This window comes from Variovorax sp. P4_B11 (assembly GCF_056402355.1).
Genome location: NZ_JBFUHO010000012.1, coordinates 1 through 114,165, shown reverse-complemented (window position 1 = coordinate 114,165; position 114,165 = coordinate 1). Strand labels below are relative to the sequence as shown.

The window sequence follows — 114,165 nt, the reverse complement described above, 5'->3', positions numbered from 1 at the left end:
AAGACAGTCCTGGTCACCGGCGGCACCAGCGGCATCGGCCTCGCGACCGCCAAGGCCTTCGCCGCCGAAGGCGCGCGCGTCGTCGTCACCGGCCGCGACGCCGCGGCGCTCGACCGGGCGCGCACCGAACTCGGCGCCGATGCCATCGCCATCCGCAACGACGCCGGCGTGCCCGCGGCGGCGAAGGAGCTCGCGGCGGCGATCGCCGGCCGGGGCTTGACGCTGGACGCCGTCTTCCTCAATGCCGGCATCGCGAAGTTCGCGGGCCTCGCCGATGTCACCGAGGCCTTCTGGGACGAAGCCTTCGACATCAACGTCAAGGGCGTGTTCTTCCAGGTCCAGGCGCTCGCGCCGCTGCTCGAAAAGGGTGCCTCGATCGTGATCAACGGCTCGATCAATGCCCACATCGGCATGCCCAACACCGCGGTCTATGCCGCCAGCAAGGCGGCGGTGATCTCGCTCGCGAAGACGCTGTCGGCCGAGCTGCTGCCGGGCGGCGCGCGCGTCAACGTGGTCAGCCCGGGCCCGATCCGCACGCCGCTCTACGGCAAGCTCGGACTGGATGCGGCGGCGCTGGACGCCACGGCGGCGCAGATCCAGGCGCAGATTCCGCTCGGGCGCTTCGGCACGCCGGAGGAACTCGCCGCCACCGTGCTGCACCTGGCGGCGCCCGAATCGGCCTTCGTCGTGGGCACCGAGATCATCGTCGACGGCGGCATGAGCGGGCTCTGATCCGCCTTGCCCAGGGTGCGGGCCGGGCGGTCGAGACGCCGAGGCGCTCGGCGCGGCCTCAGGCTTCCGGCTCCTCGAAGGCGAAGCCGACGCCGTAGACCGAGCGGATCGCGTCGGATGCTGGCGCCGCGGCGGCCAGCTTGCGGCGCAGGTTCTTGATGTGGCTGTCGATCGCGCGCTCGGCCACGTCGACCGTGTCCTCGTAGGCCAGGTCCAGCAGCTGCGCACGCGAGAAGATGCGCCCCGGCTGCCGCGACAGCGCCTGGAGCAGGCGGAACTCGAGCCGGGTCAGGTTCAGCGCGACGCCGTCGAAGCTGGCGCGCCAGTGCGTGTCGTCGAGCTGCAGGCGCCGGGCTGCCGAGGTCGTCGCACCGGCGCCCGCGCTGCGGCGCAGGACGGCGCGCACCCGCGCCACGACTTCGCGCGGCGAGAAGGGCTTGCAGATGTAGTCGTCGGCACCGAGCTCCAGGCCGAGCAGGCGGTCGACCTCCTCGATGCGCGCGGTGAGCATGATCACCGGGTGCGTGCTGTTCAGGCGGGCGCGCCGCAGCACCTCGATGCCATCCAGCCGCGGCAACATGATGTCGAGCAGCGTGAGATCGGGCGGCTCGTGCAGCATCCGCTCGAGTGCGCGCTCGCCATCGGCGGCACGCTCGGTCTGGTAGCCGGCGTGCTGCAGGTAGTCGACCAGCACCGACGCGATGTCGTCCTCGTCCTCGACGACCAGGATTCTGTTCATTGGAAGCTCCTCATGGCAACGGCTCCGTGTGCGTCAGCGGCAGGGTCAGCACGATACCCACCCCGCCCAGCGGCGACGCCGCCGCCTCGATGCCGCCGCCGTGCGCCTCGACGGTCGCGCGGCAGATCGCCAGCCCGAGTCCGGAGCCGCCGAGGGCCCGGTTGCGAGAGGCTTCGCCGCGGAACAGCCGCTCGAACAGCCGCGGCAGCTCGGCGGCCGTGACGCCGGGCGCGCTGTCGTCGAATCGAAGCTCCAGCCGCTCGCTGTCCGCCGAGCCCTCGATCCGCGCGCCGATGCGCAGGCGGCCGCCAGCGTCGGTGTAGCACAGCGTGTTTTCCAGCAGGTTCATGAAGACCAGGTGCAGGCGGTGGGGATCGCCCTGCAGCGCGGGCCGGCGCCGGGCCGACAGCTGTTCGAGCTCGGTGGCATCGATGGCGATGTGTCGCTGCGCGAAGCGCTCGCGCGTCAGGGCCAGAGCCTCCTCGAGCAGGGCCAGCGGGTCCAGCGCGACGAAGGGCGCCGGCGCATCGGCGCGCTCGTGCATGCTGCTGCGCAGGTCGTCGACCAGTTGGCTCAGCCGCATCACCTGCCGGTGCAGGCGCAGCGCGGTCTTGTCGTCGAAGCGGCGCACACCGTCCTGCAGTGCCTCGATCTCGGCCCGCATCGCGGCCAGCGGCGTTCGCAGCTCGTGGGCGACGTCGGCCAGCCAGGCCCGGCGCGAGGACTCGATGCCGTCGAGGCGTTCGGCCATTCCGTTGAAGGTGCGGCCGAGCAAGGCCAGCTCGTCCTGCCCGCGCACCGGCACGCGGGCGTCCAGCCGACCTTGCGCGATGCGTTCGGCGCCCTGCGTCAGCGCCTCGATGGGGGCGAACCAGCGCCGCGCCAGCAGCCACGAAAGCAGCAGCGCGATCGCCAGGCCGGCGATGCCGGTCCAGACCACGAAGCCCGCCTGCCGGGCGACGAAAGCGCGGTCGGCCTCGGTCTCGAGGCCTTCGAGCGGCGCCAGCAGCAGCACGCCGATGACGCGATCGCCGTCGCGCAACGGCAGCCGGGCCGCGGTGGCAGGGTCGACCCGGGCGCCGGCGATCCAGTGGTCGGCGGCGTCGACCAGGCCCAGCCGCTGGTAGACCGAGTCCGGACGGTTGCGAGGGTCCCGCATCGCACCCGGTGGCGGCAGCGGCAGGTTCAGGCGCGGCGGCAGCAGTTCGGGCGGCAGCGGCCGCGGTCCGCCCGGGCTGGCAAACGGCGGACCGTCCTGCCAGGGCGGCGGGCGGAAGTCCTCGGGCGGCCAGGGCGGGATGGTGCGCATGCCGCCGCCGTCGGGACCGGGGGGCGGCATCTTGCTGTGGGGCGGACCCTGGCGACGGAAGGGTTCCATCTGCAGGCGGAACCAGGCCTCCTCGTCGTGGCGCAAGGCGTCCCAGTTGCCCTCGGCCGCGTGGCTCTTTTTCAGGATCTCGGCGAACCAGTCCATGCGCCGGAGCTCCACCTCGGCCACGTAGGGACCGAGTCCGCGCTGCAGGCCGAGCCACGAGAAGCCCGTGAAGATCAGCAGCAGGGCCAGCAGCAGCACGGCGAGCGCGAGGAATATCTTTCGGAAGAGCGTCAGTCGAGGCATGGCGGCGAAGGGCGAACCGCATTTTGCGGCATGGCCCAGGGTGAACGGGCCCCTAGACGGCGATCGAGATCGCGATGCTCGCGCTGTAGCCGTTGGTCGCGTCGCCGCTGAAGTCCACCATCTCGAGGGAAGTGCCGTCGCTGAAGACGTTGTCGGTGGCGAAGCTGATCCCATTGAGGTTGGCGACGCTCTGCGAATAGCCTGCCGCGCTGCCATAGATGGCGCGCAGGGTGTCGGTCGGGAACGCGAGCTGCGTGGTCCGGAGCTTGTTGCCGGCCGAGTTGGCCGTCGACAGGCTGCGGTAGATCTCCAGGTGCATGTGAGGCATGCGGCCGGCGTAGCAGCCGGGCACCACCGTGACGAAGCGCACATTGCCGTTGGTGTCGGTTTCCTGCACGCCCCGCAGGTGGTTGTCGGCCAGGCTCTGGGTGGTGTAGACGGAATAGGTGCCTTCGCGGGTGCAATGCCACAGGTAGATCGCATAGCCCGCCAGCGGCGCGCAGGCGGACTGCGTGTTGGTCAGCGTGATCGAGAGCGTCAGCGGTGCGCCCCCCACCTGGACGCTGCTGCCGACGTTGGTGCGGATGTCCGAGCGCACGATGCCGGCGAGTGCCAGCACGTTGTAGTTGTTGTTGCTGGCCGTCGAGCCGTCCGCGGGGTAGGGGCCGGCCGTTTCCTCGGGCACGACCTGGCAGCTGCTGGTGGTGGCGGACGTCGTGGCTGCCGCCGTTTCGGCCGCCGTGGCGCTGTCCGTGGCGGTGCTGGCGCTCGTTGCCAGGGCCGTCGACAGGGTCGACGTGCCGGTACTGCCGGCAGCGCCTCCGCCGCCGCAGCCGGCCAGCGTCAGCAGGCCCAGGGAGCCGAGCGCGCCAAGCGCCTGGCGGCGGCCGGCTGCGGGCATCGGGGACAGGGAATCGGGCATGTGTGTTTCCTCCTGCGCGGAACTTGCGCGGCTGCGACTGTGCGCCACGATCTGGGAGAAATCGTGTGCAGTCACAGGCCCTGGAGGCGCGGGGCGCCGGCGGCCTGGCGTTCCAGCGGCAGTCTCAGCGTGATGCCGAGGCTGCCGAGCGGCGACGGAGCGGCATAGATCCGCCCGCGGTGATCGCTCACGATCTGTTCGCAGAGCGCGACGCTCGCGATGGTGTCGAGATCGCTGCGCCAGCGCGGACTGCGGGCGGCGGCGGCATCGAAGCAGCGCGCGAGGCGCGGCTCGTCGAGGCCGGGGGCGGCATCGATGAAATTGACGACGGCATGGGCGCCGTCGATGCGGCCGAGCACCTGCAGCGTGCTGCCGGCATGCATCGCGCGGCACGCCAGCTCGACGATGTGGGCCAGCACCTCCTGCATGCCCGGGAGGTCGAGCACCACCGGCAGCGGATCGGCCGGCAGCTTCAGTTCGAGCGCCATGCCGGCCGCCTGCAGCCGGCCGCGCAGCGACTCCGACATCTGGTGCAGCAGCTGGCGGATGTCGGTGCGGCTGCGCGGCCCGGCCGCATGGGCAAGGCGCGCGATGGCCGGTCGGGCGGCGGCGGCCCGCGGTCGCAGCAGGCGCCAGGGCAGGCAGAGCAGCAGCGCGAGGAGGAGGGCGAAGCAGGCGGGGATGGGGTTCATCGGAAAGTGAAAAATTCAGTTGCGATGCCGCGCATTAGTCCCTGGCTGAGGCGCTGGCGCAACAACATCGGCCCGCCGCGCCAGGCCTTCAAGATGTCTCCGCATTCGGGGTGCAGCATGCGGTTCGGGGTCGGTGCCGCTCGTGCCATCGTGGCTTCGTTTTCCGCTCGCCGAGGCCTTCCATGTCCCTGCCCCATGCCCTCCTGATCCGCAACGTTCGCCCCCTGGGCAAGGCGCCGTGCCTTTCGCCACGCCAGCGGCCATGACGCGGCCAGCCAGTCGCTGGCGCTGGCCCGGGCTTTCCTGGCCCGGGGCACGACGCGGCTGCGGACCCAGGCCTTGGACACAGCGAGACGATGCAAGTACTTACAAAATATGGCCCTAATTGGAAAGGTGGAATTTGGATGATCTTCCGGGCAGAATCCCGCCAGATGAAATTACGGACCGGCGCCCTACTTGGTATCACCTTGCTCTCCCTGGCCTCGCCCGCCGCATTCGGCCAATCGACGGACGTTCAGGATTCATCCGGTTCCGGGTGGTGGGAAGCGGTCATCGGACCCTTCGCGGTCCACTTCAGCAACGAGAACGATCACAAGCACGTCTACCTGCTGGGCATCGAGCGCAACCGGGAGGACGGCTGGATGTGGGGTTTCTCGGCGTTCCGGAATTCGTTCGGCCAGGCCTCCGGCTACGGCTATTACGGCTATCGCTGGGACGGGCTGTTCGGCAACCCCGCGTTCTACGCCAAGCTGTCGGCCGGCATCATCTACGGCTACAAGGACGAGTACGAGGACAAGGTGCCGTTCAACCACAACGGCTTCGGCCTCGGCATCATTCCCGCGATCGGCTGGCGGCTGACCAAGGACGACGCCTTGCAGGTCGGGACGCTCGGGACCGCCGGCCTCATCTTCACCTACAACCGCAAGTTCTGAGACCACCCCCGAAGCGCCTGCGGCGCTCCCCCTCCAGGGGGCGATACCAGCGGCCCGGCAAAGCCGGTTCCGCGGTATCCCTGGCCCGGGACTGCACCCGATTCGACCCCGAGGGCGCATCGGGGCAGCGGATAATCCCCCGATGCGAATCCGCTTCACCAAGATGCAGGGCGCCGGCAACGACTTCGTCGTGCTGGACGAAACCCGCGCGCCGCTCGGCCTCGACGCCGCGCAGTACCGCTTCCTGGCCGACCGCCACTTCGGCGTCGGCGCCGACCAGATCCTCTCGGTGCGGCCGTCGCCGGCCGAAGGCATCGACTTCCAGTACGTGATCCACAACGCCGACGGTGGCGAGGTCGAGCAATGCGGCAACGGCGCGCGCTGCTTCATGCGTTTCGTGCGCGAGCGCCAGCTGACGGCCAAGGACGCGGTGCGGGTGCAGACGCTGTCCGGCGTGATCGAGCCGCGGATGGGCGCCGACGGCCGGGTCACGGTCGACATGGGCGCCCCGATCTTCGATCCGGCCCGGGTGCCCTTCGACACCGCCGGGCTCAACCCGCAGCCTGAAGGCGGGTGGCACACCTGGCACCTGGCGCTCGATACCCATGCCGGCAGTGCCATCGTCGCCCTCGCCGTGCTGTCGATGGGCAATCCGCACGCGGTGCAGATCGTCGCCGACGTCGATACCGCGCCGGTCGCGGCCCAGGGCCCGCTGATCGAGCACCATCCCCGTTTTCCGCAGCGCGTCAATGCCGGCTTCATGCAGGTGGTCGACCGCTCCCGGGTGCGCCTGCGTGTTTTCGAGCGCGGCGCCGGCGAGACCCTGGCCTGCGGGACCGGCGCCTGCGCGGCGGTGGTGGCCGGCATCCGGCTCGGCCTGCTCGATGCCCGGGTCGACGTTCAGACCCATGGCGGACTGCTCACCATCGAATGGGCCGGCGACGGCGCCCCGGTGCTGATGACCGGGCCGGCGGTCACCGTCTTCGAGGGCGACATCGAGGTGCCGGACCCGTCATGACCCCCATCAACACCAACCCCATGAATCCGATCACCGAAGACGACATCGCCAACTACCTCGCGAACACGCCCGACTTCTTCGAGCGCCACGCCCAACTGCTCGGCCAGGTGCAACTGACCAGCCCGCACGGCAACCGCGCCGTGAGCCTGCAGGAGCGCCAGGCCGAGATGCTGCGCGAGAAGATCAAGGCGCTCGAGCATCGCGTGATGGACATGGTTCGCCACGGCACCGAAAACGTCGTCACGGCCGACCGCCTGCAGCGCTGGACCCGCGGCCTGCTGACGACCCGCGACCCGCGCGGATTGCCGGCACAGATCGCCGGCCAGCTGCAGACCCTGTTCATGGTTCCGCAGACCGCCATCAAGGTCTGGGACTGCGACAGCGCCTACCAGGGCGAGCCCTACGCCCAGTGGGTCAGCGACGACGTCAAGGCCCTCGCCACCTCGCTGACCGCGCCCTACTGCGGCCTCAACGCCGGCTTCGAGGCCGCCGGCTGGCTGGCCGAGCCGCAGGCGGCGGTGTCGATTTCGCTGATCCCGCTGCGGCCCGAGCCCGAGGCGCCGGCCTTCGGCCTGCTGGTGCTGGCCTCGCCCGATGCCCAGCGCTTCAACGCCGAGATGGGCACCGACTTCCTGGAGCGCATCGCCGAGCTGGCCTCGGGCGCGCTGTCGCGTTTGCGGCCTTGAACCGGCGTTTGCGGCGCGGCGTCCTGGGCGCGCTGGCGATCGGGGTGGCGGGCTACGCGGCGATCCACCTGATGGTCTGGCGGCATGCGCTCGCGCGTCTCGCCGAGCCGCCGCAGCGCCCCGCCGATGCGGCGCTGGTCCTCGGCAACCGGGCCTACAAGGATGGCCGGCCGAACCCCTGCCTGACCGGACGGGTCGATGCCGGCCTGGCGCTGGCGAAGGCCGGCACGGTGCGCCAACTGGTGTTCACCGGCGGTGTCGACAGCGAGGATGGTCGCATCGAGGCCGAAGTGATGGCGCAGCACGCGCGCAGCATGGGCTACACCGGTGCGTTGCTGCTGGAGCCGGCGTCGCAGTCGACCCGCGAGAACCTGTCGATGTCGCGCGACGTGCTGCGGGCCGCGGGCATCCGCAGCGTGGTCATCGTGACCGAGCCCTACCACCTGTGGCGGGTCGAGCGGCTGGCGCGCGCCTCCGGTTTCGATCGCCTGTTCGACGTCCAGTTCGCGGCCGCGCCGAGCAGTTGCTGGCAGCGCTGGGGCATGGCCTTCAAGGGCGCGTTGCGCGAGCCGCTGGCGATCGTGAACAATGCCAGGTACTTTTAGCTCGCCCCCAGGTTGGCTCACGTCGTGTAGCCGCCCACCCCCTGCCGGGGGCAACACCAGCGGCCCGGCGATGCCGGTTCCGCGGTGTTTCACGAAGGGGCCTGGCTGCGCCGGCCGGAAGGCGCTGGTTTCCGGATTTCTGGCAGGAGCCGCATCTTGAACTCGGGTTGGATCGAGAAGTACCTGGAACACGTGCGCGTGGAGCGCCGGCTGGCGGCGCGCACGGTCGAGCTCTACGCCATCCACCTGGCGACGCTGGCGCAGAACGCCGCGGCTGCCGGGTTGGCGCTCGATCAGGTGCAGACCGCCCACGTGCGGCGCTGGATGGCCCAGCTGCATGGCTCCGGCCACGCGTCGCGCGGCATCGCGCTGGTGCTCTCGTGCTGGCGCAGCTTCTACCGCTGGCTCGGCAATGAAGGCTGGGTCGGATCGAACCCGGTGCAGGATGTCCATGCGCCGAAGGCCGCGCGGCCGCTGCCCAAGGCGCTCGCGGTCGACGAGGCGGTGCGGCTGGCCGACCTTCACGATGCCGAGGCCGACCCCTGGGACGAGGCGCGCGACCGCGCGATCGTCGAGCTGCTCTATGGCTGCGGCCTGCGCGTCGGCGAGCTGATCGGCCTGGACGTGCGCGCCAGCGGCACGGCGCGCGGCTGGATCGACCTCGACGCCGCCGAGGCCCACGTGCTCGGCAAGGGCAGCAAGCGCCGCATCGTGCCGGTGGGCGGCAAGGCGCTGGAGGCGCTGCGGGCCTGGCTGGCGCTGCGCGACGACTGCGCGGCGCTCGAGGCCGCCCGGCTGCGCGACCCCGGCAACGCAGCGGCGCTCTTCATCGGCCGCAACGGCACCCGCTTCTCGGCCCATTCGGTCTGGAAGCAGCTGCGCGGACGCAGCCTCAAGTCCGGCTTGTCGGCGCCGGTGCACCCGCACATGCTGCGGCATTCCTTCGCCAGCCACCTGCTGCAGTCCAGCAGCGACCTGCGGGCGGTGCAGGAACTGCTGGGCCACGCCAACATCTCCACCACGCAGGTCTACACCCGGCTGGATTTCCAGCATCTCGCCAAGGCCTACGATGCCGCCCATCCGCGGGCCCAGGCCCGCGACGAGGGCCCGCCGCCGATCGGCGGCGGGCTGCGCAAGAACAAGAGCAGGAACCCATGAAGCTTCTCCGTCTGCGCTCCGGCAAGGAGCGCTCGCTGCTGCGCCGCCACCCCTGGGTCTTCGAATCGGCGATCGCCAAGGGCGGCGGCGATGCCGGCGAGACGGTCCGCATCGAGGCCGACGATGGCCGCTTCCTGGCCTGGGCCGCGTACAGCCCGCATTCGAAGATTCGGGCCCGTGCCTGGAGCTTCGACGAGGCGCAGCGCATCGACGCCGACTTCCTGGCGGCACGGGTCGCGCAGGCGGTCCGCGCCCGCCAGCTGTTCGACGTGCAGAGCGATGGCGTGCGCCTGGTGCACGGCGAGGCCGACGGCCTGCCGGGCCTGATCGTCGACCGCTACGGCGACACGCTGGTGGCGCAGTTCCTGTCGGCCGGCGTCGAGCGCTGGAAGGCCGTGCTGGCCGACGCGCTGCTCGCCGCCACCGGTCTCGAAAAACTGTACGAGCGCTCCGACGCCAGCGGCCGCGAGCGCGAGGGCCTGAAGCCGCGGACCGGCTGGCTGCGCGGCAGCGGCCCGACCGAACTGCGGATCCGCGAGCACGACTGGCAGCTGGGCCTGGACATCGCGACCGGCCACAAGACCGGCTTCTACCTCGACCAGCGCGACAGCCGCCGGCGTTTCGCCGAACTGGCCGCCCGGCGGCGCTTTCGCCGCGTGCTGAACTGCTTCTGCTACACCGGCGGCTTCACGGTCGCCGCGCTGGCCGGCCTGCAGGCGGCCGGGGCGGTCGAGGGCGCCGAGCTGATCTCGATCGATTCCTCGCTGCCGGCGCTGGAGCGCGCGCGGGCCCATGTGGCGCTCAACGGTTTCGACGAGGCCCGCACCGAATTCCTCGATGCCGACGTCAATGCCAGCCTGCGCCGCTTCGTCGACGAGGGCCGGCAGTTCGACGCCATCGTGCTCGATCCGCCGAAGTTCGCGCCGACCGTGGCCCACGCCGAGCGCGCCGCGCGCGCCTACAAGGACCTCAACCGGCAGGCCTTCAAGCTGCTGGCGCCGGGCGGCCATCTGCTGACCTTCTCGTGCTCGGGCGGCATCGGCGCCGACCTGTTCCACAAGATCGTCGCCTCGGCCGGCATCGATGCCGGGGTCGACGGCTACATCACCGAGCGCCTGGGCGCCGCGCCCGACCATCCGATGACCATCGAGTTCCCCGAAGGCGAGTACTTGAAAGGCCTGGTGGTGGTGCGCAAGTAGGCTTTGTCCCTGCCGCGGCGGGGCCGGGCGGCCGTCGCTAAACTTCCCGCCTTCGCCTGTTTCCCCCGTTCCCCTCGTTTCCCCGGAGCATCCCCATGGCCCTCATCCCCGCCACCATCCTCACCGGCTTCCTCGGCTCCGGCAAGACCACCCTGCTTAAGCGCATCCTGAGCGAGGCCCATGGCCAGAAGATCGCCGTGATCGAGAACGAGTTCGGCGAGGAGAACATCGACAACGACATCCTGGTCACCGAGTCGAAGGAGCAGATCGTCCAGATGAGCAACGGCTGCATCTGCTGCACCATCCGCGAAGACCTGCGCGAGGCGCTGCAGCTGCTGGCGGCCAAGAAGCGCAAGGGCCTGCTCGACTTCGACCGCGTGGTGATCGAGACCACCGGACTGGCCGACCCGGGCCCGGTGGCCCAGACCTTCTTCATGGACGACGAGATTGCCGAAAGCTACTTGCTCGACTCGATCCTGACCCTGGTCGATGCCAAGCACGCCCCGCAGCAGCTCAACGACCGCCAGGAGGCGCGCCGCCAGGTCGGCTTCGCCGACCAGATCTTCATCAGCAAGAGCGACCTGGTCGCCGAGGAGGAGACCGACGCGCTGATCCACCGGCTCAAGCACATGAACCCGCGGGCGCCGCAGCAGAAGGTGCATTTCGGCGAAGTCCCCATCGAGGACGTGTTCGACCTGCGCGGCTTCAACCTCAACGCCAAGCTGGACATCGACCCGGACTTCCTCAAGGAGGAAGAGGCGCACGACCACGACCATGACCATGGCGAGCATTGCGACCATCCCTCGCATGCGCACGAGGGCCATGGCCACCACCACCACCACGATGACGACGTCAAGAGCTTCGTCTATCGCTCCGACCGGGCCTTCGATCCGGCCCGGCTGGAGGACTTCCTGGGTGCGATCGTCAACATCTACGGTCCGCGGATGCTGCGCTACAAGGGCGTTCTGCACATGCAGGGCACCGAGCGCAAGGTGATCTTCCAGGGCGTGCACCAGCTCATGGGCAGCGACCTCGGCCCGGCCTGGGGCGGCGACGAAAAGCGCACCAGCCGCATGGTGTTCATCGGAATCGACCTGCCGCGCGAGATCCTGGAACAGGGCCTGGACCAGTGCCTGGTCTGATCCTCCGGCCACGCGCCCGGGGTTCTCTATACAATCGCGCGCCTGTTCCGGGGGCTGCGATCGACCTTCTTTGAGCGAGTGTGACTTCCGGCATAGGGCCGGGCGCGTTTCGGGGCCGAATTCGGGGGTATAACCCCGGGGTTCGCCATCGGCGAGCACCCATGATCTGAATGCGCGTCCGAGTCCATCGAAGGAGCCAGTCACCGTGAAGAAACCCGCCGCCCACGCCAAGCCCGCGACGAAGCCCACCGTCAAGAAGACGGTGGCTGCCAAGCAGGCTGTGCCCGCGGCGAAGAAGGTTTCCGCCAAGCATGCCGCGCCGTCCCCGTCTCCCGCCCGGAGCACGGCCCCTGCGGCCGCGAGCACCTCCTCCTCCAAACCGGCCGGCGCCCCCGCCGCGCCACCTGCACCATCGAGTCCCATGAAAAAAACGGCTGCCGCCTCCACCATTTCCGCCCCGGCGACGCCCGCAACGACCGCCGCACCCGCCCGCGGCGGCCGCGTGTCGCGGCTGTCCCAGCTCACGGTCCCCTCCATGCCGCAATCGGTGGCCTCCACGGCGGCCAAGTCCAGCTTCGTCCAGATCACCTCGAACGCGCTGGTGCCGCCGCCGCCGATCGCGGTCAAGAAGGATCCCAAGCTGGTCAACAACTGGAAGACCAAGTCGGCCGAGGAGCTGAGCGACGCCGAAGTGATCGCCATGCCGGATTCCGAGTACATGAACGAGAAGCAGATGGCGTTCTTCCGCCTCAAGCTGCAGGAACTCAAGCGCGGCATCCTCGAGAATGCCGGCGAGACCACCGAGCACCTGCGCGAGGACACGGTGGTCGTGCCCGATCCGGCTGATCGCGCCACCATCGAGGAAGAGCATGCGCTCGAACTGCGCACCCGTGACCGCGAGCGCAAGCTGCTGAAGAAGATCGAGCAGTCGATCCAGCGCATCGATGCCGGCGACTATGGCTACTGCGACGAGACCGGCGAGCCGATCGGCGTCGGCCGCCTGCTGGCCCGTCCGACCGCCACGCTGTCGCTCGAAGCGCAGCAGCGCCGCGAGCTCAAGCAGAAGATGTTCGGCGACTGATCACGGGAGAAATCGGACGGAGACGCTGCGCATGGCCAAGGAAGATTCCGGTCGCTTGCTGTCGAAGGTGGCGAAGTTCGTTCGCAATCCCCTGAAGGATTGGTCCGAGCTCGACGCCGACGAGTCGTCGACGCTCGAAAACGGCTACAGCCGTGAAATGCTCAAGGAGATGATCGAGCGGCGGCAGCGCAACGACTTCGTGCGCCGCCGCGAGTTCGACATGCTGCGCAAGCTGCGCCAGCGCGAGGCGGCCGGCGGGCGCGACCCGGCGGCCACGCCGTCTTCCTTCAATGTCAGCAGCACCTCCGGCAAATCGGAGGGCAGGGCGCTCACGCTCAAGAAGATCGACGAGATCGAAGAGCAGATGTCCCAGCAGTGGTGGAAGGGCCGGGACCCCCGCGCCGCGACGGCCGCAGAGGGTGCGTCCGCCGACGGTTCGCATATGGCCGAGCAGCACGCGCGCGCCTATGCCGACACCGTGCCCGGCGTGCCGCAGGGCGGGGTCCAGGGCCTGCAGGTCCAGCTGCCGGCGCACGACGGCAGCATCGAGGAAGCCGCGATCCGCTACGCCCACGGCGACGATGCGGGCGCCGAGGCGATCCTGCTGCAGGCGCTGGCGCCCGACAGCCCGACCGCCGAACACGACGACACCTGGCGGACGCTGCTCGACCTCTACCGTGCCATCGGCGAGGCCGAGAAGTTCGTGGCCGCCAGCACTCGCTATGCCCAGCGCATGAAGCAGGCGGCGCCCGAGTGGATGTCGTTCCGCGCCCTGGCGAATTCGGCCCGTGCCTCGACGGCGGGCCCGCACGAGCCGCCACCGGTCGCGGCCAGTGATGCCGACTGGGCCAGCCCGCCGCGGCTCTCGCGCCAGGGCCTGATCGGCCTGACGCGCGCGCTCGGCGCCGCAGGTCCGTCCTGGCGGCTCGACTGGAGCGCGATCGACGCCATCGAGCCCGATGCCGCCGGGCCGCTGCGGGCCTTGTTCACCCATTGGGCCGATTCCACGGTACAGCTGCGTTTTCGCGCCGCCGACCGTCTCCTGCTGGTGCTCGCCGAAGCCACGCCGGCCAACGACCGGGGCGTCGATGCGGTCTGGTGGCAGCTGCACATGGCGGCCTTGCGCATGATGCACCGGGCCGACGAATTCGAATTGCTGGCGCTCAACTACTGCATTACCTACGAGGTGTCGCCGCCGCCTTGGGAGGATCCCAAGGGCAACTATGGGTCGCTGGACGCCTTTCCGGCGGCGAAGCCTGCTGACAGGGGGGCCTCGATCGATTCCGCCGGCGCAGCGCCGGCCGCGGCGAGCGCGGGCCCCAGCCTGCTGGTCGGCGACCTGGTCGGGGAATCGCTCTCGACTTGGCAGCGTCTCGATGCGGAGCTGGCCGATTCGACGACGCCCACCGTTTCCTGCGCGGCCCTGGTGCGGATCGATTTTGCCGCCGCCGGCACCCTGCTCAACTGGGTCACCGACCACCACGGCCGCGGCCAGAAGCTCCAGTTCGTCGACGCCCACCGCCTGGTGGCGGCCTTCTTCGAAGTCATCGGCATCGTCGACCACGCCTCGGTCGCCCTCAGAAAAGACTGACTTCGGCGGCTGCCGGGGTTGAGATCCGGGCCTTTGCCCTGAGATTGCTTCGATGGAACAATTTCACGGAACCACGATTATCAGCGTCCGGCGCAAGGTGGCCGGGGCCGCCGACCAGGTCGCCATCGGCGGCGACGGCCAGGTCACGCTCGGCAACATCGTCATCAAGGGCACGGCGCGCAAGGTGCGCCGGCTCTACCACGGCAAGGTGCTGGCCGGCTTCGCGGGCGCGACCGCCGACGCTTTCACGCTGTTCGAGCGTTTCGAGGCCAAGCTCGAGAAGCACCAGGGACACCTGGCCCGGGCGGCGATCGAGCTGACCAAGGACTGGCGCACCGACCGCGTGCTGCGCCGTCTCGAGGCCATGCTGGCGGTGGCCGACGCCACCACCTCGCTGATCATCACCGGCAACGGCGACGTGCTGGAACCCGAGAACGGCATCATCGCGATCGGATCCGGCGGCGCCTACGCGCAGGCCGCGGCCAAGGCGCTGGTCGAGAACTCCGAGTTGCCGGCCGAGCAGATCGTGAAGAAAGCGCTGGAGATCGCCGCCGATCTCTGCATTTACACCAACATGCACCACACGGTCGAGACCCTCTGAGAAGCGCGAGCCCCTTCATGTCCATGACCCCCCAGGAAATCGTCTCCGAACTCGATCGCCACATCGTCGGGCAGTCCCAGGCCAAGCGTTCGGTCGCGATCGCGCTGCGCAACCGCTGGCGTCGCCAGCAGGTCGAGGAGAAGCTGCGCGCCGAGATCACGCCCAAGAACATCCTCATGATCGGCCCCACCGGGGTCGGCAAGACCGAGATCGCACGCCGGCTGGCCCGGCTGGCCGATGCCCCCTTCATCAAGGTGGAAGCGACGAAATTCACCGAGGTCGGCTACGTCGGCAAGGACGTCGACTCGATCATCCGCGACCTGGCCGAGATCGCGATCAAGCAGACCCGCGAGGCCGAGAGCGCCAAGGTCCGCATGCGGGCCGAGGATGCCGCCGAAGAACGCATCCTCGACGTCCTGCTGCCGCCCGCGCGCCTGCCCGACGGCGCATTGAGCGACACCCCCAGCCCGACCCGCCAGGCCTTCCGCAAGAAGCTGCGCGAGCACGAGCTCGACGACAAGGAGATCGAGATCGACCTCGCGGAGACCCGCCAGCCGCTGGAGATCATGGGCCCGGCGGGCATGGAGGAAATGACCGAGCAGCTGCGCAGCATGTTCGGCCAGCTCGGCCAGACCAAGCGCAAGAACCGCAAGCTCAAGATCGCCGAGGCGATGCGCCTGCTGATCGACGAGGAAGCCGCCAAGCTGGTCAACGAGGACGAGATCCGCACCCAGGCGATCCACAATGCCGAGCAGAACGGCATCGTCTTCATTGACGAGATCGACAAGGTGGCGAGCCGCAACGAGGCCCAGGGCGCGGATGTCTCGCGCCAGGGCGTGCAGCGCGACCTGCTGCCGCTGGTCGAGGGCACTGCGGTCAGCACCAAGTACGGCGTGGTGCGCACCGACCACATCCTGTTCATCGCCAGCGGCGCCTTCCACCTGAGCAAGCCGAGCGACCTGATTCCCGAGCTGCAGGGCCGTTTCCCGATCCGGGTCGAACTGCAGTCGCTGTCGGTGGCCGATTTCGAGGGCATCCTGACTCAGACCCAGGCCTCGCTGGTCAAGCAGTACCAGGCGCTGCTGGCCACGGAGGGCGTCACGCTCGAGTTCACGCCCGAGGGCATCACGCGATTGGCCAACATCGCCTTCGAGGTCAACGAACGGACCGAGAACATCGGCGCCCGCCGGTTGTCGACCGTGATGGAGCGCTTGCTCGACGAAGTCAGTTTTGATGCCGCCAGGTTGGACGGCCAAGCAGTGCACATCGATGCCGCCTATGTGGATCAGCGCCTTCAGGCACTCAGTCACGACGAAGACCTTTCTCGATTCATCCTTTGAGATGTGGCTCGCCCCCAGGTTGCCCGGCACTTCGTGTCCGGGCGCCCACCCCCTGCCGGGGGCAACACCAGCGGCCTGGCAAAGCCAGATCCGCGGTGTTTCACCAACGGGCCTGGCTGCGCCGGCCAGTAAGAAGCGGCGCACTGTCTTCGACGGCGGCGCGCAGCGCTCGCCTGTTCGGGGGCAGTCGCGGAACCGGCTTTGCCGGGCCGCTGACTGCGCCCCGGCAGGGGGTGGGCGGCTACACGCAGTGAGCCAACCTGGGGGCGAGCCTATCTCTTGCATTACTTTCATTGCGTGAGCTAAGTGCTTCATTTGCAACGGAATTCGGCGTTTTTGAGCTTGCAAAAACATCGCTAAGTCATTGATTCCATTACAAAAAATACCCGTGACGCCTGGTTGCGCGGTAGGTGTTTCCTGCTACAGTGGAAAAAAGTGCAGTTAAGTGGGAAAAAGTGTCCAGCAAGGCCTGATTCGGGCCTCGCGACACCTCCCAACACCGGGGTCTCGTGGTCGTGTTTCAAGGCGCTTCATCGCTCAGTCTGGATGCCAAGGGGCGGCTCTCCGTGCCGACCCGGCACCGTGACGTCCTGAGCGCGACCGCGGCCGGCCAACTCACGATCACCAAGCACCCGCATGGCTGCCTGATGCTGTTCCCGCGTCCCGAATGGGAGAAGTTCCGCGAGCGCATCGCCGCGCTGCCGATGTCGGCGCAGTGGTGGAAGCGGGTCTTCCTCGGCAATGCGATGGACGTCGAGATGGACGGTACCGGCCGCGTGCTGGTCTCGCCCGAACTGCGCGCCGCCGCTGGCATCTCGCGCGACGCCCTGCTGCTCGGCATGGGCAACCACTTCGAACTCTGGGACAAGGCAAGCTACGAGGCCAAGGAGGCCGAGGCCACGCAAGGCCAGATGCCGGATGTCTTCCAGGACTTTTCGTTCTGAGGCGCGCAGTGGAACAACCGTGGACCCACACGACCGTCTTGTTGGAAGAGGCGGTGAAGGCGCTGATCCCGGACGCTTCGCAGGCGACCGGCACCTACGTGGATGCGACTTTCGGACGCGGCGGCCATTCCCGCGCCATTCTGGCCAGGCTGGGGCCGACGGGCCGGTTGATCGCGTTCGACAAGGACGCGGAAGCGGTGGCCGAAGCAGCGCGCATCGAGGATGCGCGTTTTTCCATCCGCCACCAGGGCTTCAAGGATCTGGGGGAGCTGCCGCCGGCCAGTGTGGCCGGCCTGCTGATGGACCTCGGTGTCAGCTCTCCCCAGATCGACAACCCCGCACGGGGTTTTTCTTTTCGTTTCGACGGGCCGCTCGACATGCGCATGGACACCACGCGCGGCGAGAGCGTGTCCGAATGGCTGGCCACAGCCGAGGCTCAGCAGATTGCGGAGGTGATTCGTGACTATGGCGAAGAACGGTTTGCTGTTCAGATTGCAAAGGCGATTGTTGCTCGCCGACAAGAACGGGGCCCAATTTCAACCACCGCCGAGCTGGCCGAGCTCGTGGCTGGCGCGGTCAAAACCCGCGAGCCGGGCCAGAACCCTGCAACGCGCACATTTCAGGCTCTTCGGATTTTCATCAACGCCGAGCTTGAAGAGCTGCAACAGGCGCTAGAGGCCAGCCTGACCGTGCTGCAGCCCCAGGGCCGGCTCGCGGTGATCAGCTTCCATTCGCTGGAAGACCGCATCGTGAAGCAATTCATCGCCCGGCACTCGAAGGAGGTCTACGACCGCCGCGCGCCCTTCGCCGCGCCGAAGGCGATGAAGCTCAAGGCGTTGGCGCGCATCAAGCCCTCGAAGGCCGAGGTGGAGGGCAATCCGCGCTCGCGCAGCGCGATCCTGCGCGTGGCCGAGCGCACCGGGGAGGGCATTTAGGATGAATCGCCCCCACGCCCATCACTTCGTGTATCGCTGCCCCCCGAGGGGGCGCTCAGTGCCCTTCGGGCGGCCGGGCGGGCTCTGACATGGCGCGGCTCAACCTGCTGCTCCTGATCGCCGTGCTCGGCTCGGCGGTCTACCTCGTCCATACGCAGTACCTGTCGCGCCAGCTCTTCACCGAGCTGCACCGCATCGAGCTCGAGGCCCGCCGCCTGGAGCTCGACCGCGACCGGCTGCAGGTCGAGAAGCGGGCCCAGGCGACGCCGCTGCGGGTCGAGAAGCTGGCCAAGGAGCAGCTCAGGATGCGCACCACCACGCCCGCCATCACGCAGTACGTCCGCGCCGACGGCACCGTGATTCCCGCGGTGGTGGCGCCTGCGTCGGCGACGCCGCCAAGCCGCGCCGCACAGTCGAAGGGAGCGCACTGATGCCGCGCCGCAGCGTCCAGTACACGACCAGCCCCTTGCTTGCCAGCAAGACGCCGGTCTGGCGCAGCAAGTTCATCGTCGCGGCGATCGCCGGCGGCTTCATGCTGCTGGCGGCCCGCGCGGCCTACGTGCAGGTGCTTGACAACGACTTCTTCCAGCGCCAGGGCGAGGTCCGCTTCACGCGCACGCTCGAGCTGCCCGCCAACCGCGGCCGCATCCTCGACCGCAACGGCCTGCTGCTGGCCTCCAGCGTGGTGGCACCGAGCATCTGGGCGATCCCCGAAGACATCGAGCGCGACGACCCGGAGGTCAAGGCCAAGCTCAAGCAGGTGGCCAGGCTGCTCGAGATGCCACAGAAGGACTTCGACAAGAAGCTCGAGGACGAGGACAAGACCTTCGTCTGGGTCAAGCGCCAGGTTGACGAGCCGATCGCCAAGCAGATCGCGGCACTCAATATCAAGGGCATCTACCAGCGCAAGGAATACAAGCGCCAGTACCCCGAGGGCGAGGCGGCCGCGCACGTGGTCGGCTTCACCAATGTCGAGGACCACGGCCAGGAAGGCATCGAGCTGGCCTTCAACAAGGACCTGGCCGGCAAGACAGGCTCGCGCCGCGTCATCAAGGACCGCCTCGGCCGCGTGGTCGAAGGCGTCGGCGAGCAGGTGCCGCCGGTGGACGGCAAGGACATCCAGCTCAGCGTCGACAGCAAGGTGCAGTTCTTCGCCTACCAGAAGCTGCGCGACGCCGTGACCATGCACAAGGCCAAGGCCGGCAGCGTGGTGGTGCTGGACGCCGTCACCGGCGAGGTGCTGGCGCTGGCCAACTACCCGAGCTACGTCCCCGACAAGCGGCAGAACCTGACCGGCGAACAGCTGCGCAACCGCGCGCTGACCGACGTCTTCGAGCCCGGCTCGACCATGAAACCGGTGACGATCGGCATGGCGCTGGAAGCCGGCCGCGTGACGCCGCAGACCGTGATCTCCACCGCGCCCGGGCGCATGAGCATCGGCGGCTTCACGATCAGCGACACCCACAACTACGGCGCGCTGACGGTCGAGGGCGTGATCCAGAAGTCGAGCAACATCGGCGCGCTCAAGATCGCGCAGAAGATGACGCCGCGCGAGATGTGGGACACCTACACCGCGCTCGGCTACGGCCAGAAGCCGCAGATCCAGTTCCCCGGTGCGGTCACCGGCCGCCTGCGGCCCTGGAAGTCGTGGAAGCCGGTCGAGCAGGCCACCATGGCCTACGGGTACGGCCTGTCAGCCTCGCTGTTTCAGATGGCGCATTCGTACACCGCCTTCGCGCACGACGGCGACATCATCCCGGCGACCATCCTCAAGAGCAGCGAGCCGGCGGTCGGCGTCAAGGTGTTCTCGGCCCAGAACGCGCTGGCGGTGCGCAAGATGCTGCAGATGGCGGCCGGCCCGGGCGGCACCGGACCGCTGGCGCAGACCATCGGCTACTCGGTGGGCGGCAAGTCGGGCACGGCGCACAAGCAGGTCGGCAAGGGCTACGCGAGCAACAAGTACCGTGCCTGGTTCACCGGCATGGCGCCGATCGAGAAGCCGCGCATCATCGTCGCGGTGATGATCGACGAGCCGAGCAACGGCCAGTACTTCGGCGGCCTGGTGGCGGCGCCGGTGTTCAGCGAAGTCGTGCAGCAGACCCTGCGCATGATGAACGTGGCGCCCGATCTCGCAGTCAAACCCCTGGTCGTGACCAAGGGCGTGGAAGAGAGTTTCTGATGGCCGTGACGACGCTGCACAACCCCGCCGAAGCCGCCGCCTGGCTGCGCTCGCGCGTGCGCGGGGCGCTGCATGCCGACAGCCGCGCGGTCGGCGCGGGCGACGGCTTCATCGCCTGGCCCGGGGCCGCGACCGACGGCCGGCGTTTCGTCGCCGGCGCGCTGGCGAAGGGCGCCGCGGCCTGCCTGGTCGAGCAGGATGGCAGCGCGGCCTTCGGCTTCGAGGGCGAGGCGATCGCCACCTACGCCGGCCTCAAGGCCGCGACCGGGCCGATCGCGGCCGCCTACTACGACACGCCCTCGGCCGAACTCGATCTGATCGCCGTCACCGGCACCAACGGCAAGACTTCGACCGCCTGGTGGCTGGCGCAGGCGCTGTCGTCGCGGCCGGCCGATGCCGGGCGTTCGCCCTGTGCCGTGGTCGGCACGCTGGGCATCGGCGTGCCGCCCGAGCTGACCTACACCGGGCTCACGACGCCCGATCCCGTCATGCTGCAGCGCGAACTGCGCACCTTCGTCGACCGCGGTTTCGGCGCCTGCGCGGTCGAGGCCTCGTCGATCGGCATTGCCGAACGCCGGCTCGACGGCAGCCGGATCGCGGTGGCGGTGTTCACCAATTTCACCCAGGACCACCTGGACTACCACCGCAGCATGGAGGCCTACTGGGATGCCAAGGCCGAACTGTTCCGCTGGCCCGGCCTGCGCGCCGCGGTGGTCAACATCGACGACGTGCACGGCGCGGCCCTGGTCGCCAACCTGATCGAGCGCGGTGTCGGCGCGCTCGATGTCTGGACGGTGTCGGCCGAGGGTGCCCCGGCCCGGCTGCGGGCGGACGACATCGGCTACGACGCCCGGGGCCTCAATTTTTCGGTGATCGAGGAGGGCGTGCCGGCGCAGCGCCTCGCGACCTCGCTGATCGGCCAGTACAACGTTGCCAACCTGCTCGGCGTGCTGGGCGCCCTGCGCGCGCTCGGCCTGCCGCTCGATGCGGCCGTGCAGGCCTGCGCCGGGCTCGAGAGCGTGCCGGGCCGCATGGAGCGCCTGAGCCTGCCCGGCCGGCCGCTGGCGGTGGTCGATTACGCCCACACGCCCGACGCGCTCGACAAGGCACTGGCCGGCCTGCGGCCGCTGGCGCGGCAGCGCGGCGGCGCGCTGTGGTGCCTGTTCGGCTGCGGCGGCGACCGCGACAGCGCCAAGCGCCCGATGATGGCCGCGGTGGCCGAGTCGCAGGCCGACCGCGTGGTCGTGACCAGCGACAACCCCCGCAGCGAGAGGCCGTCGGCGATCATCAGCCAGATCCTGCTCGGGCTGGCGCGGCCCGAAGCCGCGCAGGTCGAGCCCGACCGTGCGCGTGCGATCGCCGAGACGCTGGCCCAGGCCCGGCCGGAAGACGTCGTGCTGCTCGCCGGCCGCGGCCACGAGGCCTGGCAGGAAATCGCCGGCGAGCGGATCGCGTTCTCGGACCGGATCCATGCGCTCGATGCGCTCACGGCAAGGAGCGGCGCATGAGCGACACGCCCGCAGCGACGCCCATGATGACCCTTGGCCAGGCCCTGGCATGGATCCCCGGTGCGCGCCTGGTCGGCGACCCCGCGACGCCGATCCAGCGCGTCCACACCGACACCCGCACCCTGGCGGCCGGTGACCTGTTCGTCGCACTGAAGGGCGAGCGCTTCGATGCCAACCAGTTCCTGGCCGATGCCCGGGCCCGCGGCGCCGTCGCCGCGATCGCCCATGGCGGCCTCGAGGCCGCAGGCCTGGCGGGCCTCGAAGTCCCCGACAGCCTGAGCGCGCTCGGTGCGCTGTCGGCAGGCTGGCGCGCCCAGTTCGAACTGCCGCTGATCGCGGTCACCGGCAGCAACGGCAAGACCACCGTGACGCAGATGATCGCGTCGATCCTGCGTGCCGCCTGCGGCGAGGGCGCGCTGGCCACGGCCGGCAACTTCAACAACGAGATCGGTGTGCCGCTGACCTTGCTGCGCCTGCGTCGGCGGCACCAGCGCTCGGTGGTCGAGCTCGGCATGAACCATCCGGGCGAGATCGAGCGGCTGGCGCGGATCGCGCGGCCGACCATCGCATTGGTCAACAACGCGCAGCGCGAGCACCAGGAGTTCATGGCCACGGTCGAGGCCGTGGCACGCGAGAACGCAGCGGTGTTCGAGGCGCTGCCGCCGCAGGGCACCGCGGTCTTCCCGTACGCAGACGCATTCACGCCCCTGTGGAAGGAGATCGCGCAGCGCGGTGCATCGCGCCGCTGCCTGAGCTTCGGCGAGCAGGCCGGCGCCGACATCGCGCTGGTGGCGGCCGACTGGGCCGACGGCGCCTGGCAGGTCGGTGCCCGCACGCCGCTGGGCGAGCTGCGCTTCACGCTGCGCATCGCCGGCCGGCACAACGTCGTCAATGCGCTGGCGGCGATCGCCTGCGCGCTCGCCGGCGGCGTCTCGCTGGAGCGGATCGCCGACGGCCTGTCGGCCTTCGAACCGGTCAAGGGCCGCTCCAGGGCGATCGCACTGCCGCTCGCGGGCCAGCGCTCGATCACGCTGGTCGACGACACCTACAACGCCAATCCCGACTCCATGCTGGCGGCGATCGACGTCCTCGCCGCGCTGCCGGGCCCGCGCCTGCTGGTGATCGGCGACATGGGCGAGGTCGGCGACCAGGGGCCGCAGTTCCATTCCGAGATCGGCTTGCGGGCCCGCGAGCGCGGCATCGAGGCGGTGTTCGCGCTCGGCCGCGAGTCGGCGCACAGCATCGCCGCCTATGGCGGGGCCGGCCCTGCCGGCGAGGGCCGGCATTTCGAAGACATCGATTCGCTCAACGCCGCCGTCCAGGCGAAGTTGCCGCAGCTTGCGAGCGTGCTGGTCAAGGGCTCGCGCTTCATGCAGATGGAGCGCGTGGTCCAGGCCGTCACCGGCTGGGCCGAATCACGACAACAAGACAAGGAGGCCGGTCATGCCGCATGAGTCGCGCATCGAGGCCTGTTCGCCCATGCATCATTTCCCGACGAGGCCGCGCCCATGCTGCTGAGCCTCGCCACGTGGCTGCAAGGCCTGTCGCCGGAATTCGGCTTCCTGCGGGTCTTCCAGTACCTGACCTTCCGCGCGCTGATGGCGGCGCTGACCGCGCTGCTGCTCGGCCTGGCCGCCGGCCCCTACGTGATCCGCCGCTTGACCGCGCTCAAGATCGGCCAGCAGGTGCGCAGCTACGGCATGGAGACGCACCTGACCAAGAGCGGCACGCCGACCATGGGCGGCGTGCTGGTGCTGTTCTCGATCGCCTTCTCGACCTTTCTGTGGTTCGAGCTCTCGAACCGCTTCGTCTGGATCGTGCTGTGGGTCACGCTGGGCTTCGGCGCCATCGGCTGGGTCGACGACTGGCGCAAGGTGGTGCGCAAGGACCCCGAGGGCATGCGCTCGCGCGAGAAGTACTTCTGGCAATCGGTGGTCGGGCTGGTGGCCGCCTTCTACCTGCTGTTCAGCATTTCCGAGAGCTCCAACTGGCGCGTGCTCGAGCTGTTCTTCACCTGGATGCGCTCGGGCTTCGACCTCGACTTCCCGCCGAAGATCAACCTGCTGGTGCCCTTCTTCAAGGAGATCAGCTACCCGCTCGGCGGCATCGGCTTCGTGATCCTGACTTACCTGGTGATCGTCGGTGCCAGCAACGCGGTGAACCTCACCGACGGCCTCGACGGCCTGGCGATCATGCCGGTGGTGATGGTCGGCTCGGCGCTTGGCGTGTTCGCCTATGTCACGGGCAGCGCGGTGTACTCGCGCTACCTGCTGTTTCCGCACATCCCGGGTTCGGGCGAGCTGCTGGTGTTCTGTTCGGCCATGGCCGGCGCCGGCCTGGCCTTCCTGTGGTTCAACACCCATCCGGCGCAGGTCTTCATGGGCGATGTCGGCGCGCTCGCGCTCGGCGGCGCGCTCGGCACCATCGCGGTCATCGTGCGGCAGGAGATCGTGTTCTTCATCATGGGCGGCATCTTCGTGGTCGAGGCGATCTCGGTGATGGCGCAGGTCAGTTACTTCAAATACACCAAGAAGCGTTTCGGCGAGGGCCGGCGCGTGCTCAAGATGGCGCCGCTGCACCATCATTTCGAGAAGAGCGGCTGGCGCGAGACGCAGGTCGTGGTCCGCTTCTGGATCATCACGATGCTGTTGTGCCTGGTCGGCCTGTCCACCCTGAAGCTGCGTTGACACCATGCGGCACTTGAAAGATCTCCACGTCCTCGTCCTGGGTCTCGGCGCGTCCGGCCTGGCGATGGCACGCTGGTGCGCGCGCCACGGCGCAGTGCTCACGGTGGCCGACACCCGCGAGGCGCCGCCGCAACTGGCGACGCTGCGCGCCGAACTGCCCGATGCGGTGTTCGTCGGCGGGCCGCTGTCGGCCGCGCTGGTCGAAGGCACGCCGGTGCGCGCGGTCTACCGCTCGCCGGGCCTGTCGCCGGCCTCGGTGGCGGTGGTGGTCGATGCCGCGCGGGCCATGGGGCTGCCGGTCGGTGGCGAGCTGGACCTGTTCGCGCGTGCGCTCGCGGATCTGCGCACGGTCGAAGTGGTGGAAGTCCCCGCGGCTGCGCCCGCTGCCGAAGCCACCGAGCCGGCATCGCCGGAGCCGCTTCCCGCCCCGGACGGGGAGCTCCACGCCCCCGACTTCGAGCCGCAGGCGCCCGCCGCCAACGCGCCCGAGTTCGAGTCGGCCCGGCCGGCCGAGGCGATCGCTGCTGCGCTGGCCGACGACGACGACGATTCCTTCTCCCCGCTGCCGGAAGTCGTGCTGCCGCCGCCGGTGCCGCAGGGCTACATGCCGGCCGTGCTGGCCATCACCGGCACCAACGGCAAGACCACCGTCACCGCGCTGACCGGCCAGCTGGTGGAGCGCGCCGGCAAGTCGGTCGCCGTGGCCGGCAACATCGGCCCGACGTTGCTCGACACCTTGTCGGCCCGCATGGATGCCGACGACCTGCCCGAAGTCTGGGTGCTCGAGCTGTCGAGTTTCCAGCTCGACGGCGTCCAGGGCTTCGAGCCGACCGCCGCCACCGTGCTGAACCTGTCGCAGGACCACCTCGACTGGCATGGCGACATGGCGGCCTATGCCGCGGCCAAGGCACGCATCTTCGGCAGCAAAGGCGTGATGGTGCTCAACCGCGAGGACGCCGCCGTCATGGCGATGCGGCCGGCGCCGGTGAAGCTGGCCCGGGGCCAGGTGGCGCGCAGCGTCATCACCTTCGGCGCCGCGATGCCGCTGCGTCCGGGCGACTACGGCATCGAGCGCCTCAACGGCATGGCCTGGCTGGTGCGCGCCCTCGAGGCCGATGAAACGCAGAAGCGCAAGCGCGGCGCCGCGGTGGAGGAGGAGGAAATCTTCATCCAGCGCCTGATGCCCGCGGACGCGCTGCGCATCCGCGGCCGCCACAACGCGCTCAACGCGCTGGCCGCGCTGGCATTGGCCACCGCGGCCGGCTGCCAGCTGGCGCCGATGCTCTACGGCCTGCGCGAATACCGCGGCGAGCCGCACCGGGTCGAGCCGGTGGCGATCGTCGGCGAGGTCGAGTACTTCGACGACAGCAAGGGGACCAACGTCGGTGCCACCGTCGCGGCCCTGGTCGGTCTCGGCGAGGAGCGCCGGCTGGTCGTGATCCTCGGCGGCGAGGGCAAGGGCCAGGACTTCGGGCCGCTGGCCGCGCCGGTCGCGCAGTACGCGCGCGCCGTGGTGCTGATCGGCCGCGATGCGCCGCAGATCGAGGCCGCCCTGGCCGGCACCGGCATCGCGCTGCTGCATGCGGCGTCGCTGTCCGAGGCGGTGACATTGGCGGCCGGGCGCGCCCATCCGGGCGACGCGGTGCTGTTGTCGCCGGCCTGCGCCAGCTTCGACATGTTCCGCGACTATGCGCACCGGGCCCAGGTGTTCTGCGAGGCCGTGGAGGCGCTCGCCGATCTGCCGGCCCACCCCGTGGAGGATGCGGAATGAACACCGCGACCACCGCCACGCCCGAGAAATCCGGCCGCTTCGGCGGCTGGTTCGGCCGCGCCAGGAGCGGCATCGATGCGCTGCCGATGCACTTGCCGGTGCGGCTCGGCAACGCCGGCATGACCCAGACCAAGGCGGCGCCGGTGCGCGTGCTCGGCTTCGACCAGGCGCTGGTCTGGGTCACCGTGGCCTTGCTGGCCTGGGGGCTGGTGATGGTCTATTCGGCCTCGATCGCGCTGTCCGACAGTCCGCGCTTCGCGCGCGCCGGCTACACGCCGACCTTCTTCCTCACGCGCCATGCGGCCTCGCTGGTGATCGCCGCGATCGCCGGCCTGCTGGCCTTCCAGGTGCCGATGAAGACCTGGGAGCGCACCGCGCCCTGGCTCTTCGTCGCCTCGCTGCTGCTGCTGGTGGCGGTGCTGATCCCGCACATCGGCATCAACGTCAACGGCGCCCGCCGCTGGCTGCCGCTGGGCTTCATGCGTTTCCAGCCCTCGGAGCTGGCCAAGCTCGCGATGGTGCTCTACGCCGCCAGCTACATGGTGCGCAAGATGGAGATCAAGGAGCGCTTCTTCCGCGCCGTGCTGCCGATGGGCATCGCGGTGGTGGTGGTCGGGATGCTGGTGATGGCCGAGCCGGACATGGGCGCCTTCATGGTGATCGCGGTCATCGCGATGGGCATCCTGTTCCTGGGCGGCGTCAATGCGCGCATGTTCTTCGTCATCGCGGCGCTGGTGGTGGTGGCCTTCGGTACCATCGTGGCGACCAGCCCCTGGCGGCGCGAGCGCATCTTCGCCTACCTCGATCCGTGGAGCGAAGAGCATGCGCTCGGCAAGGGCTACCAGCTCTCGCACTCGCTGATCGCGATCGGCCGTGGCGAGGTCTTCGGTGTCGGCCTCGGCGGCAGCGTCGAGAAGCTGCACTGGCTGCCCGAGGCCCACACCGACTTCCTGCTGGCCGTGATCGGCGAGGAGTTCGGCTTGGTCGGCGTGCTGCTCGCGATCGGCCTGTTCCTGTGGCTCACGCGCCGGATCATGCACATCGGCCGCCAGGCGATCGCCCTCGATCGTGTGTTCGCGGGCCTGGTGGCGCAGGGCATCGGCATCTGGATCGGCTTCCAGGCCTTCATCAACATGGGCGTGAACCTGGGCGCATTGCCGACCAAGGGCCTGACCTTGCCGCTGATGAGCTTCGGCGGCTCGGCGATCCTGTTGAACGTCGTGGCACTGGCCGTCGTGCTGCGCATCGACTACGAAAACCGCGTCCTCATGCGCGGAGGCCGCGTATGAGGACGCGGTTTCGCCAAAACAGAGTCAGCGCGAAGCGCTGCGGCGCGAATGCGCCGCTGATGCGCGGAGGCCGCGTATGAGCCGTACGGCACTGGTCATGGCGGGCGGAACGGGAGGACACATCTTCCCGGGCCTGGCCGTGGCCGAGGCCCTGCGCGAGCGCGGCTGGCGCGTCCACTGGCTCGGCGCTCCGGGCAGCATGGAAGAGAAGCTGGTGCCGCCGCGCGGCTTCGCCTTCGAGCCGGTGCAGTTCGGCGGCGTCCGCGGCAAGGGGCCGCTGACCCTGGCCCTGCTGCCGATGCGCCTGCTGCGCGCCTTCGTGCAGAGCATGGCGGTGGTGCGCCGCGTGCGCCCCGATGTGGTGGTCGGCCTCGGCGGCTACATCACCTTCCCGGGCGGCATGATGGGCGTGCTGCTCGGCAAACCGCTGGTGCTGCACGAGCAGAACTCGGTCGCGGGCCTTGCCAACAAGGTGCTTGCGGGCGTTGCCGACCGTGTCTTCACCGCCTTCCCGAACGTGATCAAGAAGGCGCAATGGGTCGGCAATCCGCTGCGTGCCGCCTTCCTGTCGCAACGCGACCCGGCCACGCGCTTCGCCGGTCGGGTCGGCCCGCTCAAGCTGCTGGTGGTCGGCGGCAGCCTCGGCGCCCGCGCGCTCAACGCCGTGGTGCCGAAGGCGCTGGCCCTCATTGCTCCGGCCGAGCGGCCGCGGGTCACGCACCAGAGCGGCGCCAGGCAGATCGACGAGCTGCGCGCCAACTACGCCGCCGCCGGCGTCGACGGCGAGCTCACGCCTTTCATCGAGGACACGGCGCAGGCCTATGCCGAGGCCGACCTGATCGTCGCCCGCGCCGGCGCCAGCACCGTCACCGAAATCGCGGCCGTCGGCGCAGCAGCGCTGTTCGTGCCTTTCCCTTCCGCCGTGGACGACCACCAGACCACCAATGCCCGCTTCCTTGTCGACGCGGGCGGTGGCTGGCTCGTTCAACAAACCGAACTGACTCCTGAATTGCTGGCCGAATTGCTGAAGAACACCGAGCGCGCTGCGCTCCTCGAACGCGCCGTGAAAGCCCAAACCATGCAAAAACGCGAGGCCGTCGACGAGATGGTCCGCGCCTGCGAGGAGCTTGCGAAGTGATGCCCACCCTCGTTGCTTGCTCACTTCGTGTAGCCGCCTTCCCCCTCAAGGGGGCGACGCCAGCGGCCCGGCAAAGCCGGTTCCGCGGCATCTCCCGAACGGGCTTCGCTGCGCTTGCCGCTGTGTGGCAAGCGTCGATCGATGGAGGTCGCGTATGAAGCATGCCATTCGACACATTCACTTCGTCGGCGTCGGCGGCTCGGGCATGAGCGGCATCGCCGAAGTGCTGCTCAACCTCGGCTACACGATCTCCGGCTCCGACCTGGCCGACAGCGCGACCTTGAAACGCCTGGCCAGCCTCGGCATCGCGACCTTCGTCGGCCATGACGCCGCGAACATCGCGGGCGCCGATGCGGTCGTCACCTCGACCGCGGTCAACGCCGAGAACCCCGAGGTGGTGGCGGCGCGCGAAAAGCGCATCCCGGTGGTGCCGCGGGCCATGATGCTGGCCGAGCTGATGCGGCTCAAGCAGGGCATCGCGATCGCCGGCACCCACGGCAAGACCACCACCACCAGCCTGGTGGCGAGCGTGCTGGCGGCCGCCGGGCTCGATCCGACCTTCGTCATCGGCGGCCGGCTCAACAGCGCCGGCGCCAATGCGCAGCTCGGCAGCGGCGACTACATCGTGGTCGAAGCCGACGAGTCCGATGCCTCGTTCCTGAATCTGCTGCCGGTGATGGCGGTGGTCACGAACATCGATGCCGACCACATGGAGACTTACGGGCACGACTTCGCGAAGCTCAAGAAGGCCTTCGTCGATTTCCTGCATCGCATGCCCTTCTATGGCGTCGCGATCCTCTGCATCGACGACCCGGCCGTGCGCGAGATCGTGACGGCGGTGTCCTGCCCGGTGACCAGCTATGGCTTCGACGAGGACGCCCAGGTGCGCGCGGTCAACGTCCGCGCGGTGGGCCCGCAGATGCACTTCACGGCCCAGCGCCGCAACGGCGTGACGCTGCCCGACCTCGATATCGTGCTGAACCTGCCGGGCGAGCACAACGTGCGCAATGCGCTCGCGGTGATCGCGGTGGCGGTCGAGCTCAATGTGCCCGACGAAGCGGTGCAGCGCGGCCTGGCCGACTTCAAGGGCGTGGGCCGGCGCTTCCAGCGCTACGGCGAAGTGCCGCTCTCCGGCGCCCGCACGGGCCGCTTCACGCTGATCGACGACTACGGCCACCACCCGGTCGAGATGGCGGCGACCATCGCCGCCGCACGCGGCGCCTTTCCGGGGCGGCGCCTGGTGCTGGCCTTTCAGCCGCACCGCTTCACGCGCACCCGCGACTGCTTCGAGGATTTCGTCAAGGTCATCGGCCAGGCCGATGCGGTGCTGCTGGGCGAGGTCTACGCCGCCGGCGAGGCGCCGATCGTGGCGGCCGACGGCCGCTCGCTGGCGCGCGCGCTGCGCGTCGCGGGCAAGGTCGAGCCGGTGTTCGTCGACGAGATCGCGGCCATGCCGCAGGCGATCCTGGACAACGCGCGCGAGGGCGACGTCGTGATCTGCATGGGCGCCGGATCGATCGGCGCCGTGCCGGCCAAGGTGGTCGAGATCGGCGCGCTGGCGCCGCAGAAATCGGAGCGCTTCACGCGCGAAGGGAGGGCGCTGTGAGCGTCGTCGATCCGAAGGCCTTCGGCAAGGTCGCCGTTCTGTTCGGCGGCAGTTCGGCCGAGCGCGAGATTTCCATCATGTCGGGCACCGGCGTGCTCGAGGCGCTGCGCTCGCGCGGCGTCGATGCGCATGCGTTCGACCCGGCCGGGCGCGATCTTGCCGAACTCAAGCGCGAAGGCTTCGCGCGCTGCTTCGTCGCGCTGCACGGCCGCCACGGCGAAGACGGCACGGTGCAGGGCGCGCTCGAACTGCTCGGCCTTCCCTACACCGGCTCGGGCGTGATGGCCTCGAGCGTGGCGATGGACAAGGTCATGACCAAGCGCATCTGGCAGGCCGACGGCCTGCCGACGCCGCGCTACGTGCGCCTGGCCTTCGACCAGCAGAGCCGCGAGCAGGTCAACGCCGTGCCCGACGTGCTGGGCCTGCCGCTGATCGTGAAGCCGCCGCGCGAGGGCTCCTCCATCGGCGTCACCAAGGTGCAGGGCTACTCGCAGATGCAGGATGCGGTCGCCCTGGCGGTGCGCTACGACGCCGACGTGCTGTGCGAGGAATTCATCGAGGGCGAGGAAGTGACCTGCGCCGTGCTCGGCAGCGGCCTCGACGCCGTGGCGCTGCCGGTGGTGCGCATCGCCGCCCCCGAGGGCGCCTACGACTACCAGAACAAGTACTTCACCGACGAGGTCAAGTACCACTGCCCGAGCGGCCTGCCCGAGGCCGAGGAGCACGAGATCCGCCGCATCGCGCTGGCCGCCTACCACCAGCTCGGCTGCCGCGGCTGGGGCCGCGCCGACCTGATGATCCGCGCCAGCGACCGCAAGCCCTTCCTGCTCGAGATGAACACCTCGCCGGGCATGACCAGCCACTCGCTGGTGCCGATGTCGGCCCGCGCGGCCGGCATCGCCTACGAGGACCTGTGCCTGCGCGTGCTGGCGACGGCCACGCTGGATTCGGGTCTGCCTGGAGGCGCCGCCACGCCATGACACGAAGCATCCCCGTGCCCTTCGACGTCAAGCTCATGAACGTGCTCGCGACCCTCGTGTTCGCGATGTTCGCGGTCATGCTGCTGGCGGCGGGCGCCTGGTGGGTGCTGCGGCAGCCCTTCTTCCCGCTGGCCGGCATCAAGGTCGACGGCGAGGTCACGCACAACAACGCGGTCACCCTGCGCGCCAATGTCGCGCCGCAGCTGGCGGGCAACTTCTTCACGGTCGACCTGGCGCGCGCGCGCAGCGCGTTCGAGTCGGTGCCCTGGGTGCGCAAGGCGGTGGTGCGACGCGAGTTCCCGAACAAGCTGCGCGCCACGCTGACCGAGCACGTGCCGGTCGCCCACTGGGGCGACGAGGCCGGCTCGAAGCTGATCAACGGCTTCGGCGAGGTCTTCGAGGCCAACGTGGCCGAGGTCGACGACAACCTGCCGCGGCTGGACGGTCCTCCCGAGCAGGCCGGCCAGGTGCTGGGCATGTACCGCGTGCTGGCGCCGCTGTTCCAGCCTTACGACCTCGCCATCGACCAACTCACGCTGACCAGCCGCGGCAGCTGGCGTGTGCTGCTCGACACCGGGGCCGTGATCGAGCTCGGGCGCGGCCAGGGCGAGGAGGTGGTGGCACGCACGCAGCGCTTCCTGCGCACCGTGACGCCGGTGGCGGGCCAGTACGGGCGCACGGTGGCGGCGGTCGAGGGCGCCGACCTGCGGCACAACGAGGGCTATGCGCTGCGGCTGCGCGGCGTGACGACGGTCGTTGCCGACCCGAAGAAAAAGTAGAGAGAGCGAACAGAGGAAGCACATGTCCAAAGAGTACAAAGATCTCGTTGTCGGTCTCGACATCGGCACCGCCAAGGTGATGGCCGTGGTCGCCGAGGTGCTGCCCAACGGCGAGCTCAAGCTGGCCGGGCTCGGCATCGCGCCGAGCAACGGGCTCAAGCGCGGCGTGGTGGTGAACATCGATGCCACCGTGCAGAGCATCCAGCAGGCGCTGAAGGAGGCCGAGCTGATGGCCGACTGCAAGATCAGCCGCGTCTACACCGGCATCACCGGCAGCCATATCCGCGGCATCAATTCGAGCGGCATGGTGGCTGTCAAGGACAAGGAGGTCACGCCGGCCGATGTCGCCCGCGTGGTGGAGACGGCGCGCGCCATCAACATCTCCAGCGACCAGCGGCTGCTGCTGGTGGAGCCGCAGGAGTTCGTGATCGACGGCCAGGATGTGAAGGAGCCGATCGGCATGAGCGGCATGCGGCTCGAGGCCAAGGTGCACATCGTGACCGGGGCCCAGAGCGCGGCCGAGAACATCATCAAGTGCGTGCGTCGCTGCGGCCTCGAGGTCGACCAGCTGATGCTGAACCCGCTGGCCTCCAGCCTGGCGGTGCTGACCGAGGACGAGCGCGAACTCGGCGTCGTGCTGGTCGACATCGGCGCCGGCACCACCGACGTGGCGATCTTCACCAACGGCGCGATCCGCCACACGGCGGTGATCCCGATCGCCGGCGACCTGATCACCAGCGACATCGCGATGGCGCTGCGCACGCCGACCAAGGACGCCGAGGACATCAAGGTCGAGAACGGCTATGCCAAGCAGCTGCTGGCCGACCCCGACACCCAGGTCGAGGTGCCGGGCCTCGGCGACCGCGGCCCGCGCATGCTGAGCAAGCAGGCGCTGGCCGGCGTGATCGAGCCGCGCATCGAGGAGATCTTCTCGCTGGTGCAGCAGGTGGTGCGCGAGTCGGGCTACGAGGAGGTGCTGTCGTCCGGCGTGGTGCTGACCGGCGGCAGCGCGGTGATGCCGGGCATGGTCGAGCTCGGCGAGGACATCTTCCTGAAGCCGGTGCGGCGCGGCATTCCGAAATATTCGAGCGCGCTGTCCGACATGGTCGCGCAGCCGCGTGCCGCGACCGTGATGGGGCTGCTCGAGGAGGCCCGCTATGCGCGCTTGCGCGGCTTCAAGGTGGCGCAGAAGAACGGCTCCGTCAAGACCGCCTTCGGACGCTTCAAGGACTTCATCGTGGGGAACTTCTGATCATGAATCCTCACCGTCTCTGGCTGGCGCGGGGCAGTCCCCCGCTGCATTTCAACGAGCGATGGCGGCGAACCGGACCTCCACCCTGACAGCGTTCAACGGTTACCCACAACAAATTCATTCATCAATAAACGGCAACTGCAAATTCAAGGAGTCAGAAAAATGGCTATCGAAATGATCGAGATCGAAGAGTTCAACCAGGGCACCCAGATCAAGGTGATCGGCGTCGGCGGCGGCGGCGGCAACGCGGTCGCGCACATGATGGAGCGCGGCGTGCAGGGCGTGCAGTTCGTCTGCGCCAACACCGACGCGCAGGCGCTGTCGCGCAGCAACGCCCACAAGACGATCCAGCTCGGTACCAACGGCCTGGGCGCCGGCAGCAAGCCCGAGAAGGGCCGCGACGCCGCCGAAGCCGCGATCGACGACATCCGCGAATCGATCGCCGGCGCGCACATGCTGTTCATCACGGCCGGCATGGGCGGCGGCACGGGCACCGGCGCAGCGCCGGTGATCGCGCGCATCGCCAAGGAAATGGGCATCCTCACGGTGGGCGTGGTGACCAAGCCTTTCGATTGGGAGGGCGGGCGCCGCATGACCAACGCCGATGCCGGCCTGGCTGAGCTCGAAGCCAATGTCGACTCGCTGATCGTGGTGCTCAACGAGAAGCTGCTCGACGTGCTCGGCGAGGACGTGACGCAGGACGAGGCCTTCGCGCACGCCAACGACGTGCTGAAGAACGCCGTCGGCGGGATCTCGGAAATCATCAACGAGTACGGCGGCGTGAACGTCGACTTCGAAGACGTGCGCACCGTGATGGGCGAGCCCGGCAAGGCCATGATGGGCACCGCGGCCGCCAGCGGCCCGGACCGCGCCCGCATCGCCGCCGAGCAGGCCGTGGCCTGCCCGCTGCTCGAGGGCATCGACCTGTCGGGCGCCAAGGGCGTGCTGGTGCTGGTCACCGCATCGAAGGCCTCGCTGAAGCTGAGCGAATCGAAGCTGGCCATGAACACCATCCGCGCCTACGCATCCCCCGATGCGCACGTGATCTATGGCGCCGCCTACGACGACAACCTGGGCGACGAGATGCGCGTGACCGTGGTCGCGACCGGGCTGTCGCGCCAGGATGCGCGCCGCCAGGCACCGACGCTCGAAGTGATCCGCACCGGCACCGACAACATCGCGTTCACCGTGCCGACCCTCGGCACAGGCACCGGCCACGCCGCCAGCCAGCCGAACTACGACGGCATGGCCGTGCCGAGCGTGTGGCGCACCAACCGCACCATGGCCGCGGCCAAGGTCGATGCGCTGTCCTCGGGCGGCATGGACGACTTCGAGATCCCCGCCTTCCTGCGCCGCCAAGCTGATTGATGATGCGTAAAGCTACTGCGCGCCCCGATCTTGCGACTGCGATGCTCGCCGTACCGGAGTACGGCTGCGCTTCTCCTCGCAACCTCGGGGCGCTCGCTACGCTTTCCGCACCATCAATCGGCCGTGTTTAGGCATGAGCACTATCGCGGACATAGCGAGGCTGACGGTTCGAGGGGCATCCCGCGCCTCTAAAATGCCGTCCGTGCTGTCCCAACGAACCCTCAAATCGATCACCCGCGCCGTGGGCGTGGGGCTGCACAGCGGGCAGCGGGTCGAGCTCACGCTGCGGCCGGCGCCGGTCGACCACGGGATCGTGTTCCGTCGGGTCGACCTGCCGGAGCCGGTCGAGATCGCGATGACGGCCGAGTCGGTGACCGACACCCGGCTGGCGTCGACCGTCTCGTCGGGCGGCGCCAAGGTCCAGACCGTCGAGCACCTGATGTCGGCCTGCGCCGGATTGGGCATCGACAATCTGCTGATCGACATCACGGCCGACGAGGTGCCGATCCTCGACGGCTCGGCCTCGTCCTTCGTCTTCCTGCTGCAGAGCGCGGGCATCCAGTCGCAGGCGGCGCCGCGGCGCTTCATCCAGGTCAGGAAGCCGGTCGAGGTGCGCGAAGGCGAGGGTGCCGATGCCAAGTGGGCGCGGCTCGAGCCGTACCACGGCTACAAGCTCAGCTTCGAGATCGACTTCGACCATCGCGTGGTCAACTCGACCGGACAGCGCGTGGAGTTCGATCTCGGCAGCGGTTCCTACAGCCGCGACATCGCACGCGCGCGCACCTTCGGCTTCACGAAGGAAGTCGAGTACATGCGCTCCAAGGGCCTGGCCCTGGGCGGCGGTCTCGACAACGCGATCGTGATGGACGACACCAAGGTGCTCAACGCGGGCGGGCTGCGCTACGACGACGAGTTCGTCAAGCACAAGATCCTCGATGCGATGGGCGACCTGTACGTGATCGGCAAGCCGCTGCTCGCGGCCTATAGCGCGTTCCGCTCCGGCCATGCGCTCAACAACAAGCTGCTGCGCGAACTGCTCGCGCATCCGGACGCCTACGAGGTCGTGACCTTCGACGACGAGAAGCGTGCACCGGCCGGCTTCGCCGAAGTCGCGCGCGCCTGGTAGCGCGCTGCACGCCCGCCTTCGATGCTGCTGTTCCGCTGGGCCATCCTGCTGCTGCTCCTGGTGTCGGGCGTTGCCTTCGCGTTCTATGCGGCCACCGGGCAGCTCAAGTACCGGCGCTTCGGCTGGATCGTGCTCAAGTGGACGTTGCTGGCCGCCTTCGGCTTCTTTGCGGTGCTGATCGCCGAGCGGGCGTTCTAGAAAAAGCCCGCAACCTTAGCGCGTCCGCCCGTCCCGATACCGCCCGCTGGTGCTGCGTCCGAGCGTCGTCGCCTGCCCGAGGCGCGCCAGCGATGCTCCCACGTGCGCGTGCGTGATGGCGATCCCCAGCGCGTCCGCCGCGTCGCTCCCCGGCAGGCCCGGCAGCTGCAGAAGGCGCTTGACCATCTCCTGCACCTGCGCCTTGGCCGCGCGCCCATGGCCCGCCACCGCCTGCTTCATCTGTAGCGCCGTGTACTCCGAGACCGTGAGGTTGCGGCTCACCAGCGCCGTCAGGCAGGCGCCGCGGGCCTGGCCCAGCAGCAGCGTGGATTGCGGATTGACGTTGACGAAGACGATCTCCACGGCGGCCGCATCGGGCTGGTAGCGCGCCGTGAGTTCGCCGATGCCGTCGAACAGCACCTTGAGCCGCGCCGGCAGTTCGCCGGTGCCGAGGTGGCGGGTGCTGATGGTCCCGCTGGCCACATAGCGCAGCGCGTGGCCGTCGACATCGACCACGCCGAAGCCGGTGGTCTGCAGTCCGGGATCGATGCCGAGGATTCGCATGGGAGGGGTCCGTTCCTTCAGGCGCCGAAGTACCAGCGCACCGAGTGGAAGAACACGGGTGCCGCAAAGCAGAGCGCATCGACCCGGTCGAGCAGGCCGTTGGCGCCGGTCACGCCGACGCCGCGACGGCCCCAGTGGGGAATGCCGCGGTCGCGCTTGAGTGCCTTCATCACGAGGTGGCCCATCGAGCCCGCCACGCAGGCGATCAGCGACACCGCGAGCGCCTGGCCGAACTTGAAGGGCGTGATGAAGGAGAACAGCGCACCGACCACGCTGGCGATCGCCATGCCGAGCGCCCAGCTGGTCCAGTTGAAGCTGCGGCTCACGCGCGGCGCGAAGGGTTCCTGCATGAAGAGCCGGTGCCGGACCGCGCCCAGCCAGCCGGGCGGCTGGGGCGGCGGCGGGGCACCCTCGGGCGGCATCGCCTTGCGCCGCGACACCAGGTGCTGCACCAGCATGCAGGTCTGGACCACGAACACCAGGAAGAACACCAGGAAGGCGCTCTTGCCTTCGTAGCCCGGAAAGGACAGCAGCAGCAGCGCCGGCACGTGGCTCATGCCGTAGACACAGACCATGATGCCCCACTGCAGCTTCGCATTGCGTTCGAGGAAGTGGCTCGGGTCGTCGGCCAGCGCGCTCACCACCGGGATCGCGAGGAACGCGTAGACCGGGATGAACACCGAGAAGAGGTCGAAGTGCGCGGTCGCGACCAGCCAGAACTGGATCGGCAGCACCACGAAGAAGGCCAGGATCAGGCTGCGGTGGTCGCCGCGCCGGGTCGGCGACAAGGTGATGAACTCGCGCAGCGCCAGGAAGGCGATCAGCGCGAACAGCAAGGTCGCCACGGTGTCGCCCAGCGCCCAGCCGATCCAGAACATCACCGCCATGAACCAGGTGGTGCGCAGCAGCGTGCGGAAGTGGAGCAGCTCGCGCTGCCAGATCTCGTCGTGGACCGGATTGCGTCGTTCCTTGAAGCTCAGCATGAAGGCTGCGGTGCTGACGATGACCAGCAGCCCGAAGACGATCACGAACAGGGCCGCGACCTGGTGGGTCGGGGAGAGATTGCGCAGGTACTGGTTCATGTGCAGGCAGGCCCTAGACGTTGCGCAGCGCGACCACCGCCTCGCGCGCCCGGTCCAGGAAGGGGCGGCGCTCCTCGCCCTCCTCGAGCCGGATTGGCGCGCCGAAGGTCACCGAGCAAAGGATCGGCACCGGCACCACCTCGCCCTTGGGCATCACGCGCTGCACGTTGTCGATCCAGGCCGGCACCAGCACCGCCTCGGGGAACATCCGGGCCAGCGTGAAGAGCCCCGACTTGAACTTCTGGGGCTCGCCCGTGTGGCCGCGCGTGCCCTCGGGAAAGAGGATGATCGAGTCGCCGCTTTGCAGCGCTTCGATCAAGGGTTGCAAGGGGGCCAGCGCCTCCGCGCTGCCCGGGGGCGCGAGGGGCGCAGGCGCGGGCGCCGGCGGCGACAGCGGGATCTCGAACTGGGCGCTGCCGGGCTCGGCCGTCGCCGGCGCATCGTCGAACGACGGCTCGATCCGCTCGACGGGGGGCGGCTCGGGCGGCGCCGGCGGCACCACCGGCGCGCCGCCGCCGCGCTCGACATAGATCGCGTTGAACACCTCGGTCGTGATCCAGCGCTTGAACGGCGTGTTGGCCCAGTAGTCGCGTGCGGCGATCGGCCGCGTGATGCTGCGCAGCTCCTCGGGGAGGGCGGCCCAGATCATCACGAGGTCGAGGTGGCTCTGGTGATTGGCGAAATAGATGCGCTGCTCGGCCTTGGGCGGACAACCCCACCAGCGTGCCTGGGCACCCGTGAGCAGCCGGATCAAGGCCAGCAATCCCCACCCCGTGACTTTGGCAAGCATGGCGGCGATGATACGGGGCGCTCAGGGCAGCTCAGCGGACGGCATGCGCGCGGCGATCGTCGCCGATCGGCTCGCGAGATAGGCCGAGCCCTGGCGGCGTTCGAAGAACTTCGGGCTCGGCAGCATGACGGCCAGGCGGGCCGCCTCGGCTGTCGTGAGCTTCGACGCCGGCTTCCTGAAGTAGTGCTGCGCCGCGGCCTCGGCGCCGAAGATGCCTTCGCCCCACTCGACGTTGTTGAGGTAGATCTCGAGGATCCGTTCCTTGCTCAGGAAGAGCTCGAGCGCGCTGGTCAGCACCAGTTCCTGGCCCTTTCTGAGCATCGTGCGCTCGCCCGACAGCAGCAGGTTCTTGGCCAGCTGCTGCGTGATGGTCGAGCCGCCGCGCAGCGGCGCCGGGCGCGGCTCCTTGCCGCGTGCGCGCATCTGCGCGGCGCGCTTCGCAGCGAGCTCCTCGGCCTTGGCATTGCGCTGGCGGGCCCGCTCGATCGCCTCCCACTCCACGCCCTGGTGGTAGACGAACTCGCTGTCCTCGCTGGCGATCACCGCGCGCTTGAGCGTGTCCGAGATCTGGTGGTAGGGCACCCACTGCTGGCGCCAGTCGCGCTCGCCGTTGCTGCGTCCCCGGGTCGCGAGCTGCCAGGCCTCGGAGCGCTGGAAGGCCGTCGACTGCGGGTCGATCACCGCCATCGCGGCGATCCGCAGGATGAAGAAGAGCTGCAGCGCGAAGGATGCGATCAGCACGCAGCCGACCCAGCGCAGCACGGCCCTCACCGGGCCTCGACGAGGGCGCGCAGCTCGGCCAGCACCGGCGCCGTCGGCGGGCGCACGCCGCGCCAGATCTCGAAGGCCTCGGCGGCCTGCTCGACCAGCATGCCGAGGCCGTCGCGCGGCACTGCGCCGTGGTCGCGCGCCCATTGCATGAAACCGGCGGCCGCCGGGCCATACATCATGTCGACGGCCAAAGACCCGGGCTTCAGCACGCTGGCCGGCACCGGCACGGCATCGCCGCCGAGGCTCGACGCGGTGGCGTTGACCAGCACGTCGAAGTCGCCGGGTACGGCATCGAGCGGCTGTGCTTCCAGGGACACGTGGTGCTGCAGTGCGAGCGCCGCGTGCCGCTGCACCAGCGCGATCGCCTTGCCGAGCGTGCGGTTGGCCACGACCACGCGCCGCGGACCGGCTTCGAGCAGCGGGCCGAGCACGCCGGCCGCGCCGCCGCCGGCGCCCAGCAGCAGCAGGTCGCGGTCCTTCAGCGCGACGCCGGCGTGCCGCGTGATGTCGTTGACCAGCCCGATGCCGTCGCTGTTGTCGCCGTGCACGCCATCGTCGCGGAAGCTCAGCACATTGACCGCCTGGGCCAGCGCGGCGCGGGGCGTCAGGTGCTGCGAGAGCGCGGCGGCCTCGAACTTGAAGGGCACCGTGACGTTGCAGCCGCGCGCCTTGCCCGGGGTCTCGGCCCGGAACGCCGCCACCGCGCCGGCGAAGTCGTCGAGCGGCGCCAGCCGGCGGCCGTACTGGAGTTGCTGGCCGGTCAGTTCGGCGAAGCGCGCATGGATCCAGGGCGAGCGGCTGTGCTCGACCGGGTGGCCCATCACGCAGTACAGGTCGGTCATCGTTGCATGCTCAAAATCAAAGCTCCGTGCCTCGCACTGCAGTGCGAGCTTGCTTGGGAGCGGCCCGGCGCTGCGCATTGAAGCCCCCACGCTCGGCACTTCGTGTCCTCGCTGCCCCCCGAGGGGGTGCGAGCTTGCTTGGGGCGGCCCGGCGCTACGCTCATTGTCTGGCCGAGAGCTGGGTCTCCAGCGTCTCGTCGCGGGTGAACTTGAAGCGCGAGGGCAGCACGATCTGGTCGGCCTGGCGGCGCATCGCGTCGGTGAACTTGCCGAAGCCGCCGATGCTGCGCACGATGGCCTGTGCGCGCCGGTCGAGCGTGCGGTCGCCGGAGCTCTCGATGATGTCGGTCGACAGGATCGAGCCGTCGTGGTTGACGGTCACCATCATGGTCAGCTCGCCGTACAGCTTCTTGCCGGCGGCTTCGGGGAAATTCTCGGTGCCGCGGACCTCGATCCTGCGGCGCAGCGCATCGACGTAGGCGGCGTAGGCCGCTTCGCGCGTGGCCGGGCTGATGTAGCGCTTCTTGGGCCGCGCGTTCTCCTCGTTCACGCGGCGCTCGATCTCGGCCAGCAGCTCGACCAGCTGGCGCCGTTTCTCTTCGCGGGCCGCGGCCTCGCTCGGGTTGCCCTGGGCCCGCGGATCGGGCACCGGCATGCTGGCGATCTGCTGCTTGATCTGGGCCAGCAGCAGCATCTGCTGCTGCTGCATCGCCTCGACCTGGCGCTGGGCATCCTCCATCGAGTCGCCGATGGCGGTGAAGGTGGACGGCGGCAGCGGACTCGTGGCGCGCCCCTTGTCGAGGTCGCCGCCGCCGGCCAGCGAGGCCTGGGCGATCGCGCGGGCCTTGTCCGGGCGCTCGTGGGTCTTGGCGTTGACCAGGATCACCTCGAGCGGCGTCTCCTTGAAGACCCGGTTGAAGGACTCCGGGTCGACGAAGCGCACCGTCAGCAGGACGGCGTGCGCGACGACCGACACGCCGAGCGCGATCTGCAGCGTGCTGAGGTCGCGCAGGTTCATGCCGGTGCGTTCTCCGGTGCGGCCTCGCTGTCGGCCAGGTCGACAGCGATGGCGATCGGGCCGGCGACTTCTTCCTCGTCCTCGCCGCTCTCGTCCTCGGCCTGCGCATCGGCCGGCGCGGTGTCGAGCCGCTCGATGACGGTGCCGTGCACGTCGAGCGCGATCTCGTCGATCTCGCCGAGCCGCGCGCGCACCCGGGCGCCGCGCGGCAGGCCCTGCGTGCCGGCCACCTCGAACACCAGCGGCAGGGAGTCGGCACGCACCAGGGCGCCGTTCGGCAGCTCCTTGATCAGGGTCGCCTCGAGCTCGGTGATGCCCTGCTGCTGCAGGTACTTGAGGGTCCAGAAGCGTTCCATGCCGCCCTGGTGGCCGTTGTAGGTGCTGTAGGCGGCATCGAAGCCCGAGAGGATCGAGAACAGGTCGGCATCCTTGGGCTTGAACGGCGCCGCCAGCGCGGCGGTCTTGCCGTGGCGGGCCGCCGCGATGATCTGCCACTGGTTCACGAGGTCGGTGTAGCGGCGCAGCGGGGAGGTGCTCCAGGCGTAGCTCTTCACGCCCAGGCCGGCGTGCGGCAAGGCCCGCGTGCCCATGCGCACCTTGATGCCGGGCGCCAGGCTGGCCTGGCTGCGGTAGAGGCCGGGCACGCCGAGCTCGCCGAGCCAGCCGCCCCAGCTGCTGTTGGCCAGGATCATGGCCTCGGAGACGATCAGGTCCAGCGGCGCGCCGCGCTGCCGGGTGCCGATCTGCACCTCTTCGTTGCCGGTCGGCTCGCCCTCGTGGCCGACCAGGCGGAAGGTGTAGTCGGGCCGACTGAAGTTCTCGGGCTTGCCGCGCACCACCTCGCGCTGCGCCTTGAGCTGCTTCGCCAGCCTGAACAGGAAGGACAGCGGCGCGCGCAGCGGCGCCAGCATCGCGGGCGTGTCGGCGGCGCCGACCGATGCGTCTTCGAGCCATGGCTGGCTGATCACGGTGTCGAGCTGGTCATGGCGCAGGTTGGCGACGATCGGCACCCGTTCGAGCCGGGTCTCGGTGCCTTTCAGCGCCAGCGACGCCTCGTCGAAGGTGGCGTAGAGCGAGACGGCCGGGCAGTCGCGCCCTTCCTGCAAGGTGTAGGCCTCGACCACGTGGTCGGGCAGCATCGTGATCTTGTGGCCCGGCATGTAGACGGTCGACATGCGCGTGCGCGCCACCTGGTCGATGGCACCGCCCGGCACGAGGGCCAGGCCGGGCGCTGCGATGTGGACGCCGACCACCACGGTGCCGCTGCCGAGCCCCTGGACCGACAGCGCGTCGTCGATCTCGGTGGTCTGCGAATCGTCGATCGAGAAGGCCTGCACCGCGGCCAGCGGCAGCTCGTCGGCGATCGCCGGCGCCTGCAGCGACGGGAAGCCGGTGCCCTTGGGGAAGTTCTCGAACAGGAAGCGGCGCCAGTGGAACTGGTAGGCCGAGTCGATCGCGCCGGCCTGCTTCAGCAGCTCGAGCGGCGGGCGCTGGGTGGCGCGGGCGGCATCGACCACCGCCCTGTACTCGGGCGCGTTCTTGTCGGGCTTGAAGAGGATCTTGAACAGCTGCTCGCGCACCGGCGCCGGGCAGACGCCGGCGGCCAGCTGGCCGGCCCATTCGGTGATCTGCGCCTGGACCAGCTTCTTCTTCTCTATTGCGGCCAGCGCCTGCTGGATGATCTCGGCCGGTGCCTTCTTGAAGCGGCCCTTGCCGGCGCGGCGGAAATAGTGCGGGGCGTCGAACAGCGCCAGCAGTGCCGCCGCCTGCTGCGCCAGCGTCGGACGGGCCTGGAAATACTCTGCGGCCAGTTCGTCGAAACCGAATTCGCCCTCGGGCGCGAATTCCCAGGCCAGGCCGAGGTCGACCGTGCCCGCCAGCGCGCGCCCTTCGGCGATCAGCTCGGCCGGCGACGGCTTCTCGAAGCGCAGCACGATGTTGGCGCCCTTGACCTTGACCCGCTTGCCGGTCTCGAGCTCCACCTGCGCCGAGGCCTCGGCCTCCGACAGGACGCGGCCGCCCAGGTATTTGCCGGCTTCTTCGAACAATACAAACATGGCGCGGATTGTCCCATGCGCGGCCCGGCCAGGCGTTCAGACCGGGTTGATGAAGGCGAGGACGTCGTCGAGATGCTGGGTCTCGAAATCCGACAGGGCATGGTCGCCGCCCTCCAGGATCTTCAGCCGGCTGCCCGGATAGCGGTCCGACATGTCGCGCCAGTCCAGCACCTCGTCGCCCTTGGCGATGATCGCGAAGACCTGTTCCGGGCGGTCCAGCGGGCCGGCCTCGAGTGCGCGCAGCTCGGCGATGTACTCGGGCCGGAAATGGAAATGTTCGGACGGATCGTGCCAGAGGGTCTGTTCGCCGATATGTCGCACCAGGTCGCGGGCCGGATCGACCGCCGGGTTCAGCAGCACCGCCCGGCAATAGGTGGTGGCGGTGACATAGGTGGCATAGAAGCCGCCGAGCGAGGAACCCACGACCGCCATCGAGCCGCGCGGCCAGTCGGCGATGCCCCGCATCACGAGCCCGATTGCCTCGCGTGGCGAGGGCGGCAGCTGCGGGCACCACCAGCGCAGGTTCGGGTGCTGGCTGGCGACGCGACGCGCCATCTGGCTGGCCTTGGTCGACCGCGGCGAGGAGCGGAAGCCGTGGAGATAGAGCAGGTGGGTGGTGGGCGGCATGCCGCGATTATCGGGAACCGGGCCCGAAAATGCCCCTGGAGCCCTTCGGACGGGCCCCGGGCGGGGATAATCGCGCCCCATGTCGGCCGTCTTCAACCAACCTTCGCTCGCGCGGCGCCTGTTGCCCGTGTTCCAGGGCTTCGACGGCTTCCTCGCCTTCGCCGTGCTGCTGTTGGCCTGCGCCGGCATGCTGACCATGTACTCGTCCGGCTACGACCATGGCACCCGCTTCGTCGACCACGGCCGCAACATGCTGCTGGCCGGCTTCATCATGTTCGTGGTGGCGCAGGTGCCGCCGCAGCGCCTGATGACCGCCGCCGTGCCGCTCTACACCGTCGGCGTGGCTCTGCTGGTGGCGGTGGCGATGTTCGGCATCACCAAGAAGGGCGCCCAGCGCTGGATCAACGTCGGCGTCGTGATCCAGCCCAGCGAGATCCTCAAGATCGCGATGCCGCTGATGCTTTCCTGGTGGTTCCAGCGCCGCGAGGGCCAGTTGCGGCCGCTCGATTTCGTCGTTGCGACGGTGCTGCTGGCGGTGCCGGTCGGGCTGATCATGAAGCAGCCCGACCTCGGCACCGCGCTGCTGGTGCTGGCGACCGGGCTGTCGGTGATCTTCTTTGCCGGGCTGTCGTGGAAGCTGATCGTGCCGCCCGTGGTGATCGGCCTGATCGTGGTGGCGCTGATCGTCGGCTTCGAATCCCAGCTGTGCGCCAACGGCTTCGACTGGAAGATCCTGCATGAATACCAGAAGCAGCGTGTCTGCACCCTGCTGGACCCGACCAAGGACCCGCTCGGCAAGGGCTTCCACATCATCCAGGGCATGATCGCGATCGGCTCCGGCGGCATCGGCGGCAAGGGCTTCATGCAGGGCACGCAGACCCACCTCGAGTTCATCCCCGAGCGCACCACCGACTTCATCTTCGCCGCCTATTCCGAGGAATTCGGGCTGGCCGGCAACCTGGCGCTGATCACCGCCTTCATCTTCCTGATCTTCCGCGGCCTGGCGATCGCGCTCGATGCGCCGACGCTGTTCTCGCGGCTGCTCGCGGGCGCGGTCACGATGATCTTCTTCACCTACGCCTTCGTGAACATGGGCATGGTGAGCGGCATCCTGCCGGTGGTGGGCGTGCCGCTGCCCTTCATCAGCTACGGCGGCACCGCGATGGTCACGCTGGGGTTGGGGCTGGGCATCCTGATGTCCATTTCCCGTGCCAAGCGAATGATCCAGAGCTGACCCCCAGGTTGGCTCACTGCGTGTAGCCGCCCACCCCCTTTCAGGGGGCGCTGCCGGCGGCCCGGCGAAGCCGGTTCCGCGGCAGCCCCCGAACAGACGTGCTGCGCGCAGCCGTATAAGAGTGACAGCGCCGATTTCCTTGGCCGGCGCAGCCAGGCCCGTTCGTGGAACACCGCGGAACCGGCTTCGCCGGGCCGCTGGTGTTGCCCCCGGCAGGGGGTGGGAGCGCTACACGAAGTGAGCGCGACCTGGGGGGGAGCCATAGAATCCCGGCATGATCTCCCGCGAACCCACCATCGAGCGCCTCGTCACGGCGCAACAGCTCCTGCTCACGCCCTTCGGCCTCGACGAATCGCACCTGTCGCGTGCGCTGGCCGAGATCAAGGCGCACCAGGTGGACGACGCCGACCTCTACTTCCAGTACACCCGCAGCGAGGGCTGGAGCCTCGAGGAGGGAATCGTCAAGACCGGCAGCTTCAGCATCGACCAGGGCGTCGGCGTGCGCGCGGTCAGCGGCGAGAAGACGGCCTTCGCCTATTCGGACGACATTTCCGAAGCCTCGCTGCTCGACGCCGCGCGCACCGTGCGCAGCATCTCGGCCGCCGGCAAGACCGCGCGGGTCAAGGCGCCGGCGCGCAAGATCGCCGGCAGCCGTTCGCTCTACAACGGCATCGACCCGATTTCGACGCTGGACAGCACCGCCAAGGTCAAGCTGCTCGAGAAGGTCGAGCAGCTGGCCCGATCGCGCGATCCGCGCGTGGCCCAGGTCATGGCCGGGCTGGCGAGCGAATACGACGTGGTGCTGGTGGCGCGCGCCGACGGCACCCTGGCCGCCGACATCCGGCCGCTGGTGCGCCTGTCGGTCACCGTGATCGCCGAACAGAACGGCCGCCGCGAAGTCGGTTCCGGCGGCGGCGGCGGGCGTTTCGGCCTGGCCTACTTCGATGACGCGCACATCGCCGAGTATGTCGACCAGGCCGTCAAGTCGGCCCTGACCAATCTCGATTCGCGCCCGGCGCCGGCCGGCGAAATGACCGTCGTGCTCGGGCCGGGCTGGCCCGGCATCCTGCTGCACGAGGCCATCGGCCACGGGCTCGAAGGCGACTTCAACCGCAAGGGCTCGAGCGCCTTCTCGGGCCGCATCGGCGAGCGCGTGGCGGCCAAGGGCGTCACGGTGCTCGACGACGGCACCATCGCCGACCGCCGCGGATCGCTCAACGTCGACGACGAGGGCAACGCGACCCAGCGCAACGTGCTGATCGAGGACGGCATCCTCAAGGCCTACCTCCAGGATTCGCTCAACGCTCGCCTCATGAAGGCCAAGCCGACCGGCAACGGCCGCCGCGAGAGCTACGCCCATGCGCCGATGCCGCGCATGACCAACACCTACATGCTCGGCGGCGACCGGGTGCCGGAGGAAATCGTCGCCAGCATCAAGAAGGGCCTCTACGCCACCAACTTCGGCGGCGGCCAGGTCGACATCACGAGCGGCAAGTTCGTGTTCTCGGCCAGCGAGGCCTACTGGGTCGAGAACGGCAAGATCCAGTACCCGGTCAAGGGCGCGACCATCGTCGGCAACGGCCCCGATGCACTGACGCGCGTCACCATGATCGGCAACGACATGGCGCTCGATTCGGGCGTCGGCACCTGCGGCAAAGAGGGCCAGAGCGTGCCTGTGGGCGTCGGCCAGCCGACGCTGCGGATCGACGGATTGACGGTCGGCGGTACCGCCTGAAATGGCCCCCACGCTCCGTCACTTCGTGTACTCGCTGCCCCCCGAGGGGGCCGCAGGCCGCCTTGGGGCGGCCCGGCGCCGGCCTTTTCTGTGCTAAAGTTGCCGTCCATGTCCGCTTCCCGCGCTTATTACTTTGCCTACTTTTGGTTCCCGGTTCCCGGCGGACGAGAGGCGCGCGCGTAAAAGCAGCAGACAGCAAAACCTCCCAAAACCGCCGGTGCCTCAAGCCCGGCGGTTTTTTTTTGCCCCACGCCATCCAGACCCATCGAAGGAAGCACACATGAGCACGAAAGCCGCCCCGCCCAGCGACACCTGGCACGCGAACGTCGAGAAGACCAGCCGCACCGACGACGAACGCATCAAGGACATCACTGTGTTGCCCCCTCCCGAACATCTGATCCGCTTCTTCCCGATCGCGCGGACGCCGGTGGAATCGCTGATCACCGACACCCGCCACGCGATCCACAAAATCATGGCCGGCAAGGACGACCGGCTGCTGGTGATCATGGGTCCCTGCTCGATCCACGACCCGGCCGCCGCGCTCGACTACGCGCGCCGCCTGAAGGCCGAGCGCGAGAAGCATGCGGGCACGCTGGAGATCGTGATGCGGGTCTACTTCGAGAAGCCGCGCACCACGGTGGGCTGGAAGGGGCTCATCAACGATCCCTACCTCGACGAAAGCTACCGCATCGACGAAGGGCTGCGGATCGCGCGCCAACTGTTGATCGACATCAATCGCATGGGCTTGCCTGCCGGCAGCGAATTCCTCGACGTGATCTCGCCGCAGTACATCGGCGACCTGATCTCCTGGGGTGCGATCGGGGCTCGCACCACCGAGAGCCAGGTGCATCGCGAACTGGCCTCCGGCCTGTCGGCGCCGATCGGCTTCAAGAACGGCACCGACGGCAACATCCGGATCGCCACCGACGCGATCCAGGCGGCGGCGCGCGGCCACCACTTCCTCTCGGTGCACAAGAACGGCCAGGTGGCGATCGTGCAGACCAACGGCAACCGCGATTGCCACGTGATCCTGCGCGGCGGCAAGGCGCCCAACTACGACGCCACCAGCGTCGCGGCGGCCTGCAAGGACCTCGAGGCCGCCAAGCTGCCGCCCCGGCTGATGGTCGACTGCAGCCACGCGAACAGCAGCAAGCAGCACCAGAAGCAGATCGACGTGGCGCGCGACATCGCGGACCAGATCGCGGGGGGCAGCCACAGCGTGTTCGGCCTGATGGTCGAGAGCCATCTGAAGGCGGGGGCGCAGAAGTTCACGGCGGGCAAGGACGCGATCTCGGCGCTGGAATACGGACAGAGCATCACCGACGCCTGCCTGGGTTGGGAAGATTCGACCCAGGTGCTGGAGCTGCTGTCGCACGCGGTCAAGAAGCGCCGACGCTAAATGTTGGCCGCCTGGTGGCGGCCCGGCGCCGGTCTGGATCAGAGAATCAGATCAGCGCCGCCAGCTCGGGCCAGTGGTGGCGCAGCAGCGCGGCTTCGTCGCTGTCGGGCTGCATGAAGGTGAAGTCGTCGAAGTCGAAGCCCGGCCCGACCGTGCAGCTCACCAGCGTGTAGTCGGGGCCCGTCGGCGTCACGATCGGCCGCGCCGCCTGCCACTGGCCGGCGGGCACGGTGTGCTGGGGGCGGGTGCCGTGGACGTCGACCGGGCCGAGGCGCAGATGGGCGGGCGGCGTGCGCAGTGCCGCGTCGCTGGTCCAGAGCGCCAGCGGGGCGCCCTCGAGATGAATCCAGACCTCGTCGGACTGCACCCGGTGCCAGCGCGAGTGCTGGTCCGCCTCGAGCAGGAAATAGATGGTGGTGAGCGCATCGCGCGCCGCCCGCCCGTCGGTCGGCATCACCTGCGCGGCCGAGCGGAACATTTCACGGAACCAGCCACCTTCGGGATGGGGCTGCAGCTGGAGGGTCTCGATGAGTTGTCGTGCGCGCATAGGGCTCATTGTGGCGCGCGCAGCGCCGTCAGAAGCTTGTCGTGCACGCCGCCGAAGCCGCCATTGCTCATGCACACGATGTGATCGCCGGGGCGCGCCGCCGCCGCCACCTGTGCGACCAGGGGCGCGATGGCGCCCGCCACCCGGGCCCGGTCGCCCATCGGCGACAGGGCCGCCGCAGCATCCCAGTCGAGCCCGCCGCTGTGGCAGAACGACAGATCGGCGGCCTCCAGGCTCCAGGGCAACTGGGCCGCCATGGTGCCGAGCTTCATGGTGTTGCTGCGGGGCTCGAAGACCGCAAGGATGCGGTCCTGCCTGCGGCCGGCGGCGTCGAGCTTCTGGCGCAGGCCGTCGAGCGTGGTGCGGATCGCGGTCGGATGGTGGGCGAAATCGTCGTAGACCGTGATCGTCCCCGGGCTGCGCTCCACGCTGCCGCGCAGCTCCATGCGCCGGTGCACGTTGCGAAAGGCGGCCAGCGCCTCGGCCGCTTCGGCCGGCGCGACGCCGACGTGCTCGGCAGCGACGATCGCGGCCAAGCCGTTCATCTGGTTGTGCAGGCCGGAGAGTGCCCATTCGACCCGGCCGACGCGTTCGCCCCGGCGCAGCACGTCGAAAGCGTCGTGCGGACCCGCGGCCTGCCATTCGCCACCGGCGCCGAAGCGCGCCAGCTCGCTCCAGCAGCCCTGGGCCAGCACGCGCTGCAGGCTCTCCTCGGTGGCATTGACGACCACCCGGCCCCGGCCCGGGACCGTGCGCACCAGATGGTGGAATTGCCGCTCGATCGCCGCCAGGTCGTCGAAGATGTCGGCGTGGTCGAACTCCAGGTTGTTCAGGATCACGGTGCGTGGGCGGTAATGGACGAACTTGCTGCGCTTGTCGAAGAAGGCCGTGTCGTATTCGTCCGCCTCGATCACGAATGTGGCCCCCACGCTCCCCACTGCGTGTGCTTCGCTGCCCCCCGAGGGGGCCGCAGGCCGCCTCGGGAGCGGCCCGGCGCCGGCCTGGGCGCCGGTCGCTCCACCGAGCCGCGCCGAGACGCCGAAGTCGAGCGGCACGCCGCCGACCAGGAAGCCGGGCGCCCGGCCGGTGCGCTCGAGGATCCAGGCCAGCATCGAGGTGGTGGTGGTCTTGCCATGGGTGCCGGCGACGGCCATCACGTGCCGGCCCTGCAGCACCTGCTCGGCCAGCCACTGCGGTCCGCTGGTGTAGGGAGCGCCGGCGTCAAGAATGGCCTCCATCAGCGGAAACTTCGGCTGGCCGTCCGCCAGCCGGCCCCGCGACACCACGTTGCCGACCACGAAGACATCGGGCTTCAGGGCCAGCTGGTCGGCGCCGAAGCCCTCGATCAGATCGATGCCGAGTGCGCGCAGCTGGTCGCTCATCGGCGGATAGACGCCGGCGTCGCAGCCCGTCACCCGGTGGCCGGCTTCGCGGGCAAGCGCCGCCACCCCCCCCATGAAGGTGCCGCAGATGCCGAGAATGTGAATGTGCATCGGTCGATTCTAGGGACGCGCCCGGGCCATCCGCCCGCAATCCGCGCAGTGCGGCAAAATGACCCGATGGACACGCCGAAGCAGGAAATTGCCGCCACCGCGGCCCGCCTCGTGGTCGAGGAGGGGCTGGAATACGGGCCCGCCAAGCGCCGCGCGCTGCGCGATCTCGGCTTGCCTTCGCGCACCGCGCTGCCGAACAACGACGAGGTCGAGGCGGAGGTCCGCGACTACATCCAGCTTTTCTGCGCCGACACCCAGCCGCAGGAGCTGCATGCGCTGCGTCTGCTGGCCCTCGAATGGATGGAGCGCATGGCGCAGTTCCGTCCCCATGTGGGCGGCGCGGTCTGGCATGGCACCGCGACACGGCTGTCGGACATCTACATCCAGCTGTTCTGCGACGATTCGAAATCGGCCGAGATCGCGTTGATCGATCACCATGTCGACTACGAACCGCGCATGGTCACCGGCTTCCACGGCGAGCAGGTCGAGGCGCTCAGCGTCCATACCAGCAGCCGCACGCTGGGTGAGGAGGTCGGCGTCCACCTGCTGGTCTACGACCTGGACGACTTGCGTGGCGCGCTCAAGCCCGACTCGCAGGGGCGGGCGCCGCGGGGCAACCTGGCGGCGCTCCGGCGGCGGATGGCAATGGAAAGGGACGGCGGATGAGCCCGAGTCCCACACGGCGCGCCTGGCTCTATGGCGGCGTGGCCGCGGTCGCGGCCGCCGCCGGGATCGGCGGCGCCTGGTGGAAGCTGCGCCAGGGCGGAAGCGGTGGCGGAGAACAGATCGACCCGGCCTTCTGGGCGCAGCGATTCGAGCGGCCGGAGGGCGGCGAACTCGTTGTCGAGCGCCTTCGCGGCAAGCCCCTGCTGGTGAACTTCTGGGCCACCTGGTGCCCGCCCTGCGTCGAGGAAATGCCAATGATCGACGCCTTCTTTCGTGAAAACAATGCCAATGGTTGGCAAGTGGTCGGATTGGCCGTCGATCAGCCCACCGCGGTGCGCAAGTTCCTGGCCAGGACGCCGGTCAGCTATCCGATCGGCCTGGCGGGCCTGCAGGGCACCGAGCTGGTCAAGCAGCTGGGCAACACGGCAGGCGGGCTGCCCTTCACTGTGGTGGTCGATTCGGGCGGCTCGATCGCGGCGCGTAAAATGGGCAAGCTCGACGCCGCCGACCTGCAATCATGGCGACGGGCATAGTTCACGGCTAGAATCCAGCCCCTACCAATCCGGCAGTTGGCGCTGAAACGCCGAAATAACCGGATCTTCAGGCGAGTTACATTCAAATGACCGGCAAAGCCGGCGCTGGAGTCCCATGGATCTACGCAAGCTCAAGACACTGATCGACCTGGTGTCCGAATCCAACATTTCCGAACTGGAAATCACCGAAACCGAAGGCAAGGTCCGTATCGTCAAGGGCAGTATCGCGGCACCGGTCCAGTACGTCCAGACGCTGGCTGCACCAGCAGCCGGTCCACAGGCTGCAGGCGCGGCGGCACCCGCCATTGCGGTTGCGCCCGCCGCTGCCCCGGCCGAGGCCGCACCTGTGGGGCACGCGATCAAGTCGCCGATGGTCGGCACCTTCTATCGCTCTTCGAGCCCGGGCGCCCCGGCTTTCGTGGAGATCGGCAGCCAGGTCAAGGAAGGCGACACCGTCTGCATCATCGAGGCGATGAAGATCCTGAACGAGATCGAGGCCGACAAGTCCGGCACCGTGACCCAGATCCTCGGCGAGAACGGCCAGGCGGTCGAGTATGGCCAGCCGCTGTTCATCATCGAGTGAGCATGTTCAAGAAGATCCTGGTCGCCAACCGCGGCGAGATTGCCCTGAGAATCCAGCGCGCCTGCAGTGAACTGGGCATCAAGGCGGTGATGGTGTATTCCGAAGCCGATCGCGACGCCAAGTACGTCAAGCTGGCCGAGGAAGCCGTGTGCATCGGCCCCGCGCCGTCCTCGCAGAGCTACCTGAACATGCCCGCCATCATCTCGGCGGCCGAAGTGACCGACTCGGAGGCGATCCACCCGGGCTACGGTTTTCTGAGCGAGAACGCCAACTTCGCCGAGCGCGTCGAGCAGAGCGGCTTCCAGTTCATCGGCCCCACGCCCGAGTCGATCCGCATCATGGGCGACAAGGTGTCGGCCAAGCAGGCGATGATCAAGGCCGGCGTGCCCTGCGTGCCGGGCTCCGAAGGTGAGCTTTCCGACGACGCGACCACCAACAAGCGCATCGCGCGGGCGATCGGCTATCCGGTCATCATCAAGGCCGCGGGCGGCGGCGGCGGGCGCGGCATGCGGGTGGTCCACACCGAGGCGGCGCTGGTCAATGCGATCCAGATGACCAAGGCGGAAGCCGGCGCGGCCTTCAACAATCCGGCCGTCTACATGGAGAAGTTCCTCCAGAACCCGCGCCACATCGAGATCCAGATCCTCGCCGACAAGCACAAGAACGCGGTCTACCTGGGCGAGCGCGACTGTTCCATGCAGCGGCGCCACCAGAAGGTGATCGAGGAATCGCCGGCGCCGGGCGTCCCGCGCAAGCTGATCGAGAAGATCGGCGAGCGCTGCGCCGCGGCCTGCAAGAAGATCGGCTACCGCGGCGCCGGCACCTTCGAGTTCCTCTACGAGAACGGCGAGTTCTACTTCATCGAGATGAACACCCGCGTGCAGGTGGAACATCCGGTGACCGAGTTCACCACCGGCATCGACATCGTGAAGACGCAGATCATGGTGGCGGCGGGCGAGAAGCTGCCCTTCACCCAGCGTCAGATCGAGATGCGCGGCCACGCGATCGAGTGCCGCATCAACGCCGAGGACCCGTACAAGTTCACGCCCTCGCCGGGACGCATCACGATGTGGCATCCGCCGGGCGGACCGGGCGTGCGTGTGGACTCCCACGTGTACACCAACTACTTCGTGCCGCCGAACTACGATTCGATGATCGGCAAGATCATCGTCTACGGCGACACCCGGGAACAGGCGATGGCGCGCATGCGCACGGCGCTCAACGAGACCGTGATCGAAGGCATCCAGACCAACATTGCGCTGCATCGCGAACTGATGGTGGATGCCAATTTCATGAACGGCGGCACCAACATCCACTATCTCGAAGAGTGGCTCAGCGCCCACAAGCGCTGAGAGGAATCGCCGTGTTCGAACTTCGCCTGCTGGCCCCCGAGGATCTGGTCGAGACCGTCAGCGACGCGCTCGACGCGCTCGATGCGCTGAGCGTCTCGGTCGAGGACGCCGATGCGCAGACCGACGCCGAGCATGCCCTGTTCGGCGAACCGGGCATGCCGCCGCCCAAGGATGGCTGGCAGCGTTCGCGCGTGATCGCGCTGTTCGCCACCGAGGCGCTGGCGCGCGAGGCGGCCGCGCTGCTCGAGGCGCAGGATTTCTTCGCCGGGTGCCGGCTGCTGGGCCTGGCCGACGTGCCCGAGCAAGACTGGGTGCGCCTGACGCAGTCGCAGTTCGCGCCGGTCGAGATCACGCCCGAGTTCTGGATCGTGCCGACCTGGCACGAACCGCCGGCGCAAGCGCGCCAGGTGATCCGGCTCGATCCGGGGCTGGCCTTCGGCACCGGCACCCATCCGACCACGCGCATGTGCCTGCGCTGGATCGCCACGCGCGGCACGCTCGCGGGCCGGCGCGTGCTCGACTACGGCTGCGGCTCCGGCATCCTGGCGATCGGCTCGGCGAAGTTCGGTGCGCTCGACATCGACGCGGTGGACATCGACGAGGCCGCGGTGGAATCGACCCGGCTCAATGCCGAGGCCAATGGCGTTGCCTTGAAGGCCGGTCTCCCGGAGGCTGCCGCGGGCCGCTACCAGATCGTGCTCGCGAACATCCTGGCGACGCCGCTCAAGGTGCTCGCGCCGCTGCTCTGCGGCCACGTCGCGCCGGGCGGCGACCTGGTGCTGGCCGGCATCCTCGAGCGGCAGGCCGACGAGTTGAAGGCGGCCTATGCCCCCTACGCGGCGCTCGAGGTCAGCGACAGCGAAGACGGCTGGATCCTGATGACAGCGAAGGCTGCGCCCTAGCGGCCGGCGCAGCCAGGCCCGTTGGTGAAACACCGCGGAACCGGCTTTGCCGGGCCGCTGGTGTTGCCCCCGGCAGGGATGGGCGCCCGACCAGTGCGGGCAACCTGGGGGCGAGCAATACAATCGGCGCCTCATGAGCCTGGTCACCCGCTGCCCCGCGTGCGACACCACATTCAAGGTGGTGCGGGACCAGCTTCGCATCTCCGATGGCTGGGTGCGCTGCGGGCGTTGCAGCCAGGTGTTCGATGCCACCGTCGACCTGCAGGAAATGGCGGACACTCTGCCCGCGGCGCCGGTGCCGCTGTCCGAGCCCGTGCCGGCCTCGCAAGACCAGCCTGCGCAAGCCGACCCTGATCCGGAGCCCGAACCCGAGCCCGAAGCCGTAGCCGAAGCTGAACCCACGGCCGCAGTCGTCCCTGCCGGCGCCCCTCCGAAGGACATTGCAGAGGCCGACTTCTTCGACGACGAACTGGCTTCGGGTCCGGCGCCGCTGGCCGAAGCGCCGGCCTTCGCGGGCTCGCGTACGCTGTCATGGCCCGATCCGGACTCCCTGCTGCTCGGCGACGAAGGGCGCAACGCTGTTCGTCCTCCCGTGCCGCCGCCGCTGTCCTTCCCGGACATCGACCTCACGCTGCCTGCGCGGCCGATGGCGCCGCCGAGCGATGCCGCAGCGCCGGAGCCGGAGCTCGGCGATCCCAGCCATGCGCAACTGCAGAAGGCGCTGCGCCGCGAGCGCGTCAAGTCGGCCCGGATGGCCAGGGTCAAGGCGAGGGAACGGGCGGGCGCGTTGGCCGGCGCCGCGCCGCTGGTCCTGGCCGCCAGCGAGTCCGAAGCGGCGTCGGTCGGGACGCTTCATCGTGCGGCGGGCCCGGCCTTCCTGGGGATCGACGAAGCGCCGTCCCGGTGGGGCCGTCCCGTGGTCAGGCTTTCGCTGTTCGCCACGGCCGTGCTGGCGGCGCTTCTGCTCGCGGCCCAGGTCCTGCACCAGGAGCGCGACCTGATCGCGGCGCGCCAGCCGGCGCTGCGCCCGTTGCTGAACGTCGTCTGCCGCGTCGCCGGATGCGAGCTTTCGGCGTTGCGGCAGATCAACGACATCAAGATCGATGGCGCATCGTTCGCGCGCGACAAGAGCGGCGACGGCTTTCAGCTCAACTTCACGGTGCGCAATGTCGCCGCCGTGCCGCTCGCGATGCCCGCGGTCGAACTCTCGCTGCTCGATACGCAGGAGCGAGCGGTGGTGCGGCGCGTGCTCATGCCCCTCGACTTCGGTGCGCCGACGGTGCTGCCGGCGCGTACCGAGCGCTCGGCATCGCTGTCCCTCCGGCTCGGCGGCGCCGAGGCGGCGTCGATGCCGCCGGTCGCCGGTTTTCGCATCGAGGCGCTCTATCCCTGAGCCTCTCGACCTTCCAGTTTCTTCAATCCAACCAGTGGCTCTCCCATGGCAGCAGTGATTTGCGGTTCGCTCGCGTTCGACACCATCATGACTTTCGAGGGGCGGTTCGCGGACCAGATCCTGCCGGACCAGTTGCACATCCTCAACGTGTCCTTCCTGGTGCCCGGGCTGCGGCGCGACTTCGGCGGCTGCGCCGGCAACATCGCCTACAGCCTCAATGCCCTGGGCGGCACGGCGCTGCCGATGGCGACGGTCGGCAACGACGGCGCCGACTACCTCGAGCGCCTGCGCTCGCTGGGCATCAGCACCGAGTTCGTGCGCCAGGTCGACGACACCTTCACGGCCCAGGCCATGATCATGAACGACCGTGACAACAACCAGATCACGGCCTTCCATCCGGGCGCGATGCAGCAGGCGCACATCACAAAGGTCGCTGCGCGCGAGGACATCCGGCTCGGCATCGTGGCGCCCGACGGCCGGGACGCGATGCTGCAGCACGCCGAGCAGTTCAAGGCGGCCGGCATTCCCTTCGTCTTCGATCCGGGTCAGGGCCTGCCGATGTTCGACGGCAAGGAACTCGCGCACTTCGTCGACCTGGCGAGCTGGGTCGTGGTCAACGACTACGAGGGCAAGATGCTGTCGCAGCGCACCGGCTGGAGCCTGGCGGATATCTCGAAGCGGGTGCGTGGCCTGGTCGTGACGCTGGCGGCGGAGGGCTGCGAGGTCTGGACCCAGGGCGAACGCGAACATGTGCCGGCCGTCACGCCCGAGGCAGTGGTCGAGCCGACCGGCTGCGGTGACGCCTGGCGCGGCGCCTTGCTGTTCGGCCTCGAGCAAGGCTGGCCGCTGGCGCGCTGCGCCGCTCTCGGCAACCATCTGGGCGCGCTCAAGATCGCCCAGCGTGGTCCGCAAAACTACCAGGTCGACCGCCAGGCGCTGGGGATTTAACCCACCCCCGAAGCGCCTGCGGCGCTCCGAGTCGCTGCCAGAGGCAGCGGCTCTTCGGATCCGTCCAAGCCTGCGCAGGCAGGCTTGGAGCCGCGGACCTCAGCCCCTCGAGGGGGCGATACCAGCGGCCTGGCAAAGCCAGTTCCGCGGTATCCCCCACCCCCGAAGCGCCTGCGGCGCTCCCCCTCAAGGGGGCGATACCAGCGGCCTGGCAAAGCCAGTTCCGCGGTATCCCTGGACTGGGCGCCTGCCAGTTTCATGCGACGCGCCATGAAAAAAGCCCGGCATCTTGCGATGCCGGGCCTGTGTGCCTTCAAGGCCGCTGAAAGACTCAGGGCTTGCTGGCCGTCGGGAACGGCCAGGCAGCCTGCGGGTTCAGCGTCGTTTGCGCAGCAGGAGCAGGCGCTACGGCAGCCTTGGCGGGCGCTTTCGCAGCCTTCTTGGCAGCGGGCTTCTTCGCGGCTTTCTTGGCAGCGGGCTTCTTCGCCGCAGCCTTTTTCGCCGGCGCCTTCTTGGCAGGCGCCTTCTTCGCTGCGGCCTTCTTCGCCGGGGCCTTCTTGGCTGCTGCCTTCTTGGCAGGCGCCTTCTTCGCCGGAGCCTTCTTGGCCACTACCTTCTTGGCGGGGGCCTTCTTTGCCGGCGCCTTCTTGGCGGCGACCTTCTTGGCCGCAACCTTCTTCGCCGGGGCCTTCTTGGCAGCGACCTTCTTTGCCGGGGCCTTCTTCGCCACTACCTTCTTGGCAGCGACCTTCTTTGCCGGGGCCTTCTTTGCAGCGGCTTTCTTAGCCGGCGCTTTCTTTGCAGTTGCCATTTCTATTTCTCCTTGATCAAGTTGAAAAAATTCAACCTTTTGAAGCACTCCACGCATGTTGGGCAGCGTGAAGCGATTCATGGCGTTGGAACGGATCCCAGCACCATGAACACCTGCGCCCTCAGCGGTGCCGCACTCTCCGGTGCGGTGTGTCGCTGAAGGCTATTTCTGAATGCACTTTGTTCTTGTCGGAAAGTTTCAATCCCAGGAGAGCGCTCCGCCCGACTGGTACTCGATCACGCGGGTTTCGAAGAAGTTGCGCTCCTTCTTCAGGTCGATCATTTCGCTCATCCAGGGGAACGGGTTTTCTTCGTTCGGGAAGAGCGTTTCGAGGCCGATCTGCTGCGCGCGCCGATTGGCGATGTAGCGCAGGTAGCCCTTGAACATGGAGGCGTTCATGCCGAGCACGCCACGCGGCATGGTGTCCTCGGCGTACTTGTACTCGAGCTCGACGGCCTTCATGAAGAGGGCCTTGATCTCGGTCTTGAACTCGGCCGTCCAGAGCTGCGGGTTCTCGAGCTTGAGCTGGTTGATCAGGTCGATGCCGAAGTTGCAGTGCATCGACTCGTCGCGCAGGATGTACTGGTACTGCTCGGCGGCGCCGGTCATCTTGTTCTGCCGGCCCAGCGCGAGGATCTGCGTGAAGCCGACGTAGAAGAACAGGCCCTCCATCAGGCAGGCGAACACGATCAGCGACTTGAGCAGGGTCTGGTCGGTCTCGTGCGTGCCGGTCTTGAAGTTCGGGTCGCTGATGGCGTCGATGAACGGGATCAGGAACTGGTCCTTCTCGCGGATCGAGGCCACTTCGTTGTAGGCGTTGAAGATCTCGCTCTCGTCCAGGCCGAGCGACTCGACGATGTACTGGTACGCGTGCGTGTGGATCGCTTCCTCGAAGGCCTGGCGCAGCAGGAACTGGCGGCATTCGGGCGCCGTGATGTGGCGGTAGGTGCCCAGCACGATGTTGTTGGCGGCCAGCGAGTCGGCGGTCACGAAAAAGCCGAGGTTGCGCTTGACGATGCGGCGCTCGTCTTCGGTCAGGCCGTTCGGGTCTTTCCAGAGCGCGATGTCGCGCGTCATGTTCACTTCCTGCGGCATCCAGTGGTTGGCGCAGGTGGCGAGGTACTTTTCCCAGGCCCACTTGTACTTGAACGGCACCAGCTGGTTGACGTCGGTCTGGCCGTTGATGATGCGCTTGTCGGCGGCCTTGACGCGATGCGTCGCGGGTGCAGCTTGCGTGGCCGGTGCCGGACGCACCGCCGCACCGTCATCGAGCGTGCGTGCGGCGAGGGGCGTTTGAGGGGCAATTTGCGAAGTCGGGAACTCCGACGAGCGGGCGACTGGCGCGCCGCTGTTCGATGGGTGCCGCAGTCCTTGCTGCAGATCCTTTGGCAAGGAGGGCTTGACTTCTTCGTCCCAGGTCAACATAGAAAAATCCAATGCTCAAATTATGTGAGCAACGATGTGAGTTGCAAAGAGCTCCTCACGTCGCGCTTCAATTATGTGGTCGTTATGTTGTTCGCATGCATCGCAATTTGTCGGTCGATGCCGCGAACCACCACAACTTCAGGCCGACATCACTGGCAGGCTTCGCAGGTCGGATCGTCGACGCCGCAGAACGCGATGTCGGTGGCGGGCATCGCGCTGAGTTGCGCTTGCGCTGCGAGCGCTGCAGCTTCGAGTGCGCTCATGCCCGACGACGCATCGCCGCTGCCCGACGACACCGCGTTGAGGCGGCCCGATTGCACGGTCGATTTCTCGGCGTGCGTCGCGCTCTGCGTGCGCAGGTAGTAGGTGGTCTTGAGGCCGCGCAGCCATGCGAGCTTGTAGGTGTCGTCGAGCTTCTTGCCCGATGCGCCGGCCATGTAGATGTTGAGCGATTGCGCCTGATCGATCCACTTCTGGCGGCGTGCCGCGGCCTCCACCAGCCAGGTGGTCTCGACTTCGAACGCGGTGGCGTAGAGCGCCTTCACGTCCTGCGGCACGCGGTCGATCGGGCGCAGTGAGCCGTCGAAGTGCTTCAGGTCCATCACCATCACGTCGTCCCACAGGCCCAGGCGCTTGAGGTCGCGCACCAGGTAGTGGTTGATGACGGTGAACTCGCCCGACAGGTTCGACTTGACCGACAGGTTGCCGAAGCAGGGTTCGATCGAGGCGTCGACGCCGATGATGTTCGAGATCGTGGCGGTCGGTGCGATGGCGACGCAGTTCGAGTTGCGCATGCCGTCGGCCTTGATCTTCTGGCGCAGCGCGTCCCAGTCGAGGGTGGCCGAGCGGTCGACCTCGACGTAGCCGCCGCGGGCCTTCTCGAGCAGGTCGAGGGTGTCGGGCGGCAGCACGCCCTTGTCCCACAGCGAGCCCTTGTAGCTCGAGTACTTGCCGCGTTCGCGCGCCAGCTCGGTCGAGGCCCAGTAGGCGTGGTAGCAGATCGCTTCCATCGACTCGTCGGCGAACTGCACGGCTTCCTGCGAGGCGTAGGGGATGCGCAGTTCGTACAGCGCGTCCTGGAAGCCCATCAGGCCGAGGCCGACCGGGCGGTGGCGCAGGTTGGAGTCGCGCGCCTTCTTGACCGCGTAGTAGTTGATGTCGATCACGTTGTCGAGCATCCGCATCGCGGTCGCGATGGTGCGCTGGAGCTTGGCCTGGTCGACCTTGCCGTCCTTCAAATGCTGCAGCAGGTTGACCGAGCCGAGGTTGCAGACCGCGGTTTCGGTGTCGCTGGTGTTGAGCGTGATCTCGGTGCAGAGGTTCGACGAATGGACCACGCCGGCGTGCTGCTGCGGCGAGCGCACGTTGCAGGCGTCCTTGAAGGTGATCCAGGGATGGCCGGTCTCGAACAGCATCGTGAGCATCTTGCGCCAGAGGTCCGAGGCCTGCAGCGTGCGGCTCGGCGTGATCTCGCCGCGCGCGGCCTTCTCTTCGTAGGCGACGTAGGCGGTCTCGAAGTCGAGGCCGAACTTGTCGTGCAGGTCGGGCACGTTGGACGGCGAGAACAGGGTCCAGCTGCCCTTTTCCATCACGCGGCGCATGAACAGGTCGGGGATCCAGTTGGCCGTGTTCATGTCGTGGGTGCGGCGGCGGTCGTCGCCGGTGTTCTTGCGCAGCTCGAGGAATTCCTCGATGTCGAGGTGCCAGGTCTCGAGGTAGGTGCAGACCGCGCCCTTGCGCTTGCCGCCCTGGTTGACCGCCACCGCCGTGTCGTTGACCACCTTGAGGAAGGGCACGACGCCCTGCGATTCGCCGTTGGTGCCCTTGATGTGGCTGCCGAGCGCGCGCACGCGGGTCCAGTCGTTGCCCAGGCCGCCGGCGAACTTCGACAGCAGCGCGTTTTCCTTGATCGACTCGTAGATGCCGTCGAGGTCGTCGGGCACGGTCGTCAGGTAGCAGCTCGACAGCTGCGAGCGCAGGGTGCCGCTGTTGAACAGGGTCGGCGTGCTCGACATGAAGTCGAAGGACGACATCACCTCGTAGAACTCGATGGCGCGGGCTTCGCGGTCGATCTCATTGAGCGAGAGGCCCATCGCGACGCGCATGAAGAAGGCCTGCGGCAGCTCGATGCGCGACTTGCGCACGTGCAGGAAGTAGCGGTCGTAGAGGGTCTGCAGGCCGAGGTAGTCGAACTGCAGGTCGCGCTCGGGCTTGAGCGCGGCGCCCAGGCGGGCCAGGTCGAACTGCAGCAGCTTCTCGTCGAGCAGCTCGTTGTCGACGCCCTTCTTGATGAAGTGCGGGAAGTAGTCGGCGTAGGCCTGGGCCCGTTCGGCCAGCGGCACTTCGCGGCCGATCACTTCCTTGAAGATCGTGTGCAGCAGCAAGCGGGCGGTGGCGAAGGTGTAGTCGGGGTCTTTCTCGATCAGCGTTCGGGCCGCCAGGATCGAGGCCTTGTAGACCTCGTCGAGCGGCACGCCGTCGTACAGGTTGCGCATCGTCTCGGCCACGATCGGGCTGGCCGTGATGCTGTCGCCGAGGCCGACGCAGGCCGATTCGATCAGGTCCTTGAGGTCGTTGAGGTCGAGCGCGACGCGCTCGCCGCGGTCCAGCACGTGCAGCGTGGAGACCGCGATCGGGGCGTCCTGCTCGCCCTGCTTGAGGCGCTCCTGGCTGCGGCGCTCGCGGTAGAGCACGTAGGCGCGGGCGATCTCGTGGTGGCCGCCGCGCATCAGGCCGAGTTCGACCTGGTCCTGCACGTCCTCGATGTGGAAGGTGCCGCCGCCCGGACGCGAGCGCACCATCGCGCGGACCACGGCCTGGGTCAGGCTGTCGACCGTCTCGCGCACGCTGGCGGAGGCCGCGCCCTGGGTGCCGTGCACCGCAAGGAAGGCCTTCATCATCGCGATCGCGATCTTGTTCGGCTCGAAGGGCACCACCGCGCCGTTGCGGCGGATGATCTGGTAGTGGGCCAGCGCATTGCCGGCGGGCGAGCCGGCGACGTCGCGCTGCTGCGACGTCGAGGAAACAGCGCGGGGGGCGGAGGGGGTGTTCAGGGCAGTTTGCATGCGATCCTCGATTCTTGTTGGGGCGGCGGTGCCAGTGCGGCCATGGTTTTAGGCGTCGAGCGCCGGGCAGGGCACACTATATCTAGGGTCTCGCGGGGCTACAACCCACTAGATGTAGTGTTTTCTACAAATATACACATTTGTGGAATGAGCCTGGGCGGTGCCGGATCGCGCTTCTGCCCCGTGGCCGTTGAACGACGCTAGCGCAGCCCGCGGCTGGCGGGCGTTTCCGCTGCATTTGGGCCTGAAAAGCGCATGGTTGCTGCACCTGGGCAGTGGCGGGGCCGTCGCAGCCGCGTCGGCGCAGCGACGCATCGCGTCACGCCGGCCGATAAAAAAAAACTAGCGGTCGATCGCGCCCGCGGGGAACATGGCGGGATCCCAGCCCAACTGCGCCTGCAGCAGGTGCCAGTCGAAGCCGGCGCCGGGGTCCTCCTTGCGGCCCGGCGCGATGTGCTGATGGCCGGCGATGTAGCGGATCGCATGGCGCTGCGCGATCGCGGGACAGAGGCTGGCCAGGGTTTCGTACTGCGCGCGTTCGAATGGCCCGCCCTCGAGGCCCTCGAGCTCGATGCCGATCGAATCGTCGTTGCAATTGGCGCGGCCACGCCAGCAGGACGCACCGGCATGCCAGGCACGGTCGTCGCAGCTGACGAACTGCCACAACTCGCCATTGCGCCGCACATAGAAATGCGCCGACACCTCGAGGTCGCGGATGCTGCCGAAATAGGGGTGCGCATCCCAGTCGAGGCGGTTCGTGAACAGTTGCTGGACTTCGTCGCCGCCGTACTGGCCGGGCGGCAGGCTGATCGAATGCAGCACGATCAGGTCGATCTGGGCCGCGGCAGGGCGCGGCCCGAAGTTGGGCGAGCGCAAGGTCCGCGCGAAGCGATACCAGCCGTTCTTCCAGAGACCGGCGGCGGCTTCGGGCTCAGGCCGGCGCCGGGCCGCCAGCGCGGCGAAGTCCGCGCTTCGCGCTGACGGGCGGCCTGCTGATTCCCCCTTGGGGGGCAGCGACCCACACGCAGTGGGGGAGCGTGGGGGCTCATTCATCGGCGCCGAAGCCATGGGGGTCGTCGCCGTTCGGGGTCGCGATGCCCAGGCGTGCGATCCGGTAGCGGATCTGGCGCAGGCTCAGGCCGAGCCGGGCCGCCGCGGCGGTGCGGTTGAAGCCGGTCTCCTGCAGCGCCCGGATCAGGATCTCGCGCTCTTGCTGGTCGAGGTAGCCCTGCAGGTCGCTGGGCACTTCCGGCGCGGCCTTCGACGGCGCGGCCGTGACCGAGGCGGACGCCGCCAGATAGGCCGGTGGCGCGGGTTCCGACAGCGGCGCTTCGGCCGCCAGCGTCGTGCTGCCGGCGAAGTCGAGGTGCAGCCTGTCGCCGTCGCTCAAGGCCACGGCGCGGTGCAGCAGGTTCTCGAGCTCGCGCACGTTGCCATGGAGCGGATGCTCGGACAGCCGCAGCAGCACCTCGGTCGACAGCGTCGGCACCGGCATGCCGGCGTCGTGCGCGATGCGCGCCAGCAAGGCCTCGCACAACGCCGGCAGGTCGCTGCGGCGCTCGCGCAGCGCCGGCACCGCGATCTCGATCACGTTGAGGCGGTAGAACAGGTCTTGCCGGAACCGGCTCGCCTGCACCTCCGCCTGGAGGTCCTTGTGGGTCGCGCTGACGATGCGGACGTCGACCGCGTCCTCCTGGGTCGAGCCGATCGGGCGCACGCTGCGTTCCTGGATCGCGCGCAACAGCTTGGATTGCATCGCCAGCGGCAGATCGCCGATTTCGTCGAGGAACAGCGTGCCGCCGCGCGCGGCCTGGAAATAGCCGTCGCGATCTTGCGAGGAGCCGGTGTAGGAGCCCTTGCGCGCGCCGAAGAACTCGGCTTCGAGCAGGTTCTCGGGAATGGCGCCGCAATTGACCGCGACGAAGGGGCCGTCGCTGCGCTGGCTGCAGGCGTGCACGGCGCGGGCGACCAGTTCCTTGCCGGTGCCGGATTCGCCGCGCACCAGCACCGGGGCCATGCCGCGCGCCACCTTGGCGATGCGCGCCTTGACGATGCGCATCGGTTCCGAGTCGCCGACCAGTCGCTCGAGCGCGGCCTCGCCGCCGCTGCCGATCGGGCTGGCGATCCTGGCGCCGTCCTCGGCCCGATCGTCGACCGGCCGCGCGACGCTGGTGCTGCCCAACTGCGCGGTGGCCTGCACCGCGGATGCCACCACGGTCCGGAACTGCTTCAGGTCGACCGGCTTGGTCAGGTAGTCGAAGGCGCCGGCCTTGAGGGCCTCGACCGCGTTCTCGGCCGAGCCGTAGGCGGTCATCACGACGCAGCGCTCGGTGCGCTGGTCCTGCTGGATGCGCTGCAGGATCTGCATGCCGAGCCCGTCGGGCAGGCGCATGTCGGTGATCACGGCATCGAAACGGCCGGCGTCCAGGTGCTGCGAGGCCTCGGCGACGCTGCCGGCGGCCTCGACCCGATAGCCCTCGCGCAACAGCGTGAGTTCGTAGAGCGTGCGCAGATCGGGCTCGTCGTCGACGACCAGGATCTGGGCGGGGCGCGATGCGGACGGGTGGGGTGTGCTCACGCGGCTATTGTGTCAGCCGGGTCTCGGCCGCGGCAAACGAAACGTAGAACGCGTTGCCTTCGGGGCCAGACTCCGACAACGCGCGGCGCTCGTAGCCGATGGTGGCGTCGTGCCGCTCGCACAGTTCCCGGCACAGGAAAAGGCCCAGTCCGCTCGAGCGGCTTTCGGAGGAGAAGAAGGGCTCGAACAAATGCCGCTGCACCGCCGGTTCGAGCGGCGCGCCGTCGCTCCAGATCTGCAGCGTGGCCCGGCCGGCGGCGTTGAGCCGGGTCGTGACCTGGATCGAGCCATCGCGATCGCCCGCGTAGCGGGCCGCGTTGTCGAGCAGGTTCACGAGGATGCGGCGCAGGTGCTCGACGTCGAAGCGCACGTCGCTGCCAGGGGCGTCGAGCGCCAGCAAGACGCCCTGGCGCTGCGAATGCAGCACCCATTCCTCGGCCAGCGTGCGCACGGTGGCATCGAGCGCCAGCTGTTCGCCGAGCGGCAGCATGCGCTGCTGCCGGGCCCGCGCGACGTCGAGCACGTCGTCGACGATGCGCGCCAGGCGCTGCGCGTTCTGCTGCACCATGGTCGTCAACTGGCGATGCGCCGGATCGACCAGGTCCTCGGCCAGCAGCGCGCTGGCCTGGGTGATGGCGGCCAGCGGGTTGCGGATCTCGTGCGCCACCGCGGCCGACATCCGGCCCATGGCGGCCAGCTTCTCGGTGCGGATGCGGGCCTCGAGTTCGCGCAGATCCTGCAGGAACATCACGCAGAGGCTGTCGGAGCCCGGGTCGGGCGAGCGGGTCAGCCGTGTGCGCACGCGCACTTCGCGCGCCGCGCCCTGGGCCTGGGCGAGCGGGATCTCCTTCGACTGCGGGGTGCGGCGCGCGAAGGTCTGGCGTGCCAGCGCGGCCAGCGAGGCCCAGGCCGGATAGGCATTCAGCGTGAAGGGCAGCTCGATCCGGGCCAGGCCCTGGCCCAGGATGGCGTCGGCGGCGGGATTGGCGGCGTGCACCTGGCCCTGCGCATCGACCACCAGCACGCCTTCGCTGAGCGTCTCGATCACCAGGTCGTTGACCAGCGCATGCATCTGTGCGGCGCTTCGGTTGCGCTGGGCCAGCGCCTCCTCGCGCGTGAGCCGGCGCGCCATCTCGTGGGCGATCAAGGCGACCACGAACAGGCCGGTGCCGGTCAGCGCCGCCTGCACGAAGCGCGGCGAGGTGTCGGCCGGCTGCTCCAGCCAGTACCAGGTGGCATGGCCGAGCAGCAGCAGCGTCGCGGCAGCGGTGGTGCCGAGGCCGACCGTGCCGGTGCCCAGCACGGCACCCATCAGCACCGGCAGCGCGAACAGTGGCGAGTAGTTGATGCCCCCGACCTGCAGCACCTGCAGCGCCGCGAAGACGACGAGGTCGACGCCGATGGTCGCGAACCAGGTGCGGCCCAGGCTGCGGATCTGCTGCATCGGCGGATAGCGCGCGGTCAGCAGGGTGGCCACCAGATAGGCGGCGCACAGCGCGATCGTCGCCGGCTGCGCCGACTGTCCGAGCATCAGCGCGAGGCCCTGCAGCAGCAGCAGCACCGCCGCCACGAAGCAGCGCGCGGCGACGAAGCCGCGCCACAGGCGCTTCAGCGCGGTACTCTGGCCGCTGAACTGTTCGAGCGAACTCCAGTCGGTCGCGGGTTCGCCACGGGCACGCAGGAACGCGGTCATGCCGGACGCCCCGGGGCCTGTTTCATTTCCCGTCGGCTTCGCGGTGCGCCGTGCTGCAGTACACGGCGCCGTCGGGGCCGGCGATCGCATCGGCGGCCGGCAGGTGCAGCCCGCAGTGCGCGCAGCGCACCATGGCTTGCGGTGCGCCGACCGCCGGGGGCTTCTGCGGCGGCGGCCGCGACTGCATCTCCTCGCGCCGGTTCTTGCGCCAGAGCCAGACCGCCACGAAGACGATCGCGAAGACGAGCAGGTATTTCATGAGATTGCGCGCGACAGCACGACTTCGAGCACGAAGCGCGAACCCACATAGGCCAGCAGCAGCAGCGCCGAGCCGGCGTAGAGCACGCGCCGTGCGGTGCGGCCGCGCCAGCCGAAGCGGGCGCGGCCGGTCAGGAGGATCGCGAAGGTGAGCCAGGCCAGCACCGAGAAGACCGTCTTGTGGTCCCACTTCCAGCCGCGCACCGCGCCGCCGTACAGCGTCTCGCTGAACAGCAGGCCGGCCAGCAGCGTGGCCGACAGCAGCACGAAGCCCGCGGTCACGAATCGGAAGGTGAGGCGTTCCATGGTCAGCAGCGGCACGCCGCCCTGCGGCTCGGCGGCGAGACGGATCTGCTTCTCGGCCCGCGTCATGAGCCAGGCATGGACCACCGCGGCGCCGAACAGGCCGTACGAGGCGATCCCGAGCGCGAGGTGCAGCGGCAGCCACGGCGAGGCCGAGACATGCAGCGGCGTGCCGGGGAACAGTACCGCCAGCAGCACCGCGGCGGCGCCCAGCACCGCCAGCGCGCGCCGGACCTTGAGCTGCGGATAGAGACTGCTCTCGATCGCGTAGACGGTCAGCACCAGCCACGCCGTGACCGAGATCGCCGGCGCGAAGCCGAAGCGCGGCGTGCCGCCGACCAGCCCGGTGGCCAGCGCCAGGGCGTGCAACAGCCAGGCCAGCCCGAGCAGCCAGGGGGTCGAGGAGCGGCTGAGGCTGGAGGCGGCGGCAGCGGTGACGCCATAGGCGGCAGCGGTGGCGATGCCCAGTGCCACGCCGAGCGGGGAGGGGATCGCTAAAATCATCGGCCGGAGTTTAGCTTCTCGCCTCCTGCGGAATGCCGTCGCTCCCGTTCTCATACCGGTCCCGTCCAGCGGGAAGCACCATGGCCAGCGCCCTCACCGAAAAATTCACCCGCCTCGTCAAACAGGTCAGCGGCCAGGCCCGCATCACCGAAGGCAATGTCCAGGACATGCTGCGCGAGGTGCGCATGGCCCTGCTCGAGGCCGACGTCGCCTTGCCCGTGGTGCGCGATTTCGTCGCCCGCGTGAAGGAAAAGGCGCTCGGCCAGGAAGTGCTGGGCTCGCTGAAGCCGGGCCAGGCGCTGGTCGGCATCGTCAACCGCGAACTGGCGGCCACGATGGGCGAGGGCGTGGCCGACATCAACCTGGCAGCGCAGCCGCCGGCCGTGATCCTGATGGCCGGCCTGCAGGGCGCCGGCAAGACCACCACCACCGCCAAGCTGGCCAAGCACCTGATCGAGAAGCGCAAGAAGAAGGTGCTGACCGTGTCGGGCGACGTCTACCGGCCGGCCGCCATCGAGCAGCTCAAGACGGTGACGAAGCAGGCCGGCGCCGAGTGGTTCCCGAGCACGCCCGACCAGAATCCCCTGGATATCGCGCGGGCCGCGCTCGACCATGCCAAGCGCCACTTCTTCGACGTGCTGCTGGTCGACACCGCGGGCCGACTCGCGATCGACGAGGTGTTGATGCAGGAAATCCAGCAGCTGCATGCGGCGCTCGATCCGGTCGAGACCCTGTTCGTGGTCGACGCCATGCAGGGCCAGGATGCGATCAACACCGCCCGCGCCTTCAAGGAGGCGCTGCCGCTGACCGGCATCATCCTGACCAAGACCGACGGCGACTCGCGCGGCGGCGCCGCGCTGTCGGTGCGCCAGGTCACGGGCGTGCCGATCAAGTTCGCCGGTGTCAGCGAGAAGATCGACGGCCTCGAGGTGTTCGACGCCGAGCGCCATGCGGGCCGCATCTTGGGCATGGGCGACATCGTGGCGCTGGTCGAGCAGGTCACGGCCGGTGTCGACGTGGCGGCGGCGCAGAAGCTGGCGGCCAAGGTCAAGAGCGGCGCCGGCTTCGATCTCAACGACTTCCTCGGCCAGCTGCAGCAGATGAAGCAGATGGGCGGACTGTCGAGCATCCTTGACAAGCTGCCGGCGCAGATGGCGGCCAAGGCGACCGAGGCCGACATGACGCGGGCCGAGCGCGACATCCGGCGCAAGGAAGGGATCATCAACAGCATGACGCCGCTGGAGCGCCGCAAGCCCGAACTGCTGAAAGCGACGCGCAAGCGCCGCATCGCGGCCGGCGCCGGTGTCCAGGTCCAGGAAGTGAACCGGCTGCTCAACGAATTCGAGCAGATGCAGGGAATGATGAAGAAGATGAAGGGCGGCGGCCTCATGAAGATGATGAAGCGCATGGGCGGCATGAAGGGCATGCCCCCGATGGGCGGGGGCGGCGGGATGCCGCGGTTCTGAGCGTGGCCGAGCCCCATCTGCTTTGAGTCGAGGGCGGCGCCTGCCGCCCTCTCAGACGACGCTGACTTCCAGCCGCTTGCCCAGCGTCGCCAGCGCCTGCTGGATGCTGTCACGCGCGTGCGGTGTCGAAGATCGGTGAGCCGGTTGACCTCCTGGGCGCTGGTGTGGAGCTTGCGCGCAAGGTCCGCAGGGCGCACCTTCCGGCGCACCATCTCGTTGAGAAGCAGCACCTTGGCGCTCAGGCTGACGGGCAGCTCGATGGCGTCCCTGCCTTTGGCGACGGGGCGCGGGGCCCGGTACCTCGCGCCGGTCCTCGAAGTAGAAATCCAGCGCGGTGACCAGCGCGTCCTGCGCCATCGCGAGGGCTTCCTCCCTCGTCGGCGCACTGGACAGGCCTCGGGGATGTCGGGGAACGAGGCCGTGTAGCCGTCGCCGTCTTTCGTGATGCCCACTGCGTATTTCATATTTTTTCTGTTTTGTTCGAAAGTCCCTGGGGGCTCAGGGCCAGTAGAAGAGACCGTGGCGGTGCGCAAGAGGTCCTGCAATCTATCTCCTAGCAGCTTCTTGTCGCGGATTTCCATGCTAATGGACTCAGAGCGTGCGGAGCGTGCAATTTCAGAGCGTTCTCATTGTGTAGCCGGCCGCTTCGCGCGAGGTCCGCGCGGCAATCCGCTGGACGTCCTCGCTCTCGCGAAGCAATATCTGCCAGTTATTCAATCCCAACAGAATTTGGAGCATCGAATTGTTACAGGATATTTTCTTGAAATTGACCGGAATCAGCGGCGAATCCCAGGACGACGAGCACCAAGACGAAATCGAAGTTTTGCGTTGGGATTGGAATGTCAGTCAGCAGTCAAGTATGCATTCCGGCAGCGGGGGCGGATCAGGCAAGGCGACCGTTGGGGATCTGAACTTCGACCACTACGTGGACCGATCCAGCCCAAACCTGATGAAGTATTGCCTCATCGGAAAGCACATAGCTAACGCAACTCTCGTCGTTAGAAAAGCCGGAGGATCGCCGCTGGAGTATCTCAAAATCACGATGGATGATGTCATTGTCACCCTCGTAGCACCTGCAGCGACTGAGTCGATGGACCGGGTGAGGGAGCAGGTTGGTCTTTCTTTTGCCAGGGTGAAACAAGAATACGTCATCCAAAATCAGCAGGGCGGGTCCGCCGGCACCGTTGCGGCCGGCTACGACATGCAAGCGAATAAAGAGGCGTAAGAAGAAATATGCTTTACATCACAAAAGATGGACACGTTGATGCCGGGGCGAAAATCAAGATGAAGATATTTCCTCAAATTGAGCGCGGACCGTTGCGCAAGGTCAATGGCTTGATTGTCCATCAAACAGGTGGGTCGTTCCAGTCCGCCCTAAGCAGCTACAGCGCAAAAGGTGCAAAGGGCGCCCATTTTCTGATTGATAAAGACGGTACGATCTATCAAACTGCGTCCTTATACAAGGTCACGATTCACACCGGCATGCTGCGATCGCGATGCCTTCATACGCAAAAATGTACTCCTGCGGAGTTTAAGGTGGTAAGCGGTTTGGAAAAGAAATGGCAGCCTCAAGCTATGTCCGATCGAGAGTATAGAAAGCCATTTCCAGACCGTTACCCCATAAACGCGGACGCGATTGGGATTGAGATCGTTGGTCGATCATTTGAAGTGCCAGGCCAAAAGGAGCAGCAATTTGAGGATGTGAATGACGCACAGAATGCCTCTCTTAAATGGCTCGTTCGTGAACTTGCCGATACCCTGAATATCTCGATGAGCGAAATCTACCGTCATCCGGAAATCGCGAGAAAAACCCCTTCTGAGGCGGGCGCCGCGAAATGGTAGGAACGCATTTGTCGCTTAAGACAGCGGCCCTGTCTCTGTTGCTGCTGGGGGGGGCGACTGGGTACGCCCGAACGGTAAAGAATTTGAATATTGAAATAATCGGGGCGACGGTTGAGTCGGTCTCGAACGTAAACGAGATAAATGCCTGTAAGAAATTCAGACCAACGAAAAGTCAGGTGATCAGATTTTTCAACAGAGCGTACCCGGTTGAAGCGGCAATTAGAAATGATCGATATACCACGTGCTACGCTGAAGGCTCGCTGACCTTTAGCGATAACTACAGTGGCCGGTGGATATTGTTTTCAAGCGGTGTGGCTAGGTTTACATTCCTCGGAGAGGATGTTGTCTACTTGTCTTACAAAAATAATGGATGGCATGATCCATTTGCTTGCACGTACGGATATTCCAGTGAAGGCGAATGCTAAAAAAAAGATTTCGCTCTCCGAATTCTTATCGCTTGCAGTTCGTCGAATGCGGCGACTGCCTTCCGCTGTCAGCTTGTCTGCGCATAGCCAATGCGCGCAAGCGTGAGACCAACGTGCAAATCTTCCAAAGCAAAAAAGCCCCGCATCGCGGGGCTTTTTGTTGAAGCGTTCGGTTCAGGCCGCAGCAGGCCGCGACAGCCGCAGCGCATGCATCCAGGCCCTGCGCAGCACCGCCGGCGAGCGCGATTCCTCGGGGATCAGCAGGAAGCCGCGGTCGCGCAGCGCGATGCCGAAGCCGATCTGGCTGGTCAGCACGGTCAGCGGGATCGCCAGCAGCAGCGGCAGGCCCACGGGCATCAGCCAGGTCAGTGCGCTGGCATCGATCAGCGCGATGCCGACGGCCAGCGCGGCGATCACGAAGGACATCGGCGCCAGCTGCGAGACCGCGATGCGCCACGAGACGGCGGCGGCTTCGCGCGGAGGCGACTTCCAGTCGAGCTTGAGGCCGGTCAGCGCGACCACCACGAACAGCGAGTGGGCCAGCATGCGCACCGGCGCCTGGACGATCGCCATCGCGCTTTCGAGCGCGGCGCTCTTGAGCAGGCCGCCGATGCCGCCGAACTGGCGCTGCTCGCCGCGGATCACGACCGCGATCAGGCCCAGGATGCGCGGCAGGAACAGCAGGCACAGCGTCCAGATCCACAGGCCGGCGAGCTCCATCGGCATCGCGAGCCAGTGCTCGACCACGCTCGAACCGGTCAGCCACAGCGCCGTGCCGAGGGTCAGGAAGGCCAGCCACAGCGGCGCCGAGGCATAGGCCATGGTGCCGGTGACGAACATCGCGCGGTGCACCGGGTGCAGGCCGGGCTCGGCCATCAGGCGGGCGTTCTGCAGATTGCCCTGGCACCAGCGGCGGTCGCGCTGCAGCTCGGACAAGAGGTCCGGCGGCTGCTGCTCGTAGCTGCCGACCAGGTCGGCAACCAGCCACACGTGGTAGCCGGCGCGGCGCATCAGCGCAGCCTCGACGAAGTCGTGCGACATGATGCCGCCCGACATGCCGCCGCTGCCCTTGATCGGCGCCAGCGCGCAGTGGTCCATGAAGGGCTGGACGCGGATGATCGCGTTGTGGCCCCAGTAGTGCGACTCGCCGAGCTGCCAGAACTGCATGCCGAGCGTGAACAGGCGGCCGGTCATGCGCGAGGCGAACTGCTGGGCGCGGGCGTGCAGCGTGACATGGCCGATGGCCTGGGTCGCGGTCTGGATGATGCCGGCCGTGGGGTTGGCTTCCATCAGCTTGACCATCGCGGTCAGGCAGTCGCCGCTCATGACGCTGTCGGCGTCGAGCACGACCATGTAGCGGTAATCCTTGCCCCAGCGGCGGCAGAAGTCGGCCACGTTGCCGGCCTTGCGGTGCGTGCGGCGGGTCCGCAGGCGGTAGTAGACCTCGACCTGCGGCTGGTTGGGGCTGTCGGCCAGTGCGGCGCGCAGGTCTTCCCAGGCGGCGCGCTCGGCGGCGGCGATCTCGGGCGTGTAGCTGTCGGACAGCACGAAGACGTCGAACTGCTTCGCGTGGCCGGTGGCGGCCACCGATTCGCAAGTTGCGCGCAGGCCGGCGAACACGGTCGACACGTCCTCGTTGCAGATCGGCATGATGATCGCCGTGCGGGCCGCGGGGTTCATCGGGTGGTCGGCCACCTGCTTGGCGGACAGCGCGTGCTTGTCACCGCGCACCGAGACGTAGAAGCCCATCAGCGCGGTCACGAAGCCGGTCACGACCCAGCCCGAAAGAACCGCATAGAGCGCGATCTGGCTGTATTCGAGCCACAGGTTGTCGTAGTCGGGCTGGACGCGGGCGAACAGCGTGGCGGCGGCCACGGTGCTCAGCACGGTCAGTGCCAGGAACGCGAGGCGGCGCTGCGCGGCCGCACGCTGCCAGGGCTGCTGCGGTCCGGCGGTCTTGCCGACCGACTTGGACACGGCACCGGCGCCCAGCTTCACGAGCAGGGCGGTGCCGATGCTGTTCCAGAAGCCGCGCCAGGGTCGGGGCGTCATCGAGCCGCGGTTGATCGGGGGCGCCGTCACCGAGTTCGGGTGGCGTTCCTCGCGCAGCGGGCTGCGATGCGAGAAATCGCTTTCGGCCAGCAGCTTCGGTTGGGCGTAGTGGGTGGGCTTCATGCGCTTCAGCCGCGTTGCTTGTCGAAGGAGGTGTCGCCGATTGCCGGAAAGCGCTTGAACACGCTCTCGGGCGCGATGTGGCCGGCACCCGACTGGGCTGCCAGCATCTGACCCGCGGCACGGGGCCGCGAGAGGGAAAACTGCTTTTGACGCAGGCCGTCGCGCTGCGGACGCAGAGCGAAAGTGGGGCTGGTGAGTGCTGTCATGCCTGTACAGGGGCAAACCCTGTGCCAGGGCCAAAAAACCCTTTGAAATCAATCGCTTGGACTGAATTTCCGGTTTTTCGCGGGGGGCGCCGGGCGAAAAAGGCCGCCAGACCCCCGAATTTGTCGCCTGGCCCCGACAGCCAGGAAGCCTGACTGACAAAACCCAATCAAATCAACAACTTGGCGTGTCGCTGGTCAGCGACCGTTTTCGCCGCCCGGCGACGGGGCGTCGGCCTTGAAGTGGCCGGGCGTGAGTTCGTGCTTCTGCAGCAGGCGGTAGAACTCGGTCCGGTTGCGGTCGGCGAGGCGGGCCGCATCGGCCACGTTGCCATCGGTCAGCTTGAGCAAACCGACCAGGTAATCGCGCTCGAAGCGCTGCTTGGCCTCGGCGTAGGTCTGCACTTCGACACTCGGCACGCGCAGCGCGCGCTGCACCAGCGCCAGCGGGATCAGCGGCGAGCTCGACAGCGCGCAGACCTGCTCGACCACGTTGTACAGCTGGCGCACGTTGCCGGGCCAGGAGGCGGTGGTCAGCGCCTTCAGCGCCTCGGGCGCGAAGCCCGACAGCCGCTTGTTGTACTTGGTCGACAGCCGCTGCAGGAAGTGGTTGGCCAGCAACGGAATGTCCTCGCGCCGCGCCGACAGCGGCGGCAGGCTCAGTGTCACGACATTGAGGCGGTAGTACAGGTCTTCGCGGAACTGTCCGGCCTCCATCGCGGCATCGAGGTCGCGGTGGGTGGCCGAGATGATCCGGACGTCGACCGCGATCGACTGGCTGCCGCCGAGCGGGCGCACCGCGCGCTCCTGCAGCACCCGCAGCAGCTTGACCTGCAGGGCCGGCGGCATGTCCCCGATCTCGTCGAGCAGCAGGGTGCCGCCGTCGGCCTGCTGGAACAGGCCCTTGTGGTTGGCGACCGCGTCGGTGAAGGCGCCCTTCATGTGGCCGAACAGCTCGGATTCCAGCAGGGCCTCAGGGATGGCGCCGCAATTGACCGCCACGAAGGGCTTGTCGGCGCGCGCGCTCGCGCGGTGGATGGCGCGCGCCAGCACCTCCTTGCCGGCGCCGCTGTCACCGCGCAGCAGCACGCTGGCATCCGACTTGGCGACCATCCGGGCCTCGGCCAGCAGCTCGGCCATGCGGTTGCTGCGGCTCACGATCTCGGCGCGCCAGCTTTCGTCGCCGGCCTTGCCGGGCGTGGCGGCCGGCGCGCCCAGGGCCAGCGCCTGGCCGATCTTCTCGAGCAGCTCGCGGGCGTCGTAGGGCTTGGTGAGGTAGGTGAAGACGCCGCGCGCCGTGGCTTCGACCGCATCGGGAATGGTGCCGTGCGCGGTCAGCAGGATCACCGGCAGGGTCGGATGGCGCTTGCGGATCTCGTCGAACAGCGCCAGGCCGTCGCGGCCCGGCAGCCGGACGTCGGACAGCACCAGCTGCGGGTGTTCGATCTCGAGCTGGGTCAACGCCGATTCGGCCGAGGTCACGGCCGTGACCTGGTAGCCGGCCGAAGTCAGCCGCATCGACAGCAGGCGCAGCATGTCGGCGTCGTCGTCGACCACCAGCAGGCGGGCGCCGCGCGCGGTCGGGCCGGCGGCCGCGTCGGGCAGCTTCGGGGGCGGCGCGGCACCACTCATGGAGCCGCCTTCGGCGCCGCGGGCGCCGGGTTGGGCCGCGCGAAGCTGCGCTCGATGGCGCGCAGGGCCTCGATGCGGTCGTTCAGCTGGTCGATGCGGCGCTGGCTGTCGCGCAGCAGCTGCGCCTGCTTGTCGCGGTCGTCCTCGACCTTGCGCTGCTCCGCGTAGCGGGCCGACAGCGCGCGCGCCAGCGGCTGCAGCGGCAGGGCGTCGGCGGAAGGGTTGGAGACCACGCGCTGCAGCAGGGCGATGGCGCGCGCGAGGTCGCCGGGCGCCCGGGTCTGGGCCAGCACGATCGCCATCTGCACCTGCACCGAGGGGGTCTCGACCAGGTCGCCGAGGCGGTTGAGTTCGGCCGCCAGTTCGGGCGCGCCGAGCGGGCGCACCTTGTCGGCGTAGGCCAGCATGGCGCCCACCGGGCCCTGGGTCCATTGGCTGAAGATGCTGGCGGGCTGGGTCGCGGGCGCCAGCGGTTCGGCCTCGACCGGAGTGATCGCCGGATGCGCGGGCGGTGGGGCGACGGCGACCGCGACCGGCGTGGGCGGCGGCTTGCGGGGCGCGGCGCAGCCGGCCAGCAGCAGCACGACGCAGCTCATGGCGATGGCGGATCTGCGAAAGATCAAGAAAGGCATGGACCTAGGAAATGGCGCGTGGGCGATGGAAGTCAGGCGGAGCGCGGCAGCGCGATGCGGAATCGCGCCCCCGGTCCCTCCGGCAGCAGCGTGATGCGGCCACCATGGGCTGCAATGTACTCCTGCACGATCGACAAGCCGATGCCGGTCCCCTTGACCGAGTGCTGGGGCTGTCGCTCGCCGCGGTAGAAAGGCTCGAAGACCCGGTCGCGATCGCCCTCGGCGACGCCCGGGCCGGCGTCGGCGATGTCGATCTGCGCGGTCTCGGCGGTGCTCGACACCGTGATGGTGATGGTGCCGCCGCGGGCCGAGAAGCGGATCGCGTTCGACAGCAGGTTGGCCAGCGCGGTGCCGAGCTTGACCGGGTCGACCACCACCGAGATCGGCTCGCCCTCGGCGCGCACCGTGAGGCCGTTGGCCTGCCATTGCAGCCGCTGGGCCTCGATCTGCTCCTCGATCAGCGGCAGCAGCGGCGTGCGCTCGCGGCGCAGTTCGCGGGCCTCGAAGGCGGCCGCGTTGAAGCGCAGCAGGGCTTCGATCTGGCCCTGCAGCGCGACCGTGTTCTGCTGCAGGATCTGCGTCACCTCGAGCTGGGCCGGGTTGAGGGCGCCGGTCACGCCGTCTTCCAGCAGCGAAACGCCTTCGCGCAGTGCGGCCAGCGGGGTCTTGAGTTCATGCGAGACGTGTCGCAGGAAACGTGCCTTGTCGGCGTCGAGCTCGGTCAGCCGCAGCCGCAGCCACTCGAGCTGCTGCGACACCCGCCGGACGTCGGCCGGTCCTTGGATGTCGATCGGCACGTCGAGCCGGTTCTCGCCGAGGCCGACGATCGCGCGCTCGAGCCGCTTGAATGGCCGCGCCAGCCAGATGCCGAAGGCCAGCGCCAGCGAAACGGCCAGCGCGCTGGCCGCGATCACGAGCCGCATCAGGCGCTTGCGCGCGGTCTCGATGCGCTGGGCCAGCTCGTTGTTCTGGGTCTCGATCAGGAACTGCGCCTGCTGCGCGATCTGGGTGTTGAGGGCGTCGAGCTCCCGGAACTGCACCGCCATCGAACTCTCGCGTGCCAGCGCGGTCTCGGGCGCACCGCTCATCAGGCCCTGGATGACGTCGAGCTGCTCGCGCCACTTGTCGGGGCCGTCGGGACCGAGGCCGTTGCTGCCGAGCCGGCCCAGCACCTGGCGGGCGTCGCGCGCGGCGTCCTCGAAGCGGCGCCGCAGCACGGCGTCGTTGAGCACCAGCGACTGGCGCCCGGCGCGCTCCATGGCGGCGCTGCGCTCGGCCAGGGACTGCGCGGCGCCGGACAGCGTGAGCGCCCGCGCCGCCGCGTCGCGGCTCTGGGTCATGAGGATGTCGTACTGGAACACGGCGCGCAGGGCCACGCCCACCAGCAGCGCGGTGATCAGCAGGAACGCGAACAGCAGCAGTTGCTGGAACGAGCCGCGGGCCGAAGTCAGTTTCGCCATCAAGCGACCGGCAACGCAGCGGCGCGGCCGGCCTGCGTGGATTCGGCCGTCACGACCTCGCCGCGCAGCGTGTAGGCCAGCGAGCGCGTGATGCGCAGGTCGACCATCTGGCCGACCAGCCGGGCGTCGCCTTCGAAATTGACGACCCGGTTGCACTCGGTGCGGCCCATCAGCTCGCGCGCGTCCTTGCGCGAGGCGCCCTCGACCAGCACCCGCTGCACCGTGCCGACGCGGCTTTCGCCGAAGCGCTTGACGTTGCCGTCGATCACGGCCTGCAGCTGCTGCAGCCGCGCCAGCTTGACCGCATGCGGCGTGTCGTCATGCAGCGCCGCCGCCGGCGTGCCGGGCCGCGGGCTGAAGATGAAGCTGAAGCTGGCGTCGAACTCGAGCTGGTCGATGAGCCGCATCATCTTGCCGAAGTCCTCGTCGGTTTCGCCCGGGAAACCGACGATGAAGTCGCTGCTGAGCGCGAGCTGGGGCCGGATCGCCCGCAGCTTCTTGACCGTGCTCTTGTATTCCATCGCGGTGTAGCCGCGCTTCATGGCCATCAGGATGCGGTCGCTGCCGTGCTGCACCGGCAGGTGCAGGTGGTTCACGAGCTGGGGCACGCGGGCATAGACGTCGATCAGGCGCTGGGTGAACTCGTTCGGGTGGCTGGTGGTGTAGCGGATGCGCTCGATCCCCGGGATCTCGGCGACGTATTCGATCAGGGTGGCGAAATCGGCGATCTCGGCCGTGTCGCCCATGCGGCCGCGGTAGGCGTTGACATTCTGGCCCAGCAAGGTGACTTCGCGCACGCCCTGGTCGGCGAGGCCGGCGATCTCGACCAGCACGTCGTCCAGCGGCCGGTTGATCTCCTCGCCGCGGGTGTAGGGCACGACGCAGTAGCTGCAGTACTTCGAGCAGCCTTCCATGATCGAGACGAAGGCGGTGGCGCCCTCGACCCGGGCCGGCGGCAGGTGGTCGAACTTCTCGATCTCGGGGAAGCTGATGTCGACCTGCGGCCGGCCCTCGCGGGCGCCTTTGCTCAGCATCTCGGGCAGGCGGTGCAGGGTTTGCGGCCCGAAGACCACGTCGACATAGGGCGCACGGGCGATGATCGCGGCGCCTTCCTGGCTGGCGACGCAGCCGCCGACGCCGATCTTCACGCCCTTGGCCTTCAGGTGCTTGACGCGGCCGAGGTCGGAGAACACCTTTTCCTGCGCCTTTTCGCGCACCGAGCAGGTGTTGAACAGGATCAGGTCGGCCTCGTCCACGTTGGTGGTGGGCTCGTAGCCTTCGGCGGCACGCAACACGTCGGCCATCTTGTCCGAGTCGTACTCGTTCATCTGGCAGCCGAAGGTCTTGATGAAAACTTTGGGGGTCATGGGGCTCTCCCGGTGGGGATCGGGGTTCACTGTCTTTTCGGGAGACACCGCGGAACTGGCTCTGCCAGGCCGCTGGTGCCGCCCCCGGAGAGGGGGTGGGCGGCTACACGAAGTGAGCCCACCTGGGGCTGAGCGATTTACTGGCCGTATTTCGGCAACTGGTCGAAGGGCGTCTTGCCGTCGTCGCGCGGGCCGCTGTCGGCCACGAAGGGCCAGAAGTTGAAGAAGGGCTTCTCGGCCGAGGCCCGCTTGGCGCGGGCTTCATCCGGCGTCAGGATCCAGACTTCGTGGACCAGGCCGGCGGCGTCGCGGGTGTAGTTCACCAGCAGGTTCTGGCCGGTGATCGCCGCGGGCATCACCAGCATGCGCTCGGCGCTGCGGATGCGGGCACCCGGCGCCAGGCGCTCGGGCTGGCCGTCGAGCTGGATTTCGGGCGAGTCCACGACCATGAAGCGGCCGCGCAAGGTGCCCGGCGGGAAGTTGCGGCCGCCGTTGGCCGCTTCGTTCTGGGTCGCCGAGGGGTCGAGCAACTGGGCTGCGGCCGGGCCGCAGAAGAGCGCGCCGGCGGGCACGATCAGGGCGGCCAGCGCGACCGCGAGGTGTCTCGAAAAGGGCGATTTGCAGCGATTCATGGGGTACATCCAGAGGCTGTGGAGCGCGAATTCTAGCGGGCGGGCGGGGCAGGAGAAGCCCTGGACCGTGCCATTCTGCCCGGGCGCTTTACATTTCTTTACGATGGATGCGGGCTCTTTCTGCGGCTCGCTGCTCCAATAGTTGCCGCCGGGAAATTTTGTGTCACCGCAGGCCCTCGATCCATCCGATCCCACCTGGAACCCCATGAAGAAGAATCTCGCTCTCGCCCTCTCGGGTGTGCTGGTCGTCGCCGTTGCGGCGGGCACCTGGTGGTGGTCGGGCGCCAAGACCCGCAGCGCCGCGGCCACCCAGGCCGCCGCCCCCGGCGCCGGCGCGCCGGCACTGGTCACCCTGGCGGCCGCCCAGCGGCAGAACGTCCCGGTCACGGTCCAGGTCAACGGCAGCGTGGTCTCGCTCAACAGCGTCGACCTGCGGCCTCAGGTGACGAACACGGTGCGCGAGGTGCATGTCAAGGAAGGCCAGTTCGTCAAGGCCGGCCAGTTGCTCTTCACGCTCGACGACCGTCCGGACCAGGCCAACCTTGGCAAGGCGCGGGCCCAGCAGCAGCGCGACGAGGCCATGCTGGCCGACCTGGAGCGCCAGTACAAGCGCAGCCAGGAACTGGTGGCGCAGAACTTCATCGCCAAGAGCGCCGCCGATGCGACGCTGTCGCAACTGGAGGCGCAGCGCGCCGCGGTGGCGGCCGACCGGGCCGCGGTGCAGTCGGCCCAGGTGGCGCTGGGCTATGCCACGCTCCGGGCACCGATCGCCGGCCGCATCGGCGCGGTCAACATCTACCCTGGCACGCTGGTGCAGCCCAGCCTGTCGCTGGTCACGATCACGCAGCTGGACCCGATCGCAGTGAGCTTCCCGGTGCCTGAGGGCAAGCTGCAGGACCTGCTGCAGGCGGCGCGCGAGCACACGCCGGTCGAGGCCCTGGCGGCCGGCCGCAAGGCGCCGCTGCAGGGCACGCTGAGCTTCGTCGACAACACGGTCGATCCGCTGATCGGCACGGTGCGCGCCAAGGCGGTGTTCGACAACGCCGACCAGGCGCTCTGGCCCGGGCAGTTCGTCGAGACCCGGGTGACGGTGCGCACCATCGACAACGCCACCGTGCTGCCGGCCTCGGCGCTGATGATGCTGGCCGACGGCACTTCGGTCTACGTGGTCGATGCCGAGCGCAAGGCGACCCGGCGCCAGGTGCAGACGGTCTACAACTTCGGCACCCAGGTGGTCGTGAAAGGCGTCGAACCGGGCGAGCAGGTGGTGATCGAGGGCAAGCAGAACGTGCGGTCCGGCGGCAAGGTCCGCATCGACGCGCAGCAGCCCGGCAACGCGGCGCCCGGGCCTTCGCCGGGCAGCGCGGCCTCGGTCGCGCCGTCCAGCGCCAGTGTCGTCGCGGACCGGGAGCGCACATGAACATCTCCGAGCTCTGCATCCGTCGTCCTGCGATGACGGTGCTGCTCTCCGCCGCGGTGGTGGTGGTCGGCATCTTTGCCTATTTCCAGATCCCGGTCGCGGCGCTGCCGAGCTACAACACGCCGGTCATCGCCGTGTCCGCGCAGTTGCCGGGGGCCAGTCCGGAGACCATGGCGTCGTCGGTGGCGCTGCCGCTCGAAAAGCAGTTTTCCACCATCCCCGGCCTGCAAACCATCAGTTCGGTCAACACCCAGGGCGTGACCTCGGTCACGCTCGAATTCGTGAGTTCGCGCGACATCGACGCGGCGGCGGTCGATGTGCAAGCCGCCTTGCTGCGCGCGCAGCGGCTGCTGCCCGTCGAACTCACGCAGCTGCCTTCTTACCGCAAGGTCAACCCGGCCGATGCGCCGGTGCTGTTCATCGCGATGACGTCGGATTCGATGACGCCGTCCGATCTCAACGACTATGCCGAGAACCTGGTCTCGCCGACGTTGTCGACCATCGACGGCGTGGCGCAGGTGGCGGTCTACGGGCAGAAGCGCTTCGCGGTGCGGGTCAAGGCCGATGCCGACCTGCTCAACGCGCGCAACATCACGCTCGACGAACTCGCCAACGCGGTGCGGCTGGCCAATGCCAACACGCCGGTGGGCGTGCTCGACGGCCCGCGCCAGACCCTCACCATCCAGGCCAACGAGCAGATGCTGAAGGCGGCCGACTTCGCCAAGGTCATCGTCGGCCAGCGCAACGGCTCGCCGGTGCGGCTGGACGAGGTGGCGACCATCGAGGACAGCTTCGAGTCGGTCAAGACGGCCAGCGCCTACAACGGCAAGAGTTCCATCTCGCTGGCCGTGCAGCGCCAGCCCGATGCCAATACGGTGCAGGTGGTCGACGCGGTGCGCGCGCTGATGCCGCGCTTCAGGCAAGAGCTGCCCCAGTCGGTCGATATCCGCGTGCTCAACGACCGCTCGCTCTCGATCCGCGAAGCGGTGCACGACGTGCAGCTCACGCTGCTGGGCACCATCTTGCTGGTGGTGCTGGTGATCTTCCTGTTCCTGCACCGGCTGGTGGCCACGCTGATCCCGGCGCTCACGATCCCGATCTCGCTGATCGGCGCGGTCGCGCTGCTCTACGCCTTCGGCTACAGCCTCGACAACGTCTCGCTGCTCGGCATCACGCTTGCGGTGGGCCTGGTGGTGGACGACGCGATCGTCGTGCTCGAGAACATCATGCGCTACGTCGAGAAGGGCATGGAGCCCTTCGCCGCCGCGCTGCGCGGTGCGCGCGAAGTGGGCTTCACCATCATCTCGATCTCGATCTCGCTGGTGGCGGTGTTCATCCCGATCTTCTTCATGCCTGGCGTGATCGGCCTGCTGTTCCATGAATTCGCGGTGGTCGTGGGGCTCGCGGTGATGGTGTCGGCCGTCGTGTCGCTCACGCTGGTGCCGATGCTCGCCAGCCGGCTGCTCAGACACACGCCGCGCGAAGGCGGCGCGATCGACCACGAAGAAGAGCATCCGGAACCGGGCACCGCCATCGGCCGGGCATTCGAGCGCGGCTACCGCTGGGTGCACGCCAACTACATGCGCACGCTCGGCTGGACGCTGCATCACCGCAACGTGATGCTGATCGTCGCGGCCTCGACCTTTGCGCTCACGGCGTGGATGTTCATCACCATTCCGAAGGGCTTCTTCCCCGAGGAGGACATCGGGCAGATCCAGGTCACGACCGAGGCGGCCGAGGACATTTCCTTCCCCGCGATGAAGGCCCTGCAGGAGCGCGTCGCCAATGCGCTCATGGCCGACCCGAGCGTGGACTACGTCAATTCGTTCATCGGCGTCGGCGGCCCGACGGCCACGCAGAACGCCGGGCGGCTGTTCGTGGTGCTCAAGCCGCGCAAGGAGCGCCTGCCGATGCCGCAGGTGCTCGAATCTCTGCGCAAGCGTTTCCGCGAAATCCCGGGCGTTGCGGTCTACATGCAGCCGATCCAGAACCTGCGTCTCGGCGGCCGGCAAAGCAAGGCCCGCTTCCAGTACACGCTGCAAAGCGTGAATGCCGGCGCCATGAACGTGTGGGCCGACAAGCTGATGGAGCGCATGCGCGCCGACCCGGTCTTCCGCGACGTCACGAGCGATTCGCAGAACCGCGGTCTCCAGGCCACGCTCGACATCGACCGCGACAAGGCGGGTGTGCTCGGCGTCGCGGTCGGCGACCTTCGCACCGCGCTCTACAACGCCTACGGCGACCGCCAGATCGGCAGCATCTACGGCGCCAGCAACACCTACCAGGTCATCCTCTCGGCGGCCGACAGCGACCGGCAGTTCGAGGAAGACATGTCGCGCCTGTCGGTGCGCAACAAGGCCGGCCAGCTGGTGCCGTTGTCGGCTTTCTCCACGGTGAAGCGCACGGTCGGGCCGACCTCGATCAACCACCAGGGCCAGCTTCAGGCCGTGACGGTGTCCTTCAATCTGGCGCCCGACGTTCCGCTCGGCAATGCCACGGCGAAGATCGACCGGTTCAAGGAAGAGCTCAAGATGCCGCCGACGATCATCACCAGCTACGGCGGCGATGCGGCGGTGTTCCAGAGTTCGCAGTCGAGTCAGGCGGTGCTGCTGATCCTGGCGGTGCTGGTGATCTACGTGCTGCTCGGCGTTCTGTACGAGAGCTATATCCACCCGCTCACCATCCTGGCCGGGCTGCCTTCGGCGGCGGTGGGCGCGCTGCTGTCGCTCAAGCTCTTCGGCTTCGACCTCACGCTGATCGCCACCATCGGCATCCTGCTGCTGATCGGCATCGTCAAGAAGAACGCGATCATGATGATCGACTTCGCGCTGGATGCGCAGCGCAGCGAGGGCATGAAGCCGGTCGACGCCATCCGCGAGGCCTGCCGGCTGCGCTTCCGCCCGATCATGATGACCACGCTGGCCGCGATGATGGGCGCGCTTCCGCTCGCGCTGGGCCTCGGCGCCGGCGCCGAGCTGCGTCAGCCGCTGGGCGTGGCGGTGGTCGGCGGGCTGATCTTCTCGCAGGTGATCACGCTCTACATCACGCCCGCGATCTACCTGGCGCTGGACCGCTACAGCGGCAGCGGCCCGCTGCAGGAACTGCCTTCGGAGACGGTTGCCTCCTCCGGCCCGGCACACGCCTGAGGCGCGCTCGTCAGGCAGCCGCCAGCGCTTCCGGGCGCCTGACGATCTCGATGGTCGTCGGCGCTGCGGCCTCCGCTGTCGCGGCGGCCGCCGGCTCGGCCCTCTTGTCCTGGATTTCCTTCACCCACAGGCAGACCGCATCGAGGAAGAGCGCTTGGCCCGCGAGCTCGGTGAACGAGTGGTCCAGGTTCGGCATGAATTGGTAGCGCAGCTGGTTCAGGACAGCGTCACCGCGCAGGGCGTGGAGCTGGTCCTTGTTGCGGTCGCGGCTCTGGAGCGTCGCGGAATAGATCAGGTAGATCGACACCCCGCGCGCGGTCATGGATCGGATGTCGCGCCGGAAATCGTCCGCGGTCAAGACCTTCGACTGCACGCCGGAGCGCAGCAGGTCGCCATCGGGCGGCCGGTCCGTGCCGAGCAGGCGCTCGACCCAGTGGCGCATCTGGGCCACCGGGAACCTGAGGAAGCGCCGAATCCTGCGCTCCAGCTTGGCACTGCGGCTCGTGAACGCGTGGCCGTCGAAGGCGAGAAGGCCCACGATGCGCGGGTCTCGCAGCGTGGCTTGGAATCCGTGGACCGCGCCCGAGCACAGGCCGATGACGATCACCTGCCGGATTCCGAGCTGCTGCTCGATCTGGTCGATCGCGAGCCGGAGGTCGTCGAGGGCCTGCGCCTCGAAGCTCTCCGAAGCGCCAGGCGCCTTGCTGTCGCCGATGCCTGACAGGTCGAAACGCAAGGTCGGGACGCCCTGCTGCGCCAATTTCCGCGCCAGCTTGACCTGGATCCGGCGCGGCCCGACACGGTGCGTCACGCCGAAGTTGTACATCAGGCAGGCGATCCGTGCCGATGGCCCGCCGGCCGGGCGGGTCATCACGCCCAGCAGTTGTCCCTGAGGCCCGAAGAGCAGCGGTTCGTCTTGAAAACTTGTCATCGCATGAGCGCCAGCAGGCGCCGTGTCACATCGGCCGGAACGATCGCTTGATTGGGAATCGGATCGGAAGTCCAGTCAATCGGGTGCTCCAGCAATTCGTGCACGACCGGCCGGCCGCGTGCGCTTTCCCGCAGGCACCATTCACGCGCCCGTTCGTCCTCCGGCCGGCCGAAAACCGTGGTCGCGGCGTCGGTGTCCAGGGTCAGGGCATCCGGGCGCAAGGCGGCCCACTGTGCGGCCAGCTCGCCGCCGATCCCGTGGCCCAGCGCTTCGGTGATCGCCGGCCCGTCGCCGTGCTCGCGGCGTTGATACCAGGAGGGATTCCTGGCGTAGTAGCCGATCTCGAGCATCGCGATCTGGGCGGCATGGAGCTCCTCGATGTAAGCCGGGCCGTCGAGGATCGGATCCCACAGGATCAATCGTCCGAGGCCTTGTGCGTGTCGAGCGCTTTGCAGCGCCAGCGTGGCACCCAGCCGGGCCGCGAGCCAGGTCGTGGCGTGCGCGCCCGAGCGGCTCCTGAGTTCCTCGTGCGCGCGCAGGAGATCGCGTTGCCAGCCTTGCATCTCGCCGTCGGCATCATCGCCGCCGGATTCGCCGGTACCGAAGAAATCGAAGCGCAGGACAGCAATGCCGAGCCGGGCGATCCGCTCGGCGAGGACGCGATAGAGACGATGGGCGCGAATGGCCTCGTGGCCATAGGGACAGCACATCAGCACCGCCGCACGGGCGTCGGTCTCCTGCTCCGGTGCGTGATAGATGCCGAAGAGCTGGCGCTCCGGCGGACCGAAATAGAACGGCTTCATTGAAGTGTTTCGAGTGTCGCTGGCCGGGCCGGCGAGACCGGGTGGCGAACGCGCGAGGTCTCGATCGCCAGCGCGCCGACCGCGCCGCCGGCCAGCGGAACGGACAGCACGCGCAGCGTATGAAGGGTCCCGTCGCCGGCGTACTCCACAGTGCGTTCGCGCTCGTCGAGCCCCACTTCCAGCGACTGCAGGTCGGCCGACAGCCCGAGCCCCAGTGCCTTGACGCAGGCCTCCTTGCGGGTCCAGCCGTTGAAGAAGGCGCGCTCGCGCTCGCCGGCCGGAAGCGCCTGCATGGCACGGAGCTCGTTCGGCGTGAAGCAGCTCGCCGCCAGTTGGTGCATGTCGGAGATCGCGCGCGGCAGCTCGATGTCGATCCCGACCACGGATTGCGCATCGACCGCGATCAGGGCCAGCGACTGGCTGTGGCTGAGATTGAAGTGCGGGCCGGCAACCCCGTCCAGTGCCGGTTTGCCGAAGGCTCCCTCGGCGAAGTCCAGCAGGGCGGGATGGATCCCGCTCTGTGCTGCGAGCACCTGGCGCAAGGCCGCATGGGCGGCGATGAAGCGGTCGCGGTCGCGCTGGAAGGCGAAGCGACGCGCGCGCGCCCACTCGGCCTCGGACAGGCAAGCGGCGGCGCCCGGTGCCGGCGCGGCATCCAGCTCGACCTGCCAGAGCCGCGAAGTCCCCGGCCAGCTGACGGGCGTGATCGACATGGCCACCTCCTCAGGCCTTGCGGCCCCAGCCGGAAAACACGCGGCCGAGCAAGCCTCGCTTCGGAGCGCCGTCCACCTGGTCGGCGCTCCCCATCAGGTCGACCGTGCCGCCGGCCGGCGCCGATGCCAATTGCGCCAGCGACTCGAACACGTAGCGGCGCGGCTCGACGCGGAAGCCGAGCGCCTGCTGCGCCTGCGGGATCACTCGCATCGTCAGCAGCGAATCGCCGCCGAGGTCGAAGAAGGTGTCGGTGGGCCGGATGTCGTTCACGTCGATGCCGATGGCGCTGGCCCAGATCTGCGCCAGGCGGGCCTGTTCGGGTTGCAGCAGCAGCGACGCGGGCGCGGGGGCCTCCGAGGGCCGAACCGGCAGCGGCAAGATGGCCCCCGAGCACAGCTGTGCCAGCGTGGCGTCGGGGTGATCGGCCACGGCCCGCAGGATGCCGACGAACATCTGATGCAGCGACGCGGCAGTCTCGCGTGTGTAGAGGCTGGCGTTGTAGACCAGCGCACCCTGCAGCCCGGAGGGTCGGTCGAGCAGCCACAGGCCGAGGTTGTCGGTGACACCGGTTTGTACCAGCGCGACCATGTCGTGCGCCAGCGGGCCCCAGTGCCGGGGGCGCTCGCGCGCGTCCTGGAACGAGAACACCGCCTGGTACAGGTCGGTGCGCCGCTGCTCCGGACGGGCCTGCTCGCGGAGGTGCTCGTAGGGCAGGTCCTGGTGGGCCAGCGCGCCTATCACTTCCTGCTTGAGGGAGCGCGCGAAATCGACGAAGCGAATCGCCTCCTCCGCCATGCCGTAGATCGGCACCAGGCCGACGAAGTAGCCCATCACGGGGTCGAGCTCGGGGAGCAGCCGTCCGCGTACCGGCATCCCGACGGAGACCTCGGGCTTCCCGACCACCTTCGACAGCATCGCTGCGTAGGAGGCCATGATCAGCATGTTGAGTGTCAGCTGGTGCTGCGTGGCGACGCCGCGCAACCGCTCTGCCAGTCCGGCGTCGATCTCGATGGGCAAGTTCCTGCCGGTGCCCGCCGTTCCCGGCGGGGCCTGCATGTCGACCGGCACGCCGGTGAGCAATGGCGCCCGTTCCAGGCGATCCCGCCAGTAGGCCTGCTGCTTGGCGGCCTCGGGCCCATCGAGCCACTGGATCTGCCATTGCGCGTAGTCGCCGTATTGGATCGACAGCTCGGGCAGCGGATTGGCGCCGCCAGCGAGTTGCGCGGCGTAGCTGGCGGCCATCTCGCGGTAGAGGATGTCGAACGAGTAGCCGTCCCACACCAGGTGGTGCGCCACGAACATGAAGACATGTTCCTGTTCGCCGGTCCGGTACAGGGCGCAGCGGAACAGGGGCGCCGGCGCCGCGGCGATCGGCACGTCGACGATCGCCTGCATGCGCCGCAGCAGCTCGGACTCGCGCCGATCCCCGGGAATGGACCTCAAGTCCTCGAATGGGAGGTCGAAGCGAACGCGGTCCTCGATGCGCTGGACCCAGCCGTCCCCGTCCGCCGTGGGCACGACGGCGGTCCGCAAGGCATCCTGCCGCCGCACCACCTCGCGCAGGGCCTGCTCGAACCTGGCGCGATCCATCGGGCCGGTCAGGCGATGTGCCGAAGGCGTGTTGAAGGTCGTGCTCTCGGGGTGCAACTCCTGGGCGAAGCGCATGCGTTGCTGTTCGAGGGTCAGCGGCGCGGTTCTGCGATCGGCCCGCCGCGGGATCATGATCGGTGCCCGGTGGTCGTTCTGCGCCAGTTCGATCTCGCGCGCCAGCCGCTCGGCCGTCGGCGCCTCGAACAGCTTGCTCAGCGGCAGCCGGATGCCGAAGGCGGCGTTGAGCCGGGTGGTCAGGTGCGCCGCCAGCAGCGAGTGGCCGCCCATGGCGAAGAAGTCGTCGAGGACGCTCATGGCAGGCAGATGGAGGACTTCCTCCATGGCCGTCAGCACTGTCTTTTCGCGCTCGTTGCGCGGCGCGACCCGGGCCTTGGCCTGCTCGCGCGCCTCGCTTGCGCCGGCGCCCGCATTCGGTGCCGGCAACGCCTTGCGGTCGACCTTGCCGTTGGGCAGCAGCGGCAGCGCGGGCAGCACCACCACATGCTGCGGCACCATGTATTGCGGCAGGCGCGAACGCAGCAGCTCGCGCAACGCGGCCCGGTCGCAATCGGCGCCGGGCGACACCGCCAGGTAGGCCACCAGGCGCACATCGCCGGGCCTGTCCTCGCGCGCGAGCACCACGCTGCGGGCCACCCCCGGGGCTTCGTTGCAAGCGGCCTCGATCTCGCCGAGCTCGATCCGGTATCCGCGCACCTTGACCTGGAAGTCGAAGCGGCCCATGTGTTCCAGCAGGCCGTCGTTGCGCCAGCGGCCGCGATCGCCGCTGCGGTAGATCAGCGTGTTGACGCCATCGATGGGCGTGGTGACGAAACGCTCGGCAGTCAGCTCGGGCCGCTCGAGGTAACCCGAGGTCACGCCCATCCCGCTGATGCAGATCTCGCCTGGAACGCCGATCGGGCAGGGCTGCAGATTGGCGTCCAGGATCCAGACCCCGGTGTTGTCCATCGGCCGGCCGATCGAGACGCCGTTCGTCATGATGCGTGCGCGGTCCATGCGCCACACGGTCGACCACACGGTGGTCTCGGTCGGGCCATAGAGGTTCCACAGTTCGGCGCAGCGGCCGAGCAGATCGAGCGAGAGGTCCGCGGGCACCGGTTCGGCCCCGATCCAGGCCCGGAAGCCGGGCGCACCCGACCATTGCGCGTCGATCAGGAGTCGCCACATGCCGGGCGTCGCCTGCAGGATGGTGATGGATTCCGTGGCCAGCAGTTCGGCCAGCCGGTATCCGTCCATTGCGGCGTCGCGCTGGACGATCACGATCTCGGCGCCGGCCGCCAGCGGCAGCATGACTTCGGGAACCGCCATGTCGAAGGACAGGGTGGTCACGGCCGCCAGCCGATCCTGGGCCGTGATGCCGGGCGCGCGCTGCATGGTTTGCATCAGGTTGGCGACCGCGCGATGCGGCACGCACACGCCCTTGGGCTGGCCGGTGGAGCCGGAGGTGTAGATCACGTAGGCCGTGTCTTCGGCCAGGGGATCCTGCGGCCCTGCCACGAGCGGCGTCTCCGGTTCGTCGAGCCAGCCGGTCTCGCGGTCGAGAAGCAGCACGCGCTGCGAGGCATCGGCACGCCAGCTCCGGGGTGAGGCGGTGATCGACGAGTGGGTCAGCAGCAGGCCCAGGCTGGCGTCTTCGGCGTAGTAGTCGAGCCGGGACTGAGGGAAGGCGGGGTCCAGCGGCACGTAGGTCGCACCGCTCTTCAGGACCGCGAGAAGGGCCACGAACATGTCGGTCCCGCGGTCCAGGCACAGGCCGACGCGCTGGCCGCGTCCGATGCCGCGCGCGCGCAGCGCGTGCGCCAGTCGATTCGAGCGCTGGTCGAGTTCGCGGTAGCTCATGCGCAGCGCGCCGTCGCGCAGCGCCGGGCGGTCGGGCTGCAGGGCGGCGTGGACGGCGAATCCCGCATGCATCAGCGGTGCGCCTTGCAGCGGCGTCGGCAGCGGTTGCAGGGCCCGCACCCCCTGCGCCGCATCGGCCGATAGCAGGTCGAGCCGGCCGACTTGCCGCGCCGGGTCCAGCACCACGGAGCGCAGCAGGCATTCGTACATGGTCAGCCAACGGCGGACGCTGGCATCGTCGTACAGGTCGGCGTTGTACTGGGCTTCCATCTGCATGCCGCCGGCCACCGGCGTCACATTGAGGAAGAGCTCGAAGTTCTCGTAGCGGCGTCCGACAGTGCTCTGCGCGACCTTCAGGTCGGGGAAGTTGCCGTCATTGGGCGCGGCGTCGCGGTCGACGTTGAACAGCACGTTCACCAGCGGCAGCCGGCTGGGGTCGCGCGGCACCGGCAGCTTCTTCAGCAGGGAACCGTAGGTCAGGGTCTGGTGCTCGAAGGCGTCGAGCAGGTTGCTGGCCGACTGGCGTACCAGCGCATCGAAGGGCGTCTGGCCCTCGATCGCGACCCGGATCGGCAGCAGGTTGACGCAGTGCCCGACCAGCGAGGTCATCCCGCTCGGCATCTGCCCCGCCGCCGCGATGCCGACCACGAGGTCGTCCTGGGCGGTGAGACGGTGCAGGGTCGCGGCGAAGGCGCTGAACATGGTGGCGAACAGGCTGGCACCGGACGCGGCGCCGGTCTTGCGGAGGGCGTCGATCAGGTCCTGGCCAAGCACGTGGTCGATGCGCCGCGCATTGAAGGTGCGAACCGCCGGCCGCGGGTGGTCCAGCGGGAGCTCCAGCACCGGCAGGCTGCTGCCGCCGAAGCGTGCGAGCCAGTAGTCGACGTGTGCCTGCATGTCGGGGCTGGACGACTCCGCGGCTTCCCAGGCCGCGTAATCGGCGTACCGGGCAGCCGGCTCGAGCGCCGGGCCGGCGCCGACCTGCTCGGCATAGAGCCGGCCCAGGTCGTGGCTGATCACGCCCCATGACCAGCCGTCGCAGATCGCATGGTGGGCGGTCATCAACAGCAGGTGGTCGTCGGTCGACAACTGGTAGAGCGCGGCCCTGAAAAGCGGGCCCTTCTCGAGCTGAAAGGGCTCGAGCACGGCAGCCAGCGCGTCATCGTCGAGCCTGAGTTGCCGGTCGGCCGGGTCCAGCGCCTGAAGATCGTGCCGGGCCAGTTCGAGCGGCGTGGCCTCGCCGATCAACAACTGCGTGCCGTCGGGCGAAATCGTGGAGCGCAGGGACTGGTGCCGGGCGACCAGGCGGTCGAGCGCCTCCGCCAGGGCGCGCGTGTCGATCGGGCCCTTGAACTGCAGCCGCAGCGACTCGTTGTAGGCCAGGGACGCCTGCGGGCTCAGGCGGTCGCCGAGCCAGACTTCGCGCTGGGCCTCGGTGGTCGGGACGACCTGCTCGATCAGGCCGGCCGCGAACGGATCGAACTCCTCGGCAGCCGCATCGGCGGCCTGGGGCGAGAGAAGTGCTGCGCTCATGCTTGGAACCTGGTGTATTTGCCTTGGGCCATCGGATCCGGCACGAACCATGCGGGTTGGCCGTCCCGGTCGCGGCCCAGCCGGGCATTGGGAACCGGCGGATGCGAAGGATCGAAGTCGGGCTTGGCCACGGCGCGGCGCGGCAGCAGCTCCGCTTCCTGCAACTCGGCCACCGACTCCTTGAATGCGGACTTGATGGTCGCGATGTCCTGCTGGGTGTGCGCGGTGGTCATGAAGCAGGGGAAGTTGTCGAGGATGTGGACGCCGCGGCTGCGCATCATGGCGAACAGCAGGTCCTGCAGCGGGTGGTCCTCGAGCCAGCTCACGCGCCACAGCGAGGTGAAGTAGCGGATCTCGATCGGCGCGCCGACCTCGCGGCAGAAGGCCGACAGTTCGTCGGCCATGGCCGCGGTGTGCAGGTTCAACTGGGTCTGCAGCTTGTTGTTGTCCTGCTTCAGGTGCTCGAGGGCCGCCTTGGATGCGGCGAGCGCGAGCGGATGCCGCACGAAGGTGCCGGCGAAATAGGTGACGCCCACCGTCGGCACGGAATCATCGCCGTACTGCCAGGCGCCGCCGTCGAGCGCGTCCATGTAGGCGCGCTTGCCGGCGATCACGCCGACCGGGAAGCCGCCGCCGAGCACCTTGCCGTAGGTGGCGAGATCGGCGCGGATGCCGAAAATCGCCTGGGCGCCGCCCAGGTGCGAGCGGAAGCCGGTGATGACCTCGTCGAAGATCAGGCAGGTCTCGGACTTCTCGGTGATGGCCCGCACCTCGCGCAGGAACTCGCGCGGCTGGAAGTCGGGCCGCCGGCTCTGCACCGGCTCGGCCAGCACGGCGGCCAGGTCGTCGGCGTTGGCGCGGATGAATTCCAGCGCCTCGGGCGTGCCGTAGTCGAGCACCCGGATGTCGCCGAACATGCCCTGCAGCACGCCCGGTGCGGCCGACATGCCCTTGTGGTTGCGGCCGGCGCGCACCAGCACCTCGTCGAAGGTGCCGTGGTAGGAGCCCGAGAACACCACCACGGTGCTTCGGCCGGTGACGGTGCGGGCAATGCGGATCGCCGCCATCACCGCTTCCGAGCCGGTGTTGCAGAGACCGGCTCGGTCGAAGCCGGTGAGCTCGCACAGCAGCCGGGTGACATCGGCGGCCAGCGGATGCTGCGGGCCGATCTCGTAGCCCAGGTCGAGCTGCTTCTTCACCGCCTCGTTGATGAAGTCCGGCGTCCAGCCGAAGAGGTTCATGCCGAAGCCGTTGAGCGTGTCGACGTACTCGTTGCCGTCGAGGTCCCACAGGCGAGAGCCCTTGGAGCGCTCGACCACGATCTGGTAGGTGATCTCCTTCGTCGCCGGGCGGAAGCCGTTGACCACGCGCGGGTCGGCCATGTGAGGCCGGTTCTGCTCGGTGAAGGCCTTGCTCTTGCGGGTGCGCTCCACGTAGCGGCGCACGAAGGCGGCCAGACGCGCTTTCTGGCGCTCGGTCGGCTCCTTGCTCTGCGTGTGGATGCGGGCGATCGCGCCGAAGGCCTTCTTGACGTCGTATTTGGGCGTGACGACGGCCTCCTCGGGATCGGGATTGGACGCCGTGGCCGCGGCGGTGGCCATGGGCGTGGGTTGCTCCACCGCCGGCACCGGCAGCACGGGGCTGGCCGGAACCATTGGCGCCGCCGACAGCAAGGCGAGTTGCTGTTGCATGAGTTGCATCTGCTGCGCGATGACTTGCTGCACCAGGTTGCCATTGCCGGCCATGGGCTGCATCACTGGCAGCGCCATGGCGGCAACCGGAGGCTGCGCTTGCGCCATCGCGGGCTGCATGGCAGTGACCGGCGCCACAGCGGTCGCAGGCGCTGCGACCGGCTCGGGCGGCAGCGTGGCATCGAGGAATTCGGCCAGCGCGTCGAAGCTGCGATAGCTTTCCATCAGCTGCCGGAACGTGAGGTTGACCTTGAAGGTCTTCTTGACCTGCATCGCGGCTTGCGTGAGCGTGAGCGAATCCAGGCCGATCTCGACGAAGGGCGCGGCGCCCTCGACGTCGGCCATGTCGATGCCCGACAGGTTCTCGAACAGTTCGCGCAGGCGCGTGACGAGGCCGGCGCGGCGCGCGGGCGGTGCGGAAGTGGCTGCGGCGGCGGTCATGGACAACTCCGGAATCGAGGGGGTCAGTGGCACGGATGGGGAAGGAAGCGACGCGAGCGCCGGTGCTGCGGGTGCGACGGCGATGTCGACCCAGAAGCGCTTGCGCTCGAAGGGATAGGTGGGCAGGCGCAGGCGATGCTTGCGCCCGCGCGTGTCCAGCGCGCCGAGGTCGATCTCGACGCCTTGCGTCCAGAGCCGGCCGGCGCCGAGGCGCCAGGCGGTGCTTTCGCCGGCCGGCCGGTCGGCCAGCAGCGCGGCGGCGGCTGCGGGCTGCGCCTTGGTCGCATGCTGGCGCACCAGCGTCGCGAGCGTGTTGCGCGGGCCGATCTCGATGAAGAGCGGGTGCGCGAGTTGGGCCTGCACTTCGCGCACAGCGGGCGAGAAGCGCACCGTCTCGCGCAGGTGGCGTGCCCAGTAGCGCGGGTCGGTGGCCTCCTCGGCAGTCAGCAGCTTGCCGGTGAGCGTGGAGTAGATCGGAAGTGCGGGGGCGGCGAGCGCGGTCGCGCGGACCAGGGCCTCGAAGGGCGCGACCGCGGCATCCATCATCGCGGAGTGGAAGGCGTGCGAAGTCTGCAGCGTCTTGGCGACGATGCCCTTGGCTTCGAGCGCAGCGCGCAGCGCCTCGATCGCATCGCTCGGGCCCGCGGCGACGCAGACGGCGGGGCCGTTGTCTGCCGCCAGGGAGATGTTGTCTGGCAGCAGCGGCAGCAGGTCTGCGGCGGCCATGCGCACCGAGAGCATGGTGCCCGCGGGCAGCGCCTGCATCAGCGCGCCACGCCGGGCGACCAGCCGTGCCGCGTCGTCCAGCCGCATCACGCCGGCCAGCACCGCGGCAGCGAATTCGCCGACGCTGTGCCCGATCATCGCGGCAGGCTTGACGCCGAGCGCCATCAGCTGGCGGGCCAGCGCATATTCGAGCGCGAAAGTGGCGGGCTGCGTGACCGAGGTCGGGGCCAGCGCGGCGGCATCGTCCGTGAACATGCGCTCGCGGAGGTCGAAATCGAGCAGGCCGTCGAAGCACCGGATGCAGTCGTCGAAGGCGGCGCGGAAGACCGGGTCCTCGGCATGCAGCGTGCGGCCCATGCCGGCGTACTGCGCGCCCTGGCCCGGGAACATGAAGACCGGCTGCGGCAGCCAGGCGTTGAGCGATGCGGCGGCGCGCAAGGGCGAGTCGGCGCTGCGCAAGGCGGCGATCGCCTCCTCGACCGATTCCGCGGCCACGACGGCGCGCTGTGCGAACTGCTTGCGTCCGACGCGCAGCGTGTAGGCGACGTCGGCCAGCGACAGCGCGCGGTGCGCATCGAGGTGGTCGGCCAGGCGCGCGGCCGCGGTGGCGAGCGCCGCCGGCGAGCGCGCCGACAGCGTGAGCAACTGCGCGCCGGTGGCGGGATCGGAAGGTGCGCGCAGCGGCGCTTCCTCGATCACCACGTGGGCGTTCGTGCCGCCGACACCGAAGGCGCTGACGCCGGCCCGGCGCGGCGCGTCTTCACGTCGCCACGGGCGCAATTGACTGTTGACGCGGAAAGGCGTGGCGTCGAAATCGATGGCCGGGTTTGGCGCCTCGTAGTGCAGGCTGGCCGGAATGGCTTCGAAGTGCATCGCGAGCGCGGCCTTGATCATGCCCGCCGCACCCGCGGCGGTCACCATGTGGCCGACGTTGCTCTTCAACGATCCGATGGTGCAGAAGCCGGTGTCGCTGGTGTGCGCTGCATAGGCGCGCGTGAGTCCCTCGACCTCGATCGGGTCGCCCATCGGCGTCGCCGTGCCGTGCGTCTCGACATAGGAGATGCTGCGCGGGTCGACGCCGGCCGAGACCAGCGCGGCCTCGATCACCGCGGCCTGGCCGTCCACGCTCGGCGCCGTGAAGCTGGCCTTAGCGCCGCCGTCGTTGTTGACGGCCGCGCCGCGCAGCACGGCATAGATGGTGTCGCCGTCGGCGATCGCGTCGGAGAGCCGCTTGAGCAGCACCACCGCCGCGCCGTCGCTGAAGACGGTGCCCTTGGCGCCGGCGTCGAAGCTGCGGGTATGGCCGTCGGGCGACAGCATCGATCCCTCGTTGTAGAGATAGCCGCTGCGGGGCGGGCAGGTGACCGAGGCGCCGCCGGCGAGCGCCATCCGGCACTGGCCGGTGCGCAGCGCGAAGAAGGCCTGGGCGATGGCCACCAGCGAGGTCGAGCATGCGGTGTGCACGCTGACCGCGGGGCCGGTCAGGTTCAGCCGGTTCGCCACGCGCGTGGTGATGTAGTCCTTTTCGTTGGCCAGCATCACCTGGAATTCGCCCACCATCTCGATCAGGTCGGGCCGGGTCGCGACATGCCGCTGGAAGTAGCTCGCGTTGTACATGCCGCCGAAGACGCCGACCGGGCCGGGTGCCTGGTCGGGCACGTAGCCGCCGCGTTCGAGGCATTCCCAGCAGATCTCGAGGAACACGCGCTGCTGCGGGTCCATCAGCTCGGCTTCCTTCGGGTTGATGCCGAAGAAGGCGGCATCGAACTGGTCGATGTCGTCGATGACGCCGCGTGCGCGCACGTAGAGCGGGTCGGCGCGCAAGGCGGCGCTGACGCCGGCGTCCAGCGTCGCGTCGTCGAAGAAGCTGATCGACTCGCGGCCGGCCATCAGGTTGTCCCAGAACTGCTCGACGTCGGCGGCGCCCGGGAAGCGGCCGGCCATGGCGATCAGCGCCACGGGCTCGGCGTCGACATGGGTCGCCGGTCCGGCGGCTGCGGTGCGCTGCGGCGCTGCAGCAGGCGCGTCGTCCTGCAGGCTGGCGGCCAGCGCCGCGGGCGTCGGTTGGCGGAAGAAGAGGTTGGCCGACAGGCGGCGCTCGCTGCCTTGCTGCAGTTCGCGCAGCACCTTGAGCACCAGCAGCGAATCGCCGCCGAGATCGAAGAAGTTGTCGCTGCGGCCGACCGCGTCGATATTCAGGGCGCGCGCGAAGGCCGTGCAGACGCGGTGTTCCGCGTCGTTGCGCGGTTCCTCGAAGGTCTGGGCCAGTTCGGGCCGCTGCCGTGCGGGCTCGGGCAGTGCGCGGCGGTCGAGCTTGCCGTTGGTCGTCACCGGCAGTTGGGCCAGCCAGACCTGCGCCGCCGGCACCATGGCCTCGGGCAGGCGCTCGGCCAGGTGCGCGCGCAGCGCGGTCCACGCAATCTCCCCGGCGCGCGCCACCAGGTAGGCGACCAGGCGCAGATGGCCCGTCGCATCCTTGCGCGGCACGACCGCGCAAGACTTGATGCCGGGATGCGCGAGCAGCGCCGCCTCGACCTCGCCGGTCTCGATGCGGTGGCCGCGGATCTTCACCTGGCCGTCGATGCGGCCGATGTACTCGATGCTGCCGTCGGGCAGCCAGCGCGCCTGGTCGCCGGTGCGGTAGAGGCGTTCCCCGGGGGCGCCGAAGGGGTCGTCGACGAAGCGTTCGGCACTCAGGTCGGGGCGCCGCAGGTAGCCGCGCGCCAGCCCGCGGCCGCCGATGCACAGCTCGCCGACCAGGCCGGCGGGCAGCATCGCCATCGAGGGGCTCAGAATGCGCAGCGTGGTGTCGTTGATCGGGCGGCCGATGGGCACCGAGCGGGCGTCGGCCGGCAGGTCGTGCGGGATGCGGAAGGTCGCCGCGAAGGTCGTGCACTCGGTCGGGCCGTAGCCGTTGATCAGCGTGAGCGAAGGCATCGCCGCCAGCGCGCGCCGCACGTGGAGCACCGACAGCGCCTCGCCGCCGATCAGCAGCTGGCGCAGGCCCGCGAGTTGCGCCGGCTCGTCGTCGACCACGGCGTTGAAGAGGGCGGCGGTGAGCCAGGCGGTCTGCACCGCGTGCTGCGCGATCGTGCGCGCGAGTCCGGCGCCGGTCGGCACCTGCTCGTCGTGCACCACGCAGACGCCGCCGTTGAGCAGCGGACCCCAGATCTCCAGCGTCGAGGCGTCGAAGCCGAGCGGCGCCGCATGCAGCATCGCTTCGCCGGCCGGCAGCTCGACGTAGTGGGCATCGACCACCAGGCGCAGGATGGCGCGATGGCAGATCTCGATGCCCTTGGGCGTGCCGGTCGAGCCCGAGGTGTACATCACGTAGGCCACGGATTCACCGTCGGCCGAGACGCCCGCGAACGGAGGCAGCGAAGCCGCGCCGGCCATTTCTTCGTCGATGCACAGCAGCGGCCGGTCGCTCGGCACCAGCGCCTTGTAGGCAGCCTGGGTCAGGACCAGGCGGACGTCGGCGTCCGAGAACATGAACGCAATGCGCTCGGCCGGGAAGTCGGGCTGCACCGGCACATAGGCGGCACCGGCCTTCAGGATGCCGAGCAGCACGATCACCGCGGCGCTCGACCGGTCGAGCATCACGCCGACGGTGTCGCCGGCGCGAACGCCCTGCGCCTGCAGGCGGCGCGCGACGAGCTCGGCGCGATCCGCCAGCTCGCGGTAGCGCAATGCGCCGTCTTCGCCCAGCAGCGCGACCGCGTCGCCGTGCGCGGCGGCCTGGCGATCGAACATCGCATGCACGGTCAGCGCGGCGTCATACGGGGTCGGCGCCGTGTTCCAGCTGTCGAGCTGGCGCTGCCGATCGACGGCAGGCAGGGTGCGGATCTCGTGCAGGCTCGCCGATGGCCGGTCGAGCAGGTCGGCGGCAGTGTCGGCGATGGCCAGCAGGACGGCCCTTTCGTCGTCGCGGTCCATCAGGGACGAGGCGCCGGTCAGGCGCAGCACGCCGGGGTGGTCGTCGATGGCCTGGCAGTCCAGCTGCAGCGAGGCCGCGTCGCCGCTGTCGAGACCCTCGCGCCGCGTCCGGTCGACCACGGACAGCCATTGTTGCGCCGAGAGGCCGTCGCCAACGCCCAGGGAGGTACCCAGCCAGCGGGATCGAAGCAGCGTCCATGCTGCAGCGAAGAGGGTGTCCGGCAGGAAGGCGGAAGTGCGTGAATGCGCTGTCCATCGCGTGGCGAGGGCCGCCGGGATGTCGAGGCTGACCGCTGGGGCGGTCCGGCCCTGCGGGTCGGGGCGGGGGACGAACAGGTCGGCGAGCGACAGCGGCGGCTCGCCCGAGAGCCGGGAAGAAGGTTGAGGTCCTGGGGCCATGAACGGGTCCTCCGCTGAGAAAAAACGCGATGCCTTCAAGAAATCGTTGTTGTATGAAAGCCCGCAAGTTCGCAAGACATGTATCCGACCAAGTTAGTAGTCACAAAGAATTCAAACCGACCTGGAGCCTATGTTGCGCTCCGGGCGCCCGTCACACCACCCGACGAAAGCCATGTCGGCCAGCCTATGTCGTTTGGAGGTCCTGCAACATTCGATGCATTTGGTTTCCACAAATGCATTGACGACGCGCTCGCTCGGTGACGATTCTGACCTCATTTTTACAATTTGAATACAAATGTCGTAAAGAGATCGTCAAGCCGGCGGCAAGAACTCATAGAAAAGTTCTATTTGTCCACGGGAGGCCGCTCAGGCCGTGGCTTCGTCGAGCGATCCTGCGTCGAGATGGCCGGTGTCGCCCCAGCCGACCAGGGTGAAGCCCTGCGGCGTCCAGAGGAGGCGGTTGATGGCGGCGTTTCCCAGGTGCCAGGTGCGCGGCGCCTGCAACGCCTGGCCGGTGGCGGCGCGGTAGAGCACGTCCATCACCCCGCCATGGGCGACCAGGACCACCAGCTCGCCCGGATGCAGCGCCGCCAGCCTGGACGCGGTGTGCGTGACTCGATCCCTGAAAGTAAGCAGTGACTCGCCGCCTTCCGGCGCGAATTCGGGATCCCGGGTGCGCCAGAGCCGGGCCTGGGCCGGCAGGCTGGCATCGATGTCGGCGAAGGTGCGGCCCTCGAACCGACCGAAGGCGCGCTCGCGCAGGCCGGGGTCGGCCGCCACCTCGATGCCGCGCGCGTGGGCGATCACCTGCGCGGTCTGCCAGGCCCGCGACAGGTCGCTGGCATAGATCGCCCCGATCGGTTCTTCCGCGAGCGCCCGGGCCACTTGGTGCGCCTGCCAGAGCCCGGTGTCGTTGAGGCCGACGTCGAGCTGGCCCTGGATGCGGGCGTCGACGTTCCAGGCGGTTTCGCCATGGCGTACGGCGATGACTCGGGTGGCCTCCATGCGACGAATTCTAGGGGCTAACCCTTAGAGCCTGTTCACCCTAATCCTGCCGCGTCGCGCTCGGCAGCTCGATGTCGACCCGGCGCACGCCTTGCGGGGGATTCGGAAAGCCCTGCAGCGCGGCCTGGAACATGACCGGCAGGATGCGTGCGCTGTTGCTGTAGGGCCCGTCGTTGCGGGCATGCGTTTCGTAGACCACGCGGTTGGACGGCAGCTCGCGCAGCACGATGCTGACCTCGCGCGCGAACCAGGGGGTGGGCGGCGGCCCGAACGCCGGTCCGTACCAGCCGCCGGGCCCCCAGCCGGGTCCCGGTCCCCAGCGGCCGTAGCCCCATCCCGGCCATGGCCCGCCGACCAGCCAGGGGTCGGCCCAGGGCGAGAGTTCGGGGGTCACGCGGGCCCCGATCAGTGCGCTCAGCTGCGGTGCGTTGTCGTCGTGGCGCAGGCCGACGGCGTCGAGTGCCGCGCCGGCCATCGCCTCCAGCTGCTGTTGCGCCGCCTCGTCGACCTGCTGGGAGGGCAGGCGCTCGAAACGATAGCTCGCGCCGGTCGGCACGCCGGCCATGCTGGAAAAGCTCCGCACATCGCTGTCGACCACCCAGCGCGTCGCGCAGCCGGTGAGGCCGATGGCCAGCAGGACCACCGCGAGCGCGCTTTTCATGGTCAGAGCTGCACGATGCGAAGTGCCGAGGGCGCCGGGAGCTCGGGTGGATCGAAGGCCTTGTCGCCCTCCTCGTCGGCCACCCCGGTCGCCTGCAGTGCCTTGAAGTCGAAGGCCTTGGCGTCGAGCAGGTGGGAGGGCACGATGTTCTGCATGGCATTGAACATGTTCTCGATCCGGCCCGGGAACTTGCGATCCCACTCGCGCAGCATCTCGCCGACCTGCTTGCGCTGCAGGTTCTCCTGGCTGCCGCACAGCGTGCACGGAATGATCGGGAACGCGCGGTGCTGGGCCCAGCGGACCAGGTCCTTCTCGGCGACATAGGCCAGCGGCCGGATCACGATGTGCCTGCCGTCGTCGCTCACCAGCTTCGGCGGCATCGACTTCAGCTTGGCGGCGAAGAACATGTTCAGGAAGAAGGTCTGCAGCATGTCGTCGCGGTGGTGGCCCAGCGCCACCTTGGTGGCGCCCAGCTCGTCGGCCACGCGGTACAGGATGCCGCGGCGCAGCCGGCTGCAGAGGCCGCAGGTGGTCTTGCCTTCGGGGATCACGCGCTTGACGATCGAGTAGGTGTCCTGCTCCTCGATGTGGAAGGGCACGCCCAGGGCCGTCAGGTAGTCCGGCAGCACGTCTTGCGGGAAACCCGGCTGCTTCTGGTCGAGGTTGACCGCCACGATGTCGAAGTGGATCGGCGCCCGGGCCCGCAGCTTGAGCAGGATGTCGAGCAGCCCGTAGCTGTCCTTGCCGCCCGAGACGCAGACCATGACCTTGTCGCCTTCCTCGATCATGTTGTAGTCGACGATCGCACGGCCGACCTCGCGGCACAGCCGCTTCTCGAGTTTGTGGGTCTCGCGTTCGATCTTCAGGTCATTGGTGGACGAGGGCGTCTCGTCGATCCATACGGCACTCATGTCACTTGCTCCGGAATACTTCGACGCCTACTGCGTCACAGTCGGGGTACACGTCGGGTTTGGCGGTCGACACGCGGGCGGCCTGCACCTTGGGATGGGTCAGCACCTGCGTGAGGATGTCGTCGCACAGCGTTTCCTGCAAGTGGATGTGGCCCTTGCTCAGGCGGGTGGCGACGGTGCGGCGGATGAAGTCGTAGTCGACCACCTCGTCGAGCTCGTCGGCCTTCGGCGTCGAGACGGCCAGCGGCACATAGAGGTCGACGTTGATGATCACGCGCTGCTCGGCGCGCTTCTCGAATTCGTGCACGCCGATGTTGATCCAGACTTCGTAGTCGCGCAGGAAGACGCGTCGGCAGGACAGCAGAAGTGGGTCGAGGGCAGCGGTGGTCATGGTGAAGCTTTCAGCAGGTCGTCGACGACGAACATGATGTCGCGCGCGAGCGGCACCAGGTGCTGGCCGTTGTCGACGCAAAGGGTGGTTCCGGTCACGCTGGGCGTGCCGGCCAGGAAGACGCAGGTCCGCGCGACATCGGCCGGATCGATGGCGCGGCGCAGCAGGTTGGCCTGGCGCGCCCGGGCGAAGTTGGCTTCGGTCTGCGGCCCGCTCCGGTAGAGGATGCCCGGCGCCACGCCGCAGACCCGCAGCGCGGGCGCCAGCGACTGCGCCTGCAGCGCCACCGCGCGTTCCAGCGCCAGCTTGGACACCGTGTAGGAGAAGTAGTCGGGGTTCAGGTTGTAGACCTTCTGGTCCAAGACGTGGATCGCCGAGCGGTCGATGCCGTCGCCGGGCGTGGCGCGCTGCGCCAGCAGCCGGGCGAAGGACAGCGGCGCGATCAGGTTCACGCCGAGCTGGCGCAGGGCGGCGTCGGCGTCGAAGTCGAGCCCGGTGTCGGGCTCGAAGGTCGAGGCGTTGTTGACGATGCAGGCCAGCGGCCCTTCGGCCGAGGCCTGGTCGACCAGCGCGATGCGGCCCGGCTCGCTGCCGATGTCGGCCTCGATCGCGCTCGCCTCGTGGCCCTCGTCGGCGAGGCGCGCGCACAATGCCAGCGCCTGCGCCCGCGAGGCGCGGTACTGGCACCACACCCGCCAGCCCGCGCGCGCGAAGGCCTCGCAGACCGCGGCGCCCAGTCGCTGGCCGCCGCCGGTCACGAGCACGCCTCGGCGTGGGGTCGATTCAGCCATCCTGATAGATTTCCGTTACTTATGAACCTGGAGCAGGGCGCCGAACGCGCCACCCCGTTGACCAAGATTATCGATGCCACGCTGCAGCGGGCCGGCGGCTGGCTGCCGTTCGACCGCTTCATGGCCCTGGCTTTGTACGCACCGGGACTCGGCTACTACGCGAGCGCGAGCCGCAAGTTCGGCCGGATGCCGGCTTCGGGCAGCGACTTCGTGACCGCGCCGGAACTGACGCCGCTGTTCGGCCGCACCCTGGCGGTGCAGGTGGCCGAGGCGCTCGAAAAGACCGGCACGCGGGAAGTCTGGGAGTTCGGCGCCGGCACCGGTGCGCTGGCCTCGCAGCTCCTGGAGGCGCTCGGCGGGCAGGTCGAGCGCTATCGCATCGTCGATCTCTCCGGCACCCTGCGCGAGCGCCAGCGGCAGACGCTCGCGCAGCACGCGGGAAAAGTCGAATGGCTGGCCGAACTGCCGGCAGAAATGCGCGGCGTGGTGGTCGGCAACGAAGTGCTCGATGCGATGCCGGTGCAGCTGCTGGTGCGCAAGGGCGGCCGATGGCACGAGCGTGGCGTGGTCCGCCGGGGCCAGGGCTTCGCCTGGGACGACCGGCCCACGGCCCTGCGGCCGCCGCTCGAGATCGAGGGCGCGCACGACTACCTGACCGAAATCCATCCGCAGGCCGAGGCCTTCGTCGCGACACTGGCCGACCGCCTGAAGCAGGGCGCCGCCTTCTTCATCGACTACGGCTTCCCCGAGGCCGAGTACTACCATCCGCAGCGCCACATGGGCACCGTGATGTGCCACCGCGGCCACCAGGCGGACGGCGATCCGTTGTCCGACGTCGGCGCCAAGGACATCACGGCCCATGTCAACTTCACCGGCGTGGCGCTGGCGGGACAGGATGCCGGCCTCGAGGTGCTCGGCTACTGCAGCCAGGCCAGGTTCCTGCTCAATGCCGGCATCCTGCCGATGATGGAGGCGGCTTCGCTGGCCGAACGCGCCATGGCGGCGCGGCTGATCCACGAGCACGAGATGGGCGAGTTGTTCAAGGTGGTCGGCTTCGCGGTCGGCGAGCCCTGGCGGGCGATCGGATTCGCCGAAGGCGACCGCAGCCACACCCTCTGACGGCGATCGCATTGCCGGCGCTGGGTTCTAATCCACCCATGAGTTCCACCTTCACACCGGCCGACGACCTGCGCGTCGCCCACGCACTGGCCGATGCGGCGGCCTCGCACTCGCTGCGCCTGTTCCGCACCCCGCTCGACGTCATCTCGAAAGCGGACGAAAGCCCGGTGACCCAGGCCGACCGCGCGGCCGAGACCGCGATGCGGGAGATCCTCGGCGCCGAGCGTGCGGCCGACGGCATCTTCGGCGAGGAGCATGGCCTGGAGCGGGTCGACGCCGAGCGGGTCTGGGTGCTCGACCCGATCGACGGCACGCGCAGCTTCATCACCGGCTCGCCGCTCTGGGGCACGCTGATCGCGCTGCTGCGCGGCGGCAAGGTCGAACTCGGCATGGTCGACATGCCGGTGCTCGGCGAGCGCTGGATCGGGCAGGCCGGCCTGGGTGCGCAGCGCAACGGCCGGACGGTTCGCGCCAGCCACTGCAGCGCCGTCGCCGAGGCCCGCATCGTGACCACCTCACCCGACATCTTCGATCCGGCCGACTGGCAGGCCTTCGACCGCCTGAGCCGGCGCTGCGCGATGCGTCGCTTCGGCGGCGACTGCTACGGCTACGCCCAGCTGGCCGGCGGCACCATCGACCTGGTGGTCGAGACCGGCCTGCAGCCCTACGACTACCTCGGCCCGAGCGGGCTGATCGAGGCCGCGGGCGGCATCGTCACCGACTGGCAGGGCCGGCCGCTCGGCCTGCAGTCGGACGGCCGCGTGGTCGCCGCCGCCACGCGCGAACTTCACCGACAGGCGCTGGACCTGCTCGCGGCCTAAACTGCAGCCATGATTCGCTGGCTGATCGTCGTCGTCCTGGCGCTGGTGCTGATGAGCGGGCTCACGGCCTGGCTGCGGCGTTTCGGCTTCGGGCGGCTGCCCGGCGATTTCGAGTTCCGTGCCTTCGGCCGCGACTGGCATTTGCCGATCGCCAGCACGGTGTTGCTGAGCATGATCGCGGCCCTGGTCGCACGATGGATCTGATTCGATGAGCGCAGTGCAGGGCCGCCCCAAGCAAGCTCGCACCCCCTCGGGGGGCAGCGAGGACACGAAGTGCCGAGCGTGGGGGCACCCATGAGAGCCTGTGTCGATCTCGGTGGCACCAAGGTGGCCGTGAGCCTGTCCGCCGACAGCGCCTCGCCCCTTCTGGGCCGCCGCAGCGAGCCTACCGCCAAGACCGGCGACAACGACGCCGTCGCGGTGCAGATCATCCGGCTGATCGAGGAAGTCTGCGCGGAGCAGCGCGTCGGCGCCGCGAGCGTGGACTGCGTCGGCGTCTCGACCGCCGGCCCCTTCGAACTGCGCGACGGCGTGGTCGAACTCGCGACCCCGAACATCTGCGGCGGCATCGCCGGCCCCGCGCGTGGACTGCCCAACCAGTGGATGACCGCGCTGCTCGAAGCACCGCTGCGCCAGCGCTTCGGCCGCGTGCGGGTCGAGAACGATGCCGTCGCCGCGCTGGAGGCCGAACGCCGCTGGGGTGCGCTGCAAGGCGTCGACCATTGCGCCTACGTCACCTGGAGCACCGGCGTCGGCGTCGGCCTGTGCGTCGATGGCCGCGTACTGCACGGCAAGAACGGCAACGCGGGCCATGCGGGCCACAGCTTCGTTTCCGACGACGACAACAGCGCGCTGTGCGGCTGCGGCAACCACGGCGACGTGGAGGCACTCGCAGCGGGCAACGGCATCGCGCGGCGCTTTGGCGAGCCCGCGGCCGACCTGTTCGCCGCCGCCGCGCGCGGCGAACCGCGGGCTTTGGCGACCACCGATGCGCTGTGCCGGATCATGGGGCGCATGCTCTACAACCTGATCGCCACGCTCGATCTGCAACGCGTCAGCCTGGGTGGAAGCGTGTTCTGGAACAACCGCGACTTCTTGCTGCCGCGCTTGCAGGCGCAGGTCGATGGCAAGCTTGTGGCGTTGACGCGCGGCGCGTTGCTCGTGCCGGCCGGACTCGGCGACAGGGTGGGGGACTATGGGGCGCTGGCGTTGGTCGATTGATCGGGATTCACCGTATGAAGCTTGGCAGGATCGTTCTCGGGGCCTTCGTCGCCGTCGCCATCGCTGCCACAGCAGGCTGGTTCAACCTGGACAAGGAAACGCGCGGGCTGCTCGCCACGCTGCCGACCGACCGCGACGTGCTGTTCTGGAGCCAGCCGCAGCGCGATGCGGCATTCCGGGCGCTCGACCGCCTGCCGGTGCTCGCCAAGTCGCGCGTCGTCCCCGCCGGCGGTACGCCGTCGCCGTTGCTTGCGGGCCCGCCGCTGGCGCTGCCGCTGGACGTCGACGCCTACATGGCGCAGCAAAGGAGTGCCGCGCTCGTGATCCTGCACGATGGCAAGCTGCGCCTGGAGCGCTATGGCCTGGGCTTCGACCGTGACGGGCGCTGGACCAGCTTCTCCGTGGCGAAGTCCATCACGTCCACGCTGCTCGGCGCCGCCGTCCGTGACGGCCACATCCGCAGCCTCGACGACAAGGTCAGCGACTACATCTACGAGATGAAAGGCTCGGCCTACGACGACGTCAGCATCCGCCAATTGCTGACCATGACCTCCGGCGTGCGCTGGAACGAGGACTACGCCGATCCGAATTCGGACGTGGCACGCTTCAACAACCACCAGCCTGAAGAAGGCGTCGATGCGCTGGTGAGCTACCTTCGCAAGCTGCCGCGTGCGGTGCCGCCCGGCACCCGCTGGAACTACAGCACCGGCGAAACCAACCTGGTGGGCGTGCTGGTGGTGCGGGCCACGGGCAAGCCACTGGCGAGCTACCTGTCGGAAAAGATCTGGATGCCGGCCGGCATGGAGCAGCAGGCCACATGGGTCCTGAGCCGCACCGGGCAAGAGATCAGCGGCTGCTGCATCCAGGCGGCCACGCGCGACTTCGCGCGCTTCGGGCAGTTCATCCTCGGCGGTGCGCGCGTTGGTGGGCAACCGATCGTGCCGGACGGCTGGCTGGCCCAGGCCACCGCACGGCAGGCGGACATCGGACGACCGGGCCGTGGCTACGGCTTCCAGTGGTGGACCTACGACGACGGCAGCTTCGCGGCGCGCGGCATCTTCGGCCAAGGCATCTTCATCGATCCGAGGCGCGGGCTGGTGATCGCCTCCAACGGCGACTGGGCCGGCGGGGCCACGGGCCGCGCCGAGTCGATGGCGCGCGAAGACTTCTACAAGGCGGTGCAGAAGGCGATCGACGACGAGGCGGTGGGGAAGCCGGGCGGCTGATCGCGCGGCTGGCGTTGTTCGCTACCCTGCGCTCTAGAGATCGGCCAGTATGCCGGTCGATGTGGCTTCGGCCGCCAACTTGCCTGCGGGGTTGTAAAGCGAAGCCTCGAGAAAGGTGACCCGCTTGCCACGTCTGATCACTCGTCCCTCGACCCAACCCTCGCCGGGGCTGACCTTTTCGTAGAAGCTGACCTTGATCTCCAGGCTGAAGACGGTTTGCGCATGCCCGGTATCGTGAATCACGGCATGCGCCATCGCCGCATCGAGCCAGGCCGTGATGAATCCGCCTTGAGCGATCGTTCCGTTCGTGTGGCAATACTCGGGCCGAACCGTGAATGCCGCCTTCAGGGCCTTGCGTTCGGGATTCCATTCGGTCACGTGGAAATTGCCCATCGATTCGCTCAGTGCCTTGCCTGAGCGGATCCGTGCGTCCAAGTCGTCGTTCATTGATCGCGATTGTTGATGGAGGTGCAGCATTGTGGTCCCAGGCGCCGATGGGCAATGCTTGGGCTGGCATGCAGGGGCGGGAACTACCGGCTTGCGGTTGCTGCCCTTCCCGGGCGCTCGGTTAACTCACGCTGCAAGGCCGATTCCGGTTACTTTCCGCCGCGCCCGCAGCCACCCCCGCGCCGACCTTCGCGCCGACCCCGACCTCCGCCCAAGCATGGCAAGTCGGCCAACCGCTGACATTCGGCGGCGTCGGGCAATATTCTGAAAGCAGTCACCCGTCTGCGGGCGTGTAGCCTCGGCGGCAGGCGTGGTATGTTCCCACGTTCTATCGTCAACGAGGCTCTTCAGTGATGGACCGGCGGACGTTCATCGGTGGTGTTGCGGGTGTTCTCGTCGCCGCGCCGCTTGCCGCGCGCGCGCAACAAGGGGGGAAGATCTATCGCATTGGGATTCTGGAGCCGATCCCCGCCTCCCAGAACGCCGCCAATCTCGATGCCCTGCGTAACGGGCTGCGGGAACTCGGCTATGTGGAAGGCCGCAACCTGATCATTGAGTATCGATCGGCAGAAGGTCGTGCCGAGCGGTTCCCGGACCTCGCATCCGAACTGGTACGTCTGAAGGTCGATCTGATCTTGACCAGGGGGACCCCTGCCGCAATCGCGGCCAAGAACGCGACTGGAACAATTCCATTGCTCATGGCGACGATGGGCGACCCGCGTGCCATCGTGACGAGCTATGCCCGCCCCGGTGGCAATATTACGGGGGTGACGACCTTCAGCACCGAGTTGACGGCGAAACGGATTGAACTCATCAAAGAGCTGGTTCCGAATCTCTCGTGCGTTGCGTTGCTTCACAACATGGGCAATCCGGCGGCTCCACCCGAATGGGAAGAGACAAAGTCGGCGGCCCGCGCGCTAGGTCTCCGCGCCGAGCTTCTTGACGTGCGGAGCCAAGGCGACCTAAGCGGCGCATTCGAGCTGGCAGTCCGACAGCATGTCGACGCGCTTGTCATCGGGGCAGACGGTCTTACCCAGATGCACCAGCAAACGATCCTCGACCTGGTGGCACGCAATTCCCTGCCTGCCGCCTGGCCCGCCCGCGAGTTCGTCGAAGCCGGGGGATTGGTAGCCTACGCGGTGAACTATCCCGACCTCTATTTCCGGTTCGCCAGCTTCGTCGACAAGATCTTCAAGGGCGGGAAGCCCGGTGAGCTTCCTGTGGAACAGCCGACCAAGTTCGAGCTGGTGATCAATCTCAAGACTGCGAAGGCACTCGGAATTGCCGTCCCGAAGTCGCTGCTATTTCGTGCTGATGCGTTGATCCAGTGATCGAAGAAACGCATCGCCATCCCGACGTTTCGGCTTCGGCACCTGGTTCGGCGTGCCCGCGAATGTGCCGGGTCAGGCCGCCATCCGCGTCATCGTGCCTGGCCCCACTGCGCATTCGCCGACGATCTCGCCCAGCCGGCGCAACCCCGCTTCGATCGCGTCGTCGTAGGGCCAGCCGCAATTGATGCGCAGGTAGTGGTCGAAGCGCGCCGAATTCGAGAACAGCGTGCCCGGCGCCACCAGGATGCGCTCGCGCAGCGCGGCGTCGAAGACCGTCGTCGATGGCAAGCGATCGGGCAGTTCCACCCACACTTGCAATCCGCCGGGCGGGTAGTTCAGCCGCGTGCCGGCGGGAAAGTGCGCGGCGATCGCGTCGGCGGTCTGCTCGCGCTGCAGCCGGAGCCGTTCTCGCAGGCGGCGCAGGTGGCGCTCGTAGGCGCCGGTGTTCATGTATTCGCCGGCCGCCCATTGCGAGAGTTCCTCGTTGCTGCGCGTCTGCGTGTACTTGAGCATCTCGACACGGCTGTGCCAGCGGCCGGCCGAGATCCAGCCGAGCCGCATGCCCGGTGCGAGGATCTTGTGCAGCGAGGCGCAATGGATCACGTTGCCCGTGCGGTCCCATGACTTGATCGCGCGCGGCGGCGTGTCGGCGTCCAGCAGTTCGCTGTAGGTGTCGTCCTCGATCAGCGCGACGCCGTGGCGCTCGCACAGCGCGACCAGCCGCTCCTTGTGCGCGTCGGGCATCACGCTGCCGAGCGGATTCTGCAGATGCGGCACGGCTACCACGGCCTTGATGTGGCCGTAGGCATCGAGCGCCATCTCCAGCGCCTCGATCGACAGGCCGGTCTGCGGGCTGGTCGGAATCTCGAGCGCCCGCATGCCGAGGCTTTCGAGCACTTGCAGCAGCCCGTAAAAGGTCGGCGACTCGACCGCCACCGTGTCGCCGGGCTGGGCGACCGCGCGCAGCGCGAGGTTGAGCGCCTCGATGCAGCCGTTGGTGGTCAGCACTTCATCGGGCGACAGGGTCATGCCCACGCGCAGGCCGCGCCGGGCGACGGCTTCGCGCAATGGCGTGCGGCTGCGCGAGGGTGCGGCCGTGGTGAGCAGCGCGGGCCGCTGCCGCAGCAGGCGGATCATGATCGCCCGCAGCGCCTGCCCTGGGTAGAGCTCCGGCGCCCCGCGCGCGGTCGAGAAGTCGATCCGCACCTCGCCCTGCCGCCGCCGCGCGACGAAATCCGACACCTTTGAATGGATGCCGACGTACTGTGCCGGATCGGGCGCCACGCCGGTCGCGGGCTCGTCCATGGTGGCGATCGCGAGCCGGCGCGGGCGCTTCACGAAATAGCCCGACCGGTCGCGCGCTTCGACCCAGCCTTCGCCTTCCATCGTGCGGCACAGTTGCAGCGCGGTCGACAGGCTGATGCCGTGCAGGCGCATCAGGCTGCGCAGCGAGGGCAGCTTGTCGCCCGGCTTCAGCGAGCCGGCGCGGATCGCGTCCAGGTAGTGGCCGGCCAGTTGGCGATAGAGCGGTGGCGGTTCCATGCGGTCGATGCTGGCGCAGGCGGGTCGGTGAAAACAGATGCAGATCGGCGAGAAATGGACCATAACAGATGGGTTCCCGATGGCGCTGTTGCGCCTTGAAAGCCGTTTTCTGTGCCTGTTTTTGAGGCCGCCTGCTGCCTACGATGAAGCCATTGCAACTCTTCGACAGGGCACCTGCGATGACCACCGAGCTTCCCGAATCCACCCGCCTGCAGCCCGGCCAGACGCTGCGCATGGCCGTCGATGCCGGCTTCGTGCTGAGGGTCGCGCAAGGCCGCGTCGACCTGGCCGCGCCGCCGTCCTGGCTGGGTGAATCCGTCTTCCGCGCCAAGACGCGGCTCGAAGAAGGCGAAATCCATGTCTTCGAGCGCGGCGGCTGGATCGACGTGACGGCGCTGTCGCCCGCTCGGGTGGGGGCCGTCGCGACGCCTGCGGCCACGGGGCCGGCGACCGCTTCGCGCGTGGCGCGCCTGGTGCAGCTGTTGTCCGGCGCCGCGGCCTGGCGCTGAACCGGCCCGTGGCTAGCGTTCGCTCGCCGCTTCGCGCAGCGCGAGCAGGAAGCCCTGGCGCCACCAGTGCACATCCTGTTCGCGGATGCGCGCCAGCAGCTTCTGGTGCCGCTCGCGGCGCTCCTCGAGCGGCATCTGCAGCGCCTGCTGCACGGTCTCGGCGGTGCCGTGGGTGTCGTAGGGGTTCACCAGCAGCGCTTCCTTGAGCTGCTCCGCGGCACCGGCGAAGCGCGACAGCACCAGCACGCCCGGGTCGGCCGGGTCTTGCGCCGCGATGTACTCCTTGGCCACCAGGTTCATGCCGTCGCGCAGCGGCGTCACCAGGCCGACCGCGGCGGCCCGGCACAGGCCCGGCACGCGCTTGCGGGCCACCATGCGGTGGATGTAGCGCACCGGCATCCAGTCGAGCTCGCCGTAGTCGCCGTTGATCGCACCGCACAGCGACTCGAGCTCGCGCCGGATGTCGGCGTAGGCATCGACCGTCTCGCGCGTCGGCGAGGCGATCTGGATCAAGGTGGCGCTGCGGCGGTTCTCGGGGTAGTTGGCCAGCAGCTCGCGGAACGAGCGCACGCGCTGCGGGATGCCCTTCGAATAGTCGAGCCGGTCGATTCCCAGCAAGAGGCGCCGGCTCGAGTATTCGCGCTTCATGGTCTCGTACATGTCGCGCGATTCCTTGGCGTGCGTGAGGGCCGCGAACTCGTCGACGTCGATGCCGATCGGGAATGCGTTGCAGCGCACCTTCTGCCCGTAGGCGCGGTACATGTGGTTCTCGAGGATCTCGCCGTGGGCTTCGTTCTTCACATAGTGCTCGAAGTGCTGCACGTCCTGCTCGGCCTGGAAGCCGATCAGGTCGTAGGCGAACAGCGAGCGCATCAGCCACTCGTGCTGCGGGATCGCGGCGATGATGATCTGCGGCGGCAGCGGGATGTGCAGGAAGAAGCCGATGCGCTGCCTGCAGCCCATCGCGCGCAGCTCGGCCGCCAGCGGGATCAGGTGGTAGTCGTGCACCCAGATGATGTCGTCGCTCTTCAAGAGCGGCAGCAGCTTGCGCGCGAACAGCTGGTTCACGCGCCGGTAGCCGCCGATGAAGCCGGCGTCGAAGTGCGCCAGGTCGAGCCGGTTGTGGAACACCGGCCACAGCACGTCGTTGCTGTAGCCCTGGTAGTAGCTGTCGTGGTCCTCGCGGCTCAGGTCGATGGTGGCCAGCGTCACCTTGCCGGCCTGCTGCCGGTGCAGATCGCCTTCGCCGGTCGGGCCCTTCTCGACGATCGCGCCGCTCCAGCCGAACCACAGCCCGCCGCTTTGCTGCAGGCTCTCGCCGAGGGCGACAGCGAGGCCCCCGGCCGCCGGCTTGCGCGGGTCGGCGACGCGGTTGGAGACCACGACGAGTCGACTCATATGCAGGAGTCCCAAGGCGCCGACAGCCGCACCGCCGCATTGATGATCCCGACCATCGAGTAGGTCTGCGGGAAATTGCCCCACATCTCGCCGGTCAGCGGGTGGGTGTCCTCGGACAACAGCCCGAGCGGATTGCGCGCCGCCAGCATGGTCTCGAAGATCTGCCGCGCCTCGGCCTTGCGGCCGATCTTGGCCAGCGCGTCGATGCGCCAGAAGGTGCAGATGTTGAAGGCGGTCTCGGGCTTGCCGAAGTCGTCGGCGGCCTCGTAGCGGCGCATGTAGGGACCGTCGCAGAGCGACTTCTCCATCGCTTCGACGGTCGAGACGAAGCGCGGATCGCGGGCGTCGATGAGTCCGACCTCGACCATCAGCAGCACGCTGGCGTCGAGTTCGTGGCCGCCGAAGCTCTCGGCGAAGGCCTGGCGCTCCTCGCACCACGATCGAGTCAGGATCTCCTCGCGCATCCGCGACGAATGCCCGTGCCAGTAGGCCGCGCGCTCGGGCAGGCCCAGCGTGCGCGCGATCTTCGCCAGCCGGTCGCAGGCGGCCCAGCTCATCAGTGCCGAGCTGGTGTGCACGCGGGCCCGCGTGCGCAGCTCCCACATGCCCGCGTCGGGCGTCCCGTAGACGCGTATCGCCTGCTCGCCGACCGCCTCCAGGTACGGAAATTCGTTGACGCCGGCCCGGCTCAGCAGCCGGTGGTCATGGAAGGACTGCGCCGCGCCCAACACGATGTTGCCGTAGACGTCGTGCTGGAAATGCTCCTGCGCCTGGTTGCCGACCCGCACCGGCCCCATGCCGCGATAGCCCGGCAGGCCTTCGACGAAGGATTCCGGCAACTCGCGCTCGAGCCCGATGCCGTAGAGCGGCTGGATGTGCTCGCCGTGCGAGCCGATCACCACGTTGGACAGCCAGCGCAGGTAGTCTTCCATCGTGCCGACTTCCGACAGGCTGTTGAGCGCGCGCACCACGAAGAACGCATCGCGCAGCCAGCAGTAGCGGTAGTCCCAGTTGCGCTGGCTTCCCGGCGCCTCGGGGATGCTGGTGGTCATCGCCGCGACGATCGCGCCGGTGTCCTCGTAGAGCGAGAGCTTGAGCGTGATCGCGGCCCGGATCACCGCTTCCTGGAACTCGAAGGGGATCGCCAGCCGCTTGCTCCAGGTGCGCCAGTAGGCGATGGTCTCCTGCTCGAAGTGGCGTGCGGTGTCGGCGATGCCGTCGGTCAGCGTTTCGTCGGCGCCGAGCACGAAGTTGTATTCGCGCGAGAGCACGAAAGGCTGGCGCGAAAGGATGTGCGAGACCGAGGCATCGGTGCTCAGCCGGAGCGTGAAGTCGGGGCCGACATAGCGGATGTGGTTGCTGCCGCGCGTGATCGTCGGCGCCGTCGCGCCCCACTGGAAGCGCGGCGCCAGGGAGACGCGGATCCGCGGCGTGCCCTGGATCGGCTTGACCCGGCGCACCATCGTGAGCGGCCGGAAATAGCGCGAGCGGCTGTGGAAGCGCGGCGCCAGGTCGGTGATCTCGATGCCCTGGCCGGCGCTGTCGAAGAGCCGGGTGCGCAGCACCGCGGTGTTCGGCTCGTACCACTGCTCCGAGGACGCGAAGTCCTCGATCTCAATGGCCCATGCGCTGGCGTCCGCACCCGGATCGAGCAGGGCGTTGAAGACCGGGTCGCCGTCGAAGCGCGGCAGGCAGCACCAGACCACCCGGCCGCGGGCGTCGACCAGCGCGCTGTAGGCGCAATTGCCGATCACGCCGACATCGAGCGAGGCCGGCGCCGGCGGCGCGAAGCCGCCGTGCGGGATCGCAGTCGAAACGCCGGTGTGATTTTTGGCGGCGGCCTCGGCGTGGGCGGGGGTCATTCCTCGGTCCTCCTCGGGGTGTCTGTCTTGTCGGGCGATGCCAGCAGGTCCCGTGCCACGATCAGCCATTCGAACATCGCGCGTGGCGAATCGAGCCGGTGCAGCGCCTGGCTGGGGCCCGAGCCCACCTTGATCGCGATGCCGCCGATCGGCTGCACCACGGCAAAGCCGTTCTCGTCGGTGGTGTCGTCGCCGGCGAACACCGGCGTCCGCCCGGCGAACGGTGCCTCCTGCATGAAGGCGGCGATCGCGATGCCCTTGTGGATGCCCGCGGGCTTGACTTCGAACACGAACTTGCCGTGCATCAGTTCGAACTGCGGCTGGTCGAAGATGATGCGCGCCAGGGCGTCGCGGCAGACCGCTTCGAGCTGTGGTGCGAGCCGGTAGTGGAGCGCGATGGCGGCGTGCTTGCGTTCCACCAGCAGACCCTCGTGCACCCGGGCGAGTTCATTGGCGGCAGCCAGAACCCGCGTGAGATCGGGGGCGCGTTGCTCCTGCATCCGGCCGTCGGCATCGCGGCGCTGCACGCCGTGCTCGCCCGCGGCCGGCAGGCGCAGGGGCGCAAGAAAGCGATCGAGCACGTCGATCTGGCGGCCGGAGACCACCGCCAGCGCGCCGCCGAGCAGGCCATGGAGGTCGCCGAGCAAGCCCACCAGGGCCGGAGGCACGCGGATCGCCTCGGGTGTCTCGGCGAGGTCCACCAGGGTGCCGTCGAAATCGAGGAAGAGGGCCGCGTCGGGGCGGAGTCGGGGGGGCGTCTGCATGGAGGGAAAACCATAGCAGACTCGCGCTCCCGGGCGCGTCGGCCAAGTTCGCCAATCAGGAAGCAGGGGCGGGCAGGGCCGCCGCGACCGCCGCGACCCGCGCGCGGGCGATCGCCTCGCCGATCTTCGGCCCGGTGGCGCCGGCCGCCTGGGCGT

General features: G+C 68.6%; 95 protein-coding genes (1 of these 95 only partly in view). 51 read left to right on the top strand and 44 right to left on the bottom strand.

The window, feature by feature from the left end; genetic code table 11:
- A protein-coding gene (locus AC1DYD_RS13930) for an SDR family oxidoreductase (RefSeq protein WP_478173332.1) crosses the window boundary here: on the top strand, positions 1–732 show its 3' portion. Its footprint begins 18 nt before the window's first position; the window shows 732 of its 750 coding nt (coding positions 19–750); the start codon falls outside the window, past its left edge; it ends in the stop codon at positions 730–732.
- A gap of 58 nt (positions 733–790) precedes the next feature.
- On the opposite strand, the gene AC1DYD_RS13925 is transcribed toward AC1DYD_RS13930, so the two are convergent.
- The 4 genes from AC1DYD_RS13925 to AC1DYD_RS13910 form a co-directional block, all read right to left on the bottom strand.
- Positions 791–1,471, bottom strand: coding sequence for a response regulator (locus AC1DYD_RS13925; RefSeq protein WP_478173331.1), 681 nt, complete (start codon positions 1,469–1,471; stop codon positions 791–793).
- 10 nt (positions 1,472–1,481) lie between these two features.
- A complete protein-coding gene (locus tag AC1DYD_RS13920) occupies positions 1,482–3,089 on the bottom strand; it encodes an ATP-binding protein (protein ID WP_478173330.1) in 1,608 nt (535 codons plus the stop codon).
- A gap of 52 nt (positions 3,090–3,141) precedes the next feature.
- Entirely contained in the window at positions 3,142–4,011 is an 870-nt protein-coding gene (locus AC1DYD_RS13915; RefSeq protein WP_478173329.1) for a dioxygenase family protein, read from the bottom strand.
- A 71-nt stretch (positions 4,012–4,082) separates the two neighbouring features.
- Positions 4,083–4,703, bottom strand: coding sequence for a hypothetical protein (locus AC1DYD_RS13910; RefSeq protein WP_478173328.1), 621 nt, complete (start codon positions 4,701–4,703; stop codon positions 4,083–4,085).
- A gap of 431 nt (positions 4,704–5,134) precedes the next feature.
- Here AC1DYD_RS13910 and AC1DYD_RS13905 point away from each other — a divergent pair, with 431 nt between their 5' ends.
- The 28 genes from AC1DYD_RS13905 to AC1DYD_RS13770 all read left to right on the top strand — a co-directional run bounded on the left by AC1DYD_RS13905 (position 5,135) and on the right by AC1DYD_RS13770 (position 35,816).
- Entirely contained in the window at positions 5,135–5,635 is a 501-nt protein-coding gene (locus AC1DYD_RS13905) for an ABC transporter ATP-binding protein (RefSeq protein ID WP_478173327.1), read from the top strand.
- Positions 5,636–5,777: 142 nt separating this feature from the next.
- Complete coding sequence (dapF, locus tag AC1DYD_RS13900; RefSeq protein WP_478173326.1) at positions 5,778–6,653, top strand: diaminopimelate epimerase; 876 nt, start codon at positions 5,778–5,780, stop codon at positions 6,651–6,653.
- Complete coding sequence (locus tag AC1DYD_RS13895) at positions 6,650–7,339, top strand: DUF484 family protein (protein ID WP_478173325.1); 690 nt, start codon at positions 6,650–6,652, stop codon at positions 7,337–7,339. The genes dapF and AC1DYD_RS13895 overlap by 4 nt, the downstream gene beginning before the upstream one ends.
- On the top strand, positions 7,336–7,944 hold the full coding sequence (locus tag AC1DYD_RS13890; RefSeq protein WP_478173324.1) for a YdcF family protein: 609 nt from the start codon (positions 7,336–7,338) through the stop codon (positions 7,942–7,944). Before AC1DYD_RS13895 ends, AC1DYD_RS13890 begins: the two co-directional genes overlap by 4 nt.
- A gap of 156 nt (positions 7,945–8,100) precedes the next feature.
- A complete protein-coding gene (locus AC1DYD_RS13885; protein ID WP_478173323.1) occupies positions 8,101–9,102 on the top strand; it encodes a tyrosine-type recombinase/integrase in 1,002 nt (333 codons plus the stop codon).
- Positions 9,099–10,301 (top strand): class I SAM-dependent rRNA methyltransferase, encoded by a 1,203-nt coding sequence (locus AC1DYD_RS13880; RefSeq protein WP_478173322.1) that lies wholly within the window; start codon positions 9,099–9,101, stop codon positions 10,299–10,301. Before AC1DYD_RS13885 ends, AC1DYD_RS13880 begins: the two co-directional genes overlap by 4 nt.
- Positions 10,302–10,396: 95 nt before the next feature.
- A complete protein-coding gene (locus tag AC1DYD_RS13875; protein ID WP_478173321.1) occupies positions 10,397–11,443 on the top strand; it encodes a CobW family GTP-binding protein in 1,047 nt (348 codons plus the stop codon).
- Positions 11,444–11,864: 421 nt separating this feature from the next.
- Positions 11,865–12,524, top strand: coding sequence for an RNA polymerase-binding protein DksA (dksA, locus tag AC1DYD_RS13870; protein ID WP_478173320.1), 660 nt, complete (start codon positions 11,865–11,867; stop codon positions 12,522–12,524).
- 31 nt (positions 12,525–12,555) lie between these two features.
- Positions 12,556–14,115, top strand: coding sequence for an STAS domain-containing protein (locus tag AC1DYD_RS13865; RefSeq protein ID WP_478173319.1), 1,560 nt, complete (start codon positions 12,556–12,558; stop codon positions 14,113–14,115).
- Between the two features lie 52 nt (positions 14,116–14,167).
- On the top strand, positions 14,168–14,716 hold the full coding sequence (gene hslV / locus AC1DYD_RS13860; RefSeq protein WP_478173318.1) for an ATP-dependent protease subunit HslV: 549 nt from the start codon (positions 14,168–14,170) through the stop codon (positions 14,714–14,716).
- A gap of 17 nt (positions 14,717–14,733) precedes the next feature.
- A complete protein-coding gene (gene hslU / locus AC1DYD_RS13855) occupies positions 14,734–16,056 on the top strand; it encodes an ATP-dependent protease ATPase subunit HslU (RefSeq protein ID WP_478173317.1) in 1,323 nt (440 codons plus the stop codon).
- A gap of 515 nt (positions 16,057–16,571) precedes the next feature.
- Complete coding sequence (mraZ, locus tag AC1DYD_RS13850) at positions 16,572–17,000, top strand: division/cell wall cluster transcriptional repressor MraZ (RefSeq protein ID WP_478173361.1); 429 nt, start codon at positions 16,572–16,574, stop codon at positions 16,998–17,000.
- Between the two features lie 8 nt (positions 17,001–17,008).
- Positions 17,009–17,935, top strand: coding sequence for a 16S rRNA (cytosine(1402)-N(4))-methyltransferase RsmH (gene rsmH, locus AC1DYD_RS13845; RefSeq protein ID WP_478173316.1), 927 nt, complete (start codon positions 17,009–17,011; stop codon positions 17,933–17,935).
- An 89-nt stretch (positions 17,936–18,024) separates the two neighbouring features.
- Entirely contained in the window at positions 18,025–18,366 is a 342-nt protein-coding gene (gene ftsL, locus AC1DYD_RS13840; protein ID WP_478173315.1) for a cell division protein FtsL, read from the top strand.
- The gene (locus AC1DYD_RS13835; RefSeq protein WP_478173314.1) at positions 18,366–20,114 is read left to right on the top strand and encodes a peptidoglycan D,D-transpeptidase FtsI family protein; all 1,749 of its coding nucleotides are present in this window, start codon (positions 18,366–18,368) and stop codon (positions 20,112–20,114) included. The genes ftsL and AC1DYD_RS13835 overlap by 1 nt, the downstream gene beginning before the upstream one ends.
- The gene (locus tag AC1DYD_RS13830) at positions 20,114–21,622 is read left to right on the top strand and encodes a UDP-N-acetylmuramoyl-L-alanyl-D-glutamate--2,6-diaminopimelate ligase (protein ID WP_478173313.1); all 1,509 of its coding nucleotides are present in this window, start codon (positions 20,114–20,116) and stop codon (positions 21,620–21,622) included. Before AC1DYD_RS13835 ends, AC1DYD_RS13830 begins: the two co-directional genes overlap by 1 nt.
- The gene (locus AC1DYD_RS13825; protein ID WP_478173312.1) at positions 21,619–23,076 is read left to right on the top strand and encodes a UDP-N-acetylmuramoyl-tripeptide--D-alanyl-D-alanine ligase; all 1,458 of its coding nucleotides are present in this window, start codon (positions 21,619–21,621) and stop codon (positions 23,074–23,076) included. Before AC1DYD_RS13830 ends, AC1DYD_RS13825 begins: the two co-directional genes overlap by 4 nt.
- Positions 23,077–23,130: 54 nt before the next feature.
- Positions 23,131–24,309, top strand: coding sequence for a phospho-N-acetylmuramoyl-pentapeptide-transferase (gene mraY, locus AC1DYD_RS13820; protein ID WP_478173311.1), 1,179 nt, complete (start codon positions 23,131–23,133; stop codon positions 24,307–24,309).
- A gap of 4 nt (positions 24,310–24,313) precedes the next feature.
- Positions 24,314–26,080 carry a UDP-N-acetylmuramoyl-L-alanine--D-glutamate ligase gene (murD, locus tag AC1DYD_RS13815; protein ID WP_478173310.1) on the top strand — a complete coding sequence of 589 codons (1,767 nt, stop codon included), beginning with the start codon at positions 24,314–24,316 and terminating at the stop codon, positions 26,078–26,080.
- On the top strand, positions 26,077–27,369 hold the full coding sequence (gene ftsW / locus AC1DYD_RS13810) for a putative lipid II flippase FtsW (RefSeq protein WP_478173309.1): 1,293 nt from the start codon (positions 26,077–26,079) through the stop codon (positions 27,367–27,369). Before murD ends, ftsW begins: the two co-directional genes overlap by 4 nt.
- Positions 27,370–27,445: 76 nt before the next feature.
- Positions 27,446–28,507, top strand: a complete 1,062-nt coding sequence (gene murG / locus AC1DYD_RS13805) for an undecaprenyldiphospho-muramoylpentapeptide beta-N-acetylglucosaminyltransferase (protein WP_478173308.1) — start codon at positions 27,446–27,448, stop codon at positions 28,505–28,507.
- A 154-nt stretch (positions 28,508–28,661) separates the two neighbouring features.
- The gene (gene murC / locus AC1DYD_RS13800; protein WP_478173307.1) at positions 28,662–30,113 is read left to right on the top strand and encodes a UDP-N-acetylmuramate--L-alanine ligase; all 1,452 of its coding nucleotides are present in this window, start codon (positions 28,662–28,664) and stop codon (positions 30,111–30,113) included.
- Entirely contained in the window at positions 30,110–31,093 is a 984-nt protein-coding gene (locus AC1DYD_RS13795) for a D-alanine--D-alanine ligase (protein ID WP_478173306.1), read from the top strand. The genes murC and AC1DYD_RS13795 overlap by 4 nt, the downstream gene beginning before the upstream one ends.
- Positions 31,090–31,872 (top strand): cell division protein FtsQ/DivIB, encoded by a 783-nt coding sequence (locus tag AC1DYD_RS13790; RefSeq protein ID WP_478173305.1) that lies wholly within the window; start codon positions 31,090–31,092, stop codon positions 31,870–31,872. Before AC1DYD_RS13795 ends, AC1DYD_RS13790 begins: the two co-directional genes overlap by 4 nt.
- 22 nt (positions 31,873–31,894) lie before the next feature.
- Positions 31,895–33,124 carry a cell division protein FtsA gene (ftsA, locus tag AC1DYD_RS13785; RefSeq protein ID WP_286368870.1) on the top strand — a complete coding sequence of 410 codons (1,230 nt, stop codon included), beginning with the start codon at positions 31,895–31,897 and terminating at the stop codon, positions 33,122–33,124.
- A gap of 162 nt (positions 33,125–33,286) precedes the next feature.
- On the top strand, positions 33,287–34,492 hold the full coding sequence (gene ftsZ / locus AC1DYD_RS13780) for a cell division protein FtsZ (RefSeq protein WP_478173304.1): 1,206 nt from the start codon (positions 33,287–33,289) through the stop codon (positions 34,490–34,492).
- Between the two features lie 202 nt (positions 34,493–34,694).
- A complete protein-coding gene (lpxC, locus tag AC1DYD_RS13775) occupies positions 34,695–35,618 on the top strand; it encodes a UDP-3-O-acyl-N-acetylglucosamine deacetylase (RefSeq protein ID WP_478173303.1) in 924 nt (307 codons plus the stop codon).
- Positions 35,619–35,639: 21 nt separating this feature from the next.
- A complete protein-coding gene (locus AC1DYD_RS13770; RefSeq protein WP_478173302.1) occupies positions 35,640–35,816 on the top strand; it encodes a hypothetical protein in 177 nt (58 codons plus the stop codon).
- 15 nt (positions 35,817–35,831) lie between these two features.
- On the opposite strand, the gene ruvC is transcribed toward AC1DYD_RS13770, so the two are convergent.
- The 8 genes from ruvC to AC1DYD_RS13730 all read right to left on the bottom strand — a co-directional run bounded on the left by ruvC (position 35,832) and on the right by AC1DYD_RS13730 (position 43,567).
- Positions 35,832–36,380, bottom strand: a complete 549-nt coding sequence (gene ruvC, locus AC1DYD_RS13765) for a crossover junction endodeoxyribonuclease RuvC (protein WP_478173301.1) — start codon at positions 36,378–36,380, stop codon at positions 35,832–35,834.
- A 17-nt stretch (positions 36,381–36,397) separates the two neighbouring features.
- Positions 36,398–37,462 (bottom strand): phosphatidate cytidylyltransferase, encoded by a 1,065-nt coding sequence (locus AC1DYD_RS13760; protein ID WP_478173300.1) that lies wholly within the window; start codon positions 37,460–37,462, stop codon positions 36,398–36,400.
- 13 nt (positions 37,463–37,475) lie between these two features.
- On the bottom strand, positions 37,476–38,252 hold the full coding sequence (locus AC1DYD_RS13755; RefSeq protein WP_478173299.1) for a lysophospholipid acyltransferase family protein: 777 nt from the start codon (positions 38,250–38,252) through the stop codon (positions 37,476–37,478).
- Between the two features lie 21 nt (positions 38,253–38,273).
- Positions 38,274–39,023 carry a monofunctional biosynthetic peptidoglycan transglycosylase gene (gene mtgA / locus AC1DYD_RS13750; RefSeq protein ID WP_478173298.1) on the bottom strand — a complete coding sequence of 250 codons (750 nt, stop codon included), beginning with the start codon at positions 39,021–39,023 and terminating at the stop codon, positions 38,274–38,276.
- Positions 39,020–39,865 (bottom strand): shikimate dehydrogenase, encoded by an 846-nt coding sequence (aroE, locus tag AC1DYD_RS13745; protein ID WP_478173297.1) that lies wholly within the window; start codon positions 39,863–39,865, stop codon positions 39,020–39,022. Before aroE ends, mtgA begins: the two co-directional genes overlap by 4 nt.
- 160 nt (positions 39,866–40,025) lie before the next feature.
- On the bottom strand, positions 40,026–40,883 hold the full coding sequence (locus tag AC1DYD_RS13740) for an energy transducer TonB (RefSeq protein WP_478173296.1): 858 nt from the start codon (positions 40,881–40,883) through the stop codon (positions 40,026–40,028).
- Positions 40,880–42,940 (bottom strand): ribonuclease catalytic domain-containing protein, encoded by a 2,061-nt coding sequence (locus AC1DYD_RS13735; protein WP_478173295.1) that lies wholly within the window; start codon positions 42,938–42,940, stop codon positions 40,880–40,882. Before AC1DYD_RS13735 ends, AC1DYD_RS13740 begins: the two co-directional genes overlap by 4 nt.
- 36 nt (positions 42,941–42,976) lie before the next feature.
- Positions 42,977–43,567 (bottom strand): YqiA/YcfP family alpha/beta fold hydrolase, encoded by a 591-nt coding sequence (locus tag AC1DYD_RS13730; protein ID WP_478173294.1) that lies wholly within the window; start codon positions 43,565–43,567, stop codon positions 42,977–42,979.
- Between the two features lie 79 nt (positions 43,568–43,646).
- Between AC1DYD_RS13730 and rodA the strand changes: the two genes are divergently transcribed.
- The 3 genes from rodA to AC1DYD_RS13715 all read left to right on the top strand — a co-directional run bounded on the left by rodA (position 43,647) and on the right by AC1DYD_RS13715 (position 47,935).
- Positions 43,647–44,801, top strand: coding sequence for a rod shape-determining protein RodA (gene rodA, locus AC1DYD_RS13725; RefSeq protein WP_478173293.1), 1,155 nt, complete (start codon positions 43,647–43,649; stop codon positions 44,799–44,801).
- A gap of 274 nt (positions 44,802–45,075) precedes the next feature.
- Positions 45,076–46,536, top strand: coding sequence for a metalloprotease TldD (gene tldD, locus AC1DYD_RS13720; RefSeq protein ID WP_478173292.1), 1,461 nt, complete (start codon positions 45,076–45,078; stop codon positions 46,534–46,536).
- Between the two features lie 280 nt (positions 46,537–46,816).
- Complete coding sequence (locus tag AC1DYD_RS13715) at positions 46,817–47,935, top strand: 3-deoxy-7-phosphoheptulonate synthase (RefSeq protein WP_478173291.1); 1,119 nt, start codon at positions 46,817–46,819, stop codon at positions 47,933–47,935.
- A gap of 46 nt (positions 47,936–47,981) precedes the next feature.
- On the opposite strand, the gene AC1DYD_RS13710 is transcribed toward AC1DYD_RS13715, so the two are convergent.
- Together AC1DYD_RS13710 and mpl are read right to left on the bottom strand one after the other, a co-directional pair.
- The gene (locus AC1DYD_RS13710) at positions 47,982–48,482 is read right to left on the bottom strand and encodes a cupin domain-containing protein (RefSeq protein WP_478173290.1); all 501 of its coding nucleotides are present in this window, start codon (positions 48,480–48,482) and stop codon (positions 47,982–47,984) included.
- Positions 48,483–48,487: 5 nt separating this feature from the next.
- Positions 48,488–49,975: a UDP-N-acetylmuramate:L-alanyl-gamma-D-glutamyl-meso-diaminopimelate ligase gene (mpl, locus tag AC1DYD_RS13705; protein WP_478173289.1), complete on the bottom strand. Its 1,488-nt coding sequence runs from the start codon at positions 49,973–49,975 to the stop codon at positions 48,488–48,490.
- A 66-nt stretch (positions 49,976–50,041) separates the two neighbouring features.
- On the opposite strand from mpl, the gene AC1DYD_RS13700 reads away from it, so the two are divergent.
- The 7 genes from AC1DYD_RS13700 (at position 50,042) to AC1DYD_RS13670 (ending at position 56,352) form a co-directional block, all read left to right on the top strand.
- Positions 50,042–50,641 (top strand): hypothetical protein, encoded by a 600-nt coding sequence (locus AC1DYD_RS13700; protein WP_478173288.1) that lies wholly within the window; start codon positions 50,042–50,044, stop codon positions 50,639–50,641.
- Positions 50,638–51,174, top strand: a complete 537-nt coding sequence (locus tag AC1DYD_RS13695) for a TlpA family protein disulfide reductase (protein WP_478173287.1) — start codon at positions 50,638–50,640, stop codon at positions 51,172–51,174. The genes AC1DYD_RS13700 and AC1DYD_RS13695 overlap by 4 nt, the downstream gene beginning before the upstream one ends.
- Positions 51,175–51,289: 115 nt before the next feature.
- Positions 51,290–51,757 (top strand): acetyl-CoA carboxylase biotin carboxyl carrier protein, encoded by a 468-nt coding sequence (gene accB / locus AC1DYD_RS13690; RefSeq protein ID WP_478173286.1) that lies wholly within the window; start codon positions 51,290–51,292, stop codon positions 51,755–51,757.
- A gap of 2 nt (positions 51,758–51,759) precedes the next feature.
- Positions 51,760–53,109: an acetyl-CoA carboxylase biotin carboxylase subunit gene (gene accC, locus AC1DYD_RS13685; protein ID WP_478173285.1), complete on the top strand. Its 1,350-nt coding sequence runs from the start codon at positions 51,760–51,762 to the stop codon at positions 53,107–53,109.
- 11 nt (positions 53,110–53,120) lie between these two features.
- Complete coding sequence (gene prmA, locus AC1DYD_RS13680) at positions 53,121–54,011, top strand: 50S ribosomal protein L11 methyltransferase (RefSeq protein WP_478173284.1); 891 nt, start codon at positions 53,121–53,123, stop codon at positions 54,009–54,011.
- 133 nt (positions 54,012–54,144) lie between these two features.
- Positions 54,145–55,404, top strand: coding sequence for a zinc-ribbon and DUF3426 domain-containing protein (locus AC1DYD_RS13675; RefSeq protein WP_478173283.1), 1,260 nt, complete (start codon positions 54,145–54,147; stop codon positions 55,402–55,404).
- 45 nt (positions 55,405–55,449) lie between these two features.
- Positions 55,450–56,352, top strand: coding sequence for a carbohydrate kinase family protein (locus tag AC1DYD_RS13670; RefSeq protein ID WP_478173282.1), 903 nt, complete (start codon positions 55,450–55,452; stop codon positions 56,350–56,352).
- Between the two features lie 331 nt (positions 56,353–56,683).
- Here the strand turns inward: AC1DYD_RS13670 and AC1DYD_RS13665 are convergent, their stop codons facing one another.
- The 8 genes from AC1DYD_RS13665 to AC1DYD_RS13630 form a co-directional block, all read right to left on the bottom strand.
- Positions 56,684–57,163 (bottom strand): histone H1-like DNA-binding protein, encoded by a 480-nt coding sequence (locus tag AC1DYD_RS13665; protein ID WP_478173360.1) that lies wholly within the window; start codon positions 57,161–57,163, stop codon positions 56,684–56,686.
- Positions 57,164–57,361: 198 nt separating this feature from the next.
- Positions 57,362–58,588 (bottom strand): ribonucleotide-diphosphate reductase subunit beta, encoded by a 1,227-nt coding sequence (locus AC1DYD_RS13660; RefSeq protein WP_478173281.1) that lies wholly within the window; start codon positions 58,586–58,588, stop codon positions 57,362–57,364.
- Positions 58,589–58,737: 149 nt separating this feature from the next.
- On the bottom strand, positions 58,738–61,653 hold the full coding sequence (locus tag AC1DYD_RS13655) for a ribonucleoside-diphosphate reductase subunit alpha (RefSeq protein ID WP_478173280.1): 2,916 nt from the start codon (positions 61,651–61,653) through the stop codon (positions 58,738–58,740).
- A 342-nt stretch (positions 61,654–61,995) separates the two neighbouring features.
- Entirely contained in the window at positions 61,996–62,529 is a 534-nt protein-coding gene (ampD, locus tag AC1DYD_RS13650) for a 1,6-anhydro-N-acetylmuramyl-L-alanine amidase AmpD (protein ID WP_478173279.1), read from the bottom strand.
- A 169-nt stretch (positions 62,530–62,698) separates the two neighbouring features.
- Positions 62,699–64,231: a sigma-54-dependent transcriptional regulator gene (locus tag AC1DYD_RS13645; RefSeq protein ID WP_478173278.1), complete on the bottom strand. Its 1,533-nt coding sequence runs from the start codon at positions 64,229–64,231 to the stop codon at positions 62,699–62,701.
- Positions 64,232–64,235: 4 nt separating this feature from the next.
- Positions 64,236–65,924, bottom strand: a complete 1,689-nt coding sequence (locus tag AC1DYD_RS13640) for a sensor histidine kinase (RefSeq protein ID WP_478173277.1) — start codon at positions 65,922–65,924, stop codon at positions 64,236–64,238.
- A 22-nt stretch (positions 65,925–65,946) separates the two neighbouring features.
- Positions 65,947–66,183 carry a PP0621 family protein gene (locus tag AC1DYD_RS13635; RefSeq protein ID WP_478173276.1) on the bottom strand — a complete coding sequence of 79 codons (237 nt, stop codon included), beginning with the start codon at positions 66,181–66,183 and terminating at the stop codon, positions 65,947–65,949.
- Complete coding sequence (locus AC1DYD_RS13630) at positions 66,180–66,989, bottom strand: cytochrome C assembly family protein (RefSeq protein ID WP_478173275.1); 810 nt, start codon at positions 66,987–66,989, stop codon at positions 66,180–66,182. The genes AC1DYD_RS13635 and AC1DYD_RS13630 overlap by 4 nt, the downstream gene beginning before the upstream one ends.
- 80 nt (positions 66,990–67,069) lie before the next feature.
- Between AC1DYD_RS13630 and ffh the strand changes: the two genes are divergently transcribed.
- The 3 genes from ffh to AC1DYD_RS13615 all read left to right on the top strand — a co-directional run bounded on the left by ffh (position 67,070) and on the right by AC1DYD_RS13615 (position 70,297).
- Positions 67,070–68,455 carry a signal recognition particle protein gene (ffh, locus tag AC1DYD_RS13625; RefSeq protein WP_478173274.1) on the top strand — a complete coding sequence of 462 codons (1,386 nt, stop codon included), beginning with the start codon at positions 67,070–67,072 and terminating at the stop codon, positions 68,453–68,455.
- A 742-nt stretch (positions 68,456–69,197) separates the two neighbouring features.
- Positions 69,198–69,680, top strand: coding sequence for an Hcp family type VI secretion system effector (locus AC1DYD_RS13620; protein WP_478173273.1), 483 nt, complete (start codon positions 69,198–69,200; stop codon positions 69,678–69,680).
- 8 nt (positions 69,681–69,688) lie between these two features.
- Positions 69,689–70,297 (top strand): peptidoglycan recognition protein family protein, encoded by a 609-nt coding sequence (locus AC1DYD_RS13615; protein ID WP_478173272.1) that lies wholly within the window; start codon positions 69,689–69,691, stop codon positions 70,295–70,297.
- Positions 70,298–70,896: 599 nt separating this feature from the next.
- Here AC1DYD_RS13615 and mdoH read toward each other — a convergent pair.
- The 7 genes from mdoH to AC1DYD_RS13580 form a co-directional block, all read right to left on the bottom strand.
- On the bottom strand, positions 70,897–72,897 hold the full coding sequence (gene mdoH / locus AC1DYD_RS13610; RefSeq protein ID WP_478173271.1) for a glucans biosynthesis glucosyltransferase MdoH: 2,001 nt from the start codon (positions 72,895–72,897) through the stop codon (positions 70,897–70,899).
- Between the two features lie 5 nt (positions 72,898–72,902).
- On the bottom strand, positions 72,903–73,103 hold the full coding sequence (locus tag AC1DYD_RS13605) for a hypothetical protein (RefSeq protein WP_478173270.1): 201 nt from the start codon (positions 73,101–73,103) through the stop codon (positions 72,903–72,905).
- A gap of 195 nt (positions 73,104–73,298) precedes the next feature.
- A complete protein-coding gene (locus AC1DYD_RS13600; protein WP_478173269.1) occupies positions 73,299–74,732 on the bottom strand; it encodes a sigma 54-interacting transcriptional regulator in 1,434 nt (477 codons plus the stop codon).
- On the bottom strand, positions 74,729–75,364 hold the full coding sequence (locus tag AC1DYD_RS13595) for a hypothetical protein (RefSeq protein ID WP_478173268.1): 636 nt from the start codon (positions 75,362–75,364) through the stop codon (positions 74,729–74,731). The genes AC1DYD_RS13600 and AC1DYD_RS13595 overlap by 4 nt, the downstream gene beginning before the upstream one ends.
- 32 nt (positions 75,365–75,396) lie before the next feature.
- Complete coding sequence (locus tag AC1DYD_RS13590) at positions 75,397–76,824, bottom strand: sensor histidine kinase (protein WP_478173267.1); 1,428 nt, start codon at positions 76,822–76,824, stop codon at positions 75,397–75,399.
- Positions 76,824–78,191 (bottom strand): tRNA (N6-isopentenyl adenosine(37)-C2)-methylthiotransferase MiaB, encoded by a 1,368-nt coding sequence (gene miaB, locus AC1DYD_RS13585; RefSeq protein WP_478173266.1) that lies wholly within the window; start codon positions 78,189–78,191, stop codon positions 76,824–76,826. The genes AC1DYD_RS13590 and miaB overlap by 1 nt, the downstream gene beginning before the upstream one ends.
- Positions 78,192–78,328: 137 nt before the next feature.
- Positions 78,329–78,823, bottom strand: a complete 495-nt coding sequence (locus AC1DYD_RS13580; protein ID WP_478173265.1) for a hypothetical protein — start codon at positions 78,821–78,823, stop codon at positions 78,329–78,331.
- A 205-nt stretch (positions 78,824–79,028) separates the two neighbouring features.
- Between AC1DYD_RS13580 and AC1DYD_RS13575 the strand changes: the two genes are divergently transcribed.
- Positions 79,029–80,243 (top strand): efflux RND transporter periplasmic adaptor subunit, encoded by a 1,215-nt coding sequence (locus AC1DYD_RS13575; protein WP_478173264.1) that lies wholly within the window; start codon positions 79,029–79,031, stop codon positions 80,241–80,243.
- Positions 80,240–83,389 (top strand): efflux RND transporter permease subunit, encoded by a 3,150-nt coding sequence (locus tag AC1DYD_RS13570; RefSeq protein WP_478173263.1) that lies wholly within the window; start codon positions 80,240–80,242, stop codon positions 83,387–83,389. Before AC1DYD_RS13575 ends, AC1DYD_RS13570 begins: the two co-directional genes overlap by 4 nt.
- Before the next feature lie 10 nt (positions 83,390–83,399).
- Here AC1DYD_RS13570 and AC1DYD_RS13565 read toward each other — a convergent pair whose 3' ends face one another.
- The 10 genes from AC1DYD_RS13565 to AC1DYD_RS13520 all read right to left on the bottom strand — a co-directional run bounded on the left by AC1DYD_RS13565 (position 83,400) and on the right by AC1DYD_RS13520 (position 101,769).
- Positions 83,400–84,320 (bottom strand): alpha/beta hydrolase family protein, encoded by a 921-nt coding sequence (locus AC1DYD_RS13565; RefSeq protein WP_478173262.1) that lies wholly within the window; start codon positions 84,318–84,320, stop codon positions 83,400–83,402.
- Positions 84,317–85,123: a serine aminopeptidase domain-containing protein gene (locus tag AC1DYD_RS13560; RefSeq protein ID WP_478173261.1), complete on the bottom strand. Its 807-nt coding sequence runs from the start codon at positions 85,121–85,123 to the stop codon at positions 84,317–84,319. The genes AC1DYD_RS13565 and AC1DYD_RS13560 overlap by 4 nt, the downstream gene beginning before the upstream one ends.
- A complete protein-coding gene (locus AC1DYD_RS13555; RefSeq protein WP_478173260.1) occupies positions 85,120–85,836 on the bottom strand; it encodes a 4'-phosphopantetheinyl transferase family protein in 717 nt (238 codons plus the stop codon). Before AC1DYD_RS13555 ends, AC1DYD_RS13560 begins: the two co-directional genes overlap by 4 nt.
- A gap of 10 nt (positions 85,837–85,846) precedes the next feature.
- Positions 85,847–90,817 (bottom strand): amino acid adenylation domain-containing protein, encoded by a 4,971-nt coding sequence (locus tag AC1DYD_RS13550; protein WP_478173259.1) that lies wholly within the window; start codon positions 90,815–90,817, stop codon positions 85,847–85,849.
- Positions 90,814–98,010, bottom strand: a complete 7,197-nt coding sequence (locus AC1DYD_RS13545; protein ID WP_478173258.1) for an amino acid adenylation domain-containing protein — start codon at positions 98,008–98,010, stop codon at positions 90,814–90,816. The genes AC1DYD_RS13550 and AC1DYD_RS13545 overlap by 4 nt, the downstream gene beginning before the upstream one ends.
- 366 nt (positions 98,011–98,376) lie before the next feature.
- The gene (locus AC1DYD_RS13540) at positions 98,377–99,015 is read right to left on the bottom strand and encodes a histidine phosphatase family protein (protein WP_478173257.1); all 639 of its coding nucleotides are present in this window, start codon (positions 99,013–99,015) and stop codon (positions 98,377–98,379) included.
- Positions 99,016–99,055: 40 nt separating this feature from the next.
- Positions 99,056–99,676, bottom strand: coding sequence for a DUF4136 domain-containing protein (locus AC1DYD_RS13535; RefSeq protein WP_478173256.1), 621 nt, complete (start codon positions 99,674–99,676; stop codon positions 99,056–99,058).
- 2 nt (positions 99,677–99,678) lie between these two features.
- Complete coding sequence (gene ttcA, locus AC1DYD_RS13530) at positions 99,679–100,587, bottom strand: tRNA 2-thiocytidine(32) synthetase TtcA (protein WP_478173255.1); 909 nt, start codon at positions 100,585–100,587, stop codon at positions 99,679–99,681.
- A gap of 1 nt (position 100,588) precedes the next feature.
- Positions 100,589–100,978 carry a dihydroneopterin aldolase gene (locus AC1DYD_RS13525; RefSeq protein ID WP_478173254.1) on the bottom strand — a complete coding sequence of 130 codons (390 nt, stop codon included), beginning with the start codon at positions 100,976–100,978 and terminating at the stop codon, positions 100,589–100,591.
- Positions 100,975–101,769, bottom strand: coding sequence for an SDR family oxidoreductase (locus AC1DYD_RS13520; protein WP_478173253.1), 795 nt, complete (start codon positions 101,767–101,769; stop codon positions 100,975–100,977). The genes AC1DYD_RS13525 and AC1DYD_RS13520 overlap by 4 nt, the downstream gene beginning before the upstream one ends.
- A gap of 21 nt (positions 101,770–101,790) precedes the next feature.
- Here AC1DYD_RS13520 and AC1DYD_RS13515 point away from each other — a divergent pair, with 21 nt between their 5' ends.
- The 5 genes from AC1DYD_RS13515 to AC1DYD_RS13495 all read left to right on the top strand — a co-directional run bounded on the left by AC1DYD_RS13515 (position 101,791) and on the right by AC1DYD_RS13495 (position 106,156).
- Positions 101,791–102,888, top strand: a complete 1,098-nt coding sequence (locus AC1DYD_RS13515; RefSeq protein ID WP_478173252.1) for a class I SAM-dependent methyltransferase — start codon at positions 101,791–101,793, stop codon at positions 102,886–102,888.
- 38 nt (positions 102,889–102,926) lie between these two features.
- Positions 102,927–103,709 (top strand): histidinol-phosphatase, encoded by a 783-nt coding sequence (gene hisN, locus AC1DYD_RS13510; RefSeq protein ID WP_478173251.1) that lies wholly within the window; start codon positions 102,927–102,929, stop codon positions 103,707–103,709.
- 9 nt (positions 103,710–103,718) lie between these two features.
- Positions 103,719–103,913, top strand: coding sequence for a DUF2905 domain-containing protein (locus AC1DYD_RS13505; protein WP_478173250.1), 195 nt, complete (start codon positions 103,719–103,721; stop codon positions 103,911–103,913).
- Positions 103,914–104,003: 90 nt separating this feature from the next.
- On the top strand, positions 104,004–104,930 hold the full coding sequence (locus tag AC1DYD_RS13500) for an ROK family protein (RefSeq protein ID WP_478173249.1): 927 nt from the start codon (positions 104,004–104,006) through the stop codon (positions 104,928–104,930).
- Positions 104,931–104,944: 14 nt separating this feature from the next.
- Positions 104,945–106,156, top strand: coding sequence for a serine hydrolase domain-containing protein (locus AC1DYD_RS13495; RefSeq protein WP_478173248.1), 1,212 nt, complete (start codon positions 104,945–104,947; stop codon positions 106,154–106,156).
- 33 nt (positions 106,157–106,189) lie between these two features.
- Here AC1DYD_RS13495 and AC1DYD_RS13490 read toward each other — a convergent pair whose 3' ends face one another.
- The gene (locus tag AC1DYD_RS13490) at positions 106,190–106,633 is read right to left on the bottom strand and encodes a PaaI family thioesterase (protein ID WP_478173247.1); all 444 of its coding nucleotides are present in this window, start codon (positions 106,631–106,633) and stop codon (positions 106,190–106,192) included.
- A gap of 323 nt (positions 106,634–106,956) precedes the next feature.
- Here AC1DYD_RS13490 and AC1DYD_RS13485 point away from each other — a divergent pair, with 323 nt between their 5' ends.
- Positions 106,957–107,934, top strand: coding sequence for an ABC transporter substrate-binding protein (locus AC1DYD_RS13485; RefSeq protein ID WP_478173246.1), 978 nt, complete (start codon positions 106,957–106,959; stop codon positions 107,932–107,934).
- A 72-nt stretch (positions 107,935–108,006) separates the two neighbouring features.
- Here the strand turns inward: AC1DYD_RS13485 and AC1DYD_RS13480 are convergent, their stop codons facing one another.
- Positions 108,007–109,476, bottom strand: coding sequence for an aminotransferase-like domain-containing protein (locus tag AC1DYD_RS13480; protein ID WP_478173245.1), 1,470 nt, complete (start codon positions 109,474–109,476; stop codon positions 108,007–108,009).
- A gap of 179 nt (positions 109,477–109,655) precedes the next feature.
- On the opposite strand from AC1DYD_RS13480, the gene AC1DYD_RS13475 reads away from it, so the two are divergent.
- The gene (locus AC1DYD_RS13475) at positions 109,656–109,985 is read left to right on the top strand and encodes a hypothetical protein (RefSeq protein ID WP_478173244.1); all 330 of its coding nucleotides are present in this window, start codon (positions 109,656–109,658) and stop codon (positions 109,983–109,985) included.
- 12 nt (positions 109,986–109,997) lie between these two features.
- Here AC1DYD_RS13475 and otsA read toward each other — a convergent pair whose 3' ends face one another.
- From otsA to otsB, 3 genes are read right to left on the bottom strand one after another with little or no spacing between them, the layout of a single operon-like run.
- Positions 109,998–111,383, bottom strand: a complete 1,386-nt coding sequence (gene otsA / locus AC1DYD_RS13470) for an alpha,alpha-trehalose-phosphate synthase (UDP-forming) (protein ID WP_478173243.1) — start codon at positions 111,381–111,383, stop codon at positions 109,998–110,000.
- Entirely contained in the window at positions 111,380–113,245 is a 1,866-nt protein-coding gene (locus AC1DYD_RS13465; protein WP_478173242.1) for a glycoside hydrolase family 15 protein, read from the bottom strand. The genes otsA and AC1DYD_RS13465 overlap by 4 nt, the downstream gene beginning before the upstream one ends.
- Entirely contained in the window at positions 113,242–114,009 is a 768-nt protein-coding gene (gene otsB, locus AC1DYD_RS13460) for a trehalose-phosphatase (RefSeq protein ID WP_478173241.1), read from the bottom strand. The genes AC1DYD_RS13465 and otsB overlap by 4 nt, the downstream gene beginning before the upstream one ends.
- Positions 114,010–114,165: the final 156 nt, after the last annotated feature.

Excerpts from the sequence above, each read along its gene's own strand:
- AC1DYD_RS13595 (WP_478173268.1), bottom strand. The coding sequence starts at position 75,364 with ATGCCTTTCTTGATCTTTCGCAGATCCGCCATCGCCATGAGCTGCGTC.
- AC1DYD_RS13555 (WP_478173260.1), bottom strand. The coding sequence starts at position 85,836 with ATGTCGATCACGCCCGTCAGCTGGCCGGGGACTTCGCGGCTCTGGCAG.
- AC1DYD_RS13790 (WP_478173305.1), top strand. The coding sequence starts at position 31,090 with ATGACACGAAGCATCCCCGTGCCCTTCGACGTCAAGCTCATGAACGTG.
- otsA (WP_478173243.1), bottom strand. The coding sequence starts at position 111,383 with ATGAGTCGACTCGTCGTGGTCTCCAACCGCGTCGCCGACCCGCGCAAG.
- ffh (WP_478173274.1), top strand. The coding sequence starts at position 67,070 with ATGGCCAGCGCCCTCACCGAAAAATTCACCCGCCTCGTCAAACAGGTC.
- AC1DYD_RS13515 (WP_478173252.1), top strand. The coding sequence starts at position 101,791 with ATGAACCTGGAGCAGGGCGCCGAACGCGCCACCCCGTTGACCAAGATT.
- AC1DYD_RS13880 (WP_478173322.1), top strand. The coding sequence starts at position 9,099 with ATGAAGCTTCTCCGTCTGCGCTCCGGCAAGGAGCGCTCGCTGCTGCGC.
- AC1DYD_RS13770 (WP_478173302.1), top strand. The coding sequence starts at position 35,640 with ATGCTGCTGTTCCGCTGGGCCATCCTGCTGCTGCTCCTGGTGTCGGGC.
- AC1DYD_RS13545 (WP_478173258.1), bottom strand. The coding sequence starts at position 98,010 with ATGGCCCCAGGACCTCAACCTTCTTCCCGGCTCTCGGGCGAGCCGCCG.
- mraY (WP_478173311.1), top strand. The coding sequence starts at position 23,131 with ATGCTGCTGAGCCTCGCCACGTGGCTGCAAGGCCTGTCGCCGGAATTC.
- accB (WP_478173286.1), top strand. The coding sequence starts at position 51,290 with ATGGATCTACGCAAGCTCAAGACACTGATCGACCTGGTGTCCGAATCC.
- hisN (WP_478173251.1), top strand. The coding sequence starts at position 102,927 with ATGAGTTCCACCTTCACACCGGCCGACGACCTGCGCGTCGCCCACGCA.
- AC1DYD_RS13635 (WP_478173276.1), bottom strand. The coding sequence starts at position 66,183 with ATGAAATACCTGCTCGTCTTCGCGATCGTCTTCGTGGCGGTCTGGCTC.
- AC1DYD_RS13525 (WP_478173254.1), bottom strand. The coding sequence starts at position 100,978 with ATGACCACCGCTGCCCTCGACCCACTTCTGCTGTCCTGCCGACGCGTC.
- AC1DYD_RS13615 (WP_478173272.1), top strand. The coding sequence starts at position 69,689 with ATGCTTTACATCACAAAAGATGGACACGTTGATGCCGGGGCGAAAATC.
- ftsZ (WP_478173304.1), top strand. The coding sequence starts at position 33,287 with ATGGCTATCGAAATGATCGAGATCGAAGAGTTCAACCAGGGCACCCAG.
- ruvC (WP_478173301.1), bottom strand. The coding sequence starts at position 36,380 with ATGCGAATCCTCGGCATCGATCCCGGACTGCAGACCACCGGCTTCGGC.
- AC1DYD_RS13825 (WP_478173312.1), top strand. The coding sequence starts at position 21,619 with ATGAGCGACACGCCCGCAGCGACGCCCATGATGACCCTTGGCCAGGCC.
- AC1DYD_RS13570 (WP_478173263.1), top strand. The coding sequence starts at position 80,240 with ATGAACATCTCCGAGCTCTGCATCCGTCGTCCTGCGATGACGGTGCTG.
- AC1DYD_RS13580 (WP_478173265.1), bottom strand. The coding sequence starts at position 78,823 with ATGAATCGCTGCAAATCGCCCTTTTCGAGACACCTCGCGGTCGCGCTG.
- AC1DYD_RS13655 (WP_478173280.1), bottom strand. The coding sequence starts at position 61,653 with ATGCAAACTGCCCTGAACACCCCCTCCGCCCCCCGCGCTGTTTCCTCG.
- dapF (WP_478173326.1), top strand. The coding sequence starts at position 5,778 with ATGCGAATCCGCTTCACCAAGATGCAGGGCGCCGGCAACGACTTCGTC.
- AC1DYD_RS13560 (WP_478173261.1), bottom strand. The coding sequence starts at position 85,123 with ATGAAGCCGTTCTATTTCGGTCCGCCGGAGCGCCAGCTCTTCGGCATC.
- ttcA (WP_478173255.1), bottom strand. The coding sequence starts at position 100,587 with ATGAGTGCCGTATGGATCGACGAGACGCCCTCGTCCACCAATGACCTG.
- tldD (WP_478173292.1), top strand. The coding sequence starts at position 45,076 with ATGATCTCCCGCGAACCCACCATCGAGCGCCTCGTCACGGCGCAACAG.
- AC1DYD_RS13895 (WP_478173325.1), top strand. The coding sequence starts at position 6,650 with ATGACCCCCATCAACACCAACCCCATGAATCCGATCACCGAAGACGAC.
- AC1DYD_RS13670 (WP_478173282.1), top strand. The coding sequence starts at position 55,450 with ATGGCAGCAGTGATTTGCGGTTCGCTCGCGTTCGACACCATCATGACT.
- AC1DYD_RS13535 (WP_478173256.1), bottom strand. The coding sequence starts at position 99,676 with ATGAAAAGCGCGCTCGCGGTGGTCCTGCTGGCCATCGGCCTCACCGGC.
- murC (WP_478173307.1), top strand. The coding sequence starts at position 28,662 with ATGAAGCATGCCATTCGACACATTCACTTCGTCGGCGTCGGCGGCTCG.
- AC1DYD_RS13755 (WP_478173299.1), bottom strand. The coding sequence starts at position 38,252 with ATGCTTGCCAAAGTCACGGGGTGGGGATTGCTGGCCTTGATCCGGCTG.
- aroE (WP_478173297.1), bottom strand. The coding sequence starts at position 39,865 with ATGACCGACCTGTACTGCGTGATGGGCCACCCGGTCGAGCACAGCCGC.
- rodA (WP_478173293.1), top strand. The coding sequence starts at position 43,647 with ATGTCGGCCGTCTTCAACCAACCTTCGCTCGCGCGGCGCCTGTTGCCC.
- AC1DYD_RS13665 (WP_478173360.1), bottom strand. The coding sequence starts at position 57,163 with ATGGCAACTGCAAAGAAAGCGCCGGCTAAGAAAGCCGCTGCAAAGAAG.
- AC1DYD_RS13565 (WP_478173262.1), bottom strand. The coding sequence starts at position 84,320 with ATGACAAGTTTTCAAGACGAACCGCTGCTCTTCGGGCCTCAGGGACAA.
- AC1DYD_RS13500 (WP_478173249.1), top strand. The coding sequence starts at position 104,004 with ATGAGAGCCTGTGTCGATCTCGGTGGCACCAAGGTGGCCGTGAGCCTG.
- AC1DYD_RS13505 (WP_478173250.1), top strand. The coding sequence starts at position 103,719 with ATGATTCGCTGGCTGATCGTCGTCGTCCTGGCGCTGGTGCTGATGAGC.
- AC1DYD_RS13865 (WP_478173319.1), top strand. The coding sequence starts at position 12,556 with ATGGCCAAGGAAGATTCCGGTCGCTTGCTGTCGAAGGTGGCGAAGTTC.
- AC1DYD_RS13905 (WP_478173327.1), top strand. The coding sequence starts at position 5,135 with ATGAAATTACGGACCGGCGCCCTACTTGGTATCACCTTGCTCTCCCTG.
- AC1DYD_RS13520 (WP_478173253.1), bottom strand. The coding sequence starts at position 101,769 with ATGGCTGAATCGACCCCACGCCGAGGCGTGCTCGTGACCGGCGGCGGC.
- murG (WP_478173308.1), top strand. The coding sequence starts at position 27,446 with ATGAGCCGTACGGCACTGGTCATGGCGGGCGGAACGGGAGGACACATC.
- mpl (WP_478173289.1), bottom strand. The coding sequence starts at position 49,975 with ATGCACATTCACATTCTCGGCATCTGCGGCACCTTCATGGGGGGGGTG.
- AC1DYD_RS13675 (WP_478173283.1), top strand. The coding sequence starts at position 54,145 with ATGAGCCTGGTCACCCGCTGCCCCGCGTGCGACACCACATTCAAGGTG.
- AC1DYD_RS13740 (WP_478173296.1), bottom strand. The coding sequence starts at position 40,883 with ATGAACCTGCGCGACCTCAGCACGCTGCAGATCGCGCTCGGCGTGTCG.
- AC1DYD_RS13910 (WP_478173328.1), bottom strand. The coding sequence starts at position 4,703 with ATGAACCCCATCCCCGCCTGCTTCGCCCTCCTCCTCGCGCTGCTGCTC.
- AC1DYD_RS13600 (WP_478173269.1), bottom strand. The coding sequence starts at position 74,732 with ATGAGTGGTGCCGCGCCGCCCCCGAAGCTGCCCGACGCGGCCGCCGGC.
- AC1DYD_RS13695 (WP_478173287.1), top strand. The coding sequence starts at position 50,638 with ATGAGCCCGAGTCCCACACGGCGCGCCTGGCTCTATGGCGGCGTGGCC.
- AC1DYD_RS13700 (WP_478173288.1), top strand. The coding sequence starts at position 50,042 with ATGGACACGCCGAAGCAGGAAATTGCCGCCACCGCGGCCCGCCTCGTG.
- AC1DYD_RS13490 (WP_478173247.1), bottom strand. The coding sequence starts at position 106,633 with ATGCTGCACCTCCATCAACAATCGCGATCAATGAACGACGACTTGGAC.
- AC1DYD_RS13830 (WP_478173313.1), top strand. The coding sequence starts at position 20,114 with ATGGCCGTGACGACGCTGCACAACCCCGCCGAAGCCGCCGCCTGGCTG.
- AC1DYD_RS13575 (WP_478173264.1), top strand. The coding sequence starts at position 79,029 with ATGAAGAAGAATCTCGCTCTCGCCCTCTCGGGTGTGCTGGTCGTCGCC.
- ftsA (WP_286368870.1), top strand. The coding sequence starts at position 31,895 with ATGTCCAAAGAGTACAAAGATCTCGTTGTCGGTCTCGACATCGGCACC.
- ftsL (WP_478173315.1), top strand. The coding sequence starts at position 18,025 with ATGGCGCGGCTCAACCTGCTGCTCCTGATCGCCGTGCTCGGCTCGGCG.
- AC1DYD_RS13480 (WP_478173245.1), bottom strand. The coding sequence starts at position 109,476 with ATGGAACCGCCACCGCTCTATCGCCAACTGGCCGGCCACTACCTGGAC.
- otsB (WP_478173241.1), bottom strand. The coding sequence starts at position 114,009 with ATGCAGACGCCCCCCCGACTCCGCCCCGACGCGGCCCTCTTCCTCGAT.
- AC1DYD_RS13605 (WP_478173270.1), bottom strand. The coding sequence starts at position 73,103 with ATGACAGCACTCACCAGCCCCACTTTCGCTCTGCGTCCGCAGCGCGAC.
- miaB (WP_478173266.1), bottom strand. The coding sequence starts at position 78,191 with ATGACCCCCAAAGTTTTCATCAAGACCTTCGGCTGCCAGATGAACGAG.
- AC1DYD_RS13920 (WP_478173330.1), bottom strand. The coding sequence starts at position 3,089 with ATGCCTCGACTGACGCTCTTCCGAAAGATATTCCTCGCGCTCGCCGTG.
- AC1DYD_RS13710 (WP_478173290.1), bottom strand. The coding sequence starts at position 48,482 with ATGCGCGCACGACAACTCATCGAGACCCTCCAGCTGCAGCCCCATCCC.
- accC (WP_478173285.1), top strand. The coding sequence starts at position 51,760 with ATGTTCAAGAAGATCCTGGTCGCCAACCGCGGCGAGATTGCCCTGAGA.
- AC1DYD_RS13835 (WP_478173314.1), top strand. The coding sequence starts at position 18,366 with ATGCCGCGCCGCAGCGTCCAGTACACGACCAGCCCCTTGCTTGCCAGC.
- AC1DYD_RS13630 (WP_478173275.1), bottom strand. The coding sequence starts at position 66,989 with ATGATTTTAGCGATCCCCTCCCCGCTCGGCGTGGCACTGGGCATCGCC.
- AC1DYD_RS13730 (WP_478173294.1), bottom strand. The coding sequence starts at position 43,567 with ATGCCGCCCACCACCCACCTGCTCTATCTCCACGGCTTCCGCTCCTCG.
- AC1DYD_RS13660 (WP_478173281.1), bottom strand. The coding sequence starts at position 58,588 with ATGTTGACCTGGGACGAAGAAGTCAAGCCCTCCTTGCCAAAGGATCTG.
- AC1DYD_RS13495 (WP_478173248.1), top strand. The coding sequence starts at position 104,945 with ATGAAGCTTGGCAGGATCGTTCTCGGGGCCTTCGTCGCCGTCGCCATC.
- AC1DYD_RS13915 (WP_478173329.1), bottom strand. The coding sequence starts at position 4,011 with ATGCCCGATTCCCTGTCCCCGATGCCCGCAGCCGGCCGCCGCCAGGCG.
- AC1DYD_RS13735 (WP_478173295.1), bottom strand. The coding sequence starts at position 42,940 with ATGTTTGTATTGTTCGAAGAAGCCGGCAAATACCTGGGCGGCCGCGTC.
- AC1DYD_RS13540 (WP_478173257.1), bottom strand. The coding sequence starts at position 99,015 with ATGGAGGCCACCCGAGTCATCGCCGTACGCCATGGCGAAACCGCCTGG.
- hslV (WP_478173318.1), top strand. The coding sequence starts at position 14,168 with ATGGAACAATTTCACGGAACCACGATTATCAGCGTCCGGCGCAAGGTG.
- mdoH (WP_478173271.1), bottom strand. The coding sequence starts at position 72,897 with ATGAAGCCCACCCACTACGCCCAACCGAAGCTGCTGGCCGAAAGCGAT.
- AC1DYD_RS13550 (WP_478173259.1), bottom strand. The coding sequence starts at position 90,817 with ATGAGCGCAGCACTTCTCTCGCCCCAGGCCGCCGATGCGGCTGCCGAG.
- AC1DYD_RS13465 (WP_478173242.1), bottom strand. The coding sequence starts at position 113,245 with ATGACCCCCGCCCACGCCGAGGCCGCCGCCAAAAATCACACCGGCGTT.
- AC1DYD_RS13925 (WP_478173331.1), bottom strand. The coding sequence starts at position 1,471 with ATGAACAGAATCCTGGTCGTCGAGGACGAGGACGACATCGCGTCGGTG.
- murD (WP_478173310.1), top strand. The coding sequence starts at position 24,314 with ATGCGGCACTTGAAAGATCTCCACGTCCTCGTCCTGGGTCTCGGCGCG.
- AC1DYD_RS13590 (WP_478173267.1), bottom strand. The coding sequence starts at position 76,824 with ATGGCGAAACTGACTTCGGCCCGCGGCTCGTTCCAGCAACTGCTGCTG.
- AC1DYD_RS13485 (WP_478173246.1), top strand. The coding sequence starts at position 106,957 with ATGGACCGGCGGACGTTCATCGGTGGTGTTGCGGGTGTTCTCGTCGCC.
- AC1DYD_RS13715 (WP_478173291.1), top strand. The coding sequence starts at position 46,817 with ATGAGCACGAAAGCCGCCCCGCCCAGCGACACCTGGCACGCGAACGTC.
- AC1DYD_RS13475 (WP_478173244.1), top strand. The coding sequence starts at position 109,656 with ATGACCACCGAGCTTCCCGAATCCACCCGCCTGCAGCCCGGCCAGACG.
- AC1DYD_RS13875 (WP_478173321.1), top strand. The coding sequence starts at position 10,397 with ATGGCCCTCATCCCCGCCACCATCCTCACCGGCTTCCTCGGCTCCGGC.
- AC1DYD_RS13640 (WP_478173277.1), bottom strand. The coding sequence starts at position 65,924 with ATGACCGCGTTCCTGCGTGCCCGTGGCGAACCCGCGACCGACTGGAGT.
- ftsW (WP_478173309.1), top strand. The coding sequence starts at position 26,077 with ATGAACACCGCGACCACCGCCACGCCCGAGAAATCCGGCCGCTTCGGC.
- AC1DYD_RS13760 (WP_478173300.1), bottom strand. The coding sequence starts at position 37,462 with ATGAACCAGTACCTGCGCAATCTCTCCCCGACCCACCAGGTCGCGGCC.
- hslU (WP_478173317.1), top strand. The coding sequence starts at position 14,734 with ATGTCCATGACCCCCCAGGAAATCGTCTCCGAACTCGATCGCCACATC.
- dksA (WP_478173320.1), top strand. The coding sequence starts at position 11,865 with ATGAAAAAAACGGCTGCCGCCTCCACCATTTCCGCCCCGGCGACGCCC.